Source organism: Buttiauxella massiliensis, assembly GCF_902500225.1.
GTDB classification, from domain to species: Bacteria; Pseudomonadota; Gammaproteobacteria; order Enterobacterales; family Enterobacteriaceae; genus Buttiauxella; species Buttiauxella massiliensis.
The window spans coordinates 345,775-438,292 of record NZ_LR722650.1 but is presented as its reverse complement, the minus strand read 5'-3'; the positions used below and the strand labels follow the sequence as shown (position 1 = coordinate 438,292).

The window sequence follows — 92,518 nt, the reverse complement described above, 5'->3', positions numbered from 1 at the left end:
TGGTCAGGGAGTCGGTAGAAATCTACAATACCCGGCGTCCGCATCTGTCGTTAAAATACAAAACGCCCGATGAAGTTCATCAGGCATTTTAAGGCTGAAAAGTGTCAACCTATATCAGGACTAGTCAGCTCCATGCTTTAAGGTGATTTGTAGTGGACGTGAGTCCGCAAGCACTGAGGGGGATTGTCTGAGGACGGCTAAACCGACCACCGATCCCAGAGCGAATTTATAAAACTCTCTGCGCGTTAAAGCCATGTTATCCCTTAAACAAATGATGAACTAAGATAAATTTATAGTTCAGTGTAGCTGGAAATCGAGGTTTAACTTAACTGCAGAAGATATCCTCAAAAAACTGCTCCACAATGTCTGTTGAGTATTAAGCATTGCACAATGCTCCCCCAAAATAATGGGATAATTTAAAAAATGTATTTAATTTTAAATTTTAATAAATGATAGAAAATACATCAGCGCATCTTTCATTCAGCTAGCGCAACAAACGGCCGCGCACGTTAAGACAGGTTATGTTGATGGCTATTATTTTGTTTTCATTATTAAGAAATCAATCAGTGCCTTGACTCGATTTGCCTTGCCGGTGCTTTTTAAATAGTAAAGATAAACCGGTGGATAGATTTTCCAGTAAGGCGTCATCACCGGGATAAATTGCTCATCTTTATCTTCCAGCATCAAAGGGAGGATGTGGTTATTGGTGATAAAGCGATAATTCATCACATCTTAGACAAATGGGCAGCACTGTTACTGAACAGTACTGCCCATTTTGTATTTGGTTCTAAATAATATTACTCGTGCCAGATTATGTCGGGTTATGGATCAAACGACACCAAAGTTACGACTTTAAGCAAAATGCGAAAAATTAATCCAGATCATTAAATGTTAAATTACCCGGCGAAGTGTGATCGGTGTTAGATCAACTTGTACCCAAAATTGAGTATATTCAGCCCGCTTATAAAACCATAACAAGGAGAGGGCTATGAAAAAGTTGTCTGTGGCGTTACTTGCATTAACCTTTGTATCTGGCGAAGCATTGGCGCATCAACAAGGGGAATTCTTCATGCGCGCGGGTTCAGCAACCGTTCGCCCAACTGAAGGCTCTGACAATGTGCTTGGCATGGGCGGTTTTAGCGTCAGCAACAATACCCAACTGGGACTGACATTTGACTATATGGTGACCGATAACATCGGTATCGAGTTGCTTGCGGCTACACCATTTCGCCACCGTGTTGGTTTAGGTCCGACAGGTGATCTGGCTACCGTTCGCCAACTGCCGCCAACACTGATGGCACAGTGGTACTTTGGTGATGCGAAAAGCAAAGTGCGTCCGTATGTTGGCGCCGGCATTAACTACACCACCTTTTTTGATACCGACTTTAATCAGACTGGCAAAGATGCAGGCTTAACCGATCTTAGCGTGAAAGATTCCTGGGGGGCTGCGGGTCAGGTTGGGCTGGATTATATGGTCAACGATAATTGGCTGTTGAACATGTCCGTCTGGTATATGGATATCGATACCGAAGTGAAGTTTAAAGCTGGTGGTGAAGAGCAGAATATCAAGACGCGGATTGACCCGTGGGTATTTATGTTCTCGGCAGGTTATCGTTTTTAATGTATTTGTGATGACAAGAGGCCGGAATTGCTCCGGCCTTTTGTCGACTTAGGCTGCGACAGTCGCAGCTTTCAAACTCTGAACAAACGCTTTCAGCTCACTTAACATCACGTCAGGCTTATCAAGGTTCTTCTCAATAATCTTCACGATCGCTGAGCCAGAAATTGCCCCCGCAGCGCCCGCGTCAATGGCATCTTTCACCTGCGATGGTTCAGAAATCCCAAAGCCTTGCAGTGACGGTGCTGCACCAAATTCAGTCAGTTTTTCTACCAGATGATGCAGCGGCAACTGGGCGCGCGTTTCTGCGCCCGTGACACCGGCACGAGAAAGCAGGTAGGTATAACCACGGCCATGGGTCGCGATTTCACGCAGCAGCGCGTCATCCGCATTTGGCGGGCAGATAAAGATTGGTGCGACGTTGTGGCGCATTGCTGCCTGGCGGAATGGGGCAGACTCTTCGATTGGCACATCAGCAATCAATACAGAATCGACCCCCACTTTCTCGCAAAGCGCATAAAACTCATCAATACCGCGGCTAAACACCAGGTTGGCATACATCAGCAAGCCAATCGGAATCGTCGGGTGCTTCTGACGAATTACCGCCAGCATTTCGAAACACTGCGTTGGTGTGACACCAGCGGCAAAAGCACGCAGAGCCGCGTTTTGAATGGTCGGGCCATCAGCCAGCGGGTCGGAGAAGGGAATGCCCAACTCCAGCGCATCTGCACCCGCTTCAATCAGCGTGTCGATAATCTTTAGTGACTGTTCTGGCGATGGATCGCCCAGAGTAACGAAGGGAACAAAAGCGCCTTCACCACGAGCTTGCAACTGTTCAAATGCGTGTTGATAACGTTCCATTAGATTTCCCCTCGTGCTTTCAAAATGTCGTGAACGGTGAAGATGTCTTTGTCACCGCGGCCAGAGAGGTTTACCACCAACAGCTGTTCTTTTTCCGGGTTCTCTTTGATCATTTTCAGAGCGTGAGCCAGCGCGTGGGATGATTCCAGCGCCGGGATAATCCCTTCACTGCGGCACAGCGTTTTGAAGGCTTCGAGTGCTTCGTCATCGGTAATCGAAACATAATCTGCACGACCGATGCTGTTCAGGTGCGCATGTTGCGGGCCAACAGACGGGAAATCCAGACCTGCTGAGATTGAATAAGATTCTTCAATCTGGCCTTCATCGGTTTGCATCATCGGCGATTTCATGCCGAAGTAGATGCCAACACGGCCATGTTTCAATGGTGCGCCGTGCTCACCGCTTTCGATGCCGTGCCCGGCTGGTTCAACACCAATCAGGCCGACTTTGGCATCGTTGATAAAGTCGGCAAACATGCCGATTGCATTAGACCCACCGCCCACACAGGCGATAACCGCATCTGGCAGGCGGCCTTCTTTTTCAAGGATCTGCGCCTTGGTTTCTTCACCGATCATGCGCTGGAACTCTCGCACGATGGTCGGGAATGGATGCGGGCCTGCTGCGGTGCCGAGCATATAGTGCGCAGTGTCGTAGCTTCCAGACCAGTCACGCAGTGCCTCGTTACAAGCATCTTTGAGCGTGGCAGAACCGCTGTGCACAGGAATCACTTCTGCACCCATCAGGCGCATACGGAACACATTTGGCGACTGGCGCTCAACGTCTTTAGCACCCATATAAATACGGCATTTCAGGCCGAGCAGGGCACTGGCTAATGCGGAAGCCACGCCGTGTTGCCCGGCGCCAGTTTCGGCGATGATTTCAGTTTTGCCCATTTTCTTGGCAAGCAAAGCCTGGCCGAGAACCTGGTTGGTTTTGTGCGCGCCGCCGTGCAGTAAATCTTCACGCTTCAAATACAAGGTGGTTTTGGTGCCAGCTGTCAGGTTACGACATTTGGTCAGTGCTGTTGGGCGGCCGGCATAGTTTTTTAGCAGGTCGTTAAATTCAGCCTGAAACTCAGCATCGCTTTGCGCGGCAACAAAAGCTTCTTCTAACTGACGCAGCGCAGGCATCAGGATTTGCGGCACGTACATGCCGCCGAACTCACCAAAATAGGGATTAAGCAAAGTCATGATATTTTCCTTAGTAAGCCCGCAGCGTCTGGAAGACGGCAGCCAGCTTGTTAGCATCTTTAATACCCGGCGCGCTTTCGACACCTGAGTTGAAATCTAAACCGATGCAGCCCGTTTTCGCTGCTTCTATGCAATTATCTGCGCCCAGTCCGCCAGCCAGAATCACGTTTTCCAGATTCTGACCTGCCAGGAGGGACCAATCGAAGCTTTGCCCGCTGCCGCCCTGGCCATTGTCGAAGAGATATTTGTCGACGTGGTTTAAATCACGCGCCGGTAAACTCTCTTTAACGCTAAGTGCTTTCCAGATTTGCACGTTCGCAGGCAGGATGGCACGTAGCTCGTCGATGTACGTCTGATCTTCGTCGCCATGCAATTGAACAGCATTAAGCGAGAATGCCTCAGCTTTTTGCACGACTTCATTAACTGGAGTATTGCGGAATACGCCTGCATATTTCAGCGGTGCGCCAGCAATCACCGATGCGGCGGTTTCATCGCTAACGAAACGCGGTGATGTTGGCACAAAAATCAGGCCGCCATAAATCGCACCCGCTTCATAAGCGGCGCGAGCATCCTGTGCACGGGTCAGGCCGCAAACTTTGTTGTTGCCTAACGTGACGCGGCGAACCGCAGCATTAAGATCGTCTTCGCCCATTAACGCGGAGCCGATCAGGAAGCCGTTGGCAAAATGGCTCAGTTCACGAATCTGACCGTAATTGCTGATGCCTGATTCGCTGATCACCGTTACGCCGTGGCCTAAACGTGGCGCTAACTGGCGCGTGCGGTTGAGGTCGATGGATAAATCGCGCAGGTCGCGGTTGTTGATACCGACCACTTTTGCTTTCAGCTCAATCGCACGTTTCAGCTCTTCTTCATTACTGACTTCGGTCAGCACGCCCATATTCAGGCTGTGCGCAACGGCGGCGAGCTGGCGATATTGTTCGTCGTCGAGTACCGATAACATCAGCAGGCAGGCATCGGCCTGATAAAAACGCGCCAGGTGAATCTGATACGCGTCGATAATAAAGTCTTTGCACAATACTGGCTGCGTGACGATGTCGCTGACAATTGGCAGGAAATCGAAGCTGCCCTGGAAATATTTCTCGTCAGTCAGTACTGAAATAGCGGAAGCGTAGTGTTTATAAACATTAGCAATACGCGCCGGGTCGAAATCATCACGAATCACGCCTTTAGATGGAGAGGCTTTTTTACACTCCAGAATAAAGGCTGTACGGGCACCTTGCAGAGCATGATAAAAATTACGTGTTGCCGGTACGATGTTGTTCTGGAAACTTGCCAGGGGTTGTTGTTGCTTGCGTGCTTCAACCCAAATCGCCTTATCCTCGACGATCTTCTTTAATACTGTTTCCTGCATGACTTATCCTCTTCCTGCCAGCGCTGTAACCCGGTCATACGCAGCACCGCTGCGCAGTACTTCCAGCACTCGTTGTGCGTTCGCTTTAAGATCTTCTTGCCCATGCAAGCGCATTAACATTGCGACGTTTGCCGCTACAGCGGACTCATGAGCTGTCTCTCCTTTACCTTGTAACAGGCGGCTGAGAATGTCACGGTTTTCTTCCGGTGTGCCGCCTGCAAGCTGGTCCTGGTGATAAGCAGGAAGGCCAAAGTCAGTCGCTTCCAGTTGGTAGCTTTTGATCTCGCCGTCATGCAGCTCAGCAACTTGCGTGGTGGCATGCAGAGACACTTCGTCCATTCCACCGCTGTGTACCACCGCCGCACGTTTGTAACCCAGGACTCGCAGGGTTTCGGCAATCGGCAGCACCAGTTCTGCACTGTAAACGCCAATCAGCGCCATTTGCGGGTGAGCCGGGTTAATCAGCGGCCCGAGTACGTTAAACAGGGTGCGGGTTTTTAACTGCTGGCGCACGGGCATCGCATGGCGGAAACCAGTGTGGTATTTCGGTGCGAACAGGAAACAGACGCCCAAATCATCCAGCGCTTTACGGGACGCTTCAGCACTCATTTCCAGATTAATACCAAACGCGGCCAGTAAGTCGGAAGAACCGGATTTACTGGAAACGCTGCGGTTACCGTGTTTGGCGACTTTCAGGCCCACAGCGGCGGCCACAAAGGCGCTGGCGGTGGAAATATTAATGCTATTGCTGCCGTCGCCGCCGGTGCCAACGATATCGGCAAACGGATAATCCGGGCTTGGGAATGGAGCTGCGGCTTCAAGCATTGCAGTCGCGGCACCGGCAATTTCGTTGGGATGCTCACCACGCACTTTCATGCTGACCAACGCCGCAGCCAGTTGTTCTGGCTTCAACTCACCGCGCACAATCGCAGCAAATAGCTGGTGGCTTTCTTCGCGGCTCAGCGTCTGTGCTTTGTACAGCTTGTCGAGAATCGGTTGCAGCGTGTTGGCTTGTTTTAACTTCAGCAGCGCCCAGTCGAGCGTTTGCTCCAGCAGACGCGCACCGTGCGTGGTCAGAATAGATTCCGGGTGGAACTGGAAACCACACACGCGGTCAGCGTCGTGACGAACCGCCATCACCATGCCGTCGAAATGAGCGTTAATCGTCAAACCTGCTGGAATATTGCTGCCAACCAGTGAGTGGTAGCGTGCAACCGGCAGCGGATTAGGTAGACCGGCAAACATCGCTTCGCCGTCATGGGAAATAATCGACGCTTTACCATGCAAGATTTCACCCGCCTGGCCGACATAACCGCCATACGCTTCGACAATCGCCTGGTGACCGAGGCAGATACCGATAATCGGCAATTTGCCACGTAGACGCGTCAACAGTTCAGGCATACAGCCCGCTTCACTAGGCGCACCAGGACCTGGTGAGAGCATCAATACCGGGTTGTCCATGGTTTCCAGACGCTCAATTAAGGTTTGCGCCGGAACATGGTTACGGTAGATGACGACATTGTGTCCGTTAGCGCGCAGCTGATCGGCCAGGTTATAGGTAAACGAGTCGATATTATCGAGCAGCAGAATGTCAGCCATCAGAAAATCTCCTGTGCATGATGCGCGGTAGCGATAGCGCGCAGTACAGCGCGGGCTTTGTTACGTGTTTCGTCGGCTTCGGACTGCGGTACGGAATCTAGCACCACACCAGCCCCAGCCTGAACAGTGGCTATGCCGTTTTCCACGTAGGCGGAGCGGATAACGATGCAGGTGTCTAAATCACCGTGCGCGGTGAAGTAACCCACGGCACCGCCGTAGCTGCCGCGGCGCACGCCTTCGGCTTTGGCAATCAGCTGCATGGCGCGAACTTTCGGCGCACCGCTCAGCGTGCCCATGTTCATACAGGCGCGGTAAGCGTGCAGCACATCCAGATCTTTATGCAGCTCGCCAACCACGCGGGAAACCAGGTGCATCACAAATGAATAACGGTCGACTTTGGTCAGGTCGGCAACATAACGGCTGCCTGGGGTGCAAATGCGCGCCAGGTCGTTACGCGCCAGGTCAACCAACATCAGATGTTCGGACATCTCTTTATGGTCGGTACGCATTTCCAGCTCAATGCGACTGTCGAGGTCACGATCAAGCGAACCATCAGCACGGCGACCGCGTGGGCGAGTCCCGGCAATCGGGTAGATTTCAATCTGGCGGGAATCGGCATCGTATTTCAGCGAGCTTTCCGGGGATGCGCCAAACAGGGTGAAATCGTTATCCTGCATAAAGAACATGTACGGGCTTGGGTTACTCTTTTTCAGCGTCTGGTAAGCGGCCAGTGGAGAAGGGCACGGCAGCGAGAAACGGCGCGATGGAACCACCTGGAAGATTTCACCGATGCGAATGGCTTTCTGCATTTTGCGCACTACGTCGCCAAACTCTTCATCGCTCTGGTTGCATTCGCAGGTCATGCGTTCCACTTTCTGCACCGGCAGCGGCGCAGGTTCCTGCTCCATTTGTTTGCTCAGTTGCGCGGTGCGCTGAATCAAACGCTGTTTTTCTGAAGCTGACGGGGTGAACAAACTCGCCTGAATGCGGGTGTGTTTTTTCTGGTGGTCGATCACCAGCAGCGTTTCAGCGAGATAGAAACAGTAATCAGGGCAGTTGTTGTCTTGCTTGAGAGCCGGCAAATCTTCAAATCCTGCTACCAGGTCGTAAGCAAACAGGCCGCCGAAGAACATCGCTTCGCGCTCGTTTTCCGGCACGGTGACCAATTCCTGCATAATGCGGAAGGCGTCAAAAACGGAAAGCGAACACAGGCGCGCGTCTTCATCCAGCAGGGAACTCACCGCCGGGAACCGCAGCACGCGGCCTTGCGGCGAGTGTTGATTCTCAACACCTGTTGGCAGTGCGGCATCCAGCAAGGGAAGTAACGACGCACCGTTTTCAGAAAGTGCATGAATCGTGACGGTGTCACCTAAAGCGGTAATGCGTAGCGCGCTGTCGACTAACAGCAGGCTTTTTAAATCGTCTTTGCTGTCGATATCGGCTGATTCGAGCAACAAGGTCGCCGGGCGAGCGCCGCACAACTGATGGAAAACCGCCGTTGGGTTATCACGATATGGCGCGTCGTTAATCAGTAATTCGAGCGCTGGTTTTTGTGTTTGCATTTTTTGCTCTCATATTTTGTTCAAAAAAAAGCCCGCTTCATTGGCGGGCCTGGTATCTGGGCTGAATTTCAGCCATAGCGATGACACTGCCCGTTATCAGGAAGTACGCCACCAGCTGTGCATGCGGATTATCGCTTTCATTATCAGATACCTTTCTCGTGTGAACTTTCGTACTAGTTAACTAGTTCGATGAATCAAAGTCAATAGCGATTTTTAGTTATGAAGGAAAATCGTTATCATGAGCGGCGTTTTTCATTTTATTAACACACCCGGAGTTATTTTGAGCCAACCAACACTAGCGGTGATTTACGACTTACATAGCCATACCACCGCGTCAGATGGCCTGCTAACGCCCGAGGCGTTAGTACAACGAGCCGTTGAAATGCGTGTTGGCATTCTGGCAATAACAGACCATGACACAGTAGCCGGAATTGCTGCTGCAAGGGAAGCGGTATCACGCCTGCAATTGCCACTGCGTTTAATTAGCGGCGTTGAGATCTCTACCATCTGGGAAAACCATGAAATACATATTGTTGGACTAGGTGTAGATGAGCACAATCCGCAATTAGCTGAGTTTCTTGCCCAGCAGAGTGAGCGCCGTGTTCAGCGAGCAACATTAATTGCTGAACGCCTGGAAAAAGCACATATCCCCGGAACACTGGAAGGCGCAATGCGTCATGCCAATGGTGGCGAAGTCACTCGCGGGCATTTCGCGCGTTTCTTAGTGGAGTGTGGTAAGGCCAATACCATGGCTGATGTGTTTAAGAAATATCTCGCAAAGGGGAAAACCGGTTACGTTCCGCCACAGTGGTGTACAATAGAACAAGCTATTGATGTCATTCATCATTCTGGCGGGCAAGCGGTTCTGGCGCATCCAGGCCGTTATGACCTGAGTGCTAAATGGCTGAAAAGGTTGCTGGCGCACTTTGCCGAAAGTGGTGGCGATGCCATGGAAGTCGCGCAGTGCCAGCAAGCTCCCAATGAGCGCACCCAACTTGCGAGTTACGCACAGCAATTTAATTTGCTGGCGTCACAAGGCTCAGATTTCCATATGCCTTGCGCGTGGATCGAGCTTGGGCGCAAGCTCTGGCTGCCTGCAGGCGTAGTACCTGTTTGGCAGAATTGGGATGTCGGCCACATCGCAAAATAGAGGGCAGTCGTATGAGTCAATTTTTCTATATTCACCCGGATAACCCACAACAGCGTCTGATTAACCAGGCTGTTGAAATTGTTCGTAAGGGCGGCGTTATCGTTTACCCAACCGACTCGGGTTATGCATTGGGCTGTAAACTTGAAGATAAAACGGCGATGGAGCGCATTTGCCGCATTCGCCATTTGCCTGATGGGCACAATTTTACGTTGATGTGTCGGGATTTATCCGAGCTTTCAACATATGCGTTTGTTGATAACGTGGCGTTTCGCTTAATCAAAAATAACACGCCAGGTAATTACACCTTTATTCTCAAAGGCACCAAAGAAGTTCCACGCCGTTTGTTGCAGGAAAAGCGTAAAACGATTGGCTTACGCGTTCCATCTAACCCGATAGCGTTGGCGTTGCTGGAAGTGCTGGATCAACCGATGTTATCGACATCGCTGATGCTGCCAGGCAGTGAGTTTACCGAGTCAGATCCAGAAGAAATTAAGGACCGTCTCGAAAAGGTTGTCGATTTAGTTATCCACGGTGGTTACCTTGGGCAGCAGCCGACAACGGTTGTTGATTTAACTGAGGATGCACCTGTTGTTATCCGCGAAGGTGCCGGTGACGCTAAGCCTTTCTTATAAGTGCGTCTGCGGCTATACTGTGCGGCCTAAAATGGGGCTGACATGCTTCATTATCCCAATTCGACGCCTGTGAAGGCGACACCCGAGGAAGCTCAATGAGCGATAAGAGCGAAAAGTTACAAAAAGTTTTGGCCCGTGCAGGCCATGGTTCCCGTCGTGAGATTGAAACCATTATCTCTGCCGGCCGTGTCAGTGTGGATGGCAAAGTTGCCAAATTAGGTGATCGTGTTGAAGTAACACAGGCCCTGAAAATCCGTATTGATGGTCACCTGATTTCCATTAAAGAATCTGCAGAACAGATTTGCCGCGTGTTGGCTTACTACAAGCCAGAAGGCGAATTGTGTACGCGTAATGACCCGGAAGGGCGTCCAACGGTATTTGACCGTTTACCAAAACTGCGCGGTGCGCGCTGGATTGCGGTCGGTCGTCTGGATGTGAATACCTGTGGTTTATTACTTTTCACAACTGACGGTGAGCTGGCAAACCGCCTGATGCACCCAAGTCGCGAAGTAGAGCGTGAATACGCAGTACGTGTGTTTGGCGAAGTTGACGACGACAAAGTGAAACAACTGGGTCGTGGTGTGCAGCTTGAAGATGGCCCGGCCGCGTTTAAAACCATCAAATTTACCGGTGGTGAAGGCATTAACCAATGGTACAACGTTACTCTGACTGAAGGCCGCAACCGTGAAGTGCGCCGCCTCTGGGAAGCAGTAGGTGTCCAGGTTAGCCGTCTGATTCGTGTGCGTTACGGTGACATCCAGTTGCCAAAAGGCCTGCCACGTGGTGGTTACACTGAGCTCGACCTGGGGCAAACTAACTACCTGCGTAAATTGGTAGAGTTGCAGGAAGAGACAGAAAGCAAAGTGGCGGTAGAAAAAGACCGTCGCCGCATGAAGGCGAACCAGATTCGTCGTGCGGTGAAACGTCACACGCAAACCACGGGTAGTGGTGGTGGCCGTCGCGGTGGACGCTCCAGCTAATACATCAATCCCCTCTGACGAGGGGATTTTTTTATCTAGTAATCGATACCGATTTGCGCTTTAACGCCTGCATCAAAGGCATGTTTGACCGGCCTTAACTCACTCACAGTATCCGCCACTTCAAGAATATCCCGATGACATCCGCGCCCGGTCACGATAACCGTCTGGTTTGCAGGACGCTGTGTAAGCGACACCAGCACCTCTTCAAGGGCCAGGTAATCGTAGGCGACCATATAGGTGATTTCGTCGAGGAGAACCATATCCAGTGACTCATCTGCCAGCATACGCTTTGCATGCTCCCACACTTCCAGACATGCTGCGGTATCAGTTTCACGGTTTTGAGTATCCCAGGTAAAACCAGTTGCCATAACCTGAAACTCAACACCCAGTGGTTCTAGTAGATTACGTTCACCGTTTGGCCACTGGCCTTTGATAAACTGGATCACACCGACTTTCTTACCGTGGCCAACGGCACGGGTTGCAGTGCCAAAAGCTGCTGTTGTTTTCCCTTTACCGTTTCCGGTAAAGACAATCAAAATACCGCGTTCATCTTGTGCTGCAGCGACGCGGGCATCGACTTTCTCTTTTTGGCGCTGTTGGCGCTGCTGGTAACGATCTTCACTCATTCGGAAATTCCTGGTTTACGGTTGGGTTGAGCATCAAAGCTCATTCCTGTTTTACGACGACTATCATCGCCCATCAGCCATAAATAGAGCGGCATGAGGTCCCGTGGCGTTTTCAGCTTATCAGGATCCTCTGTGGGAAATGCGCTAGCACGCATTGCAGTACGTGTACCACCGGGGTTTATACAATTGACGCGCAAATTATGTTGTTTATATTCTTCCGCCAGCACTTGCATCATCCCTTCGGTGGCGAACTTTGATACCGCATAGGCACCCCAGCCCGCACGTCCCTGGCGGCCTACACTTGAGCTTGTGAAGACTAACGAACCGGCATCAGATTTGAGTAATAAAGGAAGCAATGCCTGAGTCAAGAAGAAGGTGACGTTAACATTTACCTGCATCACGCTCTGCCATATTTGCGGATCTTGTTCATCCATTGGGCAAATATCGCCGAGGATACCGGCATTGTGCAGTACACCATCTAAGCGCGGAAAAAGAGCTGAAAGATTTTGTGCAAGACTCTGGCAGTCTTCGGGTGTTGCGTTGGAAAAATCCAGGGTAAACCAGTGCGGCAAGCTGCCATAACGGGTGTTGATTTCATCGGCGACTCTACGCAGCTTATCTTCGTTGCGGCCAAGCAGAATGACGTTTGCACCATAACGTGCATAAGTTAAGGCGGCTTCCCGTCCGATACCATCACTGGCGCCGGTGACTAAAATGATGCGATTTTGCAGTAAATCTGTTTTCGGTTGATAGTGCACTCTCAACTCCTCGCGCGATGCTTTTGCTCACGTCTTATTTCTCGGATTTATAACCTTTAGGCTTTATGCCTGAAAGGACTGGTTATTTCAATCAGGCAACAGGAGACAATACCTTTGATTAACATTTTGCAAAAGTTTCATTTTGCTAAAGGCATTCAGGAAGAGGGCTCGCAGCATTTATAGTTGCTTACAGACGTAGAATCACGGCTCGGTTACACTGGGTGATAGATATTTAATGCTCTGAATGGAAGGCGGAAAGCGTGGATCTGATTGCAAACTATGGGTTGTTTTTGGCGAAAATTGTCACGGTCGTTGCGGCTATTGGTATTCTTGTCACGATTATTGTGAATGTTGCCGGTCGCAAAAGACATCAGCGAGGTGAGCTGCGTCTCACCAATTTAAGTGAACAATACCAGGAAATGCAGGAAGAAATGCAGGTGGCAAGGCTTGATGGCCATCAGCAAAAACTCTGGCATAAAGCTCAAAAGAAAAAACACAAACTCGAAGCGAAACAAGCAAAAGCACGCGCTAAACGAGGTGAAACGGTTATTTCTGGCAAGCCAACACTTTATGTATTGGATTTTAAAGGAAGTATGGATGCTCACGAGGTCACTTCCCTGCGCGAAGAGATAACCGCAGTATTGGCCGTAGTGAAGCCCGAAGATGAGGTTCTGCTGCGTCTGGAGAGTCCTGGCGGTGTTGTTCATGGTTACGGGCTTGCTGCATCGCAATTACAGCGTCTGCGCGACAGCAAAGTACGTCTGACGGTCGTTGTGGACAAAGTAGCAGCCAGCGGTGGTTATATGATGGCGTGTGTGGCTGACAAAATCGTCGCTGCACCGTTTTCTATTATTGGCTCGATTGGTGTCGTCGCACAGGTTCCAAACTTCCATCGCTTACTAAAACGCAATGATATAGATGTTGAGTTGCATACTGCCGGGCAGTACAAACGTACGTTGACACTGTTTGGTGAAAACACCGAGCAGGGGCGCGAGAAATTCCGTGAAGACCTCAACGAAACCCATCAGCTGTTTAAGCAGTTTGTCCATGATATGCGCCCATCATTAGATATTGATTCCGTGGCGACAGGTGAACATTGGTATGGCACTCAAGCTTTAGAAAAAGGTTTGGTCGATGCAGTGAGCACCAGTGATGATTTGCTGATTAATCTGATGAAAGACCGCGAAGTAATCAACGTTCACTATACGCGCCGTAAAAAAATGATGGACCGTTTTACCGGTAGTGCGGCAAATAGCCTTGATAATCTTATGCTACGCTGGTGGCAGCGTGGTGAAAAACCACTGTTGTAATCAAATTCAGCGCGTAATTAAAAACGAGGCCTTTTGGCCTCGTTTTTTTGTTTAGTCTTGCAGGTGATATTTTTCAGCAAATACATGCGCAAGATGTTTAAACATATTAAATACGGCGGTGCTTTTACCTGTAGGTAAGCCTTGCTCATCAAGGAAGTATTCACCTTTGAATACCAGCACCCCGTTTTTTTGTTCGACGTCAGTTGCTTCCATTCCATGCATGAAATCTTCATGGGCACGGATAACTTTGTTGGCTTCAATAATTAGCGACTGTTTATCGATAGGTTGAGTGGTCGGTTTCATGATTTCCTCCTTTAAAAACTGGCAGTAGTGTACTTCCGCTATACTGCAAAGGGCAATATCTCCTGAGTAAACCTAAGGTGATTTAATCAGTTTAGTGTGCTGGCAGGAATCGGTGCTGCATGCTAATAAAGTTGCGTAACTCATTTTATCAGGTAGAGTGTGACGCTTTCGCAAATCTGGCAACGGAATTGCTTGACATTCAACCAAAGTTCCGTCGTGCTATGTCACCGATGCGAAAGACTCGTTATCTCAATCACCTGCGAATGTTCGCTTAATCTGGCTGGTGATGAAAAAAGAGTTGATATCCATTGACGCTGTCGCAATATAGAAAAGCGCGTCGCCAGTGGAAGGTGCAACTAGCGTGCGACGTCTCCTGGAAGAATTACATTAGGTAAAGGTGAATATGGGTAAAGCTCTCGTCATCGTTGAGTCCCCGGCAAAAGCCAAAACGATCAACAAATATCTCGGGAATGACTACGTGGTTAAGTCCAGCGTCGGTCATATCCGTGATTTGCCGACCAGTGGATCAACCACCAAGAAGAGCGCTGACTCCGCCTCCACCAAAGGGACCAAAAAGGTCAAAAAGGATGAACGCGGCGCGCTCGTAAATCGTATGGGTGTCGATCCATGGCACAACTGGGAAGCACAGTACGAAGTGCTGCCTGGTAAGGAAAAAGTGGTTTCGGAACTGAAATCACTGGCTGAAAAAGCAGACCATATCTATCTCGCAACCGACCTTGACCGCGAAGGGGAAGCCATTGCATGGCACCTGCGGGAAGTTATCGGTGGTGATGAAACGCGTTACAGCCGCGTTGTTTTTAACGAGATTACAAAAAATGCAATTCAACAGGCCTTCGAAAAGCCGGGCGAATTAAATATTGACCGTGTTAACGCACAACAAGCGCGTCGCTTTATGGACCGCGTTGTGGGCTACATGGTGTCTCCGTTGCTGTGGAAGAAAATTGCCCGTGGTCTTTCTGCTGGCCGTGTACAGTCTGTTGCTGTGCGTCTGGTGGTTGACCGTGAACGCGAAATTAAAGCGTTTGTGCCGGAAGAATATTGGGAAATTGACGCGAACCTGACGACGCCGAAAGGCGATAGTCTGCCGGTTCAGGTCAGTCACCATAAAGACAAGCCATTCCGCCCGGTTAACCGTGAGCAGACCATGTCTGCGGTTAGCGAACTGGAAAAAGCCAGTTATTCGGTGCTTGAGCGTGAAGATAAGCCAACCAGCAGCAAACCTGGTGCGCCATTTATCACCTCCACTTTGCAGCAGGCCGCGAGCACCCGTCTTGGTTTTGGCGTGAAGAAAACCATGATGATGGCACAGCGTCTTTATGAAGCGGGCCATATTACTTACATGCGTACTGACTCAACTAACTTGAGCCAGGATGCGGTGAGCATGGTACGTGGTTATATCGAAGAGAGTTTCGGTAAGAAATATCTCCCAGAAGCCGCGAATCATTACTCCAGCAAAGAAAACTCGCAAGAAGCGCACGAAGCGATTCGTCCTTCTGATGTGAGTGTTGTTGCCGAGTCGCTCAAAGACATGGAAGCTGATGCACAGAAACTTTACCAGCTGATTTGGCGCCAGTTTGTAGCGTGCCAAATGACGCCTGCGCAATACGATTCCACTACCTTGACTGTGCAAGCCGGTGATTTCCGTCTGAAAACGCGTGGCCGTACGCTGCGTTTTGATGGCTGGACGAAAGTGATGCCTGCGCTGCGCAAAGGTGACGAAGACCGTACATTGCCAGCTGTAGAGCAGGGCGATGAACTCGCACTGGTTGAGATCATTCCTGGCCAGCACTTTACTAAACCACCGGCTCGTTTTAGTGAAGCCTCGTTGGTTAAAGAGTTGGAGAAACGTGGGATTGGTCGCCCGTCTACGTACGCATCGATCATTTCCACCATCCAGGATCGTGGTTATGTGCGTGTAGAAAACCGTCGTTTCTATGCAGAAAAAATGGGTGAAATCGTTACTGATCGCCTGGAAGAAAACTTCCGTGAGCTGATGAACTACGATTTCACCGCGCAAATGGAAAGCAGCCTTGACCAGGTGGCTAATAATCAGGCCGAGTGGAAAGGGGTGCTGGACAACTTCTTTAGCGATTTCAGTGAGCAACTTGGTAAAGCTGAGCTGGATCCGGAAGAAGGCGGTATGCGTCCAAACCAGATGGTACTGACCAGCATCGATTGCCCGACCTGTGGTCGTGAAATGGGTATTCGTACTGCCAGTACCGGTGTGTTCCTCGGTTGCTCCGGCTACGCATTGCCAGTGAAAGAACGCTGCAAAACCACCATCAACCTGGTGCCGGAAAACGAAGTCCTCAATGTTCTTGAAGGGGATGATGCGGAAACTAACGCACTGCGTGCGAAACGTCGTTGTACCAAATGCGGTACCGCGATGGACAGCTACCTCATCGATCCAAAACGTAAGCTGCATGTTTGTGGTAATAACCCAACATGTGATGGTTACGAAATCGAAGAGGGCGAGTTCCGCATTAAGGGTTATGACGGCCCAATCGTTGAGTGTGAGAAATGTGGTTCTGAAATGCACCTGAAAATGGGACGTTTCGGTAAGTACATGGCTTGTACTAACGACGATTGCAAAAATACCCGTAAGATCCTGCGTAACGGTGAAGTTGCTCCACCGAAGGAAGATCCGGTTCCGTTGCCAGAACTTCCTTGCGATAAGTCGGATGCCTATTTTGTCCTGCGTGATGGCGCGGCGGGTGTTTTCCTTGCGGCAAACACTTTCCCTAAATCGCGTGAAACACGTGCGCCGTTAGTGGAAGAGCTTTACCGCTTCCGTGACCGTCTGCCAGAGAAACTGCGTTATCTGGCTGATGCACCGCAGCAAGATGCAGACGGCAACAAAGCGGTAGTTCGCTTTAGTCGTAAGACTAAGCAACAGTATGTTTCTTCTGAAAAAGAAGGCAAAGCGACTGGCTGGTCAGCATTCTTTGTTGATGGTAAGTGGGTTGAAGGTAAGAAGTAATCCTTCTTAAAATTTAAAAGCCGGGGCATTTGCTCCGGCTTTTTTATATCCTTTTATATAACCTGATTATTATTTTTTCTTTCAATCTATACATAGATGATATAACTGATATAGTAGTTGAAGAGAATTTCACCTCGTCTGAACCCCTGCCACTGCGTGTGTCGGGGCTGCTTTTACTGCGGATGGAACGCCATGAAACTACAGCAACTTCGTTATATCGTTGAGGTGGTAAATCACAACCTCAACGTCTCGTCGACGGCAGAAGGGCTTTACACTTCTCAGCCGGGGATCAGTAAACAAGTTCGTATGTTGGAGGACGAACTGGGGATTCAGATCTTTGCGCGTAGCGGCAAGCACCTGACTCAGGTGACGCCTGCCGGGCAGGAGATTATTCGAATTGCCCGCGAAGTGCTCTCAAAAGTGGATGCTATTAAATCTGTCGCCGGTGAGCACACCTGGCCGGACAAAGGTTCGCTGTATGTCGCTACAACCCATACACAGGCTCGCTACGCGCTGCCAAATGTGATTAAAGGGTTTATTGAGCGCTACCCGCGTGTCTCGCTGCATATGCACCAGGGGTCACCAACACAAATTGCTGAAGCAGTGTCTAAAGGCAATGCCGATTTTGCGATAGCGACCGAAGCTTTACATCTTTATGATGATTTAGTGATGTTGCCTTGCTATCACTGGAACCGCTCGATTGTTGTCACACCTGATCATCCGCTAGCATCAAAAGAGTCCGTCTCTATCGAAGAACTGGCGCAATATCCGCTGGTTACCTACACCTTTGGTTTCACCGGGCGTTCTGAATTAGATACGGCATTTAATCGTGCGGGACTAACACCACGTATCGTGTTCACAGCAACTGATGCTGATGTGATTAAAACTTACGTGCGCCTGGGATTAGGGGTCGGGGTTATTGCCAGCATGGCGGTGGACCCGGTATCAGACCCTGATTTGGTGCGTATTGAAGCCCAGGGCGTATTTAGCCACAGCACCACTAAAATTGGTTTCCGCCGTAGCACGTTCTTGCGCAGTTACATGTATGATTTTATTCAGCGTTTTGCCCCGCATCTGACTCGTGATGTGGTTGATACCGCTGTAGCATTAAAATCTAACGAAGATATTGAAGCGATGTTTAAAGATATTAAATTACCAGCAAAATAATATCGCGAGGTATCTTTCCATGCGCGAAAGATACCTCTTCTCATTTGCATAAAGAATATGATTTACCTCTCGCCATATTTATTCCCTTCTTAAAACTCTCATTTCCCACATAATATAAGTGGTTAATCTGTCTCAATTAAGAGACAAACGTAGATAATAAATAACCACTGCGCAAATTTACTGTTTCAATTATTTATTTCAGGTCAAAAGATTAAATATTTTCCTGCAACTGGAAAGCAATTTCGCTGGCTTTTGTACTAGAGTTTCTTTAGGATTAATCCCAGCTGGCGATTAATTATACCGATTGTTTAATGATTTATGATAAGTGGTGCCGATTGTATGAGGTTAGCAATGCCTTCAGGAAGTGAAGAACCGCAAAAGGAAACAGGGCTTAAGCGTAAAGCCTGGATGGCGGTGTTTCTCGTATCAGGTCTGTTCTGGCTCGTTGTCGCGTTGGCAGCTTGGCATTTTTGGGGGTAATTATGACAACCCTTGCTCAAACACAAGTGCAAAAAAGTGTACGTCAGCAAGATGACAAGCTGCAGAAAGAAGCAAAATCTGGTGAAGTTCAGGTTCCTGAGTCGTGGCAGTTGACTCAACAACAAAAAGAATTTATCGATCTGTTTTCAACAGACGAACATATAGAACAATAAGAGTTATTTTTATTTACCTTTATTTAACTTGCGGTCAATCACACTTTTTTATTATATGTGATTAACACCTCACTCTTTAAGTAATCACTACACACAGCAATATTCAAGCAGACTGATTAATTATTCAGTCATAGTGTTTACCAAAAATAAAGAGAGTGGATTATGGATACTCACTGTAGTGCCAAATACTGGTCATGGCTTAGCGTATTTTCCGTTTCGTTTGCATTTTGGGCCCACATGATCTGGATGCTTACTCACTAATTATTCCAACACCCCGGTCCCCTCCGGGGTGTAATCAAATCTTTCTTCTGTCTTTACACAACCCAATTTATCAATTTGGGTTGTTATCAAATCGTTACGACATCTTTGTGTTATCTTTAATACTGTCCCTGATCTTAGTCAGGGATACCGCTATCCTAAGAAATTTACGGAGGAGCTATGTCGTTAACCCTACGAGAGGCCAGTAAGGATACTTTACAGGCGCTAAATAAAACCTATCACTATTACAGCTTGCCGCTGGCCGCAAAGGAACTTGGGGATATCACTCGGTTACCCAAGTCATTGAAAGTTCTGCTTGAAAACCTGCTGCGCTGGCAGGATGAAGACTCCGTCACTCAGGATGATATTCATGCCCTGGCCGCATGGCTGAAGAATGCTCATGCCGATCGTGAAATTGCTTATCGCCCCGCGCGTGTTCTGATGCAAGATTTTACTGGCGTACCGGCAGTGGTTGATTTAGCCGCCATGCGTGAAGCCGTAAAACGTCTGGGCGGAGATGTTGCCAAAGTTAATCCTCTTTCTCCTGTTGACCTCGTTATTGACCACTCCGTGACTGTCGATCATTTCGGTAATGATGATGCTTTTGACGAAAACGTTCGCCTGGAAATGGAACGTAATCATGAGCGATATGTTTTCCTGCGCTGGGGCCAACAAGCATTTAGTCGTTTTAGTGTGGTACCACCAGGAACTGGAATCTGCCACCAGGTCAATCTGGAATATCTTGGAAAAGCAGTATGGAGCGAAATGCAGGGTGATGAACTGGTAGCTTATCCAGACACGCTGGTGGGCACCGATTCACACACCACGATGATCAACGGCCTTGGTGTTCTGGGCTGGGGAGTGGGCGGTATAGAAGCGGAAGCTGCCATGCTGGGTCAGCCTGTTTCGATGCTGATCCCGGATGTTGTCGGTTTTAAACTTAACGGCAAATTGCGGGAGGGCATTACTGCGACGGACCTCGTACTCACAGTTACGCAAATGCTCCGTAAACACGGTGTGGTTGGTAAATTCGTTGAATTCTATGGTGATGGTCTGGACTCATTGCCACTGGCCGATCGCGCAACCATCGCCAATATGGCACCAGAATATGGTGCAACCTGCGGTTTCTTCCCGATTGATGCCGTTACGCTGGATTACATGCGCCTGAGCGGACGCAGTGAAGAGCAAATAGCACTGGTGGAAGCCTATGCTAAGGTTCAGGGTATGTGGCGTAATACGGGCGATGAACCCGTATTTACCAGCACGCTGGCCCTGGATATGGATGAGGTTGAAGCAAGCCTCGCTGGGCCGAAACGCCCACAGGATCGTGTTGCACTGGGTGACGTGCCGAAAGCCTTTAGCGCTAGCAATGAGCTTGAAGTAAATAGCAGCCAGAAAGATCGCGCACCTGTGGATTACACCATGGGAGGGAAGAGCTATCAGTTGCCAGACGGGGCGGTGGTTATTTCGGCAATTACGTCTTGTACTAACACTTCAAACCCAAGCGTTCTGATGGCGGCGGGCTTGCTGGCTAAAAAAGCCGTGACCTTAGGTTTAAAACGCCAGCCGTGGGTAAAAGCTTCACTGGCACCAGGCTCTAAGGTTGTTTCGGATTATCTGGCAAAAGCGAAACTTACCCCTTATCTCGATGAATTAGGTTTTAACCTGGTTGGTTATGGCTGCACCACCTGTATTGGTAACTCCGGGCCGTTACCTGACCCCATCGAACAGGCAATTAAGAAGGGGGATCTGACCGTCGGTGCCGTGTTGTCAGGAAACCGTAACTTCGAAGGGCGTATTCACCCGCTGGTGAAAACTAACTGGCTGGCATCGCCACCTTTAGTGGTGGCTTATGCCCTTGCCGGGAATATGAACGTCAATTTGACCACCGATCCACTTGGGCATGACCGCAAAGGTGATCCTGTTTACCTCAAAGATATTTGGCCGAGCAGCCAGGAAATCGCCCTTGCAGTCGCGCAGGTATCAACGGAAATGTTCCATAAAGAGTACGCTGAAGTCTTTGAGGGAACGCCAGAGTGGCAAAGTATCGAAGTAGACCATTCAGATACTTACGGTTGGCAGAGTGATTCTACTTATATTCGTCTGTCGCCATTCTTTGATGATATGGAAGCTACGCCGAAACCATTGCAGGACATTCATGGTGCCCGCGTGCTGGCCATGCTGGGAGATTCAGTAACTACTGACCACATTTCACCAGCCGGAAGTATTAAGCCTGATAGCCCTGCAGGGCGTTATCTACAAAACCATGGTGTTGAGCGCAAAGATTTTAACTCCTATGGATCGCGTAGGGGTAACCACGAAGTAATGATGCGCGGGACTTTCGCCAACATTCGCATCCGTAACGAAATGGTGCCTGGTGTTGAAGGGGGAATGACGCGTTTGCTACCTGGCGATGAAGTCATCTCAATTTATGACGCTGCAATGAAATATCGCGACAAAGGCATTCCGCTCGCGGTGTTTGCCGGTAAAGAGTATGGCTCCGGTTCCAGCCGTGACTGGGCGGCAAAAGGCCCGCGTCTGCTTGGGGTGCGAGTGGTTATCGCTGAGTCATTTGAGCGCATCCACCGTTCAAACTTGATTGGCATGGGTATTTTGCCACTGGAGTTCCCGCAGGGAGTGACGCGTAAAACGTTAGGTCTGACGGGTGAAGAGTTTATTGATATCAGTGGGCTCAACGATCTGACGCCAGGCGCTACGGTTCCGGTGATATTAACCTTTGCCGATGGTAGAAAAGAGGTGGTGGAGTGCCGCTGCCGCATTGATACCGGCAATGAACTAACGTACTTCAAAAATGACGGCATCCTGCATTACGTTATTCGCAACATGCTAAATTAGACAAAAATCTCCCCCAGCGATGGGGGAGAAATCTCTTAATCTTCAGATAGCAAATGGCCCATTTTGGCGGCCTTAGTATCCAGATAATGCGCGTTTTTCGGATTACGGCCGACAATCAGCGGCACACGTTCAACGATATTAATTCCCGCTTCACTGAGAATTTCTACCTTGCGTGGGTTATTGGTCAACAAGCGTACAGCATCAACACTTAATAGCTTAAACATGTCAGCACACAGCGTGAAGTCACGTTCATCGGCGGCAAAGCCGAGCTGGTGGTTGGCTTCGACCGTATCGTAGCCTTTATCCTGCAACGCATAGGCGCGGATTTTGTTAAGCAGACCAATGTTACGGCCTTCTTGACGGTGATATAACAAAATACCGCGGCCTTCTTCTGCAATCTGGGAAAGAGCTGCTTCAAGCTGGAAACCGCAATCGCAGCGCAGGCTGAATAGGGCATCTCCCGTCAGACACTCAGAATGTACTCGCGCCAGAACAGAATCATTCCCGCTAATATCACCAAAAACCAGAGCAACGTGGTCTTGTCCAGTTGCCAGTTCTTCAAAGCCCACCATCAGGAAATCGCCCCATGGGGTTGGCAGTTTGGCTTCTGCCACACGTTTAAGCTGCATGTAATTCTCCAGGTACTTATGTTGGCACTCATCGCGCCTGCCAGCTGTCTGGCTTGTTTAATTACTTCTGGCTATTTTGCCACAACGGCGGGTACTTCACCTAATTGACTGTCACGGCTCCTATTTTTACGTTTTGCGTTACTCTACGTTTTCCCATCGGTGCGCTTTTTCAGGTATTCTTGATATTCAAATTGCATAAGGATAAGTGATGCGGGCAATAGCAAAGCGAACGACAATGGGTGCCGGAATACTGTTAATCATGCCTTTAGCCGTATGGATTTCGGGGTGGCAGTGGGTTCCCGGTGGAAATAGTATCGGGCTTAAAATGATGTATTGGGTGACCGAAACCGTAACCCAGCCCTGGGGCATTATTACTCATGTTTTGCTCTGCGGTTGGTTTTTATGGTGCCTGAGGTTTCGCTTAAAAGCAGCACTGATGCTATTTGCCATACTCGGTGCGGCTATCCTTATTGGGCAGGGCGTTAAATCTGTCATCAAAGATAAAGTGCAGGAACCGCGTCCGTTTGTTGTGTGGCTGGAAAAAACGCAACATATTCCAACTGATGAGTTCTACAATTTAAAGCGTAAGCAGCGTAGCGAATTGGTAAAAAGCCAGCTTGAAACCCAACAGGAAGTCCCTGGTTGGTTACGTAAACACTGGCAAAAAGAGACCGGTTTTGCGTTTCCGTCAGGGCACACGATGTTTGCGGCAAGTTGGGCCTTATTGGGCGTTGGATTGTTGTGGCCTCGCAGGCGAACTTTGACAATTGCTTTGCTGTTAGTTTGGGCAACAGGTGTAATGGGCAGCCGGTTGCTTCTCGGGATGCATTGGCCGCGGGATTTAGTGGTAGCCACAATCATCTCCTGGGCGTTGGTAACATTGGCAACCTGGCTTGCTCAAAAATTATGCGGCCCGCTTTCACCGCCGCCGCAAGAAGCTGATGAAATAGCCGAACGGGATGATGAACCTTGAGATTATTGATTTAATCCCCATTTCTTATGAATTGGACGCTCTCTATGGATTCCCCGAACACCCGGGAAATGGTAGTTTATACCGTTGGGTAAAAGCATTCGGGCATAATTTAGTCGCGTAAGACCACATGACGGGAAGTAATGTGAAATACTTATTCATTTTCTTACTGGTGCTAGCGATTTTTGTGATTTCTGTCACTCTGGGCGCGCAAAACGATCAGGTAGTTAATTTCAACTATCTGTTGGCACAAGGCGAATACCGTGTCTCCACTTTGTTGGCGACTCTTTTTGCTGCGGGTTTTTTACTGGGCTGGCTGATTTGTGGCCTGTTCTGGTTGCGCCTGCGGGTATCACTTGCGCGCGCCGATCGTAAAATTAAACGCCTGGAGCAGCAAATTACTACAGAATCTGATGTAACTGCGGCTGTTGTACCGGCTGTGAAGGAATAACCTGCCATGCTGGAATTGTTGTTTCTGCTACTTCCTATTGCTGCCGCCTACGGCTGGTACATGGGGCGAAGAAGCGCACAACAAGATAAACAACAAGAGGCTAATCGCCTGTCGCGTGACTACGTGGCGGGGGTTAACTTCTTGCTGTCAAACCAGCAAGATAAAGCTGTTGATCTTTTCCTCGATATGCTCAAGGAAGATACCAGTACCGTTGAAGCCCACCTTACGCTTGGTAACCTGTTCCGCTCTCGTGGTGAAGTCGACCGCGCTATCCGTATCCACCAGTCTTTAATGGAAAGTGCTTCACTAACCTACGAGCAGCGTTTGCTGGCTGTACAGCAGTTGGGCCGTGATTATATGGCGGCGGGATTGTACGACCGCGCTGAAGATATGTTTGCCCAGTTGATCGATGAAACTGACTTCCGAATCGGCGCGTTGCAACAATTGTTGCTGATTCACCAGGCAACCAGCGATTGGCAAAAAGCTATTGAAGTAGCAGAACGTTTGGTCAAGCTCGGGAAAGATAAACAGCGTACTGAAATTGCCCACTTCTATTGTGAGCAGGCGGTGCAATTGATGGGGAGCGACGACCTTGATCGAGCTATGTCGCTGCTTAAGAAAGGGGCTGCTGCCGATAAAAATTGTGCGCGCATATCTATCATGATGGGCCGCATCTTCATGGCTCGTAACGAATATGCAAAAGCTGTTGAGACATTGCAGCGCGTTATTGATCAAGATAGCGAATTAGTCAGCGAAACGCTGGAAATGCTACAGACCTGCTATCTGCAATTAAATAAACCACAAGAGTGGGAAGCGTTCTTAAAACGCTGTGTTGAAGAAAACACCGGAGCAGGTGCAGAGTTGATGCTGGCTGAGATTCTCGAACATAAAGAGGGGTCTGAAGTCGCGCAAGTTTATATCAACCGCCAGCTCCAGCGTCATCCAACTATGCGTGTGTTCCATCGCCTGATGGATTACCACTTGCAGGAAGCAGAAGAGGGGCGTGCAAAAGAGAGCCTGATGGTGCTTCGTGACATGGTTGGTGAACAGGTTCGTACTAAACCGCGCTATCGTTGTCAGAAATGTGGCTTCACCGCTTTTACACTATATTGGCATTGTCCTTCTTGCCGGGCATGGTCAACGATTAAACCTATCCGAGGCCTGGATGGGCAGTAATCGGTATTTTTAAAAAAAAGAGATATTTTAGTTACAACATACTAGTGATCTTTCTTATAAAACTCACCTCTGCACCGAGTTAATTATGCCTAGCAGGGTGTAATGGCAACTGTAATTTTGTGTGTACCACGAGTAGAATGCTTGCCGTTTATCTCTTTGCGGCGCAGTGCTGTCCAACATCAGAAGGTTTAGCCATGAATTCAACTGCATCATCATCCTCCCGTGTTGCCACCGATTCTCCTATTGTCGTCGCACTTGATTACGATAATCGTGATAAAGCCTTAGCATTCATCGATCGCATCGACCCACGTGATTGCCGTCTAAAAGTGGGCAAAGAGATGTTTACTCTGTTTGGACCGCAACTGGTGCGAGATATTCAGGCGCGTGGTTTTGACGTATTTCTCGATCTGAAATTTCACGATATTCCGAATACGACGGCACATGCAGTTGCCGCTGCGGCAGAACTCGGTGTTTGGATGGTGAACGTTCATGCCAGCGGTGGAGCACGTATGATGACGGCTGCACGTGAAGCTCTGCTGCCATTTGGCAACGATGCGCCATTACTGATTGCTGTGACTGTCTTGACCAGCATGGAAGCAAGCGATCTGGCCGATCTCGGCATTGCTGCCACTCCAGCTGAACACGCTGAGCGCCTGGCCCGTTTGACACAAAATTGTGGATTAGATGGTGTGGTTTGTTCTGCTCAGGAAGCTGTGCGTTTCAAGAGTGAATTGGGCCAATCATTTAAGCTCGTTACACCAGGCATTCGCCCGGTTGGAAGCGATGCAGGCGATCAGCGCCGCATCATGACTCCGCAGCAAGCACAAACGGCAGGTGTAGACTTCATGGTAATTGGGCGCCCAATCACCCAATCTGCAAATCCTTCTCAGACGCTGCGTGATATCCGCGCTTCATTGCTGCAAGGTGAATGATGAAAGACGATAACAGCCGTTTAGTTTACTCAACTGAAACAGGTCGCATTGATGAGCCTGCATCGGCTCCCGTTCGCCCAAAAGGTGATGGGGTAGTGCGGATCCAACGACAAACCAGTGGCCGTAAAGGCAAAGGTGTTTGTTTGATCACCGGTATTGATGCGGATGACGCTGAACTTGCCACATTAGCTGCTGAACTTAAGAAAAAATGTGGTTGTGGTGGTTCGCTAAAAGATGGTGTTATTGAGATTCAGGGAGATAAACGCGATCTGATTAAATCGCTGCTGGAAGCTAAAGGTATGAAGGTAAAATTAGCAGGTGGTTGATTCGTTTAAGATATAATACAAATAATCAGGCCACGGTAAATATACCGTGGCCTTTTATTATGACTGCTGAAAGTCAGACCTGAATATTAAAGATTTTATAATTTGTAAAAGCATTTATGCTTTTTCTGGTATCAAGCTTTATTTACCTACCTGATGACCGATAATACCACCTACAGCTGCACCGCCTAACGTGCCCAATGCACTACCGTCAGTTAAGACAGCACCACCAACAGCGCCGGCACCTGCGCCAATCGCTGTGTTACGGTCACGTTTGGACCAGTTGGAGCAGGCGCTCAGAGATGTAGCAACGGTTAAAGCCAGCACAACGGCAGCAATTTTTTTGTTATTTAAGGTCATAATACTTTCTCCTGAATTATTGATTCACGGAAATAGTCTCTGATTAAGTATAGTGGTAATTAACCAACTTAAAGAGCGTTCCGCGAAACTGCATGACGATATAAGACCTAAAAGATAACTGCAGTGATTGTCACTTCCTGTTATATCGCTACTAAATATTCTAATTTGTATTGGAAATAACAATAGGTAAATAATCTTAAAGGATAGGCAGGATAATTCTGATAAGAGAGCTGCCTACAATGAATGCAGGCAGTTATACCCGTCATACTTCAAGTTGCATGTGCGTTGGCTACATTTACTCACCTGACAAATCTGCCTGGAGCAGATTTGAACGCTGTTTACAGCGCCTCAAAGGGGTGAGGCCCATGGATGGGCCGAATAATCACTTACCTGACTGCATCTTGAATTATTTTGGGTATACAACTGAAGTTATGCGAGGGGAAATTGTTTAACAATATTGACCTGTATCCCTGTGTCCTGCAATTGTTGGCTAGCGACTCCGCTAAGCGCATCGTCTGTAATGACGCGGTTAATGTGCGAGATCGGGCCGAGAGTGTAGGGGTGCATAGCACCAAATTTAGAGCTGTCAGTCAGTACAATAGTTTCACTACCTTTTTCTAGCACGGTGTTAACCACATCAGCGCGCATCATGTCGCGGCTGGTAAATCCGGTTTCCGGTAAAAAGCCGTCGATACCGATAAATGCTTTGCTGAAGTGCACTTGCTGGATAAATTGCCGCGTCAGAGGGCCAACCATGCTTTCACTTTTCTTCTGGTAAATGCCACCAAGTAACACAACTTCACAATCGGTATCTTTCAAAAGATGCGCAATGTAGCTGCTGACGGTAATCAGAGTGATTTTTTTCTGCTCGGCTAACGCGCGAGCCAGCAGTGCATTGCAACTGCCATTTTCGATAAAAATTGTTTCACCATCGTTTACCAATGTTGCGGCAAAATCAGCAAGATGACGTTTCAACGAATAATTGTTCATCATTCGGGTTTCGACATCTTCACTATCTAGCGGAACGGCATAACCGTGAGCACGTTTCAGGTAACTTTTCTTCTCCAGGAGATTGAGATCATGGCGAATGGTTACCTCTGAAACACCGGTTTTTTTTGAAAGATCGGCCACACTCATGCGGCCTTGATCAATCACCATCTGTAAAATAATTTGTTGTCTGGAGTTCATGTCAGCCAATTGTTAGGCGGCGCATGATGCACCGCCAGTATTATCAAAGTGTATGTTCAGTACGGGCTATAATATCATCCTGCGCGTCTGGAGATAAGGCAGTAAAGAAAGCAGAATAACCTGCTACGCGCACCACCAGGTCACGATATTTATCAGGATGTTGTTTGGCATCAACCAGTGTTTCACGGGAAACAATGTTGTATTGAACATGCCAGCCCTTATGCGCTTCAAAGAAAGTACGCAGCATTAGCATCAATTTTTCACGATCGCGTGGGTTATCTAATGTTGCCGGATTCAGCTTCTGGTTAAGCAGCACACCACCCAAAATCTTACTGGTTGGCAATTTGCCGACGGAGCTAATAACCGCTGTTGGGCCAAGACGGTCGGTGCCTGAAGCCGGGCTTGCACCTTCTGCCAGTGGCGTTGTTGCTTTACGCCCATCAGGAGTTGCCATAGTTGCAGCACCAAACGGTACGTTCGCTGATATCGATGAAGTACCCGCATAGTAAGTTCCGCCGATAGGGCCACGGCCAAAACGAGTATTGTGATACTGCTTCAACTCGTCAATATAGGTTTGGTAAGCTCGAGCTAACAGTAAATCAACCTCATCTTCATCGTTACCATATTTTGGCGCGCCATTTATCAGGCGCTGGCGTAGCTGTTCACCTGTCAAACCCTCAAAGTCATTGGCCAGTGCTTCAGCAAGCTGTTGTTGGCCAATCGCTCCTTGTTCGAACACCAATTTTTTAACTGCTGCAAGGCTGTTTCCAAGGTTGGCAATACCGACTTGCAGGCCAGAAACCCAGTCATATTTTGCGCCACCTTGCTTAATGCTTTTACCACGCTCAATGCAGTCATCCACAAGGGCTGAGCACAGAATGTCGTGAGCATTTTCTTCCAGAACCGTATCCACAACACACTCAATTTCTATGGATTTCTGGGTGTAATAACGAATTTGATCATCCCAGGCATTCATGACCTGATCAAACTGTGTGAAGTTCCCTGCTGAGAGTGCATGTTCTTGCGGCAGGAAAACTTTACCACTGGTAGCATCGCGACCATGTTCGAGTGCAGCCAGCATGACCCGGGCAAAATTAATGAAACTCATGCCAGTGCAGCGGTATCCCCATTTGCCGCCAACAGCTGTTTCGATACAGCCAATTGCTGCATAGTCGTACGCATCTTCACGGCTGACACCAAGTTTAATGAACTCTTCAATCACGATTTCATCGTTGTTAAATGCAGGCATTCCGAAACCACAGCGAATCACCTGAACGCAGGCATCAAGGAAGTCATTACTCATTCCGGCATGGTAGCGCACACTCAAGTTTGGCTGTGTTGAGCGTAATTGCCCACATGATTCCAGGATGGCGTATGAAAGTGGATTCACCGCATCCACAGCTTCACCATTAACCAGTGTCTGGCCACCAATGGTGACGTTTTGGTAAAGCGGGCTGCCGGCAGAGGCTTTGGAGTGCGAACCAGAGCGGATTTTGTTCACTTCCAACAATTTCAACCAACAGCTTTGCAGGAGTTCGATAGCCTGGTCGCGACCTAAGGTTTGTTCAAGTTCGACATCACGGCGATACCACGGATAGAGGAATTGATCGAGGCGGCCAAAAGATACGGAGTGGCCGTTAGATTCTATCTGCAATACCAACTGTATGAAGTAGCTCAACTGCAAAGCTTGCCAGAATGAGGTTGGTTTATGATGAGCAATGTGTTCGCAGTTTTCAGCAATGGCTAGCAGCTCATCACGGCGTGCCACTCGTGACTCTGTGCTCGCCATTTCTTTGGCAAGTGCCGCGTAGCGTAGAATATGCTCGCTTAATGCAACGAAAGTAATATCAATAGCTTTCAGGAATTGCTCTTTGTGCAGATCTTCCCAGTCGGTCAGATGTAGACGCGAACGACGTTCGGCTACTTTTGCACGTAAACCATTAATGCCTAATTCCAGCAACAGTGGGAAGTTGACCGCCAGATGCGCATCGCCTGAAGTCATATTTCCTTCGGCTTTAATGATGCCACTCGCCAGTAACTCCTTTTGCTCGTCGGTGAACATTCCGTAGCAGCGATCCTGCACGGTTTGCCCACGCCACCATGGGCAAATTTCATGCATCACCGCTTTATCAGCATCTGAAATTGAGAAACCAGCACCAGGGCGGTCACCCAACTCATCAATTTCAGTTTCAATCCATCCCACGGTGTACTCAGGGAAGAATGGTGCACCGCGAACGTGGCTTGCCTGGTTACCAACGATCAGTTCATCGTGCTTAATCCAGATAGTGCGCTCAGCAAGGTGGTGGGCGAGCGCGAGAGCGCGGCGCACAGGTAATGGTTTATCCTGATGCTGCTGATAAATCGCCGTGTAATGTTGCGCACGTTCGGTGCATACCGGCGGCTTAACGATATGAATTAACGCTTCTTTATGATCTTTGATGCGTTGGCTTAAGGTGTTCAGGTTCAGTTGGGTCATCGGTTTATCCTCTTATCCAGGCGGTCATCCCTTTTTGGCTTGCGTACTGCTCAGCAAACTGCAGCAGTTCTGGCGCATCAAGGGGTTGGTGCGCGGCCAGATAAGGGATATTCAGGAGTTTGTATTTGTTGATACCTAGGGTGTGGTAAGGCAAAAAATGAATCGCTTTCGCACCGATTTCATCGGCGGCAAAATCAGCGATCGCGCGAATTGATTGCTCATCGGCATTAAAATCGGGGATCAACGGCACGCGAATCGTCATTTGTACGTTGCGTGCGGCCAACTTGCGGAAGTTGTCCATTACACGTTCGACGCTGCCGTCGGTCCATTGTTTGAAGCGCTGTGCATCAACATGCTTAAGGTCGGCGAGCAGGAGATCCAGATGGTTAATCGACGGCTCTATGTATTTCCACGGCACATAAAGGCAAGACTCAACGGCGGTATGAATTCCTGCCTCTTTGCTTCTACGCAGCAGTTGCTCAGCCATTTCAGGCTGCATGAATGGTTCGCCGCCAGAAAGCGTAATTCCACCACCGCTGCGGTCGTAAAATGGTTTGTCGCGAAGCACTTTCTGCATGATCGCATCAACGCTTTGTGTTTCACCGCATACGCTTAATGCCTGAGTAGGGCAGCAACCCGTCAATGTGGTCATATCGTCAGTCGAAAGCTTTTCACGCGCGATGATCAAAACGTCATCAATACGGCTGATTGCATGTGGTGCTGTCTGTGGGCAAAGATCGCAACCAGCAAGGCACAGACGCTCGTCAAACAGCACATCCTGCCCACGAGCACGGCTTTCAGGGTTCTGGCACCAGCGGCAGCCCAGAGAGCAGCCTTTAAGGAATACGACAGTGCGAATCCCTGGACCATCATGTGTTGAGTAACGTTGGATATTAAATAGCATAAGCCCGCCTTAATCTTCTTTCGTAAATTAGATTACTTTCGAATGAAAGTTTTATTGATTTTGATCAGATAAAGAACAGACAGTGGCGTTATGATGTCGGCAATGAGTTAGATGACCAATCCGGAGAGTTTATGGAACTGTATTTAGATACTGCTGACGTTGCCGCAGTGAAGCGCCTGGCGCGTGTTTTGCCGTTACAGGGCGTAACAACCAATCCCTCCATCGTCGCCAAAGCGGGGATTTCTTTGTGGGAAGTTCTACCGGCCTTGCAGGATGCATTAGGTGGTGAAGGCAAACTATTTGCTCAGGTCATTGCCGCGCAGGCTGACGAAATGGTGAAAGAGGCTGAATTGCTAGTGAAGCGTGTCCCGGGTCTTGTTGTGAAAGTCCCGACCACAACAGAAGGCCTGGCGGCAATGAAGCAGTTGAAAGTAATAGGCATTCCGACGCTGGGCACTGCGGTATATGGTGCGACTCAAGGATTGCTTGCCGCATTAGCTGGTGCTGAATATGTTGCGCCGTACGTCAACCGCCTGGATGCGCAGGGTGGCGATGGTATTCAAATGGTCCAGGATTTACAGCAGCTACTGACGCTGCACGCTCCACAATCTAAAGTTCTGGCCGCTAGTTTCCGTACACCACATCAGGCAATGTCATGCCTGCTGGCAGGATGTGAAGCAATTACGCTACCTGTTGATGTCACTGAACAACTGTTAACAACACCGGCCGTGAATGCTGCAATTGCAACTTTCGAGAAAGACTGGCAAGGCGCATTTGGCTCAATGAGCCTATAAATACGCCGGTTTTCACCGGCTTTAGATTCAAATCTCCCAAGGCGACTTTTTCAAGTCGCTTTCTTTTATCTCTTCACCATTAGCGATATTCAGCAATTCCGTTTTCAGGATTTCCAGATTGTTAATAGCAGACGCATGATCGCCTCCCACCAGAATATCCAGCACGGTATCAATACGTTTTGCGAGTTGCAGAGGGTCCACTGAAGGCATAGTGCGTCCTGGTCAGTTGCGGAAAAGTGTTGCCTTCATAATGCAAAAAAAGGTCTGGAAAGAGAAGGCTCAATTGGGAATTTTTACCCTTACACATCAATCAATTATTGAACAACATATAAGTAATAATTATTAAACACTCCGATACATTCATCCAGGTGCGGTAGTGGATTAGTCTGATCCTGCGTGTAACGCGCTTTCATAACATGAGGATAAGATAATGACAGTAATTAACCAGCCAACCTGCAAATTGTTCACGGACACTACTCGATTCACCCAGTTGTCGGGTTATTACGAGGCAGAACGTCGCACTGTGTGGATGATGTTAAGAGCGCAGCCCCGTCCTTGCTTCAACCATAAGCTAATCGAAGAAATTATGAACCTGCGGTATCTGGTTCAACAGGAGGGTTTTGTGGTTGATTTTTGGGTGACCGGTTCTCTGGTGCAGGGAATGTATAACACCGGCGGCGATTTGGGCTTTTTTGTTGAATCAATACAGCAGGGGCGTCGCGAGGCATTGCGCGCGTATGCCAGGGCTTGTGTCGACTGTGTCCATGCAGCTTCACGAGGGTTTGATAGCGGTGCAATTAGCCTAGCGATGGTTGAGGGCAGTGCATTAGGTGGGGGATTCGAAGCAGCATTAGCACACCATTTTGTGCTGGCACAACGAGATGCCCGTCTTGGTTTCCCGGAGATTGCTTTTAACCTCTTTCCTGGCATGGGGGCCTATTCGCTGGTTGCACGCCGCTCAGGCATGAAACTCGCAGAAGAGCTGATTTATAAAGGAGAGTCTCACACCGCAGAGTGGCATCAGCAGTTTGGTCTGGTTGATGAACTGTTTGAACCCGGTCAGGGTTATCTTGCTACTCGTACTTTCATTGATACATTGCAGCCTAAACTGAATGGTGTTCGGGCTATGTTGCGTGCCCGTCAGCGTGTACTTCAACTGCCTCGCTCGGAGTTGATGGATATCACCGAAGACTGGGTTGATGCAGCATTTTGCCTCGAAGCTAAGGATATCGCTTATATGGAAAGGTTAGTGCAAATGCAAAATCGTCACAGCGCTACAGCTTTGCGTAAAGCCAGTTAACTCGTGAGCCAACGCTCGAATACGGCTGCGGGCAATTGGTCTAAATCCTGCCGTTTGTTGACGCCATTCATCTAAAGAAAGGCGTCTTCTTTCAGGTGGTAACGCCTCAGCAACTCAAGAAATGCCTGCAAAACAGGTGAATCATTTTGTTTATCCCAGGCAACGCCAATACCCATCGCCAGATGATGAGTCTCTTCCTTCAGTTTACGGAAAATAACGCCTTGTCGTTTGATGCACTGCAACGATGAAGGGACCAGAGCAATACCTTTTCCTTCCGCAATAAGCCCGAGCATGATGTGATGATCTTGCGGTTCCGGAATGATATGAGGCTTGAAATCAATCTTGTGGAAAAACGCCTGGCAGTAATCATAAAAACCGGGATTTAACCGCCGCTCAAACCAGAACATCGGCTCGTCACGTAGTGAGTCAAAACTGATGAAGCGTTTGTGCGCAAGTTTATGACCTGCGGGCAAAGCCACCACAAGTGGATCTTCTAAAATTTTTTCAACAGCCAGGCCTTGAACGTCCGTGTGCAAGCCGATAAATGCCGCATCCATCGTCCCTTTTTTGACTTCACGAATGAGATTGATTGAATGATCTCCTGATGTGTGGATTTGCCAGGCAGGAAAGCGTTGGCGCAAGACCTCTGTCACATCAGGGATTGCACTTCGTTCGAACACTGTTGTGTAACCAACAACAAATTTCCCCCCAATGTTACTTCGCATCTCTTTTACGACGGCAATCGCTTTTTCTGCCTGAAGGAGTGTGCGTTTCACTTCTGGTAAGAATGCGGCCCCCGCTTCGGTGAGGGTGACACCCTTCTTGCTACGAAGAAATAACTGCACTCCGAGTTGGTCTTCGAGTTGCCGAATTTGCCTACTTAGTGGAGGCTGAGAAATATGCAGACGCAATGCGGCACGACTGAAATTGAGCTCTTCACTCACAGCCAGAAAATAACGAAATTGTCGTAAATCGATGGATTCGTTCATACCAAAAAGGTATCACAAAAAGGGTATTGGATGCGTTGCTCAGTAAAATTTAGAGTTCGTTCACTATTCAATAGAAGAGGGTTCCAAAATGGAAAGTGAACGTTATCTACGAGGCCTGGGAAAATTAAAAGAGGTTGATGGACATGCTGGTGAAAATGTCATTAAGAGCCTGAGTGATATAGCACCGGATTTTGCGCGTCTGCTGATTGAATTTCCATTTGGTGATATCTACTCAAGACCAGGCCTCGATTTAAAAGCCAGAGAAATTGCTGTTGTTGCAGCACTGACCGCACTTGGAAATGCGACGCCACAGCTTAAAGTCCATATCCAGGGGGCGCTGAATGTTGGCTGTTCGGAACAGGAAATTATTGAAGTGATCATGCAAATGGCGGTGTATGCAGGGTTTCCTTGCGCGTTGAATGGTCTATTTGCGGCGAAAGAGGTTTTTGCACAAATAAAATAGCCAGGTTTCCCTGGCTCATTTGGTCGCAGAGCTTATCGCGCCGTTCTGGCCTGATAGCGCTTTAACCAACGTTCAAACACGGCTGCGGGCATGGGCTTCGCAAACAAATACCCTTGCCGTTCGTTGACGCCATTCTTAGTCAGGAAGGCGTCTTCTTTTTGGTTCTCAACCCCTTCGGCAATGACCTGTAAATTAAGCGCTTGGGCAACTGCAACGATTGCACGCACCAGCGATTGAGACACCGACTGCTTATGAATATCGCGTACGAAACTTTGGTCGAGTTTTATCGCGTCGATCGGGAAGCGGGCAAGTTGCGAAAGTGAGGAATAACCCGTCCCAAAATCATCTAAATGCACCTGGGCACCCAAGCGGCTGAATTGTTGAATTACCGAAAGTGCAAGGTCTTCATTTTCAATCAGGCAGCTTTCTGTAAGCTCTACATCAATCGGGCAGTATTCAAAATTAAGATCTTTCAGAGCTTGTTTCAAATCACTGAAGATTGTTTGATCGGCTAACTGGCGGGCAGAAACGTTGACTGCAACGCGTAAATTAATGCCTTTATCACGCCATTTCGCCACCTGCTGAACCACACTTAACATCACCCATCGCCCAAGAGGCACAATTAACCCGGACTCTTCTGCATAAGAGATAAAATCCAACGGTGGAATCAGCCCGCGCTCCGGCGATTGCCATCGCACCAGTGCTTCCAGACTTCTGACTTCACCTCTCCAGGTCATTTTAGGCTGATAGTGAATAACAAGTTGGTCGTTATCGAGCGCTTTACGTAAGTTGGTGTCGAGCCACAAGTACTCAAACACACGTTGATTCATTTCTGGAGCAAATACGCAGAACTTGCCACGACCACTCTCTTTGGCGGTATACATCGCGGTATCAGCATTCCGAATAAGACTTTCACGGTCTTCACCATGTTGCGGAGCCAGCGATATACCTAACGAGCAGCCGGAATAAACTTCAATCAAACCAATGCGGAAGGGCTGTTTTAGTCGCGCCAGAATACGCGACGACATGGCTTCGAGCGTTGCCTGAGAGGTGTCAGTGGCGAGAACAATAAATTCATCTCCACCCAAGCGCGCAAGTATCTGTCCTTCATCAAGGCAACTTAGAATCGCTAATGACACGGCCTGTAATAACTGGTCACCGAACATGTGCCCGTACGCATCATTCACTTTTTTGAAGTTATCAAGGTCGAGATAAACGATCCCTACCTGGGTTTCACCACGGTTTTCAATTGCGGAGGAGATTAAATCATTGATGGCATTACGATTTGGTAGGCCGGTGATGGTGTCGGTGTTCGCCAATACGCGCAGACGCTCCTGCGCACGGCGTTCTTCGGTGATATCAGTACCAGAACAGATCAAATAGATTTCATTCTTACCGCTGCCGCTATGGACAAATTTGTTGCGAAACAAAAACAGCCGCTGGCCTTTACGGGTTTTTATCCAGCGTTCGACTTCGTAAGAATTTCCGTTACGAAAGAATCCGCTAATATTGCGTTTGGAAGCGGCGGCCTCACTACGGCTCATAAACAATTTAAAAACGTTTTGGCCAATAACTTCTTGTTCTTTAAGACCGGTATACTCTTCGCTCAAACGATTGAAGCGTTGAATATTGCCTAATCTGTCGAGAATAACGATGACAGAGTTTGCCTCCGAGACGACCTGTTCCGCGAATGAGAGCCCTTGCACCAAATCTCGGGCAACAGAAGGGGTGTCATCCCAGGCAGATGCCGAACCTGCCCATTCTTTTTTTGATACCTTACGGCCCACTAAATGTACGGAAACTTCACAACCAAATAATGAAATCGACATAGTGACGCTTGAGGTTATTACCGTCATTTGGCGTATTTGTTCCGCCTGCTCGGGCTCAAGAGCGACCACCTGGCTGATATCAGAGCTTTCGCTAGCGGCTAATTGCAGAGCGTTGCTATCGTTTGGTAAACGCCAGTATGGGCTAGTTGTCCCTAAATAACGGTAGAGCAGATTTTGCTCCAAATCGTCTTTCATGCTCTCTCCTGAACAGGGCCCGACATAGCGTGTCAGTCTGTAATTCATATTAGCAATATAAACCGATCTTAAAGGGACAACAGTGAGTTAAAGACATTGTTTTTGCAGAAGATGTGAAAAATCTGAATGTTCCGCACGTTATTGACAGTTTTTCCTGACTTATAACCAGCAGAAAACGAGTTGTGATTCTAATCATTTTCTGGTTGTGATTATGATCCTAAGTGTATTCACAATAAAAAAAGAACAAAAAAAAGCTGAGCACGAGGCTCAGCTTTTAAATTTAAATGACTAACTAACCGTCAGATTGCTGGACGCGCGATCACACTACGAGTTTCCATACGAACCTCTGCGATTGTCACATCAATGACATCTGTCACTTTGTAAGCCACTTCGCCGTTAATTTGCACGGTTCCTAGCTCCTGACTGCATACCATCTCATCGCGGACAGCATGGATAAATGGGGCAGGGATAAAGGCAACAGCGCCATTTTCAATCAGACGTACGCGCATACCGCCACGGCTCACATCAATGATCTCTGCACTGAAACGAGTATCCGTTCCGGCTTTGTCATTCAAGAAGCGAGCATACAGCCAGTCACCGACATCGCGTTCAGCCATGCGGTTCAGGCGACGGCGCTCAGCCATCTGTACTGTGATTTCGTCTTGTGGACGGGATGCGGTTTCACCTTTGATTATCGCTTTCAACAGGCGATGGTTGATCATATCGCCGTATTTACGAATCGGTGAAGTCCAGGTCGCATAAGCCTCCAGACCCAGGCCGTAATGCGGGCCTGGCTCAATGCTGATTTCAGCAAACGACTGGTAGCGACGAATACGAGTGTCAAGGAAGGAGGTTGGCTGCGCATCAAGCTCACGGCGTAATTTGCAGAAGCCGTTTAGTGTCAACACTTCTTGCGCATCTACTTCAAGGCCGTGACCTTGCAGCATAGTCGCCAGCTGTTCAATGTTTGCCGGGTCGAAACCGGTGTGGACGTTATAAACGCCGAATCCCAATTTCTCGCGCAACACAATGGCCGCACAGACGTTAGCCGCAATCATTGATTCTTCAACGATGCGGTTAGCGATGCGACGTGATTCCGCAACGATATCCAACACTTCGCCTTTCTCGCCTAATACAAAACGGTAATCAGGGCGGTCTTTGAACACCAGCGCGTGGGTACGGCGCCAGTCGGCGCGGCTCAGGCAGACGCGTTCCAATAGACGAATTTGCTTAGCGATAGCATCGCTCGGTGGCTGCCAGTCGCCTTTTTCTTCTAACCAGTCGGATACAGCGTCATAGGCCAGTTTGGCTTTAGATTCGATGGTCGCAACAAAAAAGTTAATCTCATTTTCAATGCTGCCATCTTGCGCGATAACCATGCGGCACGCGACAACCGGACGAGTCACGTCAGGGCGCAGTGAACATAAATCGTCAGACAACTCGCGAGGCAACATTGGGATGTTAAAGCCCGGCAGGTAGTTGGTGAAGGCGCGAACTTTGGCGATACCGTCAAGTTTGCTGCCTTCGGCAATCCAGGCCGTCGGATCGGCGATAGCAACGGTGAGTTGTAATTTGCCATCGGCAAGTTCTTCAACAAACAGCGCATCGTCCATGTCTTCGGTGCTGGCGCTATCAATGGTAACGAAATCCAGGGCGGTTAAATCTTCACGCACCAGGCCTTCGTCCAGCATTTCAGTCGCCACGCCGTCTGGCGCTTCACGCTCAAGATTGTGGCGTGACAGTGTCACCCACCATGGCGCAAGGTGATCGTCACCAAAGGTGATGAACTGCGTCAAATCAGCGTAGAAACCACGGTCGCCTTTCAGCGGGTGGCGTTTCATTTCCGCAACGGCCCAGTCGCCATTCTGGAAATCATGGGTCACATTGCGGTCAGCACGACACTGAATCGCATCACGCAATAATGGATGATCCGGAACGATAGACAGACGGTCGTCTTTACGTTGAACACGACCAACAAACCGGCTGAGGAACGGTTCGATAAGCTCTTCTGGCTCAGCGGTTTCGCGGTCCTTGTCGGTATGAATCACCGCGCTCACGCGGTCGCCATGCATCACTTTTTTCATCTGCGGCGGTGGAATAAAGTAACTTTTTTGAGAGTCCACTTCGAGGAAGCCAAAGCCTTTTTCCGTGCCTTTTACCACGCCTTCAACGCGTGGAGTTTGGGAGTGCAGTTGCTGTTTAAGCTGCGCGAGCAGCGGGTTATCCTGGAACATGTTTTTTAGTTTTCGTGGCCAAAAGAGCGGCTGACAGTTTTACGCGAAACCACCCTTTGCGGCAAGCGCTGTTTGCCGCAAAGGTACGTGCTATCAATGTCTAGCGAGTATTGCCAAGCCCAATTTTCAATCGGTTTAACCAGCCGTACAACCCTGAACTCACCAGTAATTGCAAAGCTTCGCCTTCGCTAAAACCCTGTTCGAATAAAGGTTGAAGCTGGGCTGCGCTAAAACTTCCAGGTGCGCGAGTTAATACGCGGACAGCCTGGATTATCGCGCGTTCATGTGGGCGGTTATGGCTCCAGGCTTGTATCGCTCTTTCACCATTGCGCATTGCTTCAGGTAAACCACTTTCTCCACGCCATGCTTTTGCAAAATCCGTAAAACAACTGACGCTTCCGTTAATACGAGCGGTCAACAGACCAACCAAAATCTGATCATCACAGGCTTGAGCACTCGGAGGGAGTAGTAAATGAGTTATCTGGCCGAATAGGGAAAATGCCGTGGCATCGTGAAGCAGCAGCCAACTCATCTCTTGCAAGATATTTTGCGGTAGGCAGTCGTTGTGTACGTCCAGTTGCAGTGTGTTTGCGTAGCGTCGCTCAACTTCAGGCAAACCTGGTTGCCACTGCTTATCACCATCAAGGAATAACTCTGTAGGGGCATCCTGCTGCGTATCAAGCCCTGGTAACCAGCGCACTGGCAAGCTTTGTAGTGCCTGGAAAACTGCAATCACGCGAGCCTGAAAACCGATAAAGCCAATCAACTGGTTAAATGTCACCATATCATTTACTGAAAGAGCAACCTCATCAAGTTGCTGACGCGAGACATCATCAATCAGCGTCGGTTGGCTGGCCAACTGGCGGGCGTATTGGGTGATTTGCGTCAGACGGCGGTTACTTTCGCGCGATGAGTCAGGACCTGGTTGGGGGGCTAGTCGAGCCGCGTAATGATTGCAAAGACGTTGAACACCATAGACCTGTGCGACAGTGAGCGCGGTACTTAAGCGGTCATAGCCACTCAGTGTATGTAAGCGGGTCACAGGGCTGTTTTCAGGCAACAAACATTCACTAATATCACGTGCAGCCGAAAGCCACGCGTGCTCAGAGGTGAGTTGGTCAGCGCTAAGGTTCAAATCAAGTAAAAAACGATCTTCGAGAAACGCGGCTTCGGGAACTAACGGAAGCACGGCGGCATCGTTACGGCTGGACTGGGTTTCATGGTACCAGTGGCCTTTGCCTGAGATTCGGCGTTGTTCCATGGTCATTCCTTGGTCAAAGAGTTTACAAGCCCGGGGAAAACACCTGACGGCCTGGTTTGCTGCTTTATCCTGGCGTAAGCGCGGGAGGTGACAAAAGAATGATCGGTGATAATAAATATCGGAAAAGTATAACTACGAGAGGAGTTTCAGAATTAACAGGCAAGATTGTGGGTGAGGCGAGGGAGTTAACGGGGCAGACAGACGCCTGCCCACGTTATGAACCGAACTAGTCTTTCAGTTCCAGTTCGTTCATTGCAGCGATGCTGAAACCGCCGTCAACGTGTACCACTTCGCCAGAGATACCAGCAGAGAGGTCAGAACACAGGAACGCTGCGGAGTTACCCACATCTTCGATGGTCACAGTGCGGCGAATTGGGGTAACCGCTTCGCAATGCGCCAGCATTTTACGGAAGTCTTTGATGCCAGAAGCCGCCAGAGTGCGGATTGGGCCAGCAGAAATACCGTTCACTCGCACACCTTCTGGACCCATCGCGTTTGCCATATAGCGCACGTTAGCTTCCAGAGATGCTTTAGCCAGGCCCATTACGTTGTAGTTAGGAATAGCGCGTTCTGCACCCAGGTAAGACAGAGTCAGCAGTGCTGAACCAGGATTGAGCATTTCACGGCAAACTTTTGCCATCGCAACAAAGCTGTAGGAGCTGATGTCGTGAGCAATTTTGAAGCCTTCACGGGTAACCGCATTCACGTAGTCGCCATCTAACTGGTCGCCAGGTGCGAAACCGATAGAGTGAACGAAACCGTCAAATTTCGGCCAGCTTTTCGCAAGCTCAGCAAACATCGCTTCGATGCTTGCATCTTCTGCAACGTCGCACGGCAGAACCAGGCTTGAACCCAGATCTGCAGCAAACCCTTCCACACGGCCTTTCAGTTTTTCATTCTGGTAAGTGAAAGCGAGTTCAGCACCTTCGCGGTGCATAGCCTGTGCGATACCGTAGGCAATGGAGAGTTTACTGGCGACGCCAGTGATCAGAATGCGTTTACCGGTAAGAAAACCCATAGCTTTGAATCCTTATAGTTTCTGCTAATTTTATGACTTTATAATCATCAAGTTGACGATGACTAGTCACAATTTTTCAACACGAAAGTGAAATTATATCCCACTCAACGCCTGTTGTGTCAGGTTATTTTTTTACGCTGAACGACTGGTTATCGCGTCACCAGAGGTCTGAACAGATGGTTGTGTGGAGGATGTGGCAGACGCATTGCCGACATGCCTGATGGATACTATGTTTTAGGGTGTTAATTCGCACTTGCCTGGTAAAATAATCACCGGAGATAAATGATGAAAATCACTGTTGAAACGCAGGTTCATGCACCCATTGAGCAAGTCTGGGATACCTACAATAACCCGCAAGATATTGAAAAATGGAATACTGCTTCGGCAGACTGGCATACCGTCAATGCAGAAGTAGATTTAAAGCCCGGAGGAAAGTTTTCATCACGAATGGAAGCGAAGGACGGCAGTATGGGGTTTGATTTTGCAGGTGTTTATACCCACATCATTCCGCATAAGTTGATTGAATACACTTTTGGTGACCGGGAAGCGAAAGTCGAATTTACGGAACAGGAGGGCGGTGTGAAGGTATATCTCGAATTTGACCCTGATACTCAATACCCCATCGAGCATCAGAAGAATGGCTGGCAGGCTATCCTGGATAATTTTGCTCGCTATGTTGAAGCGAAAAAATAACGTATTAAGGGTGGCCCTTCGCGAACGGTATCCACCCTTAATATGTTGGCTTTACCGATCTTTTCGCCACGCATCTGCTGTTAACGCTTCACCGAAATGGCTGGCGATCAGGCGTTTGGTTAGGTCATGAAGCGGGGAGGCAAGAACTTCAGCGGTGCTACCACGCTCAACGACTTCACCCTGGTGCATCACAATCACTTTATCGCTGATGTGTTTCATCATGCCGATATGCTGGGTCACATAAATATAGGCAATGCCCTGTTTTTCCTGCAGTTCCAGCATCAGGTTAATCAGTTGCGAACGCATCGACATATCAAGAGATGCCAGTGCTTCGTCGGCAATAATCACTTTTGGACGCAGGATTAACGCGCGTGCCAAACCCAGACGCTGTTTTTGCCCTGGAGCCAGCATATGCGGGTAGTAGCTGGCGTGATCGGGAAGCAAGCCGACCATTCTCAGGGTTTCAATGATCTGCTTGTGACGCGCTTCTGGCTCGAGGTTAGTGTTCAGGCGCAGCGGGAAATCGAGGATCTGCGAAATACGCTGGCGCGGGTTCAACGAGGTGCTCGGGTCCTGGAAAATCATTCGGATATGCTGGCTTCGGTAGGTATAGTCACCGTATTGCAGCAAATGATCGTTAATTAGCACTTCGCCAGTGGTCGGCTCAACCATCCCGGCAAGCATTTTGGCAAGTGTCGACTTTCCTGAGCCATTCTCACCGATAACCGCCAATGTCTGTTTTTCACGCAGAGTGAAATTCAGTGGTTTAACGGCGTCAACATGCTGACGCTGGAACAAGCCAGTTCGATAGCGAAACGTTTTACTTAAATTACGAACTTCGAGCAGCGTTTCAGCCATTACTGACTCTCCATATTCAGCGGGAAGTGACAGGCATAAAGATGTGTCTTTGCCCCCATCAAGCGAGGTGTTTCAATACATTCACGCTGTGCATAAGGGCAACGCGGCCCCAGTCGGCACCCCATCGGCAACTGTTCAAGTAAAGGAATCGCACCAGGCATAGTATTGAGGCGGCTTTTATGCGGCATCGGGCTGCCAAAGTCAGGGATCGCGCGGATAAGCGCCTGTGTATAAGGGTGGTGCGGGGTGGCAATCAGCTCTTCACTGGTTGCGCTTTCCACGGTTTGCCCACAATACATGACGTTAATTTTATCGGCCCATTTGCTCAGCATCTGCAAGTCATGGCTGATAAGCAAAATGGTTGTGTTGTTGTACTGGTTTAACCGCGTCAGTAGTTTGAAAATTTGCAGTTGCGTAGTTGGTTCCATCGCATTGGTTGGTTCATCCGCAATCAACAAACGCGGCTGGTTTGCCAGCGCAATGGCTATCATCACCTTCTGGCATTCACCGTCAGTCAGCTCGTAGGGATAGCTACGCATCGCATCTTTATGATCTTTAATCCCCACGCGGTGTAACAACTCAATTGCCCGGCGTTTGCGCCAGCCAAATCGTTTCCACCAGCGGCCTTTATAGGTCCAGCCTGGAATATTTTGCATCAACTGACGACCGACTCGTTCTGATGGGTCCAGACACGACTGCGGTTCCTGGAAAATCATCGAAACGTTGTGGCCGACCAGGCGACGACGCTCGCGTGAACTCAGACGTAGTAGATCGATATCATCAAACCGCATACGGTCGGCGGTGATGCGCCAGTTGTCTTTGGTGACGCCGCAAATCGCTTTGGCAATCAGACTTTTTCCCGAACCGGACTCGCCCACTAAACCGCGGATTTCCCCTTCATTCAGAGTCATACTGACGCGGTCGACGGCTTTTACCCAACCTTCGGAAGTCATAAACTCGATGGTCAGGTTACGAATATCAAGTAATGGCATTATTGCACCCCCGCATTGATTGCGCGGCGTAAACCGTCGCCCAGCAGGTTGACCAGCAACACACTGATCATGATAGCCACTCCGGGCAACATTACTGTCCACGGAGCGACATAAATCAACTCCAGTGCGTCACCCAGCATCGAGCCCCATTCCGGTGAAGGGAGTTGTGCGCCAAGGTCCAAAAACCCTAGTGCAGCAATATCCAGAATCGCCATTGATAGCGCACGCGTAATCTCAGTAACCAGAATCGCCGCCGTATTCGGCATTACCGCAAACCAAAGAATATTCAGTGTTGATGCACCATCAAGGCGTGCGGCAACCACGTAATCTTTTTCCAGTTCGTCGTGAACGGCGCTATAAACAGAACGCACCATACGCGGCAGTAGGGCGAGCCACACGGCAAACATAGCGTGCAATAAATGTGGCCCGACAAACGCAACGACAATAATTGCCAGCAGCAGCGACGGAATCGACAACAGCGTATCAAGAATATGGTTGAGCACAGCAGAGCGAAGGCCATGTGTTGAACCGGCAAATACGCCCAGAATAATGCCGCATACTGCTGCCGCAAGCGTAACGACAAACGCACCGCCAACTGTTGGTGCGGCACCGCTTAACAGACGGCTCAATACATCACGCCCCAGGTCATCTGTCCCCAGGAAGAAAGAGACATCGCCATAGCGTGACCATGAAGGCGGTAACAGTTGATAACCCAGGAACTGTTGGTCGATGCCGTAAGGTGCAAAAAACCCACCAAAAATGCACAGCAGTACTAAAGCGCCACAACCATATAGGCCGATCATTGCGGTAGTATCGCCGTAAAATTTTCGCCATGTCAGGCGCAGAGTGCTCGGCGGGCGCTTCTCGCGATAGACGCTATCGTAAGGCATACCATTCCTTATGTGTCAGAGGGTTTGCCATGGCACCCAAAATATCGGAGATAACGTTCACGATGATTACCAATGAGCCAATGACCATCACGCCAGCAGAAATGGCCGTGTAGTCTTGTTGGCGAATTGCGTTGATAAGCCAGCGCCCAAGGCCCGGCCAACTGAATACAACTTCAGTGATCATCGCCAGAGTTAACATGGTTGAGAATTGCAGGCCGAGGCGTGGAATGACCGGAGGCAACGCGTTGTGCAGCACATGACGATGAAGAATTGTCAGGCGTGATAAACCACGGGTTGCAGCTGCCTTAATATAGTTTTGGTCAAACACTTCAATGGTGCTTATACGCATCAGGCGCACCACTTCAGTGGTCGGTGCGACGGCTAATGCCACCACTGGCAGTACCATGTGACGTATGGCGCTGACGATCATCTCTTCGCGATATGGAGAGTCCGATAGCCAGGCATCAACCAGCGCAAAACCAGTCACTGATTTCACTTCATAAAGCAAATCAAAGCGTCCGGAAACGGGCAACCAACCTAATGTTAGCGAGAAAAACATCGTTAGAAGCAAGGCTAGCCAGAATACAGGAATAGAAAAACCAACAAGTGCCAGAGCGCTTATCAGCCGGTCTTGCCACTTATTGCGCATAATACCGGCCAGCATTCCCACCGGAATACCTATCAGTAATGCCAGGCCAAATGCCAGAATGCACAGTTCCATGGTGGCAGGGAAAACAATACGCAGCTGTTCATTAATCGACTGACCGTTAATGCTCGATACGCCGAAATCCCAATGCATAATACTTTCAAACCAGAAAACCCACGCATTCCACAGTGACGCACCTTGCAGTGGGGCATGAGGGGTAAAATAGTTGAGGCTAAAACCGATAAAGGTCAGAAAAAACAGCGTCACCAGCAGCAATAGCAGGCGGCGCAGAGTGTAAATAATCATGGTTTTTTCACCTCAACATTCTCACGGGAAACACCCGCAAACGATGCATTACCAAACGGACTTAGCACCAGCCCTTTAATGTCGTAGCGATAGGCTTGCAAGCGCAATGATGACGCCAGTGGCAGCACGGGCAATTGTTCGGCCAGAATATCCTGAGCCTCGCGGTAAGCTTCAATGCGAGAGGCCAGTTGCTGAGACGACAACGCTTTTTGCAGCACTTCATCAAACTTAGGGTCACACCAACGAGCATAGTTGGTCTGCGATCGGATCGCGGCGCAACTAAGCATGGGGCGGAAGAAACTATCAGGGTCGTTACTGTCTGTTGCCCAACCTGCAAGCGTTAAATCGTGGTTCATATCCATTAAGCGAGCTTCCTGGAAACGGCCTTCGACGGGAACGATAATAACCTTCACCCCAATTTGCGCCATGTCCGCCTGGATAAGCTCTGCCGTTTTCAACGGGCTTGGGTTCCATGCCTGAGAGCTAGTTGGAACCCATAGACGCAATTCAAGGTTGTTAAGCCCGAGCGCTTTTAATTGCTGGCGAGCTTTCTGCGGGTTGTATTCGGTTATTTTGGAGTCGCTGTCGTAAGCCCAGGAAGCACGAGGCAAAATAGAGGCGGCTGTTTCGGCTGTACCGTAGTAAATCGACTGCATCAGGCGTTGATTATTAATGGCCAGTGCCAGAGCATGACGTACTGCTGGGTTATTCAATGGTGCTTTGTTGGTGTTAAACGCCAGATAAGCAATGTTCATTCCCGGACGCAAAGTAAGCCGCAATCGCGGATCATCACGTAAAATCGTCAGCTGACTGGCTGCTGGATAGGCCAGTACATCGCATTCGCCGGTGATCAGTTTCGATAAACGCCCTGTACCACCTGAACCCAGATCCAGAACAACTTGCGGCATTAATGGAACACCGCGCCAGAATTTCGGATGGCGTGCGAGGCGAATATATTGCCCTGCGCGATATTCACTTATCTGGAATGGCCCTGTGCCAACCGGCTGACGGTCCATTAATTCCTGACGGTCGGCCTTAGTCAGTTGATCTGCATATTCTGCAGACATCACGGATGCGTAATGTGTAGCCATATGCCACAAGAAAGAGGCATCCGGCTTTTCCAGTCGGAACTCAACGGTGTTGCTATCAAGCTTGCGAATACTTTTTACTGAGTCCGGGAACTGAAGGCTATCGAAGTAAGGGTAGTTGCCGCCGTTAACGTTATGCCATGGGTGTTTGCGATCAAACACTCGTTGGAAGCTGAAAACAACATCGTCAGCATTCAATGCGCGAGTAGGTTTAAACCATGGTGTGGTTTGGAACTGAACATTCGAGCGCAGATGAAAACGATAAGTGGCACCGTTATCCAATACTTCCCAGCTCTCGGCCAATTCTGGCACCAGGCGATAAGTGTAAGGATCAACATCCAGCAACCGGTCATATAACTGTGCGGCAAGGGTGTCCACAGTCAAACCACCGCTGGCCATCTGCGGGTTAAAAGTATTGACCTGACCGCTGACACAATAAACAAATCCGCTGTTACGGATATCGGCTGGCTTTTCAATAGGTGTTGCAGCAAATGCCGCGCCACTCAGGCAGCTAACCGCCAGTAACAGGGAGGAGACAATTCCGCGCATAAGTTTTTGAGTTTTCTCGGGTGATAGCCAAAGTGTATCGCACTCTGGAGGGCTTCCCAAAATATGTCAGGCTATTTTGCTTTTTTAATAAACAAAGCCTGCAAAAAAGGCGGGGAGATGCTGTTTTTTGCAGCATTACTGGCCTTCGCAGAGACTAAAAGCTCAATCTGATAGCTATTCAGATAGCATAATTTGGTGCTTTTTCAGTAAGGCGCGCAGTTGATGATAAGTGAGCCCGAGCAAATCAGCGGCTTTACGCTGGTTGTATTTCGCCTGCTTGAGGCTTTGTTCAACGAGTGTTTTCTCTTGATCATTTTGCCAGGCGCGTAAATCCATTGGCAAGGTTTGTTGCTGCGATTCGATACTTTTTACAATAGTTACAGGTTGCCGCGCAAAGGGATCGAGGATGATTTCATCGACAGGTTCCTCACTGGACCCATGGCGATAAACCGAGCGTTCCACCACGTTTTTTAACTCACGGATATTGCCCGGCCAGGCATAATTCATCAGTGTTAATTGCGCTTCTTCGGTAAATCCAGGAAATAGAGGGAGCTGCAATTCGCGACACATGGTGATCGCAAAATGTTCGGCCATCAACATGATATCGGGTTGACGCTCACGTAGCGGGGGAAGTGTCACCACATCAAATGCCAGACGGTCGAGTAAATCAGCGCGGAATTTCCCTTCTTCAGCAAGTTTTGGCAGATCGGCGTTGGTCGCACAAACTAATCGCACATTGACCTGCAACGGCTGGCTGCCGCCAACACGCTCAAGCTCACCGTATTCCACGACGCGTAACAGTTTTTCCTGCACCATCATGGGTGCGGTTGCCAGTTCATCAAGAAACAACGTACCGCCGTCGGCGCGTTCAAAGCGGCCTGGATGGCGCTTCTGAGCGCCGGTAAAAGCCCCAGCCTCATGTCCGAATAGCTCTGAGTCCAGCAAGTTGTCGTTGAGTGCCGCGCAGTTCAGGGAGATAAATGGCCCTTGCCAACGGCGTGAAAGGAAGTGCAAACGGTTGGCAATCAACTCTTTGCCTGTTCCGCGTTCGCCAATCACTAACACCGGTTTCTCAAGCGGTGCCAGGCGGGAGACTTGTTCCAGAACTTCAAGAAAACTGTTTGCCTCTCCAATCAAATTATCTTTGCTATCTGCCATGATTAAATTAACCAATAGTTAGTGAATATCACCACTATAAACATTATGTGTAATGAGTCAAATTTAATTATTATGTTTAAAATCAATAAGATAAAAATTTGGCACGCCGCTTGCAATATTGAATTCGAGCAGGGTGCCGGGCACCTGAAATAATGACTAAAGAGGATTGAATTATGGGTATTTTTTCTCGTTTTGCCGACATCGTGAATGCCAACATCAACTCACTGCTCGAGAAAGCAGAAGACCCACAGAAGTTGGTGCGCCTGATGATTCAGGAAATGGAGGACACACTCGTTGAAGTGCGCTCTACCTCGGCTCGTGCGCTGGCTGAAAAGAAACAGCTTTCCCGTCGCGTAGAACAAGCAACTGCACAGCAAGCTGAATGGCAGGACAAAGCAGAATTGGCGCTGCGTAAAGATAAAGAAGATCTTGCACGTGCGGCATTGATCGAAAAACAGAAAATGACCGACCTGATCGCCACCCTGGAAGATGAAGTGGTGCATGTCGATGAAACCCTGGCGCGTATGAAAAAAGAGATTGGCGAGCTTGAGAATAAACTCAGCGAAACCCGCGCGCGCCAGCAGGCGTTAACGCTGCGCCATCAAGCAGCCTCTTCTTCACGCGATGTTCGTCGACAGTTGGATAGCGGCAAAATCGATGAAGCAATGGCTCGTTTTGAATCTTTTGAACGCCGTATTGACCAGATGGAATCAGAAGCGGAAAGCCACAGCTTTGGTAAACAGAAAAATCTCGATTCACAGTTTGCTGAACTGAAAGCCGATGACGAGATCAGCGAACAGCTGGCTGCGCTGAAAGCTAAAATGAATAACCAGGAACGTGGGTAATTCACTTTAACTGCGGCGTGCATGGCGCGCCGCAGCTGGCCTGACTTGTAAAAGGAGTACACATGAGCGCGCTTTTTCTTGCCATTCCGTTAACCATATTTGTGTTGTTTGTCGCCCCCATCTGGCTGTGGTTGCACTACAACAACCGAGCCGCGAATGGCGGGCAACTCTCTCAGGGCGAGCAACAGCGGCTGGCGCAGCTAACGGATGAATCACGCCGTATGCGCGAACGTATTCAGACGCTGGAGCAGATCCTTGATGCAGAACATCCGAACTGGAGAGACAAATAATGGTGAACTCAATTTCCGGTCGTAAATTGTGGCGTATCCCTGAAAAAGGGATGGTGAAGGGGGTTTGCGCGGGTATCGCGCAATACCTTGATGTGCCAGTCAAATTGGTACGCCTGATTACCGTATTAGCGATGATCTTTGGCCTATTTTTCTTTGTGATGGTGGCCTACATCGCTCTGACCTTTATCCTTGACCCAATGCCTGCGGGTGCCGACCAGGCAACCCCTCAACCGACTACGCGCGATTTGCTCGACGAAGTTGATGCTGAACTTGCGGCAGGGGAGCAGCGTTTACGTTCTATGGAACGCTATATAACCTCTGATACCTTCACGTTACGTAGCCGTTTCCGTCAGCTTTAATGTTCTCTATGGGGGCGATTGCCCCCGTTGTAATCGGGAGAAACCATGTCTAAATTCCAGACGGCTGCGAACAAGGCTAAGCCGGGCCTGAAAATTGTCGGTAAGTTAGTATTGCTGACCGCCCTGCGCTACGGCCCTGCAGGCGTCGCGGGTTGGGCAGTTAAATCCGTAGCGCGCCGTCCATTGAAAATGCTACTGGCGCTAACCCTTGAGCCCCTGCTGGCACGAGTACTGCGCAAAATTTCTGCTCGCACTCAAGGCGGCACTGCAAAGTAATCTTTTCTCCACACTTTTGATTTTCAATTCATTTGCCATTGATTCGGTATTAACTACCCATATTTATTACAATCAGTGAAGATTCTCCTCAGTTGAGAGACAACGGGCGCAACCAGGACGCATATGAACAGAATCAAGAATGAACTGAATGCCCTGATGAACCGGGGTGTGGACCGACATTTACGTCTTGCCGTAACCGGTTTAAGCCGCAGCGGTAAGACGGCTTTTATCACCGCGATGGTGAATCAATTATTGAGCGTGCATAACGGCGCGCGTTTGCCGTTGCTTAATGCGGTGCGTGAAGAACGCCTGCTTGGCGTGAAACGTGTGCCACAGCGTGATTTAGGTATTCAACGTTTTACCTATGACGAAGGTCTGGCGCAGTTGTACGGCTCTCCACCGAACTGGCCGACTCCAACCCGCGGTGTTAGCGAAATGCGCCTCGCGCTGCGTTATCGTTCTAACGATTCACTGCTGCGCCATTTCAAAGACACATCAACGCTGTATCTGGAAATTGTCGATTATCCTGGCGAGTGGTTATTGGACTTGCCGATGCTTGCGCAAAATTACCTGAGCTGGTCGCGCCAGATGACAAGTCTGTTGACAGGCGATCGCGCTGAATGGTCTGTGCAGTGGCGCAAACTATGTGAAGGGTTGGATCCGCTGGCTCCTGCCGATGAAAACCGCCTTGCTGCAATTGCAGAGGCCTGGACTGAATATCTGCTGCACTGCAAACGAGAAGGTCTGCATTTTATCCAACCCGGTCGTTTTGTGTTACCTGGTGATATGGCCGGCGCTCCGGCGTTACAATTCTTCCCGTGGCCAGATGTGGATAGCATTGGCGAGTCGAAACTCGCTCAGGCAGACAAAACCACCAATATCGGCACGTTGCGGACACGCTTTGATTACTACTGTGAAAAAGTGGTCAAAGGGTTCTACAAGAACCACTTCCTTAAATTTGACCGCCAAATTGTGTTGGTGGATTGTCTTCAGCCTCTCAACAGCGGCCCGCAAGCATTCAACGATATGCGCCTCGCGCTGACGCAACTGATGCAAAGTTTCCATTACGGCCAACGCACGTTGTTTCGCCGCCTGTTTTCGCCGGTTATCGACAAACTTTTATTTGCTGCCACCAAGGCCGACCATGTGACCGTCGATCAGCACGCCAACATGGTGTCGTTACTACAGCAACTGGTGCAGGACGCCTGGCAGAATGCCGCGTTTGAAGGTATCGACATGGACTGCATGGGGCTTGCGTCAGTTCAGGCAACACAAAGTGGCCTGGTTGACGTGAAAGGTGAGCAAATCCCGGCATTGCGTGGTAACCGTTTAAGTGATGGCGCACCGCTAACCGTCTACCCTGGCGAAGTTCCGGCGCGTTTACCAGGAAGTGCTTTCTGGGAGAAACAAGGTTTTCAGTTTGAACAGTTCCGTCCGCAAGTGATGGATGTGGACAAGCCAATGCCGCACATTCGGATGGACGCGGCGCTGGAGTTTTTAATCGGGGATAAATTGCGATGAACGAGCCATTAAAACCGCGTATCGATTTCGCACAACCACTGGATGTGGAAAAAGAAGATATCTACAAAGCGCCACATGCTTTCAGCGAGCCGGAGGCTGAGAAGTTTACTCCAGCGCTCAACACGTTTGATGAGGTTGACGTTGACGATGGCGGCCAAGCAGAAGCCGTGATTGAAGCGGCTTTGCGCCCGAAACGCAGCCTGTGGCGGCGCATGGTTCAGGTCGGGCTTGGGCTGTTTGGCGTCAGCGTGGTGGCGCAAGGCATTCAGTGGACGCATACCGCTTATGTTACCCAGGACTGGATTGCTCTCGGAGGCGGCATTGCTGGCGGGTTGATTATTGCTGCCGGTGTGGGCTCAGTGGCGACAGAGTGGCGCCGTTTATGGCGCTTGCGCCAGCGTGCTGAAGAACGTGACGAAGCGCGTGATTTGATGCACAGCCACGGCATGGGGAAGGGTAAAGCCTTCTGCGAAAAACTCGCGCACCAGGCTGGGCTTGATCACGGGCATCCTGCACTGCAACGCTGGTACGCCGCGATTCATGAAACGCAAAACGATCGTGAAGTAGTGGAGCTATATGCCCGTTTGGTCCAGCCAGTGTTGGATAACCAGGCGCGCCGGGAAATCAGCCGCTCGGCTGCTGAGTCCACGCTAATGATTGCCGTCAGCCCGCTGGCGATGGTGGATATGGCGTTTATCGCCTGGCGTAACTTGCGCCTGATAAACCGTATTGCCACGGTTTATGGCATAGAATTAGGTTACTACAGCCGTATCCGTTTGTTCCGTCTGGTATTGTTGAATATCGCCTTTGCCGGAGCCAGTGAACTGGTGCGTGAAGTCGGTATGGACTGGATAGGCCAGGATCTCGCGGCAAGACTCTCGACGCGTGCTGCGCAGGGCATTGGTGCTGGTTTGCTGACCGCCCGCTTAGGGATTAAAGCAATGGAGCTTTGCCGCCCATTGCCATGGATTGAAGGCGACAAACCGAAACTCGGTGATTTCCGCAAGCAGTTGCTGGTTCAGCTCAAAGAGACAATGAGTAAAAGTAAAACCAGACCTGTAGAGTAACAAACAGGCAATGCCGTGAGCACTTTGCTTTACGGCATCGCCCCCATTCAGCGACTTATCTGTCAACTTTTCTTCACACATCTCTTCTGACCATTCGTTATCTGGAGTATCATCACTCCACCCAATGACTCAGCTTATTGCAATTGAAGGACACCTCCATGCGTCTGGAAGTTTTTTGCCAGGACCGCCTTGGTCTGACTCGAGAATTACTTGATTTACTTGTGCTGCGTAGTATCGATTTGCGAGGAATCGAAATTGATCCAATTGGGCGAATTTACCTGAATTTCTCGACACTTGAATTTGACTCATTCAGCAGTCTGATGGCTGAAATTCGGCGAATCCCGGGCGTTACGGATGTGCGTACCGTGCCGTGGATGCCTTCCGAGCGTGAGCATCGTGCGCTGAGTGCTTTGCTTGAAGCGCTGCCAGAGCCTGTACTTTCGTTGGATATGAAAAGCAAAGTAGAGCTGGCAAACCCAGCGAGTTGTGCGCTGTTCGGACAAAATGAAGACAAGTTGCGTAACCATAATGCCGCAAGCCTTGTGAATGGTTTCAATTTTATGCGTTGGCTTGAAAGTTCTCCGGCCGAATCGCATACCGAACATGTGGTCATCAACGGGCAGAACTTCCTGATGGAAATCACGCCGGTTCATCTGGATAGTGAAAACGAAGAGTCTTCACTGGTGGGGGCAGTTGTTATGCTGCGCTCCACGGTGCGTATGGGTCGCCAACTACAAAATATCTCTAACACTGATGTCAGCGCTTTCAGTCAGATTGTTGCCGTCAGCCCGAAAATGCGCCATGTGGTTGATCAGGCTCATAAACTGGCACTGCTGAATGCGCCGCTGCTGATTGTTGGCGATACAGGCACCGGAAAAGATTTGCTGGCTCACGCTTGCCACCTTGGCAGCCCACGCGCGCAGAAACCTTATCTGGCGCTGAACTGCGGTTCGATGCCAGACGATGTTGTAGAAAGCGAATTATTTGGTCACGCGCCAGGGGCATATGCCAACGCTGTTGAAGGTAAAAAGGGCTTCTTCGAGCAGGCGAACGGTGGCTCGGTTCTGTTGGATGAGATTGGTGAGATGTCGCCGCGTATGCAAACTAAATTGCTGCGCTTTCTCAACGATGGGACTTTCCGCCGTGTGGGCGAAGAACACGAAGTACATGTTGATGTCCGCGTGATTTGCGCCACCCAGAAGAACCTGGTTGAAATGGTACAAAAAGGTGAGTTCCGTGAGGACCTCTATTACCGCTTGAATGTACTGACGCTGAATCTGCCACCTTTGCGTGATCGCCCGCAAGACATCATGCCCCTGACCGAACTGTTTGTAGCACGATTTGCCGATGAACAAGGGGTACCGCGCCCGAAATTGGCAAATGACCTGAGTAATATGCTTACACGTTACGGATGGCCGGGAAATGTGCGCCAGTTGAAAAATGCAATTTATCGCGCATTAACGCAGTTGGAAGGTTATGAATTGCGTCCACAAGATATTTTGCTGCCTGATTTTGACACCGTCAGTTTGGCTGTTGGCGAAGAGGCGATGGAAGGGTCGTTGGATGATATTACCAGCCGCTTTGAGCGCTCGGTACTGACACAGCTTTATCGTACTTATCCAAGTACGCGTAAATTGGCAAAACGCCTGGGTGTGTCACATACGGCGATTGCGAACAAATTACGTGAATATGGTTTGAGCCAGCGTAAAACCGAAGATTAAAAAAACAATGCCCCCTGATTTCGGGGGCATTCACACTGATGATAAATCTCTTTGTAGGTCGGATAAGCGCAGCGTCATCCGACAAAAAAGTTTACCACCCTTGTTAACACTTAAGCCTTCAGGGCTTCCAGTGCTGCAGCATAATCTGGCTCGTTAGTGATTTCGTTCACTAACTCGCTGAATACCACTTCATCTTGCTCATTAAGAACCACAACGGCACGAGCCGTCAGGCCTTTCAGTGCGCCTTCAGAAATGCCGACGCCATAAGCTTGCTGGAATTCTGGGTTACGCAAAGTAGACAGAGTAACAACGTTGCTCAGGCCTTCTGCGCCGCAGAAGCGAGACTGTGCAAATGGCAGGTCAGCGGAAACACACAGTACAACGGTGTTCTCCATTTCAGTTGCCAGTTGGTTGAATTTGCGCACGGATGCCGCACAAACGCCGGTGTCGATGCTTGGGAAAATGTTCAGTACTTTACGTTTTCCGGCGAACTGGCTCAGTGCAACATCAGAAAGATCTTTTGCGACTAAAGAAAAAGCTTCTGCTTTGTTGCCAGCTTGTGGGATCTGACCTGCAACCGCTACAGGGTTGCCCTGGAAATGAACGATTTGTGACATGTTTGATTTTCCTTTTTACATATAATTAACGCCACCGACAGTGTATGTCAGTATTCATCGTCTGAATATAAAAAACTGATAGTGCAAGTAAAAGTGTTCGCTGGCTATACTCTGCGAAGAATACAAACAACGACGACAGGCAAAACAATAATGAGATCAGTCAAGGTTTACCAGGAAGCATGGCCGCTCCATACGCCGTTTGTGATTTCACGCGGAACCCGCAGCGAAGCGGTAGTTGTGGTGATTGAGCTAGAAGAGGACGGAATTAAAGCTGTGGGCGAGTGCACGCCGTATCCGCGTTATGGCGAAAGCGTGGAATCTGTGCTGGCGCAAATCACCACGGTTGTACCTCAACTGGAAAAAGGGATGACGCGCGAGCAGCTGCAAGATGCTTTGCCGGCTGGGGCCGCGAGAAATGCCGTCGATAGCGCTTTGTGGGATTTAGAAGCCAGAAAGAACAAACGTACGCTGGCATATACGGCAGGCGTTGAACTTCCTGAATTAATCACCACAGCACAAACGGTCAGCATTGCCGAACCAGAGCAAATGGCGGCGGCGGCGAAACTGTTGTGGGATAAGGGCGCGCGTCTTTTGAAGGTCAAAATTGATGACCGCCTCATCACTGAACGTATGGTGGCGATTCGTGCCGCTGTTCCAGAAGCCGTTTTAATTGTTGATGCCAATGAAGCATGGCACAGCGATGGGTTGGCGGCGCGTTGCCAGCTACTGGCCGATCTCAATGTTGCGATGCTTGAGCAGCCTTTACCGGCCGGGCAAGACAGTGCGCTGTCTAACTTTATTCATCCGTTACCTATTTGCGCTGACGAAAGTTGCCATACCCGTGAGAGTTTGCGAGAGCTGAAAGGTCGTTACGAGATGGTAAATGTGAAGCTGGATAAAACTGGTGGCTTAACCGAAGCTCTGGCGTTAACTCAGGCCGCGCGCGAACACGGGTTTGATGTGATGTTAGGCTGTATGTTGTGTACCTCGCGGGCAATAGCCGCAGCGTTACCGTTGGCAGCTAAAGTCCGCTTTGCCGACCTCGATGGTCCAACCTGGTTGGCTGTTGATGTTGAACCAGGCTTGCATTTTGAAACCGGTAAGCTTTATCCGTAACGGATAATTATTTTTGCCAGTGCAATAAGCCCATCATGGCATCCAGATACCGCTCACTCGCATCGTCAGCTGAGATGGGCGGGAACTCTGCGGTAATACAAGGCAAATCTAAATCTGCGCACCAACTACCAAAAGAGCCGGGCGTTTCATAACCGACACTAGTAACCAACGGCAGTTCGAATGCCTTCGCAAGCCATGCCCCGAGCACTGAGTTATCAGGATCTTCAATGCAACCTAAAGGATCGTGGAAAGAGACAACCCACGCAGGTTGTAAGGTGTGAATCAGTTGGCATAAGGCTGCGGTTTCTGGCTCAGAACCCGGTTTTTTGCCTGTAGAGAGCACCACATCACGTTCATCCGCGCTACTGTTCCAGCGATAAACCGTATCACCTGATTTCCAGTTGGCTGCGGGGAAATTACGATTCAGGTCTACACCATTGGCGTTAGCGCGTAAGCCAAGTTGGCAACCATCTGGATTGACGGCCAGCACCACATGATGACGACGATATTCGGGCTCAAGAGTGCGTAATGCACAAGACAGCGTAACCATCGCGGCATTCTCATCGCCATGTGTACCGGCAATAATTAACCCACTGCGCTGCTCGCTGGGTGCTGCGGGGAACCAAATAAGCGGTGCGCCGAAAACAGATTTACCATAACGTTCGCTGCCCGGAGGCAAATGGCCTCGTTGCGAACGAGGGCGGTGGCCTGACATAGCATTCCTTAAATCGACTCAGATTTTTAATGCTGATAGTAATAGCAGTGATTTCAAAAAAACTCATCTGAAACAATCTCCTGTCAGACCAGTTCACCCTTTACTCCGAAATTCACAAAAATCTAAGCGGGAGGCGATTTTCGTCACGTTATTTATTTTTGTTATTGGCAAAACAGTTGATTGCGTTACATTGTTTGTCTGTCACTGCCGTGAGCGTAGTGCTGGCCCAAACAAAATTATTCATAAGGGTAAAACATGAAAAAGCGTTTTTTGACTACTTGTTGCGCGTTAGCCATTGCCAGCCTCTTTTCTAACTCATGGGCGGCGGATGTGCCGACTGGCACTAAACTCGCGGCTGATCAAACTCTGGTGCGCCATATCAAAGATGAGCCTGCTTCTCTTGATCCAGCCAAAGCAGTAGGGTTACCAGAAATTCAGGTAATCCGTGATCTTTTCGAAGGGTTGGTGAATCAAAATGAGAAAGGGCAACTAGAACCTGGTGTTGCGACTAAATGGCAAAGCAATGATAACCGCACCTGGACCTTTACTCTGCGTGATAACGCGCGCTGGTCCGATGGATCACCTGTAACCGCGCAAGATTTTGTTTATAGCTGGCAGCGTCTGGTTGACCCTAAAACCACCTCACCATTTGCATGGTTCGCAGCTCTTGCTGGTATTAACAATGCGCAAGCCATCATTGATGGAAAAATGCCTGCTGATAAGTTGGGTGTGACGGCAGTTGATGCAAGAACGCTACGAATTCAGTTGGATAAACCAGTACCGTATTTCCCAAATCTTACGGCCAATTTCTCGTTCTACCCGGTTCCTAAAGCTGTAGTTGAGAAATTCGGTAACGACTGGACTAAGCCTGGAAACCTGGTGGGTAACGGCGCATACGCGCTTAAAGATCGCATCGTTAACGAAAAACTGGTGGCGGTACAGAACCCTCATTACTGGGATAATAGTAAAACAGTTATCACCCAAGTAACGTTTATTCCGATCAACCAAGAGTCTTCGGCAACAAAACGCTATCTGGCGGGAGATATTGATATTACTGAATCTTTCCCGAAAAACCTCTACCAGAAATTGCTCAAAGATATTCCAGGTCAGGTTTACACCCCGCCGCAGTTGGGAACGTATTATTATGCTTTCAACACCCAAAAAGGGCCGACTGCCGATCAACGAGTGCGTCTAGCCCTGAGTATGACCATCGATCGTCATATCATGGCGGAAAAAGTGCTGGGGACAGGCGAAAAACCTGCGTGGCGTTTTACTCCGGATGTAACCGCCGGATTTAAACCGGAAACTTCTCCATTTGAGCAAATGAGCCAGGAAGAGGCCAATGCACAGGCGAAAACGTTATTGCAGGCCGCAGGCTACGGCCCGACCAATCCGCTTAAACTCACCCTTTTGTACAACACCTCGGAAAACCACCAGAAGATTGCTATAGCAGTGGCTTCAATGTGGAAGAAAAATCTGGGTGTGGATGTGAAACTGCAAAACCAAGAGTGGAAGACATATATCGATAGCCGTAACACCGGTAACTTCGATGTTATCCGCGCTTCATGGGTAGGTGACTACAACGAACCTTCTACCTTCCTGTCATTGTTAACGTCATCCCATAGCGGCAATATCTCACGCTTCAACTCGCCGGAATATGACAAAATTCTGCAGCAAGCGAGCCAGGAAACTACGGATGAAGCGCGTAATAAAGACTACAACCAGGCTGAGAAAATCATCCAGGAAAAAGCGCCAATAGCGCCTATCTATCAGTACACCAACGGCCGTTTAATTAAGCCATGGTTGAAAGGTTATCCAATTAATAACCCTGAAGATGTCGCATATAGCCGCACGATGTATATCGTAGCTCACTAGATTTAGCCCGTCTTTCAAAGAGCCGGTCAGTTACGCAACTGACTGGCTCTTCGAACATATATTCTTCACCAACTCTGTCGTTTGCTCTATCAAGAAGCGGATGTCGCGTAGCCACCAGCAATAAACCAGGTGATAAATACAATCGCTGCAACAATGATTGCTATTGGAAACAGTACGCCAATTTTCATTTTTCTCTCTTTGCTAGTGTTGGTATGTTTGCCACCGGTTGCGGCCATTTTCTTTTGCTTTATACAACGCGGCATCTGCTTGTGCGATAAGGCGTGTCGAGGTGGTTCCGGGTATCAGAGTGGCGATACCGAGACTGATAGTAACATAAGGTATTACGGGTGAGGCTGCGTGTGGGATAGAGAGGGCCTGTAGGTTCCGCCTGATTCGTTCAGCTACTTCAATTGCCTGCTGCTCCACCGCATCGGGTAGTAAAATAATAAACTCCTCTCCGCCAAAGCGAGCAACAGCGTCATGTGTTGAACGAGTAGCATCCACCAGACATTGAGCGATTTTCACCAGGCATTCATCACCAGCCTGATGGCCATAATGGTCGTTGTACTTCTTGAAGTAATCGACATCCAGCATAACCAATGAAAGTGGCGTACCGCATTGTTGCTGGCGCTGCATAGCCTTTTCGAGAAGAAGATGAAAAGATCGACGATTGGCAATACCGGTAAGTGGATCATTATTCGCCAGGTCTTGTAGCCGTTTAATCAATTCTCTATTTTCTTGTTCACGACTAATTGCCAACACAAACCAGCCACGCAAGATTCGACGGCCAGACTCAAAAAGCCCCGCCAGAAGAAGATAGAGCAGCGCGTTCAGTACGGTCAGATCAGATGGATAAATAAAATTACAGACCAGAATCGAGATCCAAATTGGCAGGGTGAAACTCAGTAGCACTCGGCCATCAAAATAAAGTGAAATTAGTGCGGTGAAAATCAACAATGCTGCGAAGGGGAAAACAATCCGCGAATCGCCGCTTGCCAGGAATACATAAAAACATCCTACCCATAACGCGCTGATGCAAAGCAATGCTCCGTACAGAAATTTGCTTAACCACTCGGCATGTTGATCGTGTGCCATGCGCAAAATGAAAATGGCTGATGATGAGACTGCGAGAATTAGCCCCATAAGAATTTCCAGTATGGGTACTGATGCAATAACGCTGGCGATTTGCTGCGAGGGCGCGAAGTAATGCCTGCCTAAAATAAATAAGCAGAACAACAAATTAATCCATAGAAACCACGGGCCACTGACAGTGATTGCCCGTTGGCGCATGGTCTTAAGGCGGAGGTCTAAATTGGGTGAAGCCCTACGTCTTTCTGACAAACATCATCTCCGAATGCCGCGAGGCATGATTGGGTCCAAAAAACTGCGGAAATGTAACATTTTTTATTCAGCAAATTCAGCGTGTTTGAATATTTTTCCGAGTTACATAACAAAAGAAGACGGCTAGACTGACAACAATATTGTGGTAACACGTGGAGATAATGCAGTGGAAACCATTAAGGGATACCAGTTAAATGTGCCGGATGCCGTGTTTGCCTGGCAATTGGATGGTAAAGGCGGGGTCGATACCATTGAGGATAACGATGCCATTGATGCCGAACATCCTGGTTGGTTGCATTTGAACTATACCAATAGCGCCAGTGCAAATTGGCTTGCAACTACGCCGCTACTGCCAAATTATGCTCGTGATGCCCTGGCGGGAGAGAGCGTTCGTCCGCGAGTTACGCGCATAGGCGAGGGGACGTTGATTACGTTGCGCTGCATTAATGGCAGTACCGATGAACGCCCGGATCAACTTGTTGCCATGCGTTTATATATTGATGAGCGGCTTATTGTGTCAACGCGTCAGCGTCAAGTTTTGGCGCTCGACGATGTGGTGAACGATCTTAAGGAAGGCGCCGGCCCACTCGATTGTGGAAGCTGGCTGGTGGATGTTTGTGATGCGCTGACCGATCACGCAAGTGAGTTTATTGAACAACTACATGACAAAATCATCGACCTTGAAGATAACTTGCTGGATCAGCAAATTCCGCCACGTGGTTTCCTTGCTCTGCTGCGTAAACAGTTAATCGTCATGCGCCGTTACATGGCACCTCAGCGAGATGTTTATGCGCGCCTTTCGAGTGAGCGCTTACCCTGGATGACTGATGATCATCGTCGTCGTATGCAGGATATTTCCGACAGGTTAGGGCGCGGGCTTGATGAAATTGATGCTTGTATCGCGCGCACTGCGGTTATGACTGACGAAATTGCTCAGGTTATGCAAGAAGCAATGGGAAGAAGAACCTACACCATGTCACTAATGGCGATGGTTTTTTTACCCAGCACTTTTTTGACAGGGCTATTTGGTGTGAATTTGGGCGGTATTCCTGGCGGCGGCTGGCATTTTGGCTTCAGCCTGTTTTGTATCATGTTGGTGGTTCTTATAGGCGGTGTTGCCTGGTGGTTACATCGTAGTAAATGGCTGTAAAATTTAACATTTTTAACATACTGAAGGTTAAAAAAGGCGGCGATAGTTGAGCAAGGTCAATAAATGGAACGCCGGTTCAAGGCAATATCTCTCTCGCAGGTGAATGCAACGTCAAGCGATGGGCGTTGCGCTCCATATTGTCTTACTTCCTTTTTTAGAATTACTGCATAGCACAATTGATTCGTACGAGCCGACTATTAGTCGGCTTTTTTTTGTCTGCAATATGTGGTCTATGCTTAAAAGGAGTATTTACAGGAGGCAATGATGACTGTTTATCGAAGATTAGAGATGAGTGACCCGTCGTTTCCGAGTGAACCTACCCCAGTACCTGACCCGATCCCAAGACCGCAGCCGCTACCAGACCCACCACTAGATCCCGACCAAAGACCGATTATCGAGCCACCGCCGCACAGCTAGAGTAGAGGTTTCCCTCTCTCAGGCGAGAGAGGGAAGGTATGACTATTTTATTTCGAGGATATCGAGGCGTTGCAGAGGGGTTTCGCTGTCTTCGTCTTCTGGCTGCCAGCCCACGGGCTGCATAGGCAACTCTTCACGGTCGAACGCTAAATCTCCGCCATTAACGACTTCAGCGCCATGTTTCAGGCCTTTAAAATCGAACAATTCCGTGTCACACATATGCGAAGGCACAACGTTTTGCATGGCACTGAACATGGTTTCGATACGGCCAGGATAGCGTCTATCCCAGTCACGCAGCATTTCACCAATAACCTGGCGCTGCAGATTCGGCTGCGAACCACACAGGTTGCATGGAATGATCGGATATTCACGCGCAATTGCAAAACGCTCAATGTCTTTCTCACGGCAATAAGCCAACGGACGAATGACGATATGTTTCCCGTCATCACTCATCAGTTTTGGTGGCATACCCTTCATCTTGCCGCCATAGAACATATTCAAGAACAGAGTCTGAAGGATGTCGTCACGGTGATGACCAAGAGCGATTTTCGTCGCACCTAGCTCAGTTGCAGTGCGGTAAAGGATGCCACGGCGTAAACGAGAGCAGAGAGAACAGGTAGTTTTGCCTTCCGGGATCTTATCTTTAACGATGCCGTAAGTGTTCTCTTCAACAATTTTGTACTCAACACCGATGCTTTCCAGATACGCAGGCAGGATATGCTCAGGAAAGCCCGGTTGTTTTTGATCAAGGTTAACGGCCACCAGGCTGAAATTAATCGGCGCGCTTTGCTGTAAGTTGCGTAGAATTTCCAGCATGGTGTAGCTGTCTTTACCGCCTGACAGGCAGACCATAATACGGTCGCCTTCTTCAATCATATTGTAATCAGCGATCGCTTCACCCACGTTACGACGCAGGCGCTTCTGTAATTTATTCAGGTTGTATTGATCTTTCTTTGTAATTTCTTGTTTATCTTGCATTTTATTGATTTGCCGGTTGTTTCAGGGGCACCACAGGGGCACAGCCTATAGCGCGAGTTTTTGGTTTAGCATGCCGAACCGATCGCCGTTCATATCCTGTATCCAGGTTGAATCAATGTCATAAACCATTTGGGTATTTCATGGCCCATCTGGCTGGCGATAAATGACGGGTTTCTTCCCGCCAGCATGCATAAGTGTGGCGTGTATGGTACGGATTGCCACGGCGAATGCCAGCACGTTTTACAGCTGCGTTCCATCCGGGCTCAATTGAGGAAGGTTTTTGCTCAACCAGCCAGATTCCGGGAGCAAAAATGAAGCGTATTTATTGCGGTTGTCTCTACCAATATTCACTATGATGAAATAGGCAGAACATGCGAACTCTCTTGCTCAGCTGGCTTATTTCTGCGCAATTGTTGTTATAATAATCAGTAGCGTAAAAATACCACCTCAATAAATACTTATAGATTGCATGGGTAATTTCACTTATGTATTATGCCGCGCCGGCCGTTAACCCTCTCCAGAGTGTGTGATTATTAAATCGAATGTGTCGGTAGTATTACCAAACCGCCACTAGCTCATCGGGAAGAGCGGCAATCATAGGTTGTAGTACGGGGTTCGAGGCTCCGGTGGCGGACCAAAGCGGTCATCGTATAATGGCTATTACCTCAGCCTTCCAAGCTGATGATGCGGGTTCGATTCCCGCTGACCGCTCCAAAAAATCTGCTTACTCATCCAATAAAACCTTTCTGTACAAATAACATTCTGCCCAAAAAATAAATCCCTGAATGTTCCCATCATCAGTCGTATCGATCTCTGACCGTAACTCAAGACTTGCGATAAATTTCATGAAAATACTGACATGAAAGAAATTAACTTTTTCTAGTCTTAGATGATACAACCTCAATTGATAGCATAAAAAAGTGAAACACTCATGAAGCGTTCAATTCTCTCAGGCGGGTATAAATGTTAAAAGTGATTGCCGAAGATTTTATAAAACCAGAGGCTATAGAAATAGTGCTCCCACTTTATCTTGAGCTAGTTGAAGCTACAAAAAAGGAGCCACTCTGTATTGCCTATGACTTATATATTGATGAGAAAGATCCTGGGCATTTCGTTTTTATAGAGGAGTGGCCTGACCGCGCGGCTCTGGATGCACACTGCGCCAGCGAACATTTCAAACGCCTTGTGCCCAAGATTAATCAATACACTCGAAAAGAAGCGACTTTTATCCTGATGAACTCGGTTGGTTTCCTCAACTGAAAGCCTGCAGGCTTTCAGTTCGCCGCCCCGATAACTGTGCGTTATTTATTCATGGGCGTGTTAGGATGAACTCCCTTCATTGAAAGGCAAATCACTTTATAGCTCCAGGCTTACTCGCAATGCTTTTCACAGGCATATGAAAACTCACGCAAGAAAAACGAACAAAATTTAACCTATACTTTATAGAAGACTCTTGCAGCTGTTAAATCCCTGATGCCTGACACCCCATCCTGAGAGAACGTTTCTGATCTGATTGAACAACTGCTCCTGTGCGTTCACATCGCCTGATGAGCAAATTCATGAAATTAAATTTTAAACAGTGGTTTACCCCGAGTAAGTCACTGGAATTGCATCCAAAAACCCCTGATTGGTTGGGCAGTGAGCCTGCGAATGAAAGTCCTATCAAAGCTGAGCTATTTTCTGCGGCCCAAATGGAACGGTATGGCCAGAAGTTGGCGCGTTCCCATAAATTATCGACCACCAAGTTGCCTTACTACTTACTCAAGCGGCTGGAAGATAATGAAGCCATCATTACCCGTAATTGCTACCTGCTCAATGCGGGTGAAAAGTCAGGGATTACGCCTGCTGGCGAATGGCTGTTGGATAATTACTATCTTATCGAAGAACAAATTCGTGTGGTTCGCCATCACTTACCCAAGAATTTTGGCAAGGGGTTGCCGCCGTTAGCCGCGCCACATAATTGCCCGCGTATTTATGACATTGCCTCCGAAGCCATTGCCCACGCCGATGGCCGTTGGGATGCCGCCAGTCTGACAAGCTACATTGCAGCATACCAACAGGTCACGCCGCTAACACTCGGAGAACTTTGGGCGCTACCTGGAATGTTGCGCCTGGCGCTTATCGAGAATTTACGCCGGGTCAGTATCGAAGTCGCTGACGCGCAAGAAGAACGAAACCTTGCCGATGTCTGGGTTACGCGTATTTTTGAATGTGCCGAGAACACGCCAGCAGATTTGATTATGGTGATTGCGGATATGGCTCGTTCGCGCCCGCCATTGAGCAGTGCCTTTGTGGCGGAGCTAGTTCGCCGCTTGCAGGGGCGGGGGAATATGCTTTCTTTGCCGCTGACCTGGGTTGAACAGCGGCTTGCTGAAACAGGCGTCACTACCGATTACCTGATTCACCGCTTCAACCAGCAACTTGCTGCCAGCCAGCTATCGGTTAGTAACAGCATTGCCGGTTTACGTCTGCTAAGCGAAACCAACTGGGCAGACTTTGCCGAAGCCATGAGCCTGGTCGAACAGACATTGCGCCAGGATCCCGGTGGTATTTACCCGGCTATGCATTTTGATACTCGCGACCACTATCGGCACATTATTGAGATCTTAGCCCGGCATAGCCACCACAGTGAACCGGAAGTCGCGCGTCACATTCTTGAGATGGCACAGTCAGATGGTAACCATGTTGGTTATTATCTTATTGGGGAAGGGCGCTCGAAACTGGAACACCAGCTTGGGGCCAATACGTCGTGGGTCGTCCGACTACGCCACAGCTTTAATCAAATTCCGCTGCTTTCCTGGCTCGGTAGCCTGAGCTTGTTGACAACCGCATTTACAGCCGATGTTTTATCGCATACACACGAACAAGGTATGAACTGGCCGCTGGCGCTTCTTGCGCTGCCGTTGGTAGTGCTGGTTAGCCAGTTAGCGATTAATTTACTCAGTGAGGCGACGACTCGCTTTCGTTCACCGCTCCCGTTGCCACGTATGGATTTCTCGACTGGTATTCCGGCCGAGTTTTGCACCATGGTTGTTATTCCTTGCTTACTTACCAGCCGCGCGGGGATAGACAAACTGCTTAACAGTCTGGAAGTGTGTTACCTCGGTAACAACACGGCCAATCTGTACTTTGCATTGCTGACGGATTTTGCGGATTCGCCAGATGAAAACTCGCCGGAAAACGCCGAACTTCTGCATTGGGCTGAAGCGCAAATGCAAAATCTGAACCGCCGCTATGCCTCCGTTCCCCAGCCGCTTTTCTTTTTACTTCACCGCACGGCGCAGTGGAATGAACAACAAAACGTGTGGATGGGTTATGAGCGTAAACGCGGCAAACTGTCGATGCTCAATAGTTGGTTACGCAAACCCGCAGAACAATTTTCCGAAGTCCACAGCAATGTAATTAGCCCGCCTGCGGGGGTGAAATATGTCATCACGTTGGATAGCGATACCGTGCTGCCGCGCGATACTGCCCATAAGCTGGTCGCGACTATGGCGCACCCGCTTAATCATCCGGTCTACGATCCGGTAAAACAGCGCGTCGTCAAAGGATACGGTATTTTGCAGCCTGGGCTTGCTGAAGAGATCCCGCGTAACGGGCAGGGGCGCTATGCGGCTATGTGCAGTAACGTGCCGGGTAACGATCCTTATTCGATGATGTCATCGGATATTTATCAGGACCTGTTTGGTGAAGGCTCGTTCGTCGGCAAGGGTATTTACGATGTAGATACTTTTACGCAAGCCACACGCAATACTTGCCCGGAAAACCTGGTGCTGAGTCATGATTTACTGGAAGGGTGCTATGCCCGTTCCGGCTTGCTCAGTGAAGTGCTGCTTTATGAGCAGTATCCCAATAATTACCTTACCGATGTGGCAAGGCGTACCCGCTGGATACGCGGCGACTGGCAACTGCTGAACTGGCTCAAACTCAACCCCAGAAAAGCGGATGGCACGCGTGGCAAAAACCCGTTAACTACGCTTTCTCGCTGGAAACTGCTGGATAACTTGCGTCGTAGCCTGGTCGCACCCTCATTTCTTGTGTTGGTGTTTTGTACCCTTTTGCTGGTCCCGAATCCATTTTACTGGATATGCGTTTTGGCTGCGGTGCTGCTACTTCCCACTGCGCTGGTTATCGCCCAGGATATTCTCAATAAACCCGCACGGCGGCCATTCTTGCAACATCTGATTCTGGTGTCATCGGGTGGGCTTAAACGCCTGATGCGCATTGGCCTCGGGTTTATCACGTTGCCTCATGAGGCCGGTTATTCTCTGCATTCCATTGCGGTGACTTTATGGCGCCTCGGTATCAGCCATCACAATCTCAACCAGTGGGCCAGTTTCGACCAGAGCACTGAGAGCGCGAAAGCCTCGCCGGTGCGTTTTTATCGCGCAATGTGGCTCAATGTTATTGCCGGTTTGGCATTGATTCTGCTTGCGGCATTCCTGGCTCCGATGATGCTGTTTGTTGCACTACCCGTCGGTGTGCTGTGGTGTCTCGCTCCGCTATTATTAAGCTGGCTGAGCCGTGAACCTGCCCGCGCGTCCATCACATTTAATAATGAAAACAAAAGCCTGCTGCGCCAAAGTAGTCGCGAGATATGGGCCTTTTTTGAAACGTTCGCTACGGAGAAAGAAAACTGGCTCCCGCCGGATAATTACCAGGAAATTCCCCAGCCGGTGATTGCGCATCGCACATCGCCAACCAACATTGGTTTGTCACTGATGGCCAACCTGACGGCGTGGGATTTTGGCTATATTCCGCAGGGTGAAATGCTGCAACGCATCACGTTGACGCTCGACACGCTGGATAAAATGGAGCATTACCGCGGCCATTTATACAACTGGTACGACACGCGCACCCTGGTGCCGCTCAATCCACGTTATATCTCAAGTGTCGACAGCGGCAATATGGCCGGGCATTTGCTCACCCTCAGCGCAGGGCTAACGGGGTTGCGTAACCGGCCAATACTGAACACTGAGCAATTGCTAACGGGGCTCGATGATACATTACAAATTCTCGAGAAAGCCTGGGGGCAGCATGCACCGACATCGCTGCGTCAGCTTCGCAATCACTGCAAAACCGCTGCAACACTCCATCCGGCATTACTCTTTCCTGAATTGAAAAATATGCGTGCGCAAAGCAATCGCCTTCACGCACTTTGCAATCATGAAGAGGGGCGCATCCGCCGCTGGGTGGATCATCTCCAGCGTCAGTTAGTGCTTATCTGCCATGAATGGACTCATTTTCTCAGTTGGCTCCCCGCAAACTGGCAGGGTGAATCGTTGCCAACACTTTCCTGGCTGGCACAGGCCAAACATACAGGCGAAGGCAGTCCTTCAGAATCGGTGATCCGCCAGGCACGTACACGCCTGGATATTATTACGGAGCTGGAACAACGCCTGACTGAGCACGCGCGAATGGACTTTGCCTTTCTGTATAACGAGGTCACCAGCCTGCTCAGCGTGGGTTATAACTGCGACAATAATAAGCTCGATAACAGCCATTACGATTTGTTGCCTTCGGAAATTCGTCTTACCAGTTTCCTGGCAATTGCCACTAACCAGTTGCCGCTGAAAAGCTGGTTTGCGTTAGGACGGCTGTTTACCACCATTGATAACGAAACGGCGCTGATGTCGTGGAGTGGTTCAATGTTCGAATATTTAATGCCGAACCTGGTGATGCCGACTTATCCGGGAAGTTTACTGGAAGAGATGAGCCAGTCGGCGGTCAAACGCCAGATTGACTGGGGTAAAGAGCGGGGCGTGCCGTGGGGGATTTCAGAGTCGGGTTATTACTCCTTTGATGCGCTGCAAAACTACCAGTACCACGCTTTCGGTGTGCCGGGCCTTGGTTTGCGACGGGGGCTTGCAGATGACATGGTCATCGCACCGTATGCCACCATGATGGCGCTGACGGTTTCGCCACATAAAGCCTGCGAGAACCTGCTGAAGCTCGAGAAAAACGGCGCGCGTGGGGAGTATGGTTTCTACGAGGCGCTGGACTACACGCCTTCGCGTCTCGCCAGTGGCCAGATGTACGCCGTGGTTCGTTCATGGATGGCACACCACCAGGGCATGGCGTTCCAGGCACTTTCCCACGTGCTGTTGGGTGCACCGATGGTCGACCGATTTATGACCAGCCCGTCATTCCAGTCGGCTCGTCTGTTATTACAAGAACGGGTTCCTGATGCGGTAGAGTTGTACAGCCCGCGTCGTCATTTCGAATCTCACGAAGGGGTTCTGCAACCAGTTCAGTATGACACTCGTGAGTTTACCGACGTAGACAGCCTGATCCCTGAAGTTCAGTTGCTGTCGAACGCTGATTATCACCTGATGGTTAGCCAGTCTGGCGGCGGATACAGTCGCTGGAAAGATCTGGCGTTAACCCGCTGGCGCAGCGATGCAACCTGCGATAACTGGGGTGCATTTTGTTATATCAGTGACCCTGTCACGAATGAAGTGTGGAGCAATACCTGGCAGCCGCTCGGTGAGCCGGTCAGCCAGTACGATGTGATATTTACCGACGCGGGAGCTGAGTATAAATTGCTGGCGGGGACGGTCAGCGTTAAAACGCAGATTGTTGTCTCACCTGAAGATGATATTGAGCTGCGCCGTGTCACATTGCTGCATCGAGGGCGGCAACCGCGCACCATTGCGCTTACGACTTACGCAGAAGTCGTGTTGGCGCCGAATGAGAGTGATTTGGCCCATCCAGCATTCAGCAATTTGTTTATTCAGACCGAGCTGTTACCCGATCAGCACGCCATTCTCTGCCACCGCAGGCCTCGCGCTCCTGATGAAGTTTGCCCGTGGATGTTTCATACCATGGTGGTACATGGTCAGCCACCTGGCGACACCTCATTTGAAACCGACCGTGCAAAATTCCTCGGACGGGGAAGAACACCGTCCAATGCGGTTGCAACCTTACAAAGTGGCGCGTTGAGTAACAGCGTTGGGCCCGTGCTGGACCCCATTCTTGCCATTCGGCAGTCCGTCGTTTTACAACCCGGATTGCCGGTTACCGTCGATATTATTTACGGCGTGACGGAAAACCGCCAGCACAGCCAGGCGCTGATTGAGAAATATCACGACCACCCGATCGCCGATCGCGTATTTGAGCTGGCGTGGTCACATAGCCAGATAGTATTGCGCCAGATTAATGCCAATGAAGACGATGCAACGCTCTTTAACCGTCTCGCCAGCGCGGTGCTTTTCCCAGGCCCCGAACTGCGAGCGGACGCCAAAACACTGTGCCGTAACCGTCGCGGGCAGTCAGGCCTGTGGGGTTGGTCTATTTCAGGCGACCTGCCGATTGTGATTCTTAACATCACCAGTGATGAAAGTATTTTGCTCATCACCACTATGATTCAGGCGCACCATTACTGGCGTTTGAAAGGGCTGGCCGTGGACCTGGTTATCCTTAACGATAACCCTGGCGGCTATCAGCAAGAGCTACAAAACCAGATAATAGAGTTGATTATGGCCGGGTCTGAAGCCAGCCAGATAGATAAATCCGGCGGCATTTTTGTGCGCAACGGCGAACATATGTCGGCGGAAGATCGGCTTTTACTACTGAGCGTGGCGCAAATTGTGCTCGATGACCGGGCCGGCGGCCTGAAAGAACAGCTTAACCAGCGCCTCCAGGCAACAATTCCTGCACAACCGGCCTTTACACCGCGCCTGGGTATCCCCACCAATCAACACGATCCGTGGCAGCCAGATACCTGTGCACTGGTGTTTTTCAACGGACGCGGCGGCTTTTCGGAAGATGGCCGCGAATACCAGATTACGTTGGATGAAAACGACCAGACACCAGCACCATGGTCCAACGTGCTGGCGAACGCCAGTTTTGGCACCGTCATTTCAGAAGCAGGCCAGGCCTATTCCTGGTATGAAAATGCACACGAATATCGGCTCACGCCATGGGAAAACGACCCCATTAGCGATCGTTCTGGTGAAGCCTACTATTTGCGTGACGAAGAAAGCGGTGCGGTCTGGTCACCAACCACCTTACCGGTGCGCGGCAACGGGCACTATCTTTCTCGCCACGGCTTTGGCTACAGCGTCTTCGCTCACCGTGAAACCGGTATCGATACGGAATTGACAATACTGGTGGCAGAAAATGCACCGGTGAAAATTGCCATTCTGACGCTCAGTAATACTTCAGGGCGCACCCGCAAAATCTCCGTGACCGGTTATGTGGAGTGGACGCTGGGTGAATCTCGCAGCAAATCGGGTATGCATGTTGTGACTCGCGCGTCGACAACCGGACGCGGCTGTGGCGTGTTGGCAAATAACTTCTACAACAGCAATGGGTCGGAGAGAACGGCATTCTTCGCGGTGACGGGGGTGCATTGCTCAGTCACGGGCGACCGTCGGGAATTCCTTGGGCGCAATGGTTCGCAGCGCGATCCGGCGGCCATGAAGCTACGCACATTGTCGGATAAAACGGGCGCGGGGCTGGACCCATGCGGTGCAGTTCAGTCTGCTACTACGATGATTGATGGTGACCAACGGACGTTTATTTTTGTGCTGGGTATCGGGCAGAGTCCGCATGACGCGGAATCAATGATTAACCAGTATCTGAGCGAAGACGCCGCGCGTAGTGAACTGGCGAATGTTCACAGCCACTGGCATCGCATGCTCGACAAAATCGTCGTTTCTACCCCGGACCCTGCGGTTAACTTACTGGCTAATGGCTGGCTGCTTTACCAGACCATCGCTTGCCGCCTGATGGCTCGCAGCGGTTACTACCAGTCCGGTGGCGCTTTCGGTTTCCGCGATCAGTTGCAAGACACATTGGCTCTGAACCATGCCGCGCCGGAACGGCTGCGCGAGCAAATTCTGCTGTGTGCATCACGTCAGTTTGTTGAAGGAGATGTTCAACACTGGTGGCATCCACCATTAGGGAATGGGGTTCGCACCCGATGTTCTGATGATTATCTTTGGTTGCCGCTGTCTATTTGCCACTACGTTAAAACCACCGGCGACATCGGTTTGCTCGAACATCGCTTGCCTTACCTTGAAGGCCGTGAATTACAGCCAGGAGAAGAGTCGGCTTATGAACAACCGGTTATCAGCGCGCTTGAAGAGACGCTTTGGCACCACGGCGTAAAAGCCATTCGTCACGGATTGCGATTTGGTCAACATGGTTTGCCGTTGATGGGCGCGGGCGACTGGAACGACGGCATGAACCTCGTCGGGTTAGAAGGCAAGGGTGAGAGCGTCTGGCTTGGGTTCTTCCTCTATGATGTTTTGCAGCAATTTGCGCAGCTTGCCGAACAAATCCACGATGATGAAATTGCCGCAATGTGCCGTAAAGAAGCTGAAAAACTGCAAATCAATCTTGAGGCGGCTGCCTGGGATGGGGCCTGGTATCGCCGGGGCTATTTTGATAGTGGAGAAGCTTTGGGCTCGCAAAGCGCAAAAGAGTGCCAGATAGATGCTATCGCCCAAAGTTGGGCGGTGTTATCCGGTGCGGGAAGTGCGGAGCGGTGTGCGCAAGCGATGCAGGCGCTGGACTCACGCCTGGTGGATAACGAGGCGGGGCTGATAAAACTGCTTACTCCGCCATTTAACGGAAACGGGCCAAATCCTGGCTACATTCAGGGTTACCTGCCTGGCGTGCGTGAAAACGGTGGGCAATATACTCACGGAGCGATATGGGCGGTAATGGCATTTGCCCGTAGCGGCAATATTGAACGGGCCTGGCAGCTATGGTCGCTGATTAACCCGATCAATCACGGACTCACCGCGGATGCCATTGAGCGTTATAAAGTCGAACCGTATGTGATGACGGCAGATATTTATAGCGTTGCGCCACATACCGGGCGCGGAGGATGGAGCTGGTATACCGGTTCGGCCGGTTGGGCGTATCGGTTAATCATAGAAACCTTGCTGGGTATCAAACGCCAGGGTGACTCAATCACCGTTCATCCATTACTGCCACGCGACTGGCCTTATGTAAGCATGGTTTATCGACATGGTTCGAGTGATTATCAGATAAATGCGCAGCAAGGTGAGGGCGAATATCAGGTCATGCTGGATGGGGTATCGCAGTCAGGAAATACTATCCCGCTGATTGATAATGGGCAGCGGCACGTTGTAGAGATTAACGTAGGGGCAGAAACCTAATCCAAAAAATGGCGTAGCCAAACCAGAGGTTTTCCGCTATTCACCATATAGCTGAATGCTGAGTACATTTGTAATGGCGCTTCCATTCCAGTGATACTCTAAATGTTGCGCCTGATGAACATGAGTAATCAGGCAAGGTCGATAGAGTACATAGCAAAAATGCTCTGTATGGCGAACGGAGCGATAATGGATACCGTCCACGTTTTGGGACTTCTGAGTCTGAGCAAAGGCTTTTGCCTGGCTGTAGTCCGTGGCGTGATAGATAGGTGAGGAGAGGAACGGTTCATTTGTGATATCAGACAAGGTTGCGTCGAATGTAGTTAACAGTACGCGCATCTGCACTTTCTGTGCAGGTTCGCAGGTATAACCTAATACACGCTCCTGGTGGTACACCGTTTCTTTGATAGCGGTATCTAACTTAGGAGCACAATAATAGCCGCCAAAATCATCAGTGGTAAATCGTGCTCCCTCCGGATTTAAATGGGTGAATGCCGCCATTACATAACTGCTTCCATGAATACCCACCAGCCAATCGTGTTTTGGCACCAATGACAACTCTCCGGCCTCTTCTTTTAACCGGTCATTGGTCATTGCCTCTATAGCCCAAACAGCCTCAAGTTCGTCGGTGCTAGCAACATCTTCATACAAATCAATTGTTGGATAGCGACTTGGGATTATCCGATAGGCTTTCTCCCCTTCGAACTTGGTTAGTGGCGGCTCTTGCATTAAGCCATTCCCCCACGCCATGCATGCAGCCGTTTGGCAACCTCATACAGGTCAGCCACTCGGCCACTTTTCATCACATCCATGGCTGTGCGTCCAGCAAAGAAAGGATGGCTATTAGGTTTGCGCACCCAGCCATAAATGCTGTCGTCAGCTGTAAACAGCAATCGCAGACACTTATGAATATTGAGGATGTAGCTCATTCGTTCCTGCATGTCCAAGGTTAGACGAATACCTCCACCGGATTCTTTGTATTTGTTCAATGTTGAACGCGATGAAATACCCAGTAATTTCAGTTGTTCATCAGAATTGCAGTGCCATTTATCCAGAATGCGAAACACCACAGGTAGCGCTTTGCTGTGGTCAATGGCGCCATTTAGATGGTCTTTCTGTGCTGTGTTAGCCATATGTCCTCCTGTATAATCTGTGCCAGCCAAAAACTGAGACATGAGTTAACTTAATTACAAGCATAGAGGAATTGTTCATATATGTACAATTAAGACGTAGCTAACCGCATGTGGGAGCAAGACCTGACGCAGAAATGATCTGCCTTCAGAGTCAAACGCGGGTAGGAATTGATGCCCGGTATTATGGGATGAGTGATAATTGCCAAATAAATAGAAAGTCTTAAATATTGTATGGATATATTTTAAGGGAAAAGAAACTAATTAGTTACTCGCTTTATGTCGTTGTACGCAACAGGTGTGATCATATATTTAACAATCAATTAAAATCTAGACGCCGCAAACTAATATCAAATATAACATTCACTCACAGTTACTATTGGCGTGATCAAATGCGTTTTAATACAAATATAAAAAAACCATTTCAAAATGTGTAATCAATAAGGGGATTCCTATATACTTCGAGCCCTCTAATTTAAAATAGCTCTGGGATCATGAAAAAAACACATCTTATTTCTTTAGTCGCAACACCACTTGCATTAGTGCTTTGCGGGGGTTATTGGCTCAACTGTGCTCCATCATATGTAAAAGATGCAGAGGCGCGGGTGAGTTCTTATCTCAGTTATTCATACGGGCCGACGACATGTAAGAGTGATGAGAAAGAGTTGAATGCGTGGACTATGAAATGCCAGATAGCATCAGGGAAGAAGGATTTAAATTACACAGTCTATCCTGCAGAAAAAGCACCAGAAGGGTCATCCCGATCATTTTATATTGTTGCTGAAGATGCAGCTGCTAAACAGAGCGCAAAAGCTGAGTTAATGGTCTATCTCAACATCAATACCCACACTAGCTAATACATTGATATTTTAATGGTTTTTATGAAATGGTAATGTATCAGCGGTGGGATTTTAGAATCAGCGCAATATTATAAACTGAGGTGATTTAGCTTAAGTTACCTCAAGTAAGTCCCTTCAATTTGATCGATCAAATAATGAAAATGTGCATATTTATCAAATGTATTGATAATTAGCATCATCCAAACTAGCACTACAACAACTAGAATTGCTGTTGCAACTTTAAATCCCCATGTCATTGAAAATCATCTTCTTATTTATTTTTATACTATTGCCTGATGGTATCATTTCGGCATGTTATTATTTTGTATTAACTATATCAAAAATGTTTAATACCGGTGCATAACACCGGCAAGGGTATTTATTTAGAGCAATATACGCGAGCATCGCGAGGGGTATAAATCCCCAGAGTGATAAAGCCAAGGAAACCGTCAGCAAATGTCTGCTGCACTTCAGTGCGAACAACTTTATCAGCGCCACCACATACAGCTGCAGCATCAACAGTTTTTGTTTGACCAATTCCGCTAACAAAGAAATGGTGTGTAGTAGTTTGCTGTGGTTTCTCAGCAATATCCTTGTTAATCGTGAATGTTTGCTGGGCGCAGCCAGATAAAATCACAGAAGCAACAACCGCTATCATTAACTTTTTCATATATACCTTATTTTTATTGTGGTCACCATAAACAGCTTTGCATTGTATATGTGGTTATTAAATACGACTAGTAATGCTTAAGAATTATCTCGGCTATCGTTTGATTTCCGTTTATATTCCGAACAAACGGTCGGGACCGACGTTTATCTATGGGGACTTTATGATTGAAAACTCCAGCGCTATTTTGCCTGAAACTGCCGCGTTGCCCCCTCAAATCTGCTAAGATGCGCGCCAGACGCTGTCTGACAGCCCATTAATTGAGAGTATAACTGTGACATCTTTTTCTACCCTAAACGTTCTGCCAGCAGAACAACTCGCCAATCTCACCGAACTTGGTTACCACACCATGACGCCTGTTCAGGCGGCTGCATTACCCGCGATACTGGCTGGGAAAGATGTCCGTGCTCAGGCGAAAACCGGCAGTGGTAAAACTGCGGCCTTTGGCCTCGGTTTGTTGCAACATATTGATGCGAGCCAGTTTATCACTCAGTCGCTGGTGCTATGCCCAACGCGTGAACTGGCCGATCAGGTGGCCAAAGAATTACGCCGCCTTGCTCGCTATATGCCAAATATCAAGGTGCTGACGCTATGTGGCGGCCAGCCATTTGGTGCTCAGCGCGATTCATTGCAACATGCGCCGCATGTCATTGTCGCAACACCAGGCCGTTTACTGGATCACTTGAAAAAAGAGACCGTTAAGTTAAACGCTTTGCAAACGCTGGTGCTCGACGAAGCCGACCGTATGCTGGATATGGGCTTTGCAGATGCAATTGATGAAGTCATCAGCCATGCACCGCAGGATCGCCAGACATTATTGTTCTCTGCGACCTGGCCTACCGCGATTGCATCAATCAGTTCCCGTGTGCAGCGCTCCCCGGAAACTATCGAAATTGATTCAGTAGACGAACTGCCCTCTGTTGAACAGCAGTTCTACGAAATCTCGCGCAGTGGCAAAATCAGCCTGCTGCAAAAACTGCTTAGCAAGCATGAGCCCGCGTCTTGCGTAGTGTTCTGTAATACCAAAAAAGATTGCCAGGCAGTTTGTGATGCGTTGAGTGAAAGCAATCAAAGCGTGCTGGCGCTGCACGGCGACATGGAACAGCGTGACCGCGATCAAACGCTGGTGCGTTTCGCCAACGGCAGCAGCAGGGTGTTAGTGGCAACCGATGTTGCGGCTCGCGGCCTGGATATCAAAGCGTTGGAAATGGTCATCAACTACGAACTATCCTGGGACCCGGAAGTTCACGTTCACCGCATCGGCCGTACCGCACGCGCGGGGGAAAGTGGTTTAGCTATCAGTCTTTGCGCGCCAGAAGAAGCACAACGCGCCAGCGTGTTGGCAGAAATGCTGAACTTGTCCCTGAGCTGGCAACCTGCACCAACCGGTGGCAGCATCAAACCACTTGAAGCGACAATGGCGACGTTGTGTATTGATGGTGGTAAGAAAGCGAAAATGCGCCCGGGCGATATTCTTGGTGCGTTGACGGGTGACATGGGGCTGGATGGGGCGGATATCGGTAAAATCGATGTGCACCCAATGCACGTTTATGTTGCTGTTCGTGAGTCTGTTGCACGCCATGCGTGGAAACAGTTGCAACAGGGCAAGATCAAAGGCAAATCCGTTAAAGTGCGTTTGCTGAAATAAGTCTTCAAAACCTCTCCCTGCGAATCAGGCAGGGAGAGGGATCTGTTATTCCTTCGCGACCGCATCCAATACCCGCACCAACTGTGTGACAAAACCGTATTCGTTATCGTACCAGGCCACGGTTTTAACCAATTGCAAATCGCCAACTTCTGTCACTTCCGTCTGTGTTGCATCAAACACTGAACCAAAATTCGTGCCGACTATATCGGACGACACAATTTCCTCATCGGTATAGCCAAACGATTCATTACCCTCAGTTGCTTTTTTCAGCGCTGCGTTAATTTCCTCTATCGTCACCTTTTTCTCAAGAATAGACACCAGTTCTGTTACTGAACCAGTAAGTGTCGGTACGCGTTGCGCATGCCCTTTGAGTTTGCCTTGCAGCTCTGGTATCACCAGACCAATAGCCTTCGCCGCACCTGTAGTGTGCGGAATAATATTTTGTGCCGCAGCACGAGAGGCACGTAGATCTTTACCTCGCGGTCCATCCACCAGTGATTGTGTACCGGTGTATGCATGGATGGTGGTCATGGTGCCAACTTTAATACCAAAGTTGTCGTGCAGCGCTTTCGCCATTGGCGCCAGGCAGTTAGTGGTGCAGGAGGCGACAGAGAGGATTTTATCTTCTGGCGTAATCGTGTTGCAGTTAACGTTAAAGACGATAGTTTTCATATCGCCAGCAGGTGCGGAAATCAGCACTTTCTTCGCACCTGCGTCCAGATGTGCGCTGGCTTTCTCTTCGGAAGTATAGAAACCAGTGCACTCGATAACGATCTCAACGCCCAATTTCCCCCACGGGATATTTTTCGCCTCTTTTTCGGCATACACCGCAATGTTCTTACCGTTGACGATTAACGCATCATCAGTGTAATCCACTGTTCCGTCAAAGTTATGATAGCTGGAGTCATGCTTAAGCAAGTAGGCAAGCACTTTGGGCGAGGTAAGATCGTTGATAGCGACAATTTCAACTTCGCTTTTGGTTTCAAGAACACGGCGTAATACCAGACGACCAATGCGACCAAAGCCATTGATGCCGATTTTTCTCATGATATGAACCCCACTTTTAATCATCAGGAATTGCTTAATCCTTAATCAACTCTAGTGATAGTTCATAAACCGAGGTGCCGCAAACAGGTTTTGTCAGGGGGGATGTTAGATAATTTCACCAGATGTTAATGATTTTCTAAGAATTAGCCGCTATCCTGGAAAAATCATTGTGACTAAGCAGGACACCTTAATGCGCAGCAAATACACCTCGTTACAGATAACACTTCATTGGCTGGTTTTTTTATTGATAGTGGGGGCATATTGCGCGATGGAACTGAAAGGTTTTGCACCGCGATCGTATCGTCCTGTCTTCAACGCAACTCATGTGACTTGTGGGATCAGCGTGTTCTTTTTGATGATTGCCCGCTTGCTGGTGCGCATTAAATATCGCGCTCCAGCGATTACGCCGAAACCGCATCCTGCTATTACGGGAATGTCCCATTTGGTGCACACGATTATCTATCTGATGTTTATTGTGTTACCGATACTCGGCTTTACAACGGTGTACTTTAAAGGCAGTGACTGGTCGGTGTTTGGCATTCCTATGCCGCATGCGATTGAACCTGATGAGGATATGGAATTTACCATCAAGAGCTACCACGAGCTTATCGCTAACATCGGCTACTTCGTGATTGGCATTCATGCATTTGCCGCACTGTTCCACCATTATGTGTGGAAAGACAATACATTGCTGCGCATGCTGCCAGGGAAAAAGGGCTAAATTCAACGGAGTTGGCCCTCGTCCCACTGAAAATGCGCATAGTGCACCACTGTTAATCGATCATGCCCATGACCTCGTGCTTGCGAATCCTAAAACGCGTATAAGCGATGTAGGGCTACGTAAGCACGACATAAGTCCCGAGCGGAGGCGTCGCTGGTTTTTACAAAATAGCGGTGCAGTTAGCTATCGCAGCACTACTTCAGTTTTTGCTGGAATTGATCAACTAAAATGCAAATAAGTGCGCAGATGGATGCCAATCCACAGGCAGGTATGTACGCAATTAATACCAGTCTGTATGTTGTTTAATCACATATTCCTCAATGTGGAGCACCAAATGCCGGATTACCGCTTTTTTAAAAAAGGTAAACAAACCGTTGTATTAGAAAGGTCTGACACGGATGGAGCCGCTCGGTTGACTGAACAGGGTTACGAAAAACAATTCGAAGAGGTCAGTGCCATTGATGAAAACCACGCGCTTACCCGCTTTGCTGATATCCGCCGGGAAAAACGAATTGACCAGAACAATTTTTTAGCGGGCGCTATAGCCATGCCCTTAATAGGGATTCTGACAGCAGTTGCTATTAATCTTTTTCGCAAAAAGTAGCAGAGCATAAATCCCGTTGGTGCTATGACACCGGAATAGCCACAACACCAACGGCTGCTTATTCTCACCTTCATTCTTCCATTTGTACCATCCCTCGGTGAAAACAATCGCTCTGCTATGATTCCATCATGATTTAAACATTCGTCTTGTTGACGTATTTGCAGACTGACATTTTTCAACGGTGCTTTAATATCTCTGACAATAGTGTACCATACCCCCCTATAGTATAAGGAGGTCAAAATGCCACATTCACCTGAAGACAAAAAACGCATTCTGACTCGCGTGCGACGCATACGTGGCCAGACTGAAGCAATTGAGCGCGCCCTGGAAAATGGCGATCCTTGCATCGCAATCTTGCAACAGATCGCAGCGGTTCGCGGAGCGGCGAACGGCCTGATGGGTGAAATGATGGAGATCCATCTAAAAGACGAGCTGGTCGCGGGGGAAACCTCTGAGGATCAGCGTGCTGTGCGTATGGCAGAAGTCGGTAATTTAATTCGCTCTTATCTAAAATAAAATCCATCCCACCTGACGACGGAAGAAGAACATGAAATCACGTGCAGCTGTTGCATTTGGCCCAGGCAAACCGCTTGAAATCGTAGAAATTGATGTAGCACCGCCACAAAAAGGCGAAGTGCTGGTAAAGATTACCCATACTGGCGTTTGCCATACCGATGCTTTCACCTTATCTGGTGATGATCCTGAAGGCGTGTTCCCGGCAGTGCTGGGCCACGAAGGCGGCGGTATCGTTATGGAAGTGGGCGAGGGTGTTACTAGCCTGAAACCAGGCGATCATGTCATTCCTTTGTACACTGCAGAATGCCGCGAGTGTAAGTTCTGTAAATCAGGCAAAACTAACCTGTGCCAGGCCGTTCGTGCCACTCAGGGTAAAGGTTTGATGCCAGACGGCACCACGCGTTTTTCTTATAATGGCGAACCGATTTACCATTACATGGGCACCAGTACTTTCAGTGAGTACACTGTGGTTGCGGAAATTTCTCTGGCAAAAGTTAACCCGCAGGCACCACTGGATAAAGTGTGCTTGTTAGGTTGTGGTGTCACCACTGGTATCGGCGCGGTGCATAACACTGCGAAAGTAAAAGAGGGCGATACTGTTGCAGTATTTGGCCTTGGTGGTATTGGTCTGGCGGTTATTCAGGGTGCGGTACAGGCGAAAGCCGGGCGTATTCTGGCCATTGACACCAATCCAGAGAAATTCAAACTGGCGACCGAAATGGGTGCGACTGATTGCATCAACCCGAAAGACCACGAAAAGCCGATTCAGGACGTGATTGTCGAACTGACCGACGGCGGCGTCGATTTCAGCTTTGAATGTATTGGCAACGTAAATGTAATGCGTTCCGCGCTCGAATGCTGCCATAAAGGTTGGGGTGAAAGCGTAATCATCGGCGTTGCGGGCGCAGGTCAAGAGATCAAAACTCGTCCGTTCCAGTTGGTAACCGGCCGCGTATGGCGTGGTTCTGCATTTGGCGGAGTGAAAGGGCGCACACAGTTGCCAGGTATGGTGGAAGACGCGATGGTTGGCAAAATCAACCTTGACCCGTTCATTACGCACCGTATGCCGCTTGAACAAATCAATGAAGCCTTTGATTTAATGCACGAAGGTAAATCGATTCGTACCGTTATCCATTTCGGCGATAAGTAACCGTTAAAAACCCCTCGCTGATTGCATTTAATAGCGTATCAGTGAGGGTTCTACTCTCTCAACTGCCCACTATTTTCCCGCATCCAATCCGCTAACGAATCAAGCGTAGGGCGTAGCGACTTCCCTAATTCCGTTATCTGATACTCCACTCTCGGTGGCACTTCTGCGAAGACTTGCCGGGTCACCAATCGTCTGGATTCAAATTGACGTAGCTGGCGCGTCAACTCTTTTTGAGTAATGGGATGAACCGCACGCTGTAGATCGCTAAAGCGCACTGGTTCATCAATGACCATCAAGCGATAAAGAATCGGGATCGCCCATTTCCCAGAAATCAGATTCACGAAACTGACCATTGGGCAGCTTTGATCTGCCGTGGGCAAGGTCGAAAAATTATTTATCACGTTTGCTCCTGTGAATAGTCAATACATCCCATCCAGTGCCTTAGTATCCAAATGGTGCCTACTATCCAAAAGATACTATAGCGTAAATAATGGGCTGACTAGTCAATAGTGAGGTAACGGCAATGGGAAGACTTCAAGGTAAATACGCGTTAATCACCGGTGGCACCAGCGGTATTGGGTTTGAGACGGCGCGGCAGTTTCTTGCGGAAGGGGCAACGGTTGCTATCACCGGACGTAGCGAATCAGGATTATTGGCCGCGAAAGAGCAACTGGGAAATGTACATATTATTCGCAGCGATGCGGGAAATATCGGTCAACAACGTGATTTGGCTGAACAGATTGCACAATGGTGGCCGCGTCTCAATGTGTTGTATGTAAATGCGGGCGACGTAACGCATCATCCACTACAGGACTGGGACGAAAGCAGTTATGACCGGCTGATGAATACCAATCTGAAAGGGCCGTTCTTTTTGATTCAGGCGCTATTGCCGCTTCTGGCTAACCCATCGTCGATAATTGTCTGTGGTTCCGTGAGTGCACATATTGGTTTGCCGCAAAGCAATGTTTACGCGGCCAGCAAAGCCGCAATCCTTTCTCTGGCGCGAACCTTTTCTGGCGAGCTGCACTCGCGAGGAGTTCGGGTGAATGGATTAAGCCCTGGCCCAACAGAAACCCCGGCTTTGGGTAAGCTTGGCAATGGTGCGTCGCAGGAAGTACTCCGCGAAGAGATTCGTGCGCTCGTGCCAATCGGACGTTTGGGTACGCCTCTCGAATTGGCAAAAGCTGCCGTCTTTCTCGCATCCGATGAGTCTGCCTTTATGGTCGGCAGCGAAATATTAATAGATGGTGGGGTAGGTAATTTGTAAGAGCGATTGAAGAGCTCAGTTCGATTTACCACGTTTAAATCGAACTGAGTTATAAAGTCTTAGAGTTGATAAGTCCCGGCGCGGCGCTCTTTCACGTGAAAATGCTGCTCACGAAAATCGGCGGCGGAATCCTCGGCAGCCTGACGGATTTCGTCACTATCAGCCTGATGGCGTAGCAACATGTCAGCACTTTTGACGACCAAATAAAAATGACCATGTGTTTGCGCTGTAGTCTGCCCGGAGAACAACGCCGTGCCTATCAGCAACAAAATCATCCCTAATTTTGATCTCAATTGTTTAACCATTACCATCAACCTCATTAACGTGACGGGCACACTGTATAGATAATTCCGTCTGGTTACTATTCAAGTTTTAGAAAAAATGCAAAAGAATTGTCAGCAGTGTAAAAGGTTCAATAGTTAAGATTTGGTTTACGAATGGTTAATAATTGATATGCCATGCTGGCAAGCATTCGTGTTGGGAATGCCCGCAAACATGGCTATAAAAAGAGGGGTTAATGCGCGACCGACTTTGAAAATAAGTTAATGACTAACACGCCAATAATAATCAATGCCATACCCGCGATCGCCGGCCAATCAAGTTTCTGCCCCAAAAAAATCCAGCCCACCGCGCCGATTAATACAATTCCAGCACCTGACCAAATTGCATAAATAATCCCAGTAGGGATGGTGCGCATGGTTACCGATAGGCAATAAAACGCCACGCCGTAGAACACAATTGTGACCACGCTTGGCCATAAACGGCTAAAGCCTTCGGAGAGTTTTAGTGAAGTGGTCGCAATCACTTCGGCAATAATTGCCACAATCAGCCAGATATAGGTCATGTTCGTTTCTCCCTCACTATTCAGGCCGTCAATGTAAAGATCAAAGCCATTTGTGGCAAGAAATGCCCTCGTTGTCACAGAAAATTCTCAACTGGATTTGCAAAGCCAGGTAGCTTCTTTGCCGGAAATATGACGCCTGACTCTTACCGTAAATGGCTGACAACCCTTAGCCATAGTGGCGTAAAAGTATGGGTGCAGGATGGAGCGGGAACGCAAATGCTGACCGATGCTGAACGGGCGCTGTACCTGAAAGCACCGTCTGCGGGGAAAGTTATCGACGCCCGTTCCAGCCGGCCAGGACAGAATCTACTTCTCGTTGCGTTATATGGAAGCGGCCAGCGGTGTGTTAGCCATCTAAAAATCAATGTCGGATAAGCGTAAACGTTATCCGACATTTTTATCTCAGGACTTAAACCCGGCGGCTGTCATCAGCAGCCGGAATCCCATCCCCACAGCGGTCAAAGCCAAAACACTCGCGCCCCATAACGCCACCATCCATAACAAACGGATCCCGGTCTGTTTCATCAGTGATACCCCTCGCCATGTTGTACTTTTCCGCGAAAAACGTAATAGCTCCAGAAGGTGTAAACCAAAATGATCGGGATAATAAACAGCGCGCCGACCAGCATAAAGCCCTGACTTTGCGGTGGCGCTGCAGCCTGCCAAAGCGTAATTGACGGCGGAATGAGATAGGGCCAGATACTGATGCCGAGTCCGCTAAAGCCTAAGAAAATCAGCCCCAGCGTCAGCAAAAACGGTGTGCTATGCCAGCTTTCCTCGGAACCGACTGCTTTCCATAACCAGATGCTGCACAACACCACCAGAAGGGGTACCGGCAACAGGAAATACAGATTCGGCAGGCTAAACCAGCGGGCAGCGATTTGCGGATGAGCAAGTGGCGTCCAGATACTGATAATCGCGGTAACAGCCAACATCATCACCAGCAGTGGTTTTACGACTTTACGCATGGTTTTCAGCAAAGGATCTTCGCTTTTCATGACCAGCCAACTCGCCCCCAGTAGCGCATATGCCACCACCAGACCAACTCCACAGAACAGATTAAACGGTGTAATCCAGTCCAGTTGAGAGCCACCAAAGGTGCGCCCGATGACCGGGAAGCCAGAAATTACCGCCCCAACCACAATGCCCTGGCAAAACGTCGCCACTATTGAACCACCAATAAATGCTTTATCCCAGAAAGGCCGATGCGCAGGCGTTGCTTTAAAGCGGAACTCGAATGCCACACCACGAAAAATCAGGCCAATGAGCATTAACGTTAACGGAATGGTGAGTGCATCAATAATAACGGCGTATGCGAGAGGGAATGCCCCAAATAATGCAGCCCCCCCGAGAACCAGCCAGGTTTCGTTGCCGTCCCAAACGGGAGCCACGCTATTCACCATCACATCGCGGTCATCTGCGTCACGAACAAACGGAAACAGAATACCGATGCCGAGATCAAAACCATCCATCACGATGTACATAAGTGTGGCGAAGACAATAATGACAAACCAGATAACTGACAGGTCGACGCCCATTAACGTAACTCCTCTAATGATTGAGTTGCCGCAGAGAGCGGACGAGAAGGTGTGCCGTGCGTAGGAGGTGTGTCGTCGTTAAAAGGTTGTGGCCCTTTCTTAATTTGGCGGATCATATAGCTATATCCCACGCCAAATACCGACATATACACCACAAAGAAGGTCAAAAGGCTGATGCTCATCTGCAAGTTGCCGTGTGCTGAAACAGCATCTTTAGTGCGCAGCAGACCGTACACAACCCACGGCTGGCGTCCCACTTCTGTCGTGACCCAACCGGCCAGAATAGCGATGAGCCCGGATGGACCCATCCACAACATAAAGCGCAGGAAGGCACGGTTCTCGTATAAACGATGACGATAGCGCAGCCACAAACTCATCACGCCCGCCAGAATCATCAACATGCCCAAGCCCGCCATAATACGGAACGACCAGAACACCATCGTTGAGTTTGGACGGTCTTCTTTTGGGAACTCTTTTAGCGCTGGAACTTGCTTATCCAGACTATGGGTGAGGATCAGGCTGCCAAGTGCCGGGATTTCAAGACCAAAGCGCGTGCGCTCTTGCTCCATATCTGGCCAGCCAAACAGCAGTAGCGGAGTTGGCTCCCCGGGGACATTCTCCCAATGGCCTTCAATAGCGGCAATTTTTGCAGGCTGGTGTTTCAGGGTATTGAGTCCGTGCATATCACCAATCATGGCTTGCAGCGGAGCAACAATTAACGCCATCCAAAGCGCCATTGAAAACATGGTTTTAATGGCTGGGCTTTTGTTGCCACGCAGCAGATGCCAGGCTGCCGATGCACCAACAAAAAAGGCACTACTGAGGAATGCAGCTACCGACATATGCAACAGGCGGTAAGGGAAGGAGGGGTTAAACACCACCGCGAACCAGTCCACCGGCACCACCTGGCCGTTGTGAATTTCAAACCCTTGCGGCGTTTGCATCCAGCTATTAGAGGCCAGAATCCAGAAGGTCGAGATAAGCGTGCCTAGTGCCACCATACAGGTGGCAAAGAAATGCAGCCCAGGCCCGACACGTTTCCAGCCAAACAACATCACGCCCAGGAAACCGGCTTCCAGGAAAAATGCCGTCAGCACTTCATAGGTCAAAAGCGGCCCAGTGATGCTGCCCGCAAATTGAGAAAAACCGCTCCAGTTAGTGCCGAACTGATAGGCCATTACCAGCCCGGACACCACGCCCATGCCGAAGTTAACCGCGAAGATCTTTGACCAGAAATCGTATAGCGAACGATAAGTCGGATTTTTAGATTTCAGCCATAACCCTTCCAGCACTGCCAGATAGCTGGCAAGCCCGATGGTGATGGCAGGGAAAATAATGTGGAAGGAGACAGTAAATGCAAACTGAATTCTTGCCAGATGAAAAGCGTCTAAACCGAACATGCAGTACTCCGCATAAAAATTGATTCGATTCGATTGTAAGCCGCGTCACACCTGGGTTGTAGAAACAGACTCTCAGCATAAAGCTATAACAGTTTTCACTTAACGATAAAAAATCCCGGCCATGCGACTCCGCAATTGCCGGGATGAATTCAAACACAGCAATGAATATCTTTTTTATGTACACACCATTTATGTGTAATTCAGAAACTGAAAATCTACAATTGAATACGCCTTAATTGTTAAGTTTATTTAATATTTATGCGCGCAGTAACATTGCTTAAATTGGCCTGGAAATAGCATGGGTATTAATCAGGAGTTAAACATGTAAGGCCCACGGCCGTTGGCCTGGAAGGGTTTGATTTGAATTTAAAATATTAGCCGCAAATAAACTTTAGCGGCTAATGGGTTCTATTTCTTTTATGCGACTTTCGAGACAGACACTGAAACTTCATATCCTATTAGATATAAGGCCTGCTCCAGAGTTTCTACTTTCGATGCGTGGCTGACATCCAAAAGCCTGTCAATCTGAGGGCCTTTCTGATTAAGTTTTCTTGCAAGGTCAGCCTTTCTTGTCCCGGTATTAATCATGGCGTTGTGAAGAGTGGCCTTCAGGCATGTAAGCACAGGAAGATGAATCACTAACTCGCCCTCCAGCACAGCCGATGGCGTTGGCACTGGTATGCGTGAGTCAATTAATTCGCCAATCATCGCTGTAATAGCATCCCTGGCCTCTAGTTCAATATCATCCTCAGCAAAAGCGACTGAGTGCAAATTATCAAAATCACGAGAGCTTATTTCGTACTCATCAGTATCGTCATTTAACGCTGCTGTTACCGAAAATTTAAACATTTACCTGACCTTGTTTCTGGTGATGCAAGCACAGTAACATATAAGGTTATAAATATAACAAAAATGTTGTCTTTTATTTTTTAGCAACAACGATAATCCAGAACGATCTCTGTATGTATGGCTGTTTTTTGTCATCACTCGAAGAATTTCATTACCAATAATACTTGAAGTGACTGTATAAACCCCGAAGCTCTATATATGGCGGGTGAAAGTTAATTGTTTTGTTGAATAAACCACTGCACCACAGTAAAAATAGATAACTAACCATATATAAGAACATGGTAACGCAATGACCGACGGAGCTTTAAACCACTCTTTCCATGTGCCATTTCACGGTAAAACAATAATTGCCGAGACTACACCTGGTTGTAAGGGGCATATTTTGATGCTCCATGGGGGAGGTAAGGATCGCAAGGTTTTCTCTAAATATCGCCTTCTTTTAAAAGAGTTAGGTTATGGAACGACTGTTTTTGACTTCATCGGTCACGGGGAGACCGGAGGGGAGTTATATGAGTCTTCTCTCTTGAGCCGTACCAGGCAAGCAGAGGCTGTCATTGCCCATCTGAATCATCCTTTGTCAGGATGTATGGGTGTAAGCATGGGGGCCTATAATGCGCTGCATCTAAGTACCTCTATTCAACTGAGATCCTTGATTCTCATGGTTCCAGGTGTTTACGCAAAGTCCGCTTACAAGGTCAAATTTGGTCCTGATTTTTCACAAATCATTCGTAAACACCGAAGCTGGGAAGCCACAGATGCATGGGATATTGCAGCTGGATTCACGGGTAACTTGCTTGTTATTGCAGCACAGAATGACGCGATCATTCCTTCTGAAATACCCCAAAAGCTGGCGGATTCTGCAGTGAATGCTGCCAAAAAAGATCTTCTGATTATTCCGGGGGCAGGTCATAACAGCATATGGGATAGCTTAATGCTGTCTCCTGACTTATATGAAAAAAACCGTTCTGCTTTTGAACGCTGTTTATCTAAATAAATAGCGGAGTTACCGCTAAACACTTGCAGAGAAAAAGCGTTATTTGCCTATAACAGTTTACTAAATTGGCGTATTTTTAGCGCTCTGATATAGAAATGGTACTGCCAAAAAATGAAAAAATACCAGCACCTTGCCCAACAGATTATCGATCAAATTGCCCTAGGTGCATGGCTTCCTGGGGATAAGTTGCCGTCGCTACGTGAGCAAGTCACGCTAAGTGGCATGAGTTTTATGACAGTTAGCCATTCCTATCAGACACTTGAGAGCCAGGGCGTAATTGTCGCCCGGCCGCAGTCCGGCTATTACGTGGCATCTCGCCCGGCAACGCGGAGTGCGATAGCTCCTGTAAAAGTGACGCGTGATGAAGCGGTAGATATTAATACCTACATTTTTGATGTGTTGCAGGCCAGCGGCGACTCAACCGTAGTGCCATTCGGCTCCGCGTTCCCCGACCCACGTTTATTCCCGCTGCAACAACTTAACCGCTCGCTTGCGACCGTCAGTAAAACGGCAACAGCGATGAGCGTGATTGAAAATTTGCCACCGGGTAATGAAGCGCTGCGCCACGCAATTGCTCGACGTTATGCACAACACGGAATGCAAGTTTCGCCGGACGAAATTGTCATCACCGCTGGCGCGCTAGAAGCGCTAAACCTTAGTCTACAAGCGGTGACCGAACCGGGGGATTGGGTGATCGTTGAAAACCCCTGTTTTTACGGTGCACTACAGGCGCTGGAACGCTTGCGTTTAAAGGCTCTGTCTGTGGCGACCGATCCGCAAAACGGTATCGATTTAGTGGCGCTGGAACAGGCGCTCAACGATTATCCAGTAAAAGCCTGCTGGTTAATGACCAACGCCCAGAACCCGCTTGGCGTGACGTTGTCACCAGAAAAGAAGCAGCAACTGGTTGAATTGTTGCAACAACACGATGTGACACTCATCGAAGATGACGTATATAGCGAGCTTTATTACGGCCGCGAACGTCCATTACCGGCACGTGCATATGATGCTCAGGGTATTACGCTGCATTGTTCGTCATTTTCAAAATGTCTGGTGGCGGGATTTCGTATTGGTTGGGTGGCGGCAGGAAAGCATGCACGTCGTATTCAGCAGCTTCAGTTAATGAGCACACTTTCCACAAGCTCGCCGATGCAGTTGGCTCTGGTCGATTATCTGGCGACCAAGCGCTACGACACGCACTTACGGAAGTTGCGGCGCATTCTGGCTGAGCGTAAACAGCAAACCTTGCAGGCGCTACATCAGCTTTTCCCCGCGGAAGTAAAAATCCATCACACTGAAAGTGGCTATTTCGTCTGGGTTGAACTGCCGGAATACATGGATGCCAGCGTGCTTAGTGAGCAGGCTATAACCCATAAAATCAGTATCGCGCCGGGCAAAATGTTCACCACCGGGGGCGCCTGGCATAACTATTTTCGCCTGAATGCTTCATGGGCTTTAGGTGAGCGGGAACAACACGCGGTGGAGACATTAGCGAACCTCATCAGAAATCAAATTAAGGAGTAGCCATGGCGTACCACACTGAACGCCTGATTCTACGGCAATGGAAACAGAGCGACCGCGAGCCGTTTGCCGCGTTAAATGCTAATCCTGAAGTGATGCGCCACTTTCCGAAGACGCTTACGCGTGAAGAAAGTGACGATATGGCCAAGACTATCGAACAACGAATGGCGGAGAACGGCTGGGGTTTTTGGGCTGTGGAGGAGAAAAGTAGCGGGGCATTTATAGGTTTTGTTGGGCTAAATGTTCCCGGCTATGAGCTGCCTTTTTCACCGGTTATTGAAATTGGCTGGCGGCTTGATAACGCATTCTGGGGTAAGGGCTATGCACCAGAAGCGGCGCGTAAAGCATTGGAAATCGGCTTTAAGCAGTATGGGATGAAAGAAATTGTGGCATTTACCGCGCTGGATAATATCCCTTCGCAGTGCGTGATGGAAAAAATCGGTATGCAGCGCGGTGAGGAGTTTGATCATCCCCTTCTGGATGAAGGGCATCCCTTACGGCGACATGTTGTTTACCGGATCGCCAACCTAAAGTGACATCGATAACTCTGCTGCAGCACGACGTAACGGCGGCAATATTTGCGCACGAAGATCGGCCACTGTAAGTTCTGCAGCAGGTACTCCTACGTTCATCGCCGCCACGACTTTTCCACCGTGTGCCAGCATCGGCACCGCTACAGAACGCAGTCCAATTTCAAGTTGCTGGTCGTTAATGGCATACCCCTGGCGGCGCACTAGCGCAATCTCCTCGCGCAATTGTGCAATTGTCGTAATCGAGTATTGGGTGTAGCGGATAAGCTTTGCCCGTCCCAGCCATGCTTCAAGTTCTGCCTCCGGCAATGCGCTTAACAGTACGCGGCCCATTGATGTGGCCCATGCCGGCAGGCGACTTCCCCGGCCAATATCGATGCTCACCAGGTTATTGACTGCCGTGCGTGCGATATACAGCACGTCATCTCCATCAAGTGTGGCGACCGAGCAAGATTGGCTCAGGCTTTTACTCAGGTTATCCAGCGATATTTGCGCAGCTTTTGCCAGCGGCGTACCCGCCAGATACGCATGCCCAACGGTCAGTACTCGCGGCAGCAATTCATAGCTGCGGCCATCAGGGCTATGCACCATACCCAGTGTCGCAAGGGTATACAGGCAACGGCGTACAGCGGCGCGTGAAATATGGGTTTTCTGGCTCAGTTGCGAAATAGTCAAACGCTGGCGCTGGGGGGTAAAAGCGTTGAGCACTTCCAGGCCACGAGCCAGAGAGAGCATAAAATTAGGGTCGCGTTTTGCAACAGATTGAATTTCTTCATTTTCGCTCGCCATAACTTCAATGTTTTCAGGATTGCTGCCTGCCATTTAAATGTCCCACGGTCGCGTCAGAATGTTCTTCAGAATGCGCTAACCGCTGCTTAGCGACAATCGTGAATCAATCAATATGAAGAATATTCCACTGGGATCACAAATTAACGGTGAATAAGCGAAACGCGTCGATAATCGCACATAAATTCGATTACCGCCGTTGACGCCAGGACGAGTGAACTCCTATTGTCAGAAAACACCGCTAAGTTTGCAGGGGCTATTCAACCGCAACCGATGGGTGATAACTATTTGATTAAAAGTGCCCAAGGGAAGAGATATGAGCGCCACTATCGAACAACTCGACACCGTGATTGTTGACCTGCCGACCATCCGGCCACACAAACTCTCCATGACCACCATGGGATGCCAGACTTTGGTTATCCTGCGTCTGACTCGCTCAGACGGTATTGTCGGGATTGGCGAAGCGACAACCATTGGCGGCCTGAGTTACGGCGTAGAAAGCCCGGAAGCTATTAAATCGGCAATTGATACCTACCTTGCGCCACTGCTCATCGGGCAGGCAGCAGATAATGTGAATGCCCTTGTGGCGCTGATGAACCAGTGTGTGCGTGGCAATACCTTCGCTAAATCAGCTATTGAAACCGCACTGCTTGATGCTCAGGGAAAAGCGCTTGGTCTACCGGTAAGTTCGCTGCTGGGTGGCGCACTCACCACGAAACTTCCGGTGCTATGGACGCTGGCCAGTGGCGACACCAGCAAAGACATTGCTGAAGGTGAAAAGCTGCTGGAAGAAGGGCGGCATAACGCCTTCAAACTTAAAATTGGTGCGCGAGATTTCCGCACCGATATGCAACATACCCGTGCCATTGTGGTCGCACTTGGCGATCGAGCCAGCATTCGAGTTGATGTGAACCAGGCGTGGGATACCAGCACCGCCGTGCGCGGTTGTGCTGAGCTTGATGCAATGGGTATTGATCTGATTGAACAGCCTGTGGCGGCACAAAACCGTGAAGCACTGGTACATCTTAGCCAGCACTGCCGGGCAGCTATCCTTGCCGACGAAGCGGTTGCCAGCAGCGATGACGGGTTTGATATTGCCCGCCGTGGTTTTATTGGTGCATACGCGTTGAAAATTGCTAAATCAGGTGGTCCGGCAAGTGTTTTGCAGCTGGCCCATGTGGCTCAGGCTGCGGGAGTCGGTTTGTATGGCGGGACGATGCTGGAAGGGACTATCGGTACGGTTGCCTCCTTACATGCCTGGTCAACGTTGCCGTTGCAGTGGGGGACTGAAATGTTCGGCCCACTATTACTGAAAGATGACATTATTGAGAACCCGCTGCATTTTGCCAATAGTTCCGTCGAATTGCCTCAAACTCCAGGGCTTGGCGTAACAATTGATGAAGATAAACTCAACTATTATCGCCGCAAGGATTGAGGTGAATGACATGTTATTTAAAGTTGAAATGACGGTAAATATTCCA

Annotated in this window: 89 protein-coding genes, 1 tRNA gene, 3 pseudogenes and 1 other annotated feature (1 of these 94 cut by a window edge); of the genes and pseudogenes, 49 read left to right on the top strand and 44 right to left on the bottom strand. The window is 49.2% G+C overall.

The genetic code is table 11. The features are described 5' to 3' along the window. The coding region (locus GC128_RS06555) for an integrase core domain-containing protein (RefSeq protein WP_151993624.1) at positions 1–92 on the top strand (92 nt) is incomplete at its 5' end. Between the two features lie 442 nt (positions 93–534). Here the strand turns inward: GC128_RS06555 and GC128_RS06550 are convergent. Continuing rightward, positions 535–729, bottom strand: a pseudogene (locus GC128_RS06550) (LysR family transcriptional regulator); the annotation flags it as partial. Positions 730–988: 259 nt separating this feature from the next. Between GC128_RS06550 and ompW the strand changes: the two are divergent. Continuing rightward, positions 989–1,621, top strand: a complete 633-nt coding sequence (ompW, locus tag GC128_RS06545; RefSeq protein WP_151993623.1) for an outer membrane protein OmpW — start codon at positions 989–991, stop codon at positions 1,619–1,621. A 48-nt stretch (positions 1,622–1,669) separates the two neighbouring features. Here ompW and trpA read toward each other — a convergent pair whose 3' ends face one another. Genes trpA through GC128_RS06520 form a run of 5 tightly spaced genes read right to left on the bottom strand, consistent with a single transcriptional unit; the run spans position 1,670 to position 8,202 of the window. Further along, entirely contained in the window at positions 1,670–2,479 is an 810-nt protein-coding gene (gene trpA, locus GC128_RS06540) for a tryptophan synthase subunit alpha (protein ID WP_151993622.1), read from the bottom strand. After that, the gene (gene trpB, locus GC128_RS06535) at positions 2,479–3,672 is read right to left on the bottom strand and encodes a tryptophan synthase subunit beta (RefSeq protein WP_034457050.1); all 1,194 of its coding nucleotides are present in this window, start codon (positions 3,670–3,672) and stop codon (positions 2,479–2,481) included. Before trpB ends, trpA begins: the two co-directional genes overlap by 1 nt. A 7-nt stretch (positions 3,673–3,679) precedes the next feature. Next, positions 3,680–5,041: a bifunctional indole-3-glycerol-phosphate synthase TrpC/phosphoribosylanthranilate isomerase TrpF gene (gene trpCF / locus GC128_RS06530; RefSeq protein ID WP_151993621.1), complete on the bottom strand. Its 1,362-nt coding sequence runs from the start codon at positions 5,039–5,041 to the stop codon at positions 3,680–3,682. Between the two features lie 3 nt (positions 5,042–5,044). After that, a complete protein-coding gene (gene trpD / locus GC128_RS06525; RefSeq protein ID WP_151993620.1) occupies positions 5,045–6,640 on the bottom strand; it encodes a bifunctional anthranilate synthase glutamate amidotransferase component TrpG/anthranilate phosphoribosyltransferase TrpD in 1,596 nt (531 codons plus the stop codon). Next, the gene (locus tag GC128_RS06520) at positions 6,640–8,202 is read right to left on the bottom strand and encodes an anthranilate synthase component 1 (protein ID WP_151993619.1); all 1,563 of its coding nucleotides are present in this window, start codon (positions 8,200–8,202) and stop codon (positions 6,640–6,642) included. The genes trpD and GC128_RS06520 overlap by 1 nt, the downstream gene beginning before the upstream one ends. A 22-nt stretch (positions 8,203–8,224) precedes the next feature. Then, positions 8,225–8,322, bottom strand: a sequence feature (Trp leader region). Between the two features lie 118 nt (positions 8,323–8,440). On the opposite strand from GC128_RS06520, the gene rnm reads away from it, so the two are divergent. The 3 genes from rnm (at position 8,441) to rluB (ending at position 10,964) form a co-directional block, all read left to right on the top strand. Further along, positions 8,441–9,352 (top strand): RNase RNM, encoded by a 912-nt coding sequence (gene rnm, locus GC128_RS06515; protein WP_151993618.1) that lies wholly within the window; start codon positions 8,441–8,443, stop codon positions 9,350–9,352. Positions 9,353–9,363: 11 nt separating this feature from the next. Beyond that, entirely contained in the window at positions 9,364–9,984 is a 621-nt protein-coding gene (locus GC128_RS06510; protein WP_034455425.1) for an L-threonylcarbamoyladenylate synthase, read from the top strand. 95 nt (positions 9,985–10,079) lie between these two features. After that, on the top strand, positions 10,080–10,964 hold the full coding sequence (gene rluB / locus GC128_RS06505; RefSeq protein WP_064511633.1) for a 23S rRNA pseudouridine(2605) synthase RluB: 885 nt from the start codon (positions 10,080–10,082) through the stop codon (positions 10,962–10,964). Between the two features lie 35 nt (positions 10,965–10,999). Here rluB and cobO read toward each other — a convergent pair whose 3' ends face one another. Both cobO and GC128_RS06495 read right to left on the bottom strand, forming a co-directional pair. Then, a complete protein-coding gene (gene cobO, locus GC128_RS06500; RefSeq protein ID WP_151993617.1) occupies positions 11,000–11,590 on the bottom strand; it encodes a cob(I)yrinic acid a,c-diamide adenosyltransferase in 591 nt (196 codons plus the stop codon). Continuing rightward, positions 11,587–12,348, bottom strand: a complete 762-nt coding sequence (locus GC128_RS06495) for a YciK family oxidoreductase (protein WP_151993616.1) — start codon at positions 12,346–12,348, stop codon at positions 11,587–11,589. Before GC128_RS06495 ends, cobO begins: the two co-directional genes overlap by 4 nt. 260 nt (positions 12,349–12,608) lie before the next feature. Here GC128_RS06495 and sohB point away from each other — a divergent pair, with 260 nt between their 5' ends. Continuing rightward, positions 12,609–13,658 carry a protease SohB gene (gene sohB, locus GC128_RS06490; RefSeq protein ID WP_151993615.1) on the top strand — a complete coding sequence of 350 codons (1,050 nt, stop codon included), beginning with the start codon at positions 12,609–12,611 and terminating at the stop codon, positions 13,656–13,658. A 51-nt stretch (positions 13,659–13,709) separates the two neighbouring features. Here the strand turns inward: sohB and GC128_RS06485 are convergent, their stop codons facing one another. Beyond that, positions 13,710–13,961, bottom strand: a complete 252-nt coding sequence (locus tag GC128_RS06485; RefSeq protein ID WP_034455430.1) for a YciN family protein — start codon at positions 13,959–13,961, stop codon at positions 13,710–13,712. A 403-nt stretch (positions 13,962–14,364) separates the two neighbouring features. Here GC128_RS06485 and topA point away from each other — a divergent pair, with 403 nt between their 5' ends. The 6 genes from topA to acnA all read left to right on the top strand — a co-directional run bounded on the left by topA (position 14,365) and on the right by acnA (position 21,896). After that, positions 14,365–16,962: a type I DNA topoisomerase gene (gene topA, locus GC128_RS06480; RefSeq protein ID WP_151993614.1), complete on the top strand. Its 2,598-nt coding sequence runs from the start codon at positions 14,365–14,367 to the stop codon at positions 16,960–16,962. A 192-nt stretch (positions 16,963–17,154) separates the two neighbouring features. Then, positions 17,155–18,129 (top strand): HTH-type transcriptional regulator CysB, encoded by a 975-nt coding sequence (gene cysB / locus GC128_RS06475; RefSeq protein WP_064511628.1) that lies wholly within the window; start codon positions 17,155–17,157, stop codon positions 18,127–18,129. Between the two features lie 318 nt (positions 18,130–18,447). After that, positions 18,448–18,609, top strand: coding sequence for a YmiA family putative membrane protein (locus GC128_RS23235; protein WP_074388631.1), 162 nt, complete (start codon positions 18,448–18,450; stop codon positions 18,607–18,609). 2 nt (positions 18,610–18,611) lie between these two features. Then, the gene (locus GC128_RS22960; RefSeq protein ID WP_193216224.1) at positions 18,612–18,782 is read left to right on the top strand and encodes a hypothetical protein; all 171 of its coding nucleotides are present in this window, start codon (positions 18,612–18,614) and stop codon (positions 18,780–18,782) included. Positions 18,783–18,944: 162 nt separating this feature from the next. Beyond that, a complete protein-coding gene (gene ymiC / locus GC128_RS23260; RefSeq protein ID WP_325063687.1) occupies positions 18,945–19,043 on the top strand; it encodes a small membrane protein YmiC in 99 nt (32 codons plus the stop codon). Positions 19,044–19,220: 177 nt separating this feature from the next. Then, positions 19,221–21,896 (top strand): aconitate hydratase AcnA, encoded by a 2,676-nt coding sequence (acnA, locus tag GC128_RS06465; protein ID WP_151993613.1) that lies wholly within the window; start codon positions 19,221–19,223, stop codon positions 21,894–21,896. Positions 21,897–21,931: 35 nt separating this feature from the next. Here the strand turns inward: acnA and ribA are convergent, their stop codons facing one another. Further along, positions 21,932–22,525 carry a GTP cyclohydrolase II gene (gene ribA, locus GC128_RS06460; protein WP_034455434.1) on the bottom strand — a complete coding sequence of 198 codons (594 nt, stop codon included), beginning with the start codon at positions 22,523–22,525 and terminating at the stop codon, positions 21,932–21,934. 208 nt (positions 22,526–22,733) lie between these two features. Between ribA and pgpB the strand changes: the two genes are divergently transcribed. From pgpB to yciH, 5 genes are all read left to right on the top strand, one after another. Next, positions 22,734–23,498, top strand: a complete 765-nt coding sequence (pgpB, locus tag GC128_RS06455; protein WP_151993612.1) for a phosphatidylglycerophosphatase B — start codon at positions 22,734–22,736, stop codon at positions 23,496–23,498. A 142-nt stretch (positions 23,499–23,640) separates the two neighbouring features. Next, the gene (locus tag GC128_RS06450; RefSeq protein ID WP_151993611.1) at positions 23,641–23,946 is read left to right on the top strand and encodes a LapA family protein; all 306 of its coding nucleotides are present in this window, start codon (positions 23,641–23,643) and stop codon (positions 23,944–23,946) included. A gap of 6 nt (positions 23,947–23,952) precedes the next feature. Beyond that, complete coding sequence (gene lapB / locus GC128_RS06445) at positions 23,953–25,122, top strand: lipopolysaccharide assembly protein LapB (RefSeq protein WP_151993610.1); 1,170 nt, start codon at positions 23,953–23,955, stop codon at positions 25,120–25,122. A gap of 194 nt (positions 25,123–25,316) precedes the next feature. Further along, positions 25,317–26,054 carry an orotidine-5'-phosphate decarboxylase gene (pyrF, locus tag GC128_RS06440; RefSeq protein ID WP_151993609.1) on the top strand — a complete coding sequence of 246 codons (738 nt, stop codon included), beginning with the start codon at positions 25,317–25,319 and terminating at the stop codon, positions 26,052–26,054. Next, entirely contained in the window at positions 26,054–26,380 is a 327-nt protein-coding gene (yciH, locus tag GC128_RS06435) for a stress response translation initiation inhibitor YciH (protein ID WP_151993608.1), read from the top strand. The genes pyrF and yciH overlap by 1 nt, the downstream gene beginning before the upstream one ends. A gap of 138 nt (positions 26,381–26,518) precedes the next feature. Here the strand turns inward: yciH and osmB are convergent, their stop codons facing one another. From osmB to GC128_RS06415, 4 genes are all read right to left on the bottom strand, one after another. Continuing rightward, a complete protein-coding gene (osmB, locus tag GC128_RS06430) occupies positions 26,519–26,737 on the bottom strand; it encodes an osmotically-inducible lipoprotein OsmB (protein ID WP_034455440.1) in 219 nt (72 codons plus the stop codon). Between the two features lie 429 nt (positions 26,738–27,166). Continuing rightward, positions 27,167–27,925 carry a DNA-binding transcriptional regulator YciT gene (gene yciT, locus GC128_RS06425; protein ID WP_151993607.1) on the bottom strand — a complete coding sequence of 253 codons (759 nt, stop codon included), beginning with the start codon at positions 27,923–27,925 and terminating at the stop codon, positions 27,167–27,169. Positions 27,926–27,968: 43 nt separating this feature from the next. Then, positions 27,969–30,401, bottom strand: coding sequence for a formate C-acetyltransferase/glycerol dehydratase family glycyl radical enzyme (locus GC128_RS06420; RefSeq protein WP_151993606.1), 2,433 nt, complete (start codon positions 30,399–30,401; stop codon positions 27,969–27,971). Positions 30,402–30,405: 4 nt separating this feature from the next. Further along, positions 30,406–31,305 carry a glycyl-radical enzyme activating protein gene (locus GC128_RS06415; protein WP_151993605.1) on the bottom strand — a complete coding sequence of 300 codons (900 nt, stop codon included), beginning with the start codon at positions 31,303–31,305 and terminating at the stop codon, positions 30,406–30,408. Between the two features lie 131 nt (positions 31,306–31,436). Between GC128_RS06415 and fsa the strand changes: the two genes are divergently transcribed. Next, positions 31,437–32,099, top strand: coding sequence for a fructose-6-phosphate aldolase (fsa, locus tag GC128_RS06410; protein WP_151993604.1), 663 nt, complete (start codon positions 31,437–31,439; stop codon positions 32,097–32,099). Between the two features lie 27 nt (positions 32,100–32,126). Here the strand turns inward: fsa and yciZ are convergent, their stop codons facing one another. After that, a complete protein-coding gene (gene yciZ / locus GC128_RS06405; RefSeq protein WP_151993603.1) occupies positions 32,127–32,309 on the bottom strand; it encodes a protein YciZ/DeoL in 183 nt (60 codons plus the stop codon). A 220-nt stretch (positions 32,310–32,529) separates the two neighbouring features. On the opposite strand from yciZ, the gene GC128_RS06400 reads away from it, so the two are divergent. Further along, the gene (locus GC128_RS06400) at positions 32,530–33,399 is read left to right on the top strand and encodes a crotonase/enoyl-CoA hydratase family protein (protein WP_064511617.1); all 870 of its coding nucleotides are present in this window, start codon (positions 32,530–32,532) and stop codon (positions 33,397–33,399) included. Between the two features lie 71 nt (positions 33,400–33,470). Here GC128_RS06400 and GC128_RS06395 read toward each other — a convergent pair whose 3' ends face one another. Further along, entirely contained in the window at positions 33,471–34,388 is a 918-nt protein-coding gene (locus GC128_RS06395; protein WP_151993602.1) for a LysR family transcriptional regulator, read from the bottom strand. Positions 34,389–34,476: 88 nt separating this feature from the next. Between GC128_RS06395 and GC128_RS06390 the strand changes: the two genes are divergently transcribed. Beyond that, positions 34,477–34,851, top strand: a complete 375-nt coding sequence (locus GC128_RS06390) for a carboxymuconolactone decarboxylase family protein (RefSeq protein ID WP_151993601.1) — start codon at positions 34,477–34,479, stop codon at positions 34,849–34,851. 32 nt (positions 34,852–34,883) lie between these two features. Here the strand turns inward: GC128_RS06390 and pdeR are convergent, their stop codons facing one another. The 4 genes from pdeR to fabI all read right to left on the bottom strand — a co-directional run bounded on the left by pdeR (position 34,884) and on the right by fabI (position 41,388). Then, complete coding sequence (gene pdeR, locus GC128_RS06385) at positions 34,884–36,875, bottom strand: cyclic di-GMP phosphodiesterase (protein ID WP_151993600.1); 1,992 nt, start codon at positions 36,873–36,875, stop codon at positions 34,884–34,886. A gap of 299 nt (positions 36,876–37,174) precedes the next feature. Continuing rightward, positions 37,175–39,109: an exoribonuclease II gene (locus tag GC128_RS06380; RefSeq protein ID WP_151993599.1), complete on the bottom strand. Its 1,935-nt coding sequence runs from the start codon at positions 39,107–39,109 to the stop codon at positions 37,175–37,177. A 100-nt stretch (positions 39,110–39,209) separates the two neighbouring features. After that, positions 39,210–40,370: a CMD domain-containing protein gene (locus tag GC128_RS06375; protein ID WP_151993598.1), complete on the bottom strand. Its 1,161-nt coding sequence runs from the start codon at positions 40,368–40,370 to the stop codon at positions 39,210–39,212. Between the two features lie 226 nt (positions 40,371–40,596). Beyond that, on the bottom strand, positions 40,597–41,388 hold the full coding sequence (gene fabI / locus GC128_RS06370; RefSeq protein WP_064558757.1) for an enoyl-ACP reductase FabI: 792 nt from the start codon (positions 41,386–41,388) through the stop codon (positions 40,597–40,599). 282 nt (positions 41,389–41,670) lie between these two features. Here fabI and GC128_RS06365 point away from each other — a divergent pair, with 282 nt between their 5' ends. Then, positions 41,671–42,081, top strand: a complete 411-nt coding sequence (locus tag GC128_RS06365; protein ID WP_151993597.1) for an SRPBCC family protein — start codon at positions 41,671–41,673, stop codon at positions 42,079–42,081. Positions 42,082–42,132: 51 nt separating this feature from the next. Here the strand turns inward: GC128_RS06365 and sapF are convergent, their stop codons facing one another. The 6 genes from sapF to pspF all read right to left on the bottom strand — a co-directional run bounded on the left by sapF (position 42,133) and on the right by pspF (position 48,568). Continuing rightward, the gene (gene sapF, locus GC128_RS06360; protein WP_151993596.1) at positions 42,133–42,939 is read right to left on the bottom strand and encodes a putrescine export ABC transporter ATP-binding protein SapF; all 807 of its coding nucleotides are present in this window, start codon (positions 42,937–42,939) and stop codon (positions 42,133–42,135) included. Then, on the bottom strand, positions 42,939–43,931 hold the full coding sequence (gene sapD / locus GC128_RS06355) for a putrescine export ABC transporter ATP-binding protein SapD (protein ID WP_134182412.1): 993 nt from the start codon (positions 43,929–43,931) through the stop codon (positions 42,939–42,941). Before sapD ends, sapF begins: the two co-directional genes overlap by 1 nt. Beyond that, positions 43,931–44,821, bottom strand: coding sequence for a putrescine export ABC transporter permease SapC (gene sapC / locus GC128_RS06350; protein WP_151993595.1), 891 nt, complete (start codon positions 44,819–44,821; stop codon positions 43,931–43,933). The genes sapD and sapC overlap by 1 nt, the downstream gene beginning before the upstream one ends. Continuing rightward, positions 44,808–45,773 (bottom strand): putrescine export ABC transporter permease SapB, encoded by a 966-nt coding sequence (gene sapB / locus GC128_RS06345; protein ID WP_151993594.1) that lies wholly within the window; start codon positions 45,771–45,773, stop codon positions 44,808–44,810. Before sapB ends, sapC begins: the two co-directional genes overlap by 14 nt. Continuing rightward, positions 45,770–47,410, bottom strand: a complete 1,641-nt coding sequence (gene sapA / locus GC128_RS06340) for an ABC transporter substrate-binding protein SapA (protein ID WP_151993593.1) — start codon at positions 47,408–47,410, stop codon at positions 45,770–45,772. The genes sapB and sapA overlap by 4 nt, the downstream gene beginning before the upstream one ends. Before the next feature lie 174 nt (positions 47,411–47,584). After that, positions 47,585–48,568: a phage shock protein operon transcriptional activator gene (gene pspF / locus GC128_RS06335; RefSeq protein ID WP_151993592.1), complete on the bottom strand. Its 984-nt coding sequence runs from the start codon at positions 48,566–48,568 to the stop codon at positions 47,585–47,587. Positions 48,569–48,741: 173 nt separating this feature from the next. Here pspF and pspA point away from each other — a divergent pair, with 173 nt between their 5' ends. The 7 genes from pspA (at position 48,742) to tyrR (ending at position 54,647) form a co-directional block, all read left to right on the top strand. Beyond that, the gene (pspA, locus tag GC128_RS06330) at positions 48,742–49,413 is read left to right on the top strand and encodes a phage shock protein PspA (RefSeq protein ID WP_151993591.1); all 672 of its coding nucleotides are present in this window, start codon (positions 48,742–48,744) and stop codon (positions 49,411–49,413) included. Between the two features lie 62 nt (positions 49,414–49,475). Further along, positions 49,476–49,703, top strand: a complete 228-nt coding sequence (gene pspB, locus GC128_RS06325; protein ID WP_034455459.1) for an envelope stress response membrane protein PspB — start codon at positions 49,476–49,478, stop codon at positions 49,701–49,703. Next, the gene (gene pspC, locus GC128_RS06320) at positions 49,703–50,062 is read left to right on the top strand and encodes an envelope stress response membrane protein PspC (protein ID WP_064511602.1); all 360 of its coding nucleotides are present in this window, start codon (positions 49,703–49,705) and stop codon (positions 50,060–50,062) included. Before pspB ends, pspC begins: the two co-directional genes overlap by 1 nt. A 45-nt stretch (positions 50,063–50,107) precedes the next feature. Beyond that, positions 50,108–50,338 carry a phage shock protein PspD gene (gene pspD, locus GC128_RS06315; RefSeq protein ID WP_064511601.1) on the top strand — a complete coding sequence of 77 codons (231 nt, stop codon included), beginning with the start codon at positions 50,108–50,110 and terminating at the stop codon, positions 50,336–50,338. Positions 50,339–50,461: 123 nt separating this feature from the next. After that, positions 50,462–51,859 (top strand): YcjX family GTP-binding protein, encoded by a 1,398-nt coding sequence (locus tag GC128_RS06310; RefSeq protein ID WP_151993590.1) that lies wholly within the window; start codon positions 50,462–50,464, stop codon positions 51,857–51,859. Beyond that, positions 51,856–52,926, top strand: a complete 1,071-nt coding sequence (locus GC128_RS06305; protein ID WP_151993589.1) for a YcjF family protein — start codon at positions 51,856–51,858, stop codon at positions 52,924–52,926. Before GC128_RS06310 ends, GC128_RS06305 begins: the two co-directional genes overlap by 4 nt. 158 nt (positions 52,927–53,084) lie before the next feature. Continuing rightward, positions 53,085–54,647 (top strand): transcriptional regulator TyrR, encoded by a 1,563-nt coding sequence (gene tyrR / locus GC128_RS06300; protein WP_151993588.1) that lies wholly within the window; start codon positions 53,085–53,087, stop codon positions 54,645–54,647. A gap of 110 nt (positions 54,648–54,757) precedes the next feature. Here tyrR and tpx read toward each other — a convergent pair whose 3' ends face one another. After that, a complete protein-coding gene (gene tpx, locus GC128_RS06295; RefSeq protein WP_151993587.1) occupies positions 54,758–55,264 on the bottom strand; it encodes a thiol peroxidase in 507 nt (168 codons plus the stop codon). Positions 55,265–55,414: 150 nt separating this feature from the next. Here tpx and ycjG point away from each other — a divergent pair, with 150 nt between their 5' ends. Next, positions 55,415–56,380, top strand: a complete 966-nt coding sequence (gene ycjG / locus GC128_RS06290; protein ID WP_151993586.1) for an L-Ala-D/L-Glu epimerase — start codon at positions 55,415–55,417, stop codon at positions 56,378–56,380. A gap of 7 nt (positions 56,381–56,387) precedes the next feature. Here the strand turns inward: ycjG and mpaA are convergent, their stop codons facing one another. Next, positions 56,388–57,095 carry a murein tripeptide amidase MpaA gene (gene mpaA / locus GC128_RS06285; protein ID WP_151993585.1) on the bottom strand — a complete coding sequence of 236 codons (708 nt, stop codon included), beginning with the start codon at positions 57,093–57,095 and terminating at the stop codon, positions 56,388–56,390. A 255-nt stretch (positions 57,096–57,350) separates the two neighbouring features. Here mpaA and GC128_RS06280 point away from each other — a divergent pair, with 255 nt between their 5' ends. Beyond that, positions 57,351–58,970, top strand: coding sequence for a peptide ABC transporter substrate-binding protein (locus GC128_RS06280; protein WP_151993584.1), 1,620 nt, complete (start codon positions 57,351–57,353; stop codon positions 58,968–58,970). 89 nt (positions 58,971–59,059) lie between these two features. On the opposite strand, the gene GC128_RS06275 is transcribed toward GC128_RS06280, so the two are convergent. Both GC128_RS06275 and GC128_RS06270 read right to left on the bottom strand, forming a co-directional pair. Then, complete coding sequence (locus GC128_RS06275; protein WP_151993583.1) at positions 59,060–59,158, bottom strand: YoaK family small membrane protein; 99 nt, start codon at positions 59,156–59,158, stop codon at positions 59,060–59,062. A 13-nt stretch (positions 59,159–59,171) separates the two neighbouring features. Further along, on the bottom strand, positions 59,172–60,260 hold the full coding sequence (locus GC128_RS06270; protein WP_226812012.1) for a GGDEF domain-containing protein: 1,089 nt from the start codon (positions 60,258–60,260) through the stop codon (positions 59,172–59,174). 217 nt (positions 60,261–60,477) lie between these two features. Between GC128_RS06270 and zntB the strand changes: the two genes are divergently transcribed. Both zntB and ynaL read left to right on the top strand, forming a co-directional pair. Further along, positions 60,478–61,461 (top strand): zinc transporter ZntB, encoded by a 984-nt coding sequence (gene zntB, locus GC128_RS06265; protein WP_151993581.1) that lies wholly within the window; start codon positions 60,478–60,480, stop codon positions 61,459–61,461. A 261-nt stretch (positions 61,462–61,722) separates the two neighbouring features. Then, positions 61,723–61,878: a proline-rich small protein YnaL gene (gene ynaL / locus GC128_RS23355; RefSeq protein WP_456061803.1), complete on the top strand. Its 156-nt coding sequence runs from the start codon at positions 61,723–61,725 to the stop codon at positions 61,876–61,878. 42 nt (positions 61,879–61,920) lie between these two features. Here ynaL and ttcA read toward each other — a convergent pair whose 3' ends face one another. Together ttcA and GC128_RS23280 are read right to left on the bottom strand one after the other, a co-directional pair. Continuing rightward, positions 61,921–62,856, bottom strand: coding sequence for a tRNA 2-thiocytidine(32) synthetase TtcA (gene ttcA, locus GC128_RS06260; protein ID WP_151993580.1), 936 nt, complete (start codon positions 62,854–62,856; stop codon positions 61,921–61,923). Positions 62,857–62,901: 45 nt separating this feature from the next. Then, positions 62,902–63,178 (bottom strand): annotated as a pseudogene (locus tag GC128_RS23280) (site-specific integrase); the annotation flags it as partial. Between the two features lie 317 nt (positions 63,179–63,495). Between GC128_RS23280 and GC128_RS06255 the strand changes: the two are divergent. The 3 genes from GC128_RS06255 (at position 63,496) to GC128_RS06245 (ending at position 72,989) form a co-directional block, all read left to right on the top strand. Beyond that, a tRNA-Gly gene (locus GC128_RS06255) sits at positions 63,496–63,570 on the top strand. Between the two features lie 249 nt (positions 63,571–63,819). Further along, the gene (locus GC128_RS06250) at positions 63,820–64,116 is read left to right on the top strand and encodes a putative quinol monooxygenase (RefSeq protein ID WP_151993579.1); all 297 of its coding nucleotides are present in this window, start codon (positions 63,820–63,822) and stop codon (positions 64,114–64,116) included. 299 nt (positions 64,117–64,415) lie between these two features. Further along, a complete protein-coding gene (locus tag GC128_RS06245) occupies positions 64,416–72,989 on the top strand; it encodes a GH36-type glycosyl hydrolase domain-containing protein (RefSeq protein ID WP_151993578.1) in 8,574 nt (2,857 codons plus the stop codon). Positions 72,990–73,025: 36 nt separating this feature from the next. Here the strand turns inward: GC128_RS06245 and GC128_RS06240 are convergent, their stop codons facing one another. Then, on the bottom strand, positions 73,026–73,715 hold the full coding sequence (locus tag GC128_RS06240) for an RES family NAD+ phosphorylase (protein ID WP_151993577.1): 690 nt from the start codon (positions 73,713–73,715) through the stop codon (positions 73,026–73,028). Further along, positions 73,715–74,119: an MbcA/ParS/Xre antitoxin family protein gene (locus GC128_RS06235; protein ID WP_151993576.1), complete on the bottom strand. Its 405-nt coding sequence runs from the start codon at positions 74,117–74,119 to the stop codon at positions 73,715–73,717. The genes GC128_RS06240 and GC128_RS06235 overlap by 1 nt, the downstream gene beginning before the upstream one ends. A 491-nt stretch (positions 74,120–74,610) precedes the next feature. Here GC128_RS06235 and GC128_RS06230 point away from each other — a divergent pair, with 491 nt between their 5' ends. Further along, positions 74,611–74,973, top strand: coding sequence for a hypothetical protein (locus GC128_RS06230; protein ID WP_151993575.1), 363 nt, complete (start codon positions 74,611–74,613; stop codon positions 74,971–74,973). Between the two features lie 361 nt (positions 74,974–75,334). Here the strand turns inward: GC128_RS06230 and GC128_RS06225 are convergent, their stop codons facing one another. After that, on the bottom strand, positions 75,335–75,625 hold the full coding sequence (locus GC128_RS06225) for a Bor family protein (RefSeq protein ID WP_034455482.1): 291 nt from the start codon (positions 75,623–75,625) through the stop codon (positions 75,335–75,337). Positions 75,626–75,896: 271 nt separating this feature from the next. Here GC128_RS06225 and dbpA point away from each other — a divergent pair, with 271 nt between their 5' ends. After that, on the top strand, positions 75,897–77,270 hold the full coding sequence (gene dbpA / locus GC128_RS06220) for an ATP-dependent RNA helicase DbpA (RefSeq protein WP_151993574.1): 1,374 nt from the start codon (positions 75,897–75,899) through the stop codon (positions 77,268–77,270). A 45-nt stretch (positions 77,271–77,315) separates the two neighbouring features. Here dbpA and gap read toward each other — a convergent pair whose 3' ends face one another. Next, a complete protein-coding gene (gap, locus tag GC128_RS06215) occupies positions 77,316–78,317 on the bottom strand; it encodes a type I glyceraldehyde-3-phosphate dehydrogenase (protein ID WP_151993573.1) in 1,002 nt (333 codons plus the stop codon). A 190-nt stretch (positions 78,318–78,507) separates the two neighbouring features. Here gap and cybB point away from each other — a divergent pair, with 190 nt between their 5' ends. The 5 genes and pseudogenes from cybB to GC128_RS06190 all read left to right on the top strand — a co-directional run bounded on the left by cybB (position 78,508) and on the right by GC128_RS06190 (position 81,308). Then, positions 78,508–79,038 (top strand): cytochrome b561, encoded by a 531-nt coding sequence (cybB, locus tag GC128_RS06210; protein ID WP_151993572.1) that lies wholly within the window; start codon positions 78,508–78,510, stop codon positions 79,036–79,038. 19 nt (positions 79,039–79,057) lie between these two features. Beyond that, positions 79,058–79,213 (top strand): annotated as a pseudogene (locus tag GC128_RS23070) (XRE family transcriptional regulator); the annotation flags it as partial. Between the two features lie 159 nt (positions 79,214–79,372). Beyond that, on the top strand, positions 79,373–79,642 hold the full coding sequence (locus tag GC128_RS06200; RefSeq protein ID WP_151993571.1) for a hypothetical protein: 270 nt from the start codon (positions 79,373–79,375) through the stop codon (positions 79,640–79,642). Between the two features lie 240 nt (positions 79,643–79,882). Continuing rightward, positions 79,883–80,158 carry a metal/formaldehyde-sensitive transcriptional repressor gene (locus tag GC128_RS06195; protein ID WP_064519147.1) on the top strand — a complete coding sequence of 92 codons (276 nt, stop codon included), beginning with the start codon at positions 79,883–79,885 and terminating at the stop codon, positions 80,156–80,158. 31 nt (positions 80,159–80,189) lie between these two features. Then, complete coding sequence (locus tag GC128_RS06190; protein ID WP_151993570.1) at positions 80,190–81,308, top strand: S-(hydroxymethyl)glutathione dehydrogenase/class III alcohol dehydrogenase; 1,119 nt, start codon at positions 80,190–80,192, stop codon at positions 81,306–81,308. A gap of 50 nt (positions 81,309–81,358) precedes the next feature. Here the strand turns inward: GC128_RS06190 and GC128_RS06185 are convergent, their stop codons facing one another. Next, positions 81,359–81,661 carry a winged helix-turn-helix transcriptional regulator gene (locus tag GC128_RS06185; protein WP_151993635.1) on the bottom strand — a complete coding sequence of 101 codons (303 nt, stop codon included), beginning with the start codon at positions 81,659–81,661 and terminating at the stop codon, positions 81,359–81,361. Positions 81,662–81,831: 170 nt separating this feature from the next. On the opposite strand from GC128_RS06185, the gene GC128_RS06180 reads away from it, so the two are divergent. Further along, positions 81,832–82,575 (top strand): SDR family oxidoreductase, encoded by a 744-nt coding sequence (locus tag GC128_RS06180; protein WP_151993569.1) that lies wholly within the window; start codon positions 81,832–81,834, stop codon positions 82,573–82,575. 59 nt (positions 82,576–82,634) lie between these two features. On the opposite strand, the gene GC128_RS06175 is transcribed toward GC128_RS06180, so the two are convergent. Both GC128_RS06175 and GC128_RS06170 read right to left on the bottom strand, forming a co-directional pair. Next, positions 82,635–82,880, bottom strand: coding sequence for a DUF2554 family protein (locus tag GC128_RS06175; RefSeq protein ID WP_064519219.1), 246 nt, complete (start codon positions 82,878–82,880; stop codon positions 82,635–82,637). A gap of 209 nt (positions 82,881–83,089) precedes the next feature. Next, on the bottom strand, positions 83,090–83,419 hold the full coding sequence (locus GC128_RS06170; RefSeq protein WP_034457061.1) for an SMR family transporter: 330 nt from the start codon (positions 83,417–83,419) through the stop codon (positions 83,090–83,092). Positions 83,420–83,548: 129 nt separating this feature from the next. On the opposite strand from GC128_RS06170, the gene GC128_RS06165 reads away from it, so the two are divergent. After that, entirely contained in the window at positions 83,549–83,794 is a 246-nt protein-coding gene (locus GC128_RS06165) for a hypothetical protein (RefSeq protein ID WP_193216223.1), read from the top strand. A gap of 27 nt (positions 83,795–83,821) precedes the next feature. On the opposite strand, the gene GC128_RS06160 is transcribed toward GC128_RS06165, so the two are convergent. The 4 genes from GC128_RS06160 to GC128_RS06145 all read right to left on the bottom strand — a co-directional run bounded on the left by GC128_RS06160 (position 83,822) and on the right by GC128_RS06145 (position 87,206). Next, positions 83,822–83,944 carry a DUF2474 domain-containing protein gene (locus GC128_RS06160; protein WP_064519133.1) on the bottom strand — a complete coding sequence of 41 codons (123 nt, stop codon included), beginning with the start codon at positions 83,942–83,944 and terminating at the stop codon, positions 83,822–83,824. After that, positions 83,944–84,957, bottom strand: a complete 1,014-nt coding sequence (cydB, locus tag GC128_RS06155) for a cytochrome d ubiquinol oxidase subunit II (protein ID WP_151993568.1) — start codon at positions 84,955–84,957, stop codon at positions 83,944–83,946. The genes GC128_RS06160 and cydB overlap by 1 nt, the downstream gene beginning before the upstream one ends. Continuing rightward, positions 84,957–86,357: a cytochrome ubiquinol oxidase subunit I gene (locus tag GC128_RS06150; RefSeq protein ID WP_151993567.1), complete on the bottom strand. Its 1,401-nt coding sequence runs from the start codon at positions 86,355–86,357 to the stop codon at positions 84,957–84,959. Before GC128_RS06150 ends, cydB begins: the two co-directional genes overlap by 1 nt. 417 nt (positions 86,358–86,774) lie before the next feature. Next, positions 86,775–87,206, bottom strand: a complete 432-nt coding sequence (locus GC128_RS06145; protein WP_151993566.1) for a type II toxin-antitoxin system HicB family antitoxin — start codon at positions 87,204–87,206, stop codon at positions 86,775–86,777. A gap of 289 nt (positions 87,207–87,495) precedes the next feature. Between GC128_RS06145 and GC128_RS06140 the strand changes: the two genes are divergently transcribed. The 3 genes from GC128_RS06140 (at position 87,496) to GC128_RS06130 (ending at position 90,257) form a co-directional block, all read left to right on the top strand. Beyond that, entirely contained in the window at positions 87,496–88,200 is a 705-nt protein-coding gene (locus GC128_RS06140) for an alpha/beta hydrolase (RefSeq protein WP_151993565.1), read from the top strand. 111 nt (positions 88,201–88,311) lie between these two features. After that, a complete protein-coding gene (locus GC128_RS06135) occupies positions 88,312–89,724 on the top strand; it encodes an aminotransferase-like domain-containing protein (RefSeq protein ID WP_151993564.1) in 1,413 nt (470 codons plus the stop codon). A gap of 2 nt (positions 89,725–89,726) precedes the next feature. Continuing rightward, entirely contained in the window at positions 89,727–90,257 is a 531-nt protein-coding gene (locus tag GC128_RS06130; RefSeq protein ID WP_151993563.1) for a GNAT family N-acetyltransferase, read from the top strand. On the opposite strand, the gene GC128_RS06125 is transcribed toward GC128_RS06130, so the two are convergent. Continuing rightward, complete coding sequence (locus GC128_RS06125; protein WP_151993634.1) at positions 90,249–91,040, bottom strand: IclR family transcriptional regulator domain-containing protein; 792 nt, start codon at positions 91,038–91,040, stop codon at positions 90,249–90,251. The genes GC128_RS06130 and GC128_RS06125 overlap by 9 nt on opposite strands. A 313-nt stretch (positions 91,041–91,353) precedes the next feature. Here GC128_RS06125 and GC128_RS06120 point away from each other — a divergent pair, with 313 nt between their 5' ends. Continuing rightward, positions 91,354–92,472, top strand: coding sequence for a muconate cycloisomerase family protein (locus GC128_RS06120; RefSeq protein ID WP_151993562.1), 1,119 nt, complete (start codon positions 91,354–91,356; stop codon positions 92,470–92,472). Positions 92,473–92,482: 10 nt separating this feature from the next. Beyond that, positions 92,483–92,518 carry the 5' portion of a muconolactone Delta-isomerase gene (catC, locus tag GC128_RS06115; RefSeq protein ID WP_151993561.1) on the top strand. Its footprint extends 255 nt past the window's final position, so the window shows 36 of its 291 coding nt (coding positions 1–36); it begins with the start codon at positions 92,483–92,485; its stop codon lies off the right edge, out of view.

What these genes read in the sequence shown, in the direction of transcription:
- ompW (WP_151993623.1), top strand. Translation starts at nt 989, where the DNA reads ATGAAAAAGTTGTCTGTGGCGTTACTTGCATTAACCTTTGTATCTGGC.
- trpA (WP_151993622.1), bottom strand. Translation starts at nt 2,479, where the DNA reads ATGGAACGTTATCAACACGCATTTGAACAGTTGCAAGCTCGTGGTGAA.
- trpCF (WP_151993621.1), bottom strand. Translation starts at nt 5,041, where the DNA reads ATGCAGGAAACAGTATTAAAGAAGATCGTCGAGGATAAGGCGATTTGG.
- trpD (WP_151993620.1), bottom strand. Translation starts at nt 6,640, where the DNA reads ATGGCTGACATTCTGCTGCTCGATAATATCGACTCGTTTACCTATAAC.
- GC128_RS06520 (WP_151993619.1), bottom strand. Translation starts at nt 8,202, where the DNA reads ATGCAAACACAAAAACCAGCGCTCGAATTACTGATTAACGACGCGCCA.
- rnm (WP_151993618.1), top strand. Translation starts at nt 8,441, where the DNA reads ATGAGCGGCGTTTTTCATTTTATTAACACACCCGGAGTTATTTTGAGC.
- GC128_RS06510 (WP_034455425.1), top strand. Translation starts at nt 9,364, where the DNA reads ATGAGTCAATTTTTCTATATTCACCCGGATAACCCACAACAGCGTCTG.
- rluB (WP_064511633.1), top strand. Translation starts at nt 10,080, where the DNA reads ATGAGCGATAAGAGCGAAAAGTTACAAAAAGTTTTGGCCCGTGCAGGC.
- cobO (WP_151993617.1), bottom strand. Translation starts at nt 11,590, where the DNA reads ATGAGTGAAGATCGTTACCAGCAGCGCCAACAGCGCCAAAAAGAGAAA.
- GC128_RS06485 (WP_034455430.1), bottom strand. Translation starts at nt 13,961, where the DNA reads ATGAAACCGACCACTCAACCTATCGATAAACAGTCGCTAATTATTGAA.
- topA (WP_151993614.1), top strand. Translation starts at nt 14,365, where the DNA reads ATGGGTAAAGCTCTCGTCATCGTTGAGTCCCCGGCAAAAGCCAAAACG.
- cysB (WP_064511628.1), top strand. Translation starts at nt 17,155, where the DNA reads ATGAAACTACAGCAACTTCGTTATATCGTTGAGGTGGTAAATCACAAC.
- GC128_RS23235 (WP_074388631.1), top strand. Translation starts at nt 18,448, where the DNA reads ATGATAAGTGGTGCCGATTGTATGAGGTTAGCAATGCCTTCAGGAAGT.
- GC128_RS22960 (WP_193216224.1), top strand. Translation starts at nt 18,612, where the DNA reads ATGACAACCCTTGCTCAAACACAAGTGCAAAAAAGTGTACGTCAGCAA.
- ymiC (WP_325063687.1), top strand. Translation starts at nt 18,945, where the DNA reads ATGGATACTCACTGTAGTGCCAAATACTGGTCATGGCTTAGCGTATTT.
- acnA (WP_151993613.1), top strand. Translation starts at nt 19,221, where the DNA reads ATGTCGTTAACCCTACGAGAGGCCAGTAAGGATACTTTACAGGCGCTA.
- ribA (WP_034455434.1), bottom strand. Translation starts at nt 22,525, where the DNA reads ATGCAGCTTAAACGTGTGGCAGAAGCCAAACTGCCAACCCCATGGGGC.
- pgpB (WP_151993612.1), top strand. Translation starts at nt 22,734, where the DNA reads ATGCGGGCAATAGCAAAGCGAACGACAATGGGTGCCGGAATACTGTTA.
- lapB (WP_151993610.1), top strand. Translation starts at nt 23,953, where the DNA reads ATGCTGGAATTGTTGTTTCTGCTACTTCCTATTGCTGCCGCCTACGGC.
- pyrF (WP_151993609.1), top strand. Translation starts at nt 25,317, where the DNA reads ATGAATTCAACTGCATCATCATCCTCCCGTGTTGCCACCGATTCTCCT.
- yciH (WP_151993608.1), top strand. Translation starts at nt 26,054, where the DNA reads ATGAAAGACGATAACAGCCGTTTAGTTTACTCAACTGAAACAGGTCGC.
- osmB (WP_034455440.1), bottom strand. Translation starts at nt 26,737, where the DNA reads ATGACCTTAAATAACAAAAAAATTGCTGCCGTTGTGCTGGCTTTAACC.
- yciT (WP_151993607.1), bottom strand. Translation starts at nt 27,925, where the DNA reads ATGAACTCCAGACAACAAATTATTTTACAGATGGTGATTGATCAAGGC.
- GC128_RS06420 (WP_151993606.1), bottom strand. Translation starts at nt 30,401, where the DNA reads ATGACCCAACTGAACCTGAACACCTTAAGCCAACGCATCAAAGATCAT.
- GC128_RS06415 (WP_151993605.1), bottom strand. Translation starts at nt 31,305, where the DNA reads ATGCTATTTAATATCCAACGTTACTCAACACATGATGGTCCAGGGATT.
- fsa (WP_151993604.1), top strand. Translation starts at nt 31,437, where the DNA reads ATGGAACTGTATTTAGATACTGCTGACGTTGCCGCAGTGAAGCGCCTG.
- yciZ (WP_151993603.1), bottom strand. Translation starts at nt 32,309, where the DNA reads ATGCCTTCAGTGGACCCTCTGCAACTCGCAAAACGTATTGATACCGTG.
- GC128_RS06400 (WP_064511617.1), top strand. Translation starts at nt 32,530, where the DNA reads ATGACAGTAATTAACCAGCCAACCTGCAAATTGTTCACGGACACTACT.
- GC128_RS06395 (WP_151993602.1), bottom strand. Translation starts at nt 34,388, where the DNA reads ATGAACGAATCCATCGATTTACGACAATTTCGTTATTTTCTGGCTGTG.
- GC128_RS06390 (WP_151993601.1), top strand. Translation starts at nt 34,477, where the DNA reads ATGGAAAGTGAACGTTATCTACGAGGCCTGGGAAAATTAAAAGAGGTT.
- pdeR (WP_151993600.1), bottom strand. Translation starts at nt 36,875, where the DNA reads ATGAAAGACGATTTGGAGCAAAATCTGCTCTACCGTTATTTAGGGACA.
- GC128_RS06380 (WP_151993599.1), bottom strand. Translation starts at nt 39,109, where the DNA reads ATGTTCCAGGATAACCCGCTGCTCGCGCAGCTTAAACAGCAACTGCAC.
- GC128_RS06375 (WP_151993598.1), bottom strand. Translation starts at nt 40,370, where the DNA reads ATGGAACAACGCCGAATCTCAGGCAAAGGCCACTGGTACCATGAAACC.
- fabI (WP_064558757.1), bottom strand. Translation starts at nt 41,388, where the DNA reads ATGGGTTTTCTTACCGGTAAACGCATTCTGATCACTGGCGTCGCCAGT.
- GC128_RS06365 (WP_151993597.1), top strand. Translation starts at nt 41,671, where the DNA reads ATGATGAAAATCACTGTTGAAACGCAGGTTCATGCACCCATTGAGCAA.
- sapF (WP_151993596.1), bottom strand. Translation starts at nt 42,939, where the DNA reads ATGGCTGAAACGCTGCTCGAAGTTCGTAATTTAAGTAAAACGTTTCGC.
- sapD (WP_134182412.1), bottom strand. Translation starts at nt 43,931, where the DNA reads ATGCCATTACTTGATATTCGTAACCTGACCATCGAGTTTATGACTTCC.
- sapC (WP_151993595.1), bottom strand. Translation starts at nt 44,821, where the DNA reads ATGCCTTACGATAGCGTCTATCGCGAGAAGCGCCCGCCGAGCACTCTG.
- sapB (WP_151993594.1), bottom strand. Translation starts at nt 45,773, where the DNA reads ATGATTATTTACACTCTGCGCCGCCTGCTATTGCTGCTGGTGACGCTG.
- sapA (WP_151993593.1), bottom strand. Translation starts at nt 47,410, where the DNA reads ATGCGCGGAATTGTCTCCTCCCTGTTACTGGCGGTTAGCTGCCTGAGT.
- pspF (WP_151993592.1), bottom strand. Translation starts at nt 48,568, where the DNA reads ATGGCAGATAGCAAAGATAATTTGATTGGAGAGGCAAACAGTTTTCTT.
- pspA (WP_151993591.1), top strand. Translation starts at nt 48,742, where the DNA reads ATGGGTATTTTTTCTCGTTTTGCCGACATCGTGAATGCCAACATCAAC.
- pspB (WP_034455459.1), top strand. Translation starts at nt 49,476, where the DNA reads ATGAGCGCGCTTTTTCTTGCCATTCCGTTAACCATATTTGTGTTGTTT.
- pspC (WP_064511602.1), top strand. Translation starts at nt 49,703, where the DNA reads ATGGTGAACTCAATTTCCGGTCGTAAATTGTGGCGTATCCCTGAAAAA.
- pspD (WP_064511601.1), top strand. Translation starts at nt 50,108, where the DNA reads ATGTCTAAATTCCAGACGGCTGCGAACAAGGCTAAGCCGGGCCTGAAA.
- GC128_RS06310 (WP_151993590.1), top strand. Translation starts at nt 50,462, where the DNA reads ATGAACAGAATCAAGAATGAACTGAATGCCCTGATGAACCGGGGTGTG.
- GC128_RS06305 (WP_151993589.1), top strand. Translation starts at nt 51,856, where the DNA reads ATGAACGAGCCATTAAAACCGCGTATCGATTTCGCACAACCACTGGAT.
- tyrR (WP_151993588.1), top strand. Translation starts at nt 53,085, where the DNA reads ATGCGTCTGGAAGTTTTTTGCCAGGACCGCCTTGGTCTGACTCGAGAA.
- tpx (WP_151993587.1), bottom strand. Translation starts at nt 55,264, where the DNA reads ATGTCACAAATCGTTCATTTCCAGGGCAACCCTGTAGCGGTTGCAGGT.
- ycjG (WP_151993586.1), top strand. Translation starts at nt 55,415, where the DNA reads ATGAGATCAGTCAAGGTTTACCAGGAAGCATGGCCGCTCCATACGCCG.
- mpaA (WP_151993585.1), bottom strand. Translation starts at nt 57,095, where the DNA reads ATGTCAGGCCACCGCCCTCGTTCGCAACGAGGCCATTTGCCTCCGGGC.
- GC128_RS06280 (WP_151993584.1), top strand. Translation starts at nt 57,351, where the DNA reads ATGAAAAAGCGTTTTTTGACTACTTGTTGCGCGTTAGCCATTGCCAGC.
- GC128_RS06275 (WP_151993583.1), bottom strand. Translation starts at nt 59,158, where the DNA reads ATGAAAATTGGCGTACTGTTTCCAATAGCAATCATTGTTGCAGCGATT.
- GC128_RS06270 (WP_226812012.1), bottom strand. Translation starts at nt 60,260, where the DNA reads ATGCGCCAACGGGCAATCACTGTCAGTGGCCCGTGGTTTCTATGGATT.
- ynaL (WP_456061803.1), top strand. Translation starts at nt 61,723, where the DNA reads ATGATGACTGTTTATCGAAGATTAGAGATGAGTGACCCGTCGTTTCCG.
- ttcA (WP_151993580.1), bottom strand. Translation starts at nt 62,856, where the DNA reads ATGCAAGATAAACAAGAAATTACAAAGAAAGATCAATACAACCTGAAT.
- GC128_RS06250 (WP_151993579.1), top strand. Translation starts at nt 63,820, where the DNA reads ATGTTAAAAGTGATTGCCGAAGATTTTATAAAACCAGAGGCTATAGAA.
- GC128_RS06245 (WP_151993578.1), top strand. Translation starts at nt 64,416, where the DNA reads ATGAAATTAAATTTTAAACAGTGGTTTACCCCGAGTAAGTCACTGGAA.
- GC128_RS06240 (WP_151993577.1), bottom strand. Translation starts at nt 73,715, where the DNA reads ATGCAAGAGCCGCCACTAACCAAGTTCGAAGGGGAGAAAGCCTATCGG.
- GC128_RS06235 (WP_151993576.1), bottom strand. Translation starts at nt 74,119, where the DNA reads ATGGCTAACACAGCACAGAAAGACCATCTAAATGGCGCCATTGACCAC.
- GC128_RS06230 (WP_151993575.1), top strand. Translation starts at nt 74,611, where the DNA reads ATGAAAAAAACACATCTTATTTCTTTAGTCGCAACACCACTTGCATTA.
- GC128_RS06225 (WP_034455482.1), bottom strand. Translation starts at nt 75,625, where the DNA reads ATGAAAAAGTTAATGATAGCGGTTGTTGCTTCTGTGATTTTATCTGGC.
- gap (WP_151993573.1), bottom strand. Translation starts at nt 78,317, where the DNA reads ATGAGAAAAATCGGCATCAATGGCTTTGGTCGCATTGGTCGTCTGGTA.
- cybB (WP_151993572.1), top strand. Translation starts at nt 78,508, where the DNA reads ATGCGCAGCAAATACACCTCGTTACAGATAACACTTCATTGGCTGGTT.
- GC128_RS06200 (WP_151993571.1), top strand. Translation starts at nt 79,373, where the DNA reads ATGCCGGATTACCGCTTTTTTAAAAAAGGTAAACAAACCGTTGTATTA.
- GC128_RS06195 (WP_064519147.1), top strand. Translation starts at nt 79,883, where the DNA reads ATGCCACATTCACCTGAAGACAAAAAACGCATTCTGACTCGCGTGCGA.
- GC128_RS06190 (WP_151993570.1), top strand. Translation starts at nt 80,190, where the DNA reads ATGAAATCACGTGCAGCTGTTGCATTTGGCCCAGGCAAACCGCTTGAA.
- GC128_RS06185 (WP_151993635.1), bottom strand. Translation starts at nt 81,661, where the DNA reads ATGGTCAGTTTCGTGAATCTGATTTCTGGGAAATGGGCGATCCCGATT.
- GC128_RS06180 (WP_151993569.1), top strand. Translation starts at nt 81,832, where the DNA reads ATGGGAAGACTTCAAGGTAAATACGCGTTAATCACCGGTGGCACCAGC.
- GC128_RS06175 (WP_064519219.1), bottom strand. Translation starts at nt 82,880, where the DNA reads ATGGTTAAACAATTGAGATCAAAATTAGGGATGATTTTGTTGCTGATA.
- GC128_RS06170 (WP_034457061.1), bottom strand. Translation starts at nt 83,419, where the DNA reads ATGACCTATATCTGGCTGATTGTGGCAATTATTGCCGAAGTGATTGCG.
- GC128_RS06165 (WP_193216223.1), top strand. Translation starts at nt 83,549, where the DNA reads ATGACGCCTGACTCTTACCGTAAATGGCTGACAACCCTTAGCCATAGT.
- GC128_RS06160 (WP_064519133.1), bottom strand. Translation starts at nt 83,944, where the DNA reads ATGAAACAGACCGGGATCCGTTTGTTATGGATGGTGGCGTTATGGGGC.
- cydB (WP_151993568.1), bottom strand. Translation starts at nt 84,957, where the DNA reads ATGGGCGTCGACCTGTCAGTTATCTGGTTTGTCATTATTGTCTTCGCC.
- GC128_RS06150 (WP_151993567.1), bottom strand. Translation starts at nt 86,357, where the DNA reads ATGTTCGGTTTAGACGCTTTTCATCTGGCAAGAATTCAGTTTGCATTT.
- GC128_RS06145 (WP_151993566.1), bottom strand. Translation starts at nt 87,206, where the DNA reads ATGTTTAAATTTTCGGTAACAGCAGCGTTAAATGACGATACTGATGAG.
- GC128_RS06140 (WP_151993565.1), top strand. Translation starts at nt 87,496, where the DNA reads ATGACCGACGGAGCTTTAAACCACTCTTTCCATGTGCCATTTCACGGT.
- GC128_RS06135 (WP_151993564.1), top strand. Translation starts at nt 88,312, where the DNA reads ATGAAAAAATACCAGCACCTTGCCCAACAGATTATCGATCAAATTGCC.
- GC128_RS06130 (WP_151993563.1), top strand. Translation starts at nt 89,727, where the DNA reads ATGGCGTACCACACTGAACGCCTGATTCTACGGCAATGGAAACAGAGC.
- GC128_RS06125 (WP_151993634.1), bottom strand. Translation starts at nt 91,040, where the DNA reads ATGGCGAGCGAAAATGAAGAAATTCAATCTGTTGCAAAACGCGACCCT.
- GC128_RS06120 (WP_151993562.1), top strand. Translation starts at nt 91,354, where the DNA reads ATGAGCGCCACTATCGAACAACTCGACACCGTGATTGTTGACCTGCCG.